Origin of the sequence: Lactobacillus sp. ESL0261, assembly GCF_003693025.1 — a bacterium.
Classification (GTDB): Bacteria; Bacillota; Bacilli; order Lactobacillales; family Lactobacillaceae; genus Lactobacillus; species Lactobacillus kullabergensis.
Window position 1 is genome coordinate 1 of sequence record NZ_REHN01000014.1, and the last position, 115,343, is coordinate 115,343.

Annotated in this window: 108 protein-coding genes, 1 pseudogene and 2 riboswitches; of the genes and pseudogenes, 41 read left to right on the top strand and 68 right to left on the bottom strand. The window is 36.7% G+C overall.

Annotation, left to right across the window (positions count from 1 at the left end; translation table 11 throughout):
• From F5ESL0261_RS09375 to F5ESL0261_RS09400, 6 genes are all read left to right on the top strand, one after another.
• A partial coding sequence (locus F5ESL0261_RS09375) for a MucBP domain-containing protein (RefSeq protein ID WP_199699952.1) occupies positions 1 to 1,134 on the top strand: 1,134 nt, incomplete at its 5' end.
• 172 nt (positions 1,135 to 1,306) lie between these two features.
• Positions 1,307 to 3,043 carry a BspA family leucine-rich repeat surface protein gene (locus tag F5ESL0261_RS09380; RefSeq protein WP_122053040.1) on the top strand — a complete coding sequence of 579 codons (1,737 nt, stop codon included), beginning with the start codon at positions 1,307 to 1,309 and terminating at the stop codon, positions 3,041 to 3,043.
• A gap of 197 nt (positions 3,044 to 3,240) precedes the next feature.
• Positions 3,241 to 4,986 carry an SLAP domain-containing protein gene (locus tag F5ESL0261_RS09385; RefSeq protein WP_122053041.1) on the top strand — a complete coding sequence of 582 codons (1,746 nt, stop codon included), beginning with the start codon at positions 3,241 to 3,243 and terminating at the stop codon, positions 4,984 to 4,986.
• A 332-nt stretch (positions 4,987 to 5,318) separates the two neighbouring features.
• A complete protein-coding gene (locus F5ESL0261_RS09390) occupies positions 5,319 to 7,265 on the top strand; it encodes a MucBP domain-containing protein (RefSeq protein WP_158595220.1) in 1,947 nt (648 codons plus the stop codon).
• Between the two features lie 106 nt (positions 7,266 to 7,371).
• Positions 7,372 to 8,445, top strand: coding sequence for a P1 family peptidase (locus tag F5ESL0261_RS09395; protein WP_122053043.1), 1,074 nt, complete (start codon positions 7,372 to 7,374; stop codon positions 8,443 to 8,445).
• A gap of 83 nt (positions 8,446 to 8,528) precedes the next feature.
• Entirely contained in the window at positions 8,529 to 10,145 is a 1,617-nt protein-coding gene (locus tag F5ESL0261_RS09400; RefSeq protein ID WP_122053044.1) for an alpha-glucosidase, read from the top strand.
• Between the two features lie 164 nt (positions 10,146 to 10,309).
• Here F5ESL0261_RS09400 and F5ESL0261_RS09405 read toward each other — a convergent pair whose 3' ends face one another.
• The gene (locus F5ESL0261_RS09405) at positions 10,310 to 10,822 is read right to left on the bottom strand and encodes an O-acetyl-ADP-ribose deacetylase (RefSeq protein WP_122053045.1); all 513 of its coding nucleotides are present in this window, start codon (positions 10,820 to 10,822) and stop codon (positions 10,310 to 10,312) included.
• 421 nt (positions 10,823 to 11,243) lie between these two features.
• Between F5ESL0261_RS09405 and F5ESL0261_RS09410 the strand changes: the two genes are divergently transcribed.
• Together F5ESL0261_RS09410 and F5ESL0261_RS09415 are read left to right on the top strand one after the other, a co-directional pair.
• A complete protein-coding gene (locus tag F5ESL0261_RS09410) occupies positions 11,244 to 12,536 on the top strand; it encodes a gluconate:proton symporter (RefSeq protein WP_122053046.1) in 1,293 nt (430 codons plus the stop codon).
• 54 nt (positions 12,537 to 12,590) lie between these two features.
• Entirely contained in the window at positions 12,591 to 13,478 is an 888-nt protein-coding gene (locus F5ESL0261_RS09415) for a dihydrodipicolinate synthase family protein (RefSeq protein WP_158595222.1), read from the top strand.
• A gap of 140 nt (positions 13,479 to 13,618) precedes the next feature.
• Here the strand turns inward: F5ESL0261_RS09415 and F5ESL0261_RS09420 are convergent, their stop codons facing one another.
• From F5ESL0261_RS09420 to glpK, 11 genes are all read right to left on the bottom strand, one after another.
• Positions 13,619 to 14,476 (bottom strand): sugar ABC transporter permease, encoded by an 858-nt coding sequence (locus F5ESL0261_RS09420; protein ID WP_045928744.1) that lies wholly within the window; start codon positions 14,474 to 14,476, stop codon positions 13,619 to 13,621.
• 2 nt (positions 14,477 to 14,478) lie between these two features.
• Positions 14,479 to 15,837 carry a carbohydrate ABC transporter permease gene (locus F5ESL0261_RS09425; protein WP_122053048.1) on the bottom strand — a complete coding sequence of 453 codons (1,359 nt, stop codon included), beginning with the start codon at positions 15,835 to 15,837 and terminating at the stop codon, positions 14,479 to 14,481.
• A gap of 66 nt (positions 15,838 to 15,903) precedes the next feature.
• Positions 15,904 to 17,127 carry an extracellular solute-binding protein gene (locus F5ESL0261_RS09430; RefSeq protein WP_122053049.1) on the bottom strand — a complete coding sequence of 408 codons (1,224 nt, stop codon included), beginning with the start codon at positions 17,125 to 17,127 and terminating at the stop codon, positions 15,904 to 15,906.
• A 70-nt stretch (positions 17,128 to 17,197) separates the two neighbouring features.
• On the bottom strand, positions 17,198 to 18,304 hold the full coding sequence (locus F5ESL0261_RS09435) for an ABC transporter ATP-binding protein (RefSeq protein ID WP_122053050.1): 1,107 nt from the start codon (positions 18,302 to 18,304) through the stop codon (positions 17,198 to 17,200).
• 4 nt (positions 18,305 to 18,308) lie between these two features.
• Positions 18,309 to 18,986, bottom strand: coding sequence for a beta-phosphoglucomutase (pgmB, locus tag F5ESL0261_RS09440; protein WP_122053051.1), 678 nt, complete (start codon positions 18,984 to 18,986; stop codon positions 18,309 to 18,311).
• Positions 18,971 to 21,244 (bottom strand): glycoside hydrolase family 65 protein, encoded by a 2,274-nt coding sequence (locus F5ESL0261_RS09445; protein WP_122053052.1) that lies wholly within the window; start codon positions 21,242 to 21,244, stop codon positions 18,971 to 18,973. Before F5ESL0261_RS09445 ends, pgmB begins: the two co-directional genes overlap by 16 nt.
• Before the next feature lie 144 nt (positions 21,245 to 21,388).
• A complete protein-coding gene (locus tag F5ESL0261_RS09450) occupies positions 21,389 to 23,113 on the bottom strand; it encodes a glycoside hydrolase family 13 protein (RefSeq protein ID WP_122053053.1) in 1,725 nt (574 codons plus the stop codon).
• Positions 23,114 to 23,124: 11 nt separating this feature from the next.
• On the bottom strand, positions 23,125 to 24,786 hold the full coding sequence (locus F5ESL0261_RS09455; protein WP_122053054.1) for an alpha-glucosidase: 1,662 nt from the start codon (positions 24,784 to 24,786) through the stop codon (positions 23,125 to 23,127).
• 279 nt (positions 24,787 to 25,065) lie between these two features.
• Complete coding sequence (locus F5ESL0261_RS09460; RefSeq protein ID WP_122053055.1) at positions 25,066 to 26,016, bottom strand: LacI family DNA-binding transcriptional regulator; 951 nt, start codon at positions 26,014 to 26,016, stop codon at positions 25,066 to 25,068.
• Between the two features lie 12 nt (positions 26,017 to 26,028).
• Positions 26,029 to 26,802 (bottom strand): tyrosine-protein phosphatase, encoded by a 774-nt coding sequence (locus F5ESL0261_RS09465; protein ID WP_109586857.1) that lies wholly within the window; start codon positions 26,800 to 26,802, stop codon positions 26,029 to 26,031.
• Positions 26,803 to 26,828: 26 nt separating this feature from the next.
• The gene (glpK, locus tag F5ESL0261_RS09470; RefSeq protein ID WP_122053056.1) at positions 26,829 to 28,331 is read right to left on the bottom strand and encodes a glycerol kinase GlpK; all 1,503 of its coding nucleotides are present in this window, start codon (positions 28,329 to 28,331) and stop codon (positions 26,829 to 26,831) included.
• 147 nt (positions 28,332 to 28,478) lie between these two features.
• Between glpK and thiD (F5ESL0261_RS09475) the strand changes: the two genes are divergently transcribed.
• Together thiD (F5ESL0261_RS09475) and F5ESL0261_RS09480 are read left to right on the top strand one after the other, a co-directional pair.
• On the top strand, positions 28,479 to 29,291 hold the full coding sequence (gene thiD, locus F5ESL0261_RS09475) for a bifunctional hydroxymethylpyrimidine kinase/phosphomethylpyrimidine kinase (protein ID WP_122053145.1): 813 nt from the start codon (positions 28,479 to 28,481) through the stop codon (positions 29,289 to 29,291).
• Between the two features lie 65 nt (positions 29,292 to 29,356).
• Entirely contained in the window at positions 29,357 to 30,034 is a 678-nt protein-coding gene (locus F5ESL0261_RS09480; RefSeq protein WP_109586859.1) for a type 1 glutamine amidotransferase, read from the top strand.
• Positions 30,035 to 30,161: 127 nt separating this feature from the next.
• On the opposite strand, the gene F5ESL0261_RS09485 is transcribed toward F5ESL0261_RS09480, so the two are convergent.
• The 4 genes from F5ESL0261_RS09485 to F5ESL0261_RS09495 are packed head-to-tail and all read right to left on the bottom strand — an operon-like array spanning position 30,162 to position 31,785.
• Positions 30,162 to 30,527: a Fic family protein gene (locus F5ESL0261_RS09485; RefSeq protein ID WP_233560926.1), complete on the bottom strand. Its 366-nt coding sequence runs from the start codon at positions 30,525 to 30,527 to the stop codon at positions 30,162 to 30,164.
• Positions 30,511 to 30,666 carry a hypothetical protein gene (locus F5ESL0261_RS10225; RefSeq protein ID WP_233560927.1) on the bottom strand — a complete coding sequence of 52 codons (156 nt, stop codon included), beginning with the start codon at positions 30,664 to 30,666 and terminating at the stop codon, positions 30,511 to 30,513. Before F5ESL0261_RS10225 ends, F5ESL0261_RS09485 begins: the two co-directional genes overlap by 17 nt.
• Before the next feature lie 17 nt (positions 30,667 to 30,683).
• Positions 30,684 to 31,370, bottom strand: coding sequence for a Fic family protein (locus F5ESL0261_RS09490; RefSeq protein ID WP_122053057.1), 687 nt, complete (start codon positions 31,368 to 31,370; stop codon positions 30,684 to 30,686).
• Positions 31,363 to 31,785 (bottom strand): helix-turn-helix transcriptional regulator, encoded by a 423-nt coding sequence (locus tag F5ESL0261_RS09495; protein ID WP_084600369.1) that lies wholly within the window; start codon positions 31,783 to 31,785, stop codon positions 31,363 to 31,365. The genes F5ESL0261_RS09490 and F5ESL0261_RS09495 overlap by 8 nt, the downstream gene beginning before the upstream one ends.
• A gap of 639 nt (positions 31,786 to 32,424) precedes the next feature.
• Here F5ESL0261_RS09495 and F5ESL0261_RS09500 point away from each other — a divergent pair.
• On the top strand, positions 32,425 to 32,769 hold the full coding sequence (locus F5ESL0261_RS09500; protein WP_122053058.1) for a hypothetical protein: 345 nt from the start codon (positions 32,425 to 32,427) through the stop codon (positions 32,767 to 32,769).
• A 140-nt stretch (positions 32,770 to 32,909) separates the two neighbouring features.
• Here F5ESL0261_RS09500 and F5ESL0261_RS09505 read toward each other — a convergent pair whose 3' ends face one another.
• From F5ESL0261_RS09505 to tenA, 3 genes are all read right to left on the bottom strand, one after another.
• Positions 32,910 to 33,326, bottom strand: a complete 417-nt coding sequence (locus F5ESL0261_RS09505) for a hypothetical protein (protein WP_122053059.1) — start codon at positions 33,324 to 33,326, stop codon at positions 32,910 to 32,912.
• Positions 33,327 to 33,449: 123 nt separating this feature from the next.
• Positions 33,450 to 33,689, bottom strand: a complete 240-nt coding sequence (locus F5ESL0261_RS09510) for a hypothetical protein (RefSeq protein ID WP_122053060.1) — start codon at positions 33,687 to 33,689, stop codon at positions 33,450 to 33,452.
• Between the two features lie 106 nt (positions 33,690 to 33,795).
• Complete coding sequence (gene tenA / locus F5ESL0261_RS09515; protein WP_233560928.1) at positions 33,796 to 34,455, bottom strand: thiaminase II; 660 nt, start codon at positions 34,453 to 34,455, stop codon at positions 33,796 to 33,798.
• A 199-nt stretch (positions 34,456 to 34,654) separates the two neighbouring features.
• Positions 34,655 to 34,753: riboswitch (TPP riboswitch) on the top strand.
• Positions 34,754 to 34,828: 75 nt separating this feature from the next.
• On the opposite strand from tenA, the gene thiM reads away from it, so the two are divergent.
• Genes thiM through thiE form a run of 3 tightly spaced genes read left to right on the top strand, consistent with a single transcriptional unit; the run spans position 34,829 to position 37,108 of the window.
• Positions 34,829 to 35,617, top strand: coding sequence for a hydroxyethylthiazole kinase (gene thiM, locus F5ESL0261_RS09520; protein ID WP_122053062.1), 789 nt, complete (start codon positions 34,829 to 34,831; stop codon positions 35,615 to 35,617).
• 11 nt (positions 35,618 to 35,628) lie between these two features.
• Complete coding sequence (gene thiD / locus F5ESL0261_RS09525; protein WP_122053063.1) at positions 35,629 to 36,432, top strand: bifunctional hydroxymethylpyrimidine kinase/phosphomethylpyrimidine kinase; 804 nt, start codon at positions 35,629 to 35,631, stop codon at positions 36,430 to 36,432.
• Positions 36,433 to 36,442: 10 nt separating this feature from the next.
• Positions 36,443 to 37,108, top strand: a complete 666-nt coding sequence (thiE, locus tag F5ESL0261_RS09530) for a thiamine phosphate synthase (protein ID WP_370448933.1) — start codon at positions 36,443 to 36,445, stop codon at positions 37,106 to 37,108.
• A 102-nt stretch (positions 37,109 to 37,210) separates the two neighbouring features.
• Here thiE and gap read toward each other — a convergent pair whose 3' ends face one another.
• Positions 37,211 to 38,230 carry a type I glyceraldehyde-3-phosphate dehydrogenase gene (gap, locus tag F5ESL0261_RS09535; protein WP_122053065.1) on the bottom strand — a complete coding sequence of 340 codons (1,020 nt, stop codon included), beginning with the start codon at positions 38,228 to 38,230 and terminating at the stop codon, positions 37,211 to 37,213.
• A 104-nt stretch (positions 38,231 to 38,334) separates the two neighbouring features.
• Here gap and F5ESL0261_RS09540 point away from each other — a divergent pair, with 104 nt between their 5' ends.
• The gene (locus F5ESL0261_RS09540; RefSeq protein WP_158595224.1) at positions 38,335 to 39,066 is read left to right on the top strand and encodes a LysR family transcriptional regulator; all 732 of its coding nucleotides are present in this window, start codon (positions 38,335 to 38,337) and stop codon (positions 39,064 to 39,066) included.
• A 47-nt stretch (positions 39,067 to 39,113) separates the two neighbouring features.
• On the opposite strand, the gene F5ESL0261_RS09545 is transcribed toward F5ESL0261_RS09540, so the two are convergent.
• Genes F5ESL0261_RS09545 through F5ESL0261_RS09560 form a run of 4 tightly spaced genes read right to left on the bottom strand, consistent with a single transcriptional unit; the run spans position 39,114 to position 41,549 of the window.
• On the bottom strand, positions 39,114 to 39,953 hold the full coding sequence (locus tag F5ESL0261_RS09545; protein WP_122053067.1) for a hypothetical protein: 840 nt from the start codon (positions 39,951 to 39,953) through the stop codon (positions 39,114 to 39,116).
• Between the two features lie 22 nt (positions 39,954 to 39,975).
• Positions 39,976 to 40,311 (bottom strand): hypothetical protein, encoded by a 336-nt coding sequence (locus F5ESL0261_RS09550; protein ID WP_122053068.1) that lies wholly within the window; start codon positions 40,309 to 40,311, stop codon positions 39,976 to 39,978.
• A gap of 15 nt (positions 40,312 to 40,326) precedes the next feature.
• On the bottom strand, positions 40,327 to 41,088 hold the full coding sequence (locus F5ESL0261_RS09555) for a LiaF domain-containing protein (protein ID WP_109586872.1): 762 nt from the start codon (positions 41,086 to 41,088) through the stop codon (positions 40,327 to 40,329).
• Entirely contained in the window at positions 41,088 to 41,549 is a 462-nt protein-coding gene (locus F5ESL0261_RS09560; protein ID WP_122053069.1) for a LytTR family DNA-binding domain-containing protein, read from the bottom strand. The genes F5ESL0261_RS09555 and F5ESL0261_RS09560 overlap by 1 nt, the downstream gene beginning before the upstream one ends.
• A 302-nt stretch (positions 41,550 to 41,851) precedes the next feature.
• On the opposite strand from F5ESL0261_RS09560, the gene F5ESL0261_RS09565 reads away from it, so the two are divergent.
• On the top strand, positions 41,852 to 42,124 hold the full coding sequence (locus F5ESL0261_RS09565; protein WP_038524621.1) for a type II toxin-antitoxin system RelB/DinJ family antitoxin: 273 nt from the start codon (positions 41,852 to 41,854) through the stop codon (positions 42,122 to 42,124).
• 12 nt (positions 42,125 to 42,136) lie between these two features.
• Positions 42,137 to 42,454 (top strand): type II toxin-antitoxin system PemK/MazF family toxin, encoded by a 318-nt coding sequence (locus F5ESL0261_RS09570; RefSeq protein ID WP_122053070.1) that lies wholly within the window; start codon positions 42,137 to 42,139, stop codon positions 42,452 to 42,454.
• 158 nt (positions 42,455 to 42,612) lie between these two features.
• Here F5ESL0261_RS09570 and F5ESL0261_RS09575 read toward each other — a convergent pair whose 3' ends face one another.
• The 3 genes from F5ESL0261_RS09575 to F5ESL0261_RS09585 form a co-directional block, all read right to left on the bottom strand.
• Entirely contained in the window at positions 42,613 to 44,424 is a 1,812-nt protein-coding gene (locus tag F5ESL0261_RS09575; protein ID WP_122053071.1) for an FAD-binding protein, read from the bottom strand.
• Positions 44,425 to 44,613: 189 nt separating this feature from the next.
• Entirely contained in the window at positions 44,614 to 45,909 is a 1,296-nt protein-coding gene (gene purB / locus F5ESL0261_RS09580) for an adenylosuccinate lyase (protein ID WP_122053072.1), read from the bottom strand.
• Positions 45,910 to 45,912: 3 nt separating this feature from the next.
• Positions 45,913 to 47,202 carry an adenylosuccinate synthase gene (locus tag F5ESL0261_RS09585; RefSeq protein WP_122053073.1) on the bottom strand — a complete coding sequence of 430 codons (1,290 nt, stop codon included), beginning with the start codon at positions 47,200 to 47,202 and terminating at the stop codon, positions 45,913 to 45,915.
• Positions 47,203 to 47,396: 194 nt separating this feature from the next.
• On the opposite strand from F5ESL0261_RS09585, the gene F5ESL0261_RS09590 reads away from it, so the two are divergent.
• The 4 genes from F5ESL0261_RS09590 (at position 47,397) to F5ESL0261_RS09605 (ending at position 50,961) form a co-directional block, all read left to right on the top strand.
• On the top strand, positions 47,397 to 48,389 hold the full coding sequence (locus F5ESL0261_RS09590) for a GMP reductase (RefSeq protein ID WP_122053074.1): 993 nt from the start codon (positions 47,397 to 47,399) through the stop codon (positions 48,387 to 48,389).
• Between the two features lie 314 nt (positions 48,390 to 48,703).
• Positions 48,704 to 49,249: a hypothetical protein gene (locus tag F5ESL0261_RS09595; RefSeq protein WP_122053075.1), complete on the top strand. Its 546-nt coding sequence runs from the start codon at positions 48,704 to 48,706 to the stop codon at positions 49,247 to 49,249.
• A gap of 44 nt (positions 49,250 to 49,293) precedes the next feature.
• Positions 49,294 to 49,896 carry a hypothetical protein gene (locus F5ESL0261_RS09600; RefSeq protein WP_122053076.1) on the top strand — a complete coding sequence of 201 codons (603 nt, stop codon included), beginning with the start codon at positions 49,294 to 49,296 and terminating at the stop codon, positions 49,894 to 49,896.
• Between the two features lie 51 nt (positions 49,897 to 49,947).
• Positions 49,948 to 50,961 carry an SLAP domain-containing protein gene (locus F5ESL0261_RS09605; RefSeq protein WP_122053077.1) on the top strand — a complete coding sequence of 338 codons (1,014 nt, stop codon included), beginning with the start codon at positions 49,948 to 49,950 and terminating at the stop codon, positions 50,959 to 50,961.
• A gap of 107 nt (positions 50,962 to 51,068) precedes the next feature.
• Here the strand turns inward: F5ESL0261_RS09605 and F5ESL0261_RS09610 are convergent, their stop codons facing one another.
• From F5ESL0261_RS09610 to lysA, 13 genes are all read right to left on the bottom strand, one after another.
• Positions 51,069 to 52,769: an adenine deaminase C-terminal domain-containing protein gene (locus tag F5ESL0261_RS09610; RefSeq protein WP_122053078.1), complete on the bottom strand. Its 1,701-nt coding sequence runs from the start codon at positions 52,767 to 52,769 to the stop codon at positions 51,069 to 51,071.
• Between the two features lie 62 nt (positions 52,770 to 52,831).
• A complete protein-coding gene (locus tag F5ESL0261_RS09615) occupies positions 52,832 to 53,887 on the bottom strand; it encodes an ABC transporter substrate-binding protein (RefSeq protein ID WP_122053079.1) in 1,056 nt (351 codons plus the stop codon).
• Between the two features lie 60 nt (positions 53,888 to 53,947).
• On the bottom strand, positions 53,948 to 55,000 hold the full coding sequence (locus F5ESL0261_RS09620) for a PotD/PotF family extracellular solute-binding protein (RefSeq protein ID WP_109586886.1): 1,053 nt from the start codon (positions 54,998 to 55,000) through the stop codon (positions 53,948 to 53,950).
• Positions 55,001 to 55,023: 23 nt separating this feature from the next.
• Positions 55,024 to 56,067, bottom strand: a complete 1,044-nt coding sequence (locus F5ESL0261_RS09625; RefSeq protein ID WP_122053080.1) for an ABC transporter ATP-binding protein — start codon at positions 56,065 to 56,067, stop codon at positions 55,024 to 55,026.
• A gap of 12 nt (positions 56,068 to 56,079) precedes the next feature.
• On the bottom strand, positions 56,080 to 56,868 hold the full coding sequence (locus tag F5ESL0261_RS09630; RefSeq protein WP_045928780.1) for an ABC transporter permease: 789 nt from the start codon (positions 56,866 to 56,868) through the stop codon (positions 56,080 to 56,082).
• Positions 56,861 to 57,691, bottom strand: coding sequence for an ABC transporter permease (locus F5ESL0261_RS09635; protein ID WP_122053081.1), 831 nt, complete (start codon positions 57,689 to 57,691; stop codon positions 56,861 to 56,863). The genes F5ESL0261_RS09630 and F5ESL0261_RS09635 overlap by 8 nt, the downstream gene beginning before the upstream one ends.
• Positions 57,692 to 57,957: 266 nt before the next feature.
• Entirely contained in the window at positions 57,958 to 59,025 is a 1,068-nt protein-coding gene (locus F5ESL0261_RS09640; protein ID WP_199699953.1) for an aspartate-semialdehyde dehydrogenase, read from the bottom strand.
• Positions 59,022 to 60,209 carry an aminotransferase class I/II-fold pyridoxal phosphate-dependent enzyme gene (locus tag F5ESL0261_RS09645; RefSeq protein ID WP_122053083.1) on the bottom strand — a complete coding sequence of 396 codons (1,188 nt, stop codon included), beginning with the start codon at positions 60,207 to 60,209 and terminating at the stop codon, positions 59,022 to 59,024. Before F5ESL0261_RS09645 ends, F5ESL0261_RS09640 begins: the two co-directional genes overlap by 4 nt.
• An 18-nt stretch (positions 60,210 to 60,227) precedes the next feature.
• Entirely contained in the window at positions 60,228 to 60,986 is a 759-nt protein-coding gene (dapB, locus tag F5ESL0261_RS09650) for a 4-hydroxy-tetrahydrodipicolinate reductase (RefSeq protein ID WP_122053084.1), read from the bottom strand.
• Between the two features lies 1 nt (position 60,987).
• On the bottom strand, positions 60,988 to 61,908 hold the full coding sequence (dapA, locus tag F5ESL0261_RS09655; protein ID WP_122053085.1) for a 4-hydroxy-tetrahydrodipicolinate synthase: 921 nt from the start codon (positions 61,906 to 61,908) through the stop codon (positions 60,988 to 60,990).
• 18 nt (positions 61,909 to 61,926) lie between these two features.
• Positions 61,927 to 63,066 (bottom strand): N-acetyldiaminopimelate deacetylase, encoded by a 1,140-nt coding sequence (locus tag F5ESL0261_RS09660; protein ID WP_122053086.1) that lies wholly within the window; start codon positions 63,064 to 63,066, stop codon positions 61,927 to 61,929.
• A gap of 4 nt (positions 63,067 to 63,070) precedes the next feature.
• Positions 63,071 to 63,781, bottom strand: a complete 711-nt coding sequence (gene dapD / locus F5ESL0261_RS09665; protein ID WP_122053087.1) for a 2,3,4,5-tetrahydropyridine-2,6-dicarboxylate N-acetyltransferase — start codon at positions 63,779 to 63,781, stop codon at positions 63,071 to 63,073.
• Between the two features lie 9 nt (positions 63,782 to 63,790).
• Positions 63,791 to 65,104 (bottom strand): diaminopimelate decarboxylase, encoded by a 1,314-nt coding sequence (gene lysA / locus F5ESL0261_RS09670; protein ID WP_122053088.1) that lies wholly within the window; start codon positions 65,102 to 65,104, stop codon positions 63,791 to 63,793.
• Between the two features lie 84 nt (positions 65,105 to 65,188).
• Positions 65,189 to 65,367, bottom strand: a riboswitch (Lysine riboswitch).
• A 281-nt stretch (positions 65,368 to 65,648) separates the two neighbouring features.
• Between lysA and F5ESL0261_RS09675 the strand changes: the two genes are divergently transcribed.
• The 3 genes from F5ESL0261_RS09675 (at position 65,649) to F5ESL0261_RS09685 (ending at position 69,412) form a co-directional block, all read left to right on the top strand.
• Positions 65,649 to 67,001, top strand: a complete 1,353-nt coding sequence (locus F5ESL0261_RS09675) for an aspartate kinase (RefSeq protein ID WP_122053089.1) — start codon at positions 65,649 to 65,651, stop codon at positions 66,999 to 67,001.
• Positions 67,002 to 67,018: 17 nt separating this feature from the next.
• On the top strand, positions 67,019 to 68,005 hold the full coding sequence (dapF, locus tag F5ESL0261_RS09680; protein ID WP_122053090.1) for a diaminopimelate epimerase: 987 nt from the start codon (positions 67,019 to 67,021) through the stop codon (positions 68,003 to 68,005).
• Between the two features lie 510 nt (positions 68,006 to 68,515).
• Entirely contained in the window at positions 68,516 to 69,412 is an 897-nt protein-coding gene (locus F5ESL0261_RS09685) for an alpha/beta hydrolase (protein WP_122053091.1), read from the top strand.
• Between the two features lie 57 nt (positions 69,413 to 69,469).
• Here the strand turns inward: F5ESL0261_RS09685 and F5ESL0261_RS09690 are convergent, their stop codons facing one another.
• The 7 genes from F5ESL0261_RS09690 to F5ESL0261_RS09720 all read right to left on the bottom strand — a co-directional run bounded on the left by F5ESL0261_RS09690 (position 69,470) and on the right by F5ESL0261_RS09720 (position 76,038).
• The gene (locus tag F5ESL0261_RS09690; protein ID WP_122053092.1) at positions 69,470 to 70,873 is read right to left on the bottom strand and encodes an APC family permease; all 1,404 of its coding nucleotides are present in this window, start codon (positions 70,871 to 70,873) and stop codon (positions 69,470 to 69,472) included.
• Between the two features lie 9 nt (positions 70,874 to 70,882).
• A complete protein-coding gene (locus F5ESL0261_RS09695; RefSeq protein ID WP_122053093.1) occupies positions 70,883 to 71,611 on the bottom strand; it encodes a gamma-glutamyl-gamma-aminobutyrate hydrolase family protein in 729 nt (242 codons plus the stop codon).
• Positions 71,612 to 71,810: 199 nt separating this feature from the next.
• Positions 71,811 to 73,364, bottom strand: coding sequence for an ATP-binding cassette domain-containing protein (locus tag F5ESL0261_RS09700; RefSeq protein WP_122053094.1), 1,554 nt, complete (start codon positions 73,362 to 73,364; stop codon positions 71,811 to 71,813).
• Positions 73,365 to 73,639: 275 nt separating this feature from the next.
• On the bottom strand, positions 73,640 to 74,083 hold the full coding sequence (locus tag F5ESL0261_RS09705) for an ASCH domain-containing protein (protein WP_109586908.1): 444 nt from the start codon (positions 74,081 to 74,083) through the stop codon (positions 73,640 to 73,642).
• Positions 74,083 to 74,475, bottom strand: coding sequence for a cytidine deaminase (locus F5ESL0261_RS09710; protein ID WP_370448928.1), 393 nt, complete (start codon positions 74,473 to 74,475; stop codon positions 74,083 to 74,085). Before F5ESL0261_RS09710 ends, F5ESL0261_RS09705 begins: the two co-directional genes overlap by 1 nt.
• A gap of 45 nt (positions 74,476 to 74,520) precedes the next feature.
• Entirely contained in the window at positions 74,521 to 75,006 is a 486-nt protein-coding gene (locus F5ESL0261_RS09715) for a GNAT family N-acetyltransferase (protein WP_199699954.1), read from the bottom strand.
• A gap of 144 nt (positions 75,007 to 75,150) precedes the next feature.
• The gene (locus F5ESL0261_RS09720; protein WP_122053096.1) at positions 75,151 to 76,038 is read right to left on the bottom strand and encodes an SDR family oxidoreductase; all 888 of its coding nucleotides are present in this window, start codon (positions 76,036 to 76,038) and stop codon (positions 75,151 to 75,153) included.
• A gap of 160 nt (positions 76,039 to 76,198) precedes the next feature.
• Here F5ESL0261_RS09720 and F5ESL0261_RS09725 point away from each other — a divergent pair, with 160 nt between their 5' ends.
• A complete protein-coding gene (locus F5ESL0261_RS09725; RefSeq protein ID WP_122053097.1) occupies positions 76,199 to 76,564 on the top strand; it encodes a DUF805 domain-containing protein in 366 nt (121 codons plus the stop codon).
• Positions 76,565 to 76,657: 93 nt separating this feature from the next.
• Here F5ESL0261_RS09725 and F5ESL0261_RS09730 read toward each other — a convergent pair whose 3' ends face one another.
• Positions 76,658 to 77,098, bottom strand: coding sequence for a MerR family transcriptional regulator (locus tag F5ESL0261_RS09730; protein WP_122053098.1), 441 nt, complete (start codon positions 77,096 to 77,098; stop codon positions 76,658 to 76,660).
• Positions 77,099 to 77,253: 155 nt separating this feature from the next.
• On the opposite strand from F5ESL0261_RS09730, the gene F5ESL0261_RS09735 reads away from it, so the two are divergent.
• From F5ESL0261_RS09735 to F5ESL0261_RS09755, 4 genes are all read left to right on the top strand, one after another.
• The gene (locus F5ESL0261_RS09735) at positions 77,254 to 77,898 is read left to right on the top strand and encodes an NAD(P)H-binding protein (RefSeq protein WP_122053099.1); all 645 of its coding nucleotides are present in this window, start codon (positions 77,254 to 77,256) and stop codon (positions 77,896 to 77,898) included.
• Between the two features lie 1,480 nt (positions 77,899 to 79,378).
• Positions 79,379 to 80,644, top strand: coding sequence for a M20/M25/M40 family metallo-hydrolase (locus F5ESL0261_RS09745; protein WP_122053101.1), 1,266 nt, complete (start codon positions 79,379 to 79,381; stop codon positions 80,642 to 80,644).
• Between the two features lies 1 nt (position 80,645).
• Positions 80,646 to 81,464: a DUF3100 domain-containing protein gene (locus F5ESL0261_RS09750; RefSeq protein ID WP_122053102.1), complete on the top strand. Its 819-nt coding sequence runs from the start codon at positions 80,646 to 80,648 to the stop codon at positions 81,462 to 81,464.
• Positions 81,457 to 81,942, top strand: coding sequence for a hypothetical protein (locus F5ESL0261_RS09755; protein ID WP_045928807.1), 486 nt, complete (start codon positions 81,457 to 81,459; stop codon positions 81,940 to 81,942). Before F5ESL0261_RS09750 ends, F5ESL0261_RS09755 begins: the two co-directional genes overlap by 8 nt.
• A gap of 403 nt (positions 81,943 to 82,345) precedes the next feature.
• Here the strand turns inward: F5ESL0261_RS09755 and F5ESL0261_RS09760 are convergent, their stop codons facing one another.
• A complete protein-coding gene (locus F5ESL0261_RS09760) occupies positions 82,346 to 83,512 on the bottom strand; it encodes a MalY/PatB family protein (protein WP_122053103.1) in 1,167 nt (388 codons plus the stop codon).
• Positions 83,513 to 83,517: 5 nt separating this feature from the next.
• On the bottom strand, positions 83,518 to 84,408 hold the full coding sequence (locus tag F5ESL0261_RS09765; RefSeq protein ID WP_122053104.1) for a DUF3737 family protein: 891 nt from the start codon (positions 84,406 to 84,408) through the stop codon (positions 83,518 to 83,520).
• 346 nt (positions 84,409 to 84,754) lie between these two features.
• On the opposite strand from F5ESL0261_RS09765, the gene F5ESL0261_RS10230 reads away from it, so the two are divergent.
• The gene (locus F5ESL0261_RS10230; RefSeq protein ID WP_233560929.1) at positions 84,755 to 85,552 is read left to right on the top strand and encodes a PTS glucose transporter subunit IIA; all 798 of its coding nucleotides are present in this window, start codon (positions 84,755 to 84,757) and stop codon (positions 85,550 to 85,552) included.
• An 83-nt stretch (positions 85,553 to 85,635) separates the two neighbouring features.
• Here F5ESL0261_RS10230 and F5ESL0261_RS09775 read toward each other — a convergent pair whose 3' ends face one another.
• On the bottom strand, positions 85,636 to 86,385 hold the full coding sequence (locus F5ESL0261_RS09775) for a sulfite exporter TauE/SafE family protein (RefSeq protein WP_122053105.1): 750 nt from the start codon (positions 86,383 to 86,385) through the stop codon (positions 85,636 to 85,638).
• Between the two features lie 101 nt (positions 86,386 to 86,486).
• Here F5ESL0261_RS09775 and F5ESL0261_RS09780 point away from each other — a divergent pair, with 101 nt between their 5' ends.
• Entirely contained in the window at positions 86,487 to 87,044 is a 558-nt protein-coding gene (locus F5ESL0261_RS09780; RefSeq protein ID WP_122053106.1) for a TetR/AcrR family transcriptional regulator, read from the top strand.
• A gap of 102 nt (positions 87,045 to 87,146) precedes the next feature.
• Here F5ESL0261_RS09780 and F5ESL0261_RS09785 read toward each other — a convergent pair whose 3' ends face one another.
• From F5ESL0261_RS09785 to F5ESL0261_RS09805, 5 genes are all read right to left on the bottom strand, one after another.
• The gene (locus F5ESL0261_RS09785; RefSeq protein ID WP_034978504.1) at positions 87,147 to 88,169 is read right to left on the bottom strand and encodes a branched-chain amino acid aminotransferase; all 1,023 of its coding nucleotides are present in this window, start codon (positions 88,167 to 88,169) and stop codon (positions 87,147 to 87,149) included.
• Positions 88,170 to 88,424: 255 nt separating this feature from the next.
• On the bottom strand, positions 88,425 to 90,521 hold the full coding sequence (locus tag F5ESL0261_RS09790; protein ID WP_122053107.1) for an ATP-dependent Clp protease ATP-binding subunit: 2,097 nt from the start codon (positions 90,519 to 90,521) through the stop codon (positions 88,425 to 88,427).
• 205 nt (positions 90,522 to 90,726) lie between these two features.
• Positions 90,727 to 93,258: an excinuclease ABC subunit UvrA gene (locus F5ESL0261_RS09795; RefSeq protein WP_122053108.1), complete on the bottom strand. Its 2,532-nt coding sequence runs from the start codon at positions 93,256 to 93,258 to the stop codon at positions 90,727 to 90,729.
• Entirely contained in the window at positions 93,258 to 94,124 is an 867-nt protein-coding gene (locus tag F5ESL0261_RS09800; protein WP_122053109.1) for an alpha/beta hydrolase, read from the bottom strand. Before F5ESL0261_RS09800 ends, F5ESL0261_RS09795 begins: the two co-directional genes overlap by 1 nt.
• A 4-nt stretch (positions 94,125 to 94,128) precedes the next feature.
• Positions 94,129 to 95,424 (bottom strand): PTS sugar transporter subunit IIC, encoded by a 1,296-nt coding sequence (locus F5ESL0261_RS09805; RefSeq protein ID WP_109587034.1) that lies wholly within the window; start codon positions 95,422 to 95,424, stop codon positions 94,129 to 94,131.
• A gap of 150 nt (positions 95,425 to 95,574) precedes the next feature.
• Between F5ESL0261_RS09805 and F5ESL0261_RS09810 the strand changes: the two genes are divergently transcribed.
• Positions 95,575 to 95,808 (top strand): hypothetical protein, encoded by a 234-nt coding sequence (locus tag F5ESL0261_RS09810; RefSeq protein ID WP_046332832.1) that lies wholly within the window; start codon positions 95,575 to 95,577, stop codon positions 95,806 to 95,808.
• Positions 95,809 to 95,879: 71 nt separating this feature from the next.
• Here the strand turns inward: F5ESL0261_RS09810 and F5ESL0261_RS09815 are convergent, their stop codons facing one another.
• From F5ESL0261_RS09815 to F5ESL0261_RS09850, 8 genes are all read right to left on the bottom strand, one after another.
• Entirely contained in the window at positions 95,880 to 96,587 is a 708-nt protein-coding gene (locus F5ESL0261_RS09815) for a DUF975 family protein (RefSeq protein WP_122053110.1), read from the bottom strand.
• A 237-nt stretch (positions 96,588 to 96,824) separates the two neighbouring features.
• Positions 96,825 to 97,799, bottom strand: coding sequence for a serine hydrolase (locus F5ESL0261_RS09820; protein ID WP_122053111.1), 975 nt, complete (start codon positions 97,797 to 97,799; stop codon positions 96,825 to 96,827).
• A complete protein-coding gene (gene dltD, locus F5ESL0261_RS09825; protein WP_122053112.1) occupies positions 97,799 to 99,106 on the bottom strand; it encodes a D-alanyl-lipoteichoic acid biosynthesis protein DltD in 1,308 nt (435 codons plus the stop codon). Before dltD ends, F5ESL0261_RS09820 begins: the two co-directional genes overlap by 1 nt.
• Positions 99,099 to 99,338: a D-alanine--poly(phosphoribitol) ligase subunit DltC gene (gene dltC, locus F5ESL0261_RS09830; protein WP_038524744.1), complete on the bottom strand. Its 240-nt coding sequence runs from the start codon at positions 99,336 to 99,338 to the stop codon at positions 99,099 to 99,101. Before dltC ends, dltD begins: the two co-directional genes overlap by 8 nt.
• A gap of 28 nt (positions 99,339 to 99,366) precedes the next feature.
• Entirely contained in the window at positions 99,367 to 100,611 is a 1,245-nt protein-coding gene (gene dltB / locus F5ESL0261_RS09835; protein ID WP_122053113.1) for a D-alanyl-lipoteichoic acid biosynthesis protein DltB, read from the bottom strand.
• Positions 100,611 to 102,125: a D-alanine--poly(phosphoribitol) ligase subunit DltA gene (gene dltA, locus F5ESL0261_RS09840; RefSeq protein WP_122053114.1), complete on the bottom strand. Its 1,515-nt coding sequence runs from the start codon at positions 102,123 to 102,125 to the stop codon at positions 100,611 to 100,613. Before dltA ends, dltB begins: the two co-directional genes overlap by 1 nt.
• 15 nt (positions 102,126 to 102,140) lie before the next feature.
• Positions 102,141 to 102,293, bottom strand: a complete 153-nt coding sequence (locus F5ESL0261_RS09845) for a teichoic acid D-Ala incorporation-associated protein DltX (protein WP_034978542.1) — start codon at positions 102,291 to 102,293, stop codon at positions 102,141 to 102,143.
• Between the two features lie 114 nt (positions 102,294 to 102,407).
• A complete protein-coding gene (locus tag F5ESL0261_RS09850) occupies positions 102,408 to 102,725 on the bottom strand; it encodes a hypothetical protein (protein WP_122053115.1) in 318 nt (105 codons plus the stop codon).
• A 563-nt stretch (positions 102,726 to 103,288) separates the two neighbouring features.
• On the opposite strand from F5ESL0261_RS09850, the gene cbpB reads away from it, so the two are divergent.
• The 3 genes from cbpB to F5ESL0261_RS09865 all read left to right on the top strand — a co-directional run bounded on the left by cbpB (position 103,289) and on the right by F5ESL0261_RS09865 (position 106,621).
• Positions 103,289 to 103,774, top strand: coding sequence for a cyclic-di-AMP-binding protein CbpB (gene cbpB / locus F5ESL0261_RS09855; RefSeq protein WP_034978546.1), 486 nt, complete (start codon positions 103,289 to 103,291; stop codon positions 103,772 to 103,774).
• A 283-nt stretch (positions 103,775 to 104,057) separates the two neighbouring features.
• Positions 104,058 to 104,630 (top strand): hypothetical protein, encoded by a 573-nt coding sequence (locus tag F5ESL0261_RS09860; protein WP_122053116.1) that lies wholly within the window; start codon positions 104,058 to 104,060, stop codon positions 104,628 to 104,630.
• A 122-nt stretch (positions 104,631 to 104,752) separates the two neighbouring features.
• Entirely contained in the window at positions 104,753 to 106,621 is a 1,869-nt protein-coding gene (locus F5ESL0261_RS09865) for a heavy metal translocating P-type ATPase (RefSeq protein ID WP_045928841.1), read from the top strand.
• Between the two features lie 74 nt (positions 106,622 to 106,695).
• Here the strand turns inward: F5ESL0261_RS09865 and F5ESL0261_RS09870 are convergent, their stop codons facing one another.
• Complete coding sequence (locus F5ESL0261_RS09870) at positions 106,696 to 107,373, bottom strand: CPBP family intramembrane glutamic endopeptidase (RefSeq protein ID WP_122053117.1); 678 nt, start codon at positions 107,371 to 107,373, stop codon at positions 106,696 to 106,698.
• Between the two features lie 203 nt (positions 107,374 to 107,576).
• Between F5ESL0261_RS09870 and F5ESL0261_RS09875 the strand changes: the two genes are divergently transcribed.
• The 6 genes from F5ESL0261_RS09875 (at position 107,577) to F5ESL0261_RS09900 (ending at position 113,447) form a co-directional block, all read left to right on the top strand.
• Positions 107,577 to 108,668: a YdcF family protein gene (locus F5ESL0261_RS09875; protein ID WP_370448934.1), complete on the top strand. Its 1,092-nt coding sequence runs from the start codon at positions 107,577 to 107,579 to the stop codon at positions 108,666 to 108,668.
• 98 nt (positions 108,669 to 108,766) lie between these two features.
• Entirely contained in the window at positions 108,767 to 111,112 is a 2,346-nt protein-coding gene (locus F5ESL0261_RS09880; RefSeq protein WP_122053119.1) for an ATP-binding cassette domain-containing protein, read from the top strand.
• 159 nt (positions 111,113 to 111,271) lie between these two features.
• Positions 111,272 to 111,997 (top strand): glucosamine-6-phosphate deaminase, encoded by a 726-nt coding sequence (locus tag F5ESL0261_RS09885; protein WP_122053120.1) that lies wholly within the window; start codon positions 111,272 to 111,274, stop codon positions 111,995 to 111,997.
• A gap of 156 nt (positions 111,998 to 112,153) precedes the next feature.
• A complete protein-coding gene (gene amaP, locus F5ESL0261_RS09890; protein ID WP_147446241.1) occupies positions 112,154 to 112,708 on the top strand; it encodes an alkaline shock response membrane anchor protein AmaP in 555 nt (184 codons plus the stop codon).
• An 11-nt stretch (positions 112,709 to 112,719) separates the two neighbouring features.
• Positions 112,720 to 112,902, top strand: a complete 183-nt coding sequence (locus F5ESL0261_RS09895; protein WP_045928847.1) for a DUF2273 domain-containing protein — start codon at positions 112,720 to 112,722, stop codon at positions 112,900 to 112,902.
• Between the two features lie 14 nt (positions 112,903 to 112,916).
• Complete coding sequence (locus tag F5ESL0261_RS09900) at positions 112,917 to 113,447, top strand: Asp23/Gls24 family envelope stress response protein (protein ID WP_370448935.1); 531 nt, start codon at positions 112,917 to 112,919, stop codon at positions 113,445 to 113,447.
• Between the two features lie 386 nt (positions 113,448 to 113,833).
• Here F5ESL0261_RS09900 and F5ESL0261_RS10340 read toward each other — a convergent pair whose 3' ends face one another.
• From F5ESL0261_RS10340 to F5ESL0261_RS09910, 3 genes and pseudogenes are all read right to left on the bottom strand, one after another.
• A complete protein-coding gene (locus F5ESL0261_RS10340; RefSeq protein ID WP_370448929.1) occupies positions 113,834 to 113,929 on the bottom strand; it encodes a putative holin-like toxin in 96 nt (31 codons plus the stop codon).
• Positions 113,930 to 114,135: 206 nt separating this feature from the next.
• Positions 114,136 to 114,368, bottom strand: a pseudogene (locus F5ESL0261_RS10235) (IS3 family transposase); the annotation flags it as partial.
• Between the two features lie 369 nt (positions 114,369 to 114,737).
• Positions 114,738 to 115,148, bottom strand: a complete 411-nt coding sequence (locus F5ESL0261_RS09910; protein ID WP_147446242.1) for a hypothetical protein — start codon at positions 115,146 to 115,148, stop codon at positions 114,738 to 114,740.
• Positions 115,149 to 115,343: the final 195 nt, after the last annotated feature.

The window sequence follows — 115,343 nt, forward strand, 5'->3', positions numbered from 1 at the left end:
TATGACAGTCAGGATCAGACGGTTGTCTTCGTCTATGCCAAGCTTCAAGGCCAAGTCCTTATCTCCTATCAGGACGAAGGCAGTAAAGACCTGCCTGATGCCAGCGGCAAGACTTCCGATCGCGGCATTGTTGAGTATGGCGAGCAAGGCAAGAAGTTCACTGCCCCTGAGATTGCCGGCTACAAGCTGAGCTACATCCTTGTCAACGGTAAGAAGGTGACCGGCACTGATACTGCCAGCCTGGATTATGACAGTCAGGATCAGACGGTTGTCTTCGTCTATGCCAAGCTTCAAGGCCAAGTCCTTATCTCCTATCAGGACGAAGGCAGTAAAGACCTGCCTGATGCCAGCGGCAAGACTTCCGATCGCGGCATTGTTGAGTATGGCGAGCAAGGCAAGAAGTTCACTGCCCCTGAGATTGCCGGCTACAAGCTGAGCTACATCCTTGTCAACGGTAAGAAGGTGACCGGCACTGATACTGCCAGCCTGGACTATAACAGCAAGGATCAAACTGTTGTCTTTGTTTACGAAAAAGACAAAAAGCCTGAAGCAGATAAACTCAAAGATACTGTTATTCCAAATTATCGCCAAAAAGCTGCACCAGTTACTGTAAAATATCAAGACGAATTCGGTAATACTTTAGCTGAAAGCATAGTTTTAAATGGTTACGTTGGCGATGGCTATACAACTGGTTCCGAACCTGTTTTAGGCTATACTTTAAAAACTAGACCAGATAATGCCACAGGCTTCTTTAGTGCTTATCCACAAAACGTAATTTACGTATATGCCAAAGACAATCAGGATAGTCCCCAAACTAATGACGGTGATACGGGTAAGGATAAAACTAATAAAACTGATAAAACTGGAAAGTCCAATAAAGTAACAGAAACCGGAAACCATAAGCGTAATAATAGCAGTAAAAATAATGATAGTTCCGGTAATTTAATTAACACTGACAACCATAATGGTCAAACTGCTACCAAGGTAGCAAACAATAATAATGCAAAAAAGGATGAAAAAATACCACAAACCGGATCTGATGAACATTCACAATTGGCTGCTTTGTTACTTGGTTTTATGGCAACTATTAGCAGCACAGCAGGTGCTTGGTTTAATCGGAAAAAGAAAGAATAACTAAAATCAATACTAATTGCAAAAATGCTTCGTGAAGTATATATCGCTTTTCGAAGTATTTTTTATGTAAGCATTGACTTATTTATATATTAAAAAATGTTTATTTGATCTGTAATTTATATCCTAATATACTATTTAGGAATACTTTTATATTAGTAGTATAGGAAAAATTATGAATAAACAAAAAACATTATATAGCAGTATGGCAGTCGCAACATTGGGACTGTTTTGTATCAATTCCCAAGTTGTTCAAGCGGATAAATTACCGGAAAAGCAGGTAACTAACAGCATTTTGACTAAGAAAGATGTTAATCCTAAATCTAATTCCACTTTAGTTTCTGCCGATTATCTGAGTAATAAATCTAATTCTGAAATTGACAATTCCGCGATTAAAAGTGAATGGAACAACTTGGAAGTTAGTTACAATAACCATGTTTTAACAATTCACAGTGGTACTGTTACAAATCCCAAAAGAATAGCTGGTAACATTAAAAGTGTTGACACAAGCGACATTACGAAAATAAAACTAGATGGTAAATTAACAATTAATGGTTCGGCACTTGAGCTATTTAGTGAGCTTAATAATTTAGTATCAATTGAAAATCTCAACCAGCTTGACACGACTAATGTAACTGACATGTCATATATGTTCGCTGGTTGCCTTAAGTTACAAAACATCAATGTAGCTAGATTCAACACTACAAATGTGACCACCATGCGAGCAATGTTTGCTACTTGTGATAATTTAACCAACTTGGATTTATCAAATTTTGACAGTAGCAAGGTAGTAGATATGTCATATATGTTTGCTTCCAGCAGGCAACTAGCAAACATAACTTTCTCCAGCAAGTTCAATACGAGTATTGTCACCAATATGTCCAACATGTTTTATGACTGCCAAAGCCTTAGTGGTCTTGATTTAGCCAATTTTAAGACATCAAAAGTTGCCAATATGCAGGCAATGTTTGCGTATTGCTCAAAACTAACTAATTTGAATTTGTCAAGCTTTGATACGAGCAGAGTTTATAATATGCAAAAAATGTTTACAGGTGACAAAAATCTCAAAAACCTTGATATTAGCAAATTTACTATATCTAATGGTGTTAATACAGGTGATATGTTATCTGATTTAGCCAGTCTCAACACTTTAAAACTCGGTTCTAATACAATTATTAAAAATACAGGATTAAATACACCAGTCACATGGTTATATAATGGCGAAAAGTTCTCATCAGCTGAGCTAATTGCACAATACGATGGTTCAAAACCTGGTACTTATACTGCTATTTCAACCACAAATCCCGGTCCTAAGCCTGTTGATCCGACACCTGTTATGCCTGATCCTAAACCAAAGCCAACTCCGATTAAACCCAACTTGTCCTCTTCATCTGTCACTGTTCATTATCAAGACGAAAATGGCAACGAAATTGCTCCAAACAAAATTATCACTGGATATATAGGTGACGGATATGTCACTCCTGCTATAACTGCTGGTGGCTACCTTTTGAAGATTAGACCAAACAATGCTGTTGGTTTCTTTACCAAAAATCCACAAGATGTTGTTTACGTTTATACCAAGGCATCAGAAAATGAAATTAATCAAGCAGATGCCCCAGCTAATACAACACCTACTGATAAAAACAGGCAAAATTATACTCCTGAATCTAACCTGAATCCTGAAGTAACAGATGATAATTCCTCTGCTAAAATTACACCATCATTAAAATCAACCAACCTTCCTAATAATGAAAATGGCGTTAAAACTGTAGCTGCTACTGATAAGCAAAATATTAAAACTTTACCGCAAACTAGTTTTGATGAAAAAAGTCGAATAGTTGCCTTATTTTTCGGTAGCTTAGCTATATTCATCAGTTCAATTGGAACTTGGTTTAATCACAAAAAAGATTAATTTAGACTTAATTACATCTAATATTTACTGTGAATAAGCTTATTTTATGAATGATGGGCAAATTTTATTTACTTGTAGTATGCAAAAATATTAAATCTATATGAAAATACCTATCAAAGTATTGAATTGGTCAAAATATATGTATATACTTAATTACGGTATAATGAAATTTAGATGGTACAAATGGAGGAAAAAATATGAGTAAGCATAACAATTTTTATCATAAAGGTAAAAAGGTACTATTCACTAGTATGGCAGTTGCTGCGTTAAGCGTAATTGCAGTTAATCCTGTTGCAGCTAAGGCTGCCGAAGCACAGAAAGAGCAACCTGTTAAGTCGGCTAACACAAAGCCGACAGTACCACCAGTTAATTCTGGTGATAACGCTGGCGAAAATGATTCACACAGTCTATGGGCTTCAAGTTGGACTAAGGGCATTTATCGTTATGACGAAAAGACTAAGACTTTTACTATTAGACTAGGTAAAGAAAATAAATTTAACAATCATTATGCAGGTGATCAAGAACCACCTATCAATCCCGCCCGAATAGCTTGGAATATTGATGATGTTAACACAGATGAAATTGAAACCATTAACATTGACGGTCCTGTTATTTTCGAAGGAGATGCCAGTTTATTATTTGCTAATTTACCAAACTTGAAGAAAATTAAGGGATTAAACAACCTTAATACAAAAGAAGTTACTAGCATGAAAGAAATGTTTGCCAATGATCCTAAATTAACTTCAATAGACCTGTCAAACTTTAACACTTCTAACGTAACTGACATGATGGGTATGTTCTTTGGCGATGAAGCATTAAGTACTTTAAATGTATCCAACTTTAAGACAGATTCAGTAGAAGACATGTCTTATATGTTTAGTGATGATTCAAGTTTAACCAAAATTGATGGCTTGGAAAAATTCAACACCGAAAAAGTTACTAAGATGTGGGAAATGTTTAAGGGTGATAAAGCTTTGACATCCCTAGACATTAGTAGTTTTAAGATGCTTGAAAATAACGAAACCATTAAAGATGACGTTTCTGACACTAACAATACCGACGATAATAAAGGTACTGCAAACCCATCTCATCAAACATATACCATTGATCAAGATATGTTATCAGGCATGGACAACTTAAGTGATATTACACTTGGTGCAGGTAATATCATTAACAATTCAGGACTCCGTGGTTCAGTAGAAGAGAGTCTATGGGATGGAAAGACTACCTGGTTCTTAAATGATAGTAAAGACAAAGGATTAAGTTCAGTAGAACTTATGCAGAAATTTGACGGTAAAAATGATGTTACTAAATATGCTGGTGAATACACTACCACCAAGCCTGCTCCAACTACACCAAACACACCTTCAACCCCAAGCACACCAAGCACCCCTTCAACTCCAAGTACTCCAACTACACCAAGCACACCGACTACTCCAAGTAATACTACTAACACAGGTAACACCAACACAAATACTACGACTGATAAGCAAGACACTAATAAGACCGATACTAACAAGCCAGACACTAACAAGCCTGCTGCTGACAACAAGAAGCCAGCTAAGAAGGCCAAGAAAGGTGTTAAGAGAGTAGTTACCCACAACGCTTATATCTTTAACCAAAAAGGCAAGCGTGTAAAAGCTGAATACTTCGTTGGTAAAACTATTACTACTTATGGTACTAAGACCATTAACGGCAAGAAGTTCTATGCTTTAGGCAAGAACCGTTTCGTTAAGGCTAATAATGTTACTGGTATCAACCGTAAATTAAAGCACAATGCCTTTATTTACACTAAGAAAGCCAATAACAAAGTTAAACGTTATGGTCGTGATGTTCTGAAGAAGAACAAGTCAGTTAGAACTTACGGTGGTGCTGTTAAGATGCACAATAAGTTATATTACATCGTAGGCAAGAACCAATTTGTCAAGAAAGCTAACTTTTAAAGATTAAGAGATTTACTCTATAAATGAAAAGAACTCAACTAGCAGTTAAAAATGCTAATTGAGTTCTTTTTCTATGCTCAAAAATTAATAAATTACTTCTAAATTATGTGTCTATATTACTACCTAGTGCCATATCTTCCAGCAAATAACCAAATTTAATTTATAAGTCAAAAACAGTTTTTAGGTGAGCTAATTATTTATTCTTGCCAAACAAGGTGAAATGTATAAATAGTGTTATTAAGTTTAATGAATTGTATAATAAGGGAAATAAGGTATAAGAAAAATATTAATCATGTATATGTTTATTTTATAATCAAGGAATGAATAGCAAAATGAGCCAGAAAAAGAAACCTATGCGAACAAAAACAGCAACAATGTTTTTTAGTGTTGCTACAGCAATTTTAAGTTCACTAACTGTTAGCTCTATAACAGTTAAAGCAGATCCATCTCTGCCCTCTCCTGCACAAATCAAGAATAAACAAACTAATAATACCAATTATGCTAATTCTAAGTTAAGGAGTAAAAAGCAACCAAACTCTCAAAGACAACTTCAGCCAAAAATTGCAGAGTCGACTCCTCCAAGTGCTACTAAATTTAAATGGGGCAATCTTGATGTCAGTTATAGCAACCATGTAATTACCGTCCCCAGTGGCTGTGTAGGTCAACCGGACTCTTTAGCTCACATTAACGGTATTAATAGTGATGATATCCAAGAAGTTAAATTTACCGGTCAACTAAAGATTGGCTCAGCTTCTGAAATGTTTAAAGACTTAACTAATTTAACTAAAATCACTGGTTTGGAAAATCTGGATACATCTGCTACCAGTGATATGCGGTACATGTTTGCGAATTGCCAAAATTTAACCAGCATAGATGGCATTGATAATTTGCAGACCACCAAAGTTACTAACATGTCTTTTATGTTTGCGGGCTGCAGTAAATTAGCTAGTCTGGATCTATCAAGTTTTAATACTGCTAATACTAGTTATGTAGAGAGCATGTTTCAGGATTGTGAAAATTTGCAGAACATTAAGTTTTCACCTGATTTCACAATTGCCAAGGTGGACGATATAAGTCGCATGTTCAGTGGATGTTCAAGTTTAACTGCTTTAGATCTCAGTATGTTTAATACTAGCCAAGTTAAAAAAATGATTTGGACTTTTAAGGATTGCTCCAGCTTAACCAAGTTGGATTTATCATCCTTTGACACTTCTAACGTAATTGATATGAATGGAATGTTTAATAATTGTAGTAACTTAAAAGAACTTGATCTCAGGAGTTTTATCATAGACCCTAATATTGATAAAGGTTATATGTTAGATGGACTTACTAAATTAAACACACTTAAACTAGGTAAAAATACATATATTAATGATACACATCTTAACACTTCAGGAACTTGGGTCAATATCGGCAATGGAAAAGAAGATGCACCACAGGCAAACAATAAATATCTGTCTGAAGACTTAATTACCCATGCTCACGACATTCTTGGTGACACTTATATTCGACCAGGTAATCCTATTACTGTTTCTTACTTGAATACTAATAAAAGAGCACTTGCAACTGAAATTAGTTTGAAGGGCAAAATTGGCACTAATTATAATGTGACGGCAAAAACAATTCCGGGTTATATCGTAAAGGAAATCCCAGATAATGCCACTGGGGTTTTCACCGATCAGCCGCAGAACGTCGAATTTATTTATTCTGTTGACCCCGAATCTACCTCTACCACCACACCAATTAAAGCTGCAGATGTTACAGTCTCTTATCAAGATGAAAACGGCAATCAAATTGCACCTGAAACCATATTACAGGGTAATGTGGGTGATGGCTACACCACTGGTGCTAAGGCGATACCGGGTTATACCTTAAAAGTCAGGCCTGAAAATGCCACCAGCTTTTTTGGCACTGCACCGCAAAGCGTAACTTATTTTTATGCTCGAAATAATGCTATCCCTGAAGAAAATGACCAAAATAGTCCAACAAATTCATCCAGTAATAACCCTAGCCAAAAAGGGGCTTCACAAACTAATGAGTCCCAAAATAAGCACAGGCTCAACAAGAATGGTGTTACTGAGAACTATACTATTTTCAAATCCTCTGACAGTGATTCTGACTCCACTAATCCAGTACTTATCACCAACAATGGCCAAGAAGAAGAGTTGCCACAAACTGGCACTAATGAACGTTCACAAATAATCGAGCTGCTGTTAGGCTTTTTGTCGGTAATTTGCAGCCTGCTTGCCAGCTGCTTTAGTAAAAATAAAAAAGGGTGATTGCAAATTCAAAAATTCCGTCATAATTGACGGAATTTTTTGTCTTGCATAAAAATAAACGAACCGTTTTAATAAGAGAAGAAATTTTTTAAAAAAAGGAGTAAAAATGGGACTTAACAAACCACTTTTATTTGCGCTTAGCGATACTAAGCCTGGACCAAAAAACTTAATTACAGATGTTGCGGGCATTACCGTTGGCCACAAGACGGTTGTCACTGACAGACTCAGGACTGGCGTCACTGTGATCAACCCCTGCCCAGACAATATCTTTCGTGAAAAAATGCCGGCAGCTGCACACGTTATCAACGGCTTTGGCAAAAGCACAGGACTCATTCAAGTTAACGAGCTGGGTACAATTGAAACACCACTGGTTTTAACCAATACTCTCAACGTGGGTACCGCATCAATGGCTTTAGTCAAAAGAATGCTGGCTGAAAATCCTGAAATTGGTCTGTCAACTGGCAGCGTCAATCCGATCATCATGGAGTGCAATGACAGTTCGATTAACCATATTCGCGATTTAGGTGTCACCGAAGACGATGTTAACGATGCTTTTGCAGCTGCTAGTGCAGATTTCGCTGAAGGCGGAGTTGGCGGTGGCACAGGAATGCGCTGCTATGAACTTAAGGGCGGTATTGGCTCGGCTTCAAGACAAGTCGAAATTGACGGCAAAACCTTCACAATGGGTGCGCTAGTCATGTCCAATTTTGGTCTTAGTGCTGATTTGAACATTTATGGTCATGCTATTGGTAAAAAATTTTTGGATAACAAGGACAGTAAGGAAAAAGGCAGTATTATCACAGTAATTGCTACTGACATTCCGTTTAACTCCAGACAATTAAAACGCATTGCCAAGCGTTCCGGTATCGGCATCACTCGCAGTGGCTCATTTAGCGGCAACGGTAGTGGCGAGATTACTCTAGCTTTCTCTACTGCTAACCGGGTAAGTCATTTCCCTGAACACGAGTTGAGTACAATCCAGGCAATTACTGATGACAAAATTGACCGCTACTTTAGGATTACGGTAGACATTGTGCACGAAGCCATTCTGAGTTCTTTGGCTCATGCCCAAACTACACCCGATCGTGACGGCAAGCCCATGTTATGCTTAAAAGATGCTTTATTGCAACTGGGCGATGATAAAGAAGCGCTGCAGCTAATTGCGGACTTAGGACTTTAATCAGATACCGGTAACATTAATTTATCCTATCTTGCAGTGTTATAATTAACTGATAATGTGAGCGATTGCAAAGGAGAATTAAGATGACACCATGGTGGAAAAATGCAGTAATTTATCAGATCTATCCCAAGTCTTTCCAAGATAGCAACGGTGACGGTATTGGTGACCTGCCCGGCATTATAAGTCGCTTAGACTATTTGCAAAAATTGGGAATAGATGCAATTTGGCTTTCACCAATTTATAAATCTCCTGGCGTCGATAATGGGTATGATATTGCCGATTATAAAGCAATCGATCCGCAATATGGCAGCATGCAAGATATGGACAGGCTGATTAGTGAAGCTAAAAAACGCGATATTCGAATCATCATGGATTTAGTCGTTAATCATACTTCTGATCAACATGAGTGGTTTATTGAAGCACGCAAAAGTAAAGATAATCCTTACCGAGACTATTACATCTGGCGTGATCCTGTTGCCGGTCATGAACCTAATGATCTAAAATCTGATTTTTCAGGTTCTGCCTGGCAATTTGATGATAAAACGAGCCAGTATTACTTACACTTTTTTGCCCCGCAACAACCAGATTTGAACTGGCAAAACCCACAATTACGGCACAAAATATATGACATGATGAACTTCTGGCTTGATAAAGGCATTGGCGGCTTTCGCATGGACGTGATTGAACTAATTGGTAAAGATCCGGATCGAAAAATTCGCGAAAATGGTCCCCAGCTTCATCATTATATTCAGGAAATGAACCAAGCTGTTTTAGCTAACCGCGATGTAGTAACTGTTGGTGAGACCTGGAGTGCTGATCTCGATAGTGCCCGTAAATATTCTGATCCTGACCGGCATGAGCTCTCTATGATTTTTCAGTTTGAAGATCAAAACATTGATAAACAGCCGGGAAAGACAAAATGGGATCTTAAACCTTTTAAAGCCAGCGATCTTAAAAAGGTTTTAGTTAAATGGCAAACACAAATTGATTATAATCATGGCTGGAATAGTTTGTTCTGGGAAAATCATGATCTTCCCAGTGTCATTTCTCGTTGGGGCAATGATAATAAATACAGGGTACAATCTGCCAAAATGTTTGCCATTGCCTTACATTTAATGCGAGGTACTCCTTATATTTATAATGGTGAAGAAATTGGCATGACAAACTGTCCAGTCAAGGATATCTCTGAAGTTGAAGACCTTGAAAGTGTCAATATGTATAATGAGCGAATCAAGCAAGATTATACCAAAGACGAACTTATCAGGTCAATCAATGCTAAAGGGCGCGACAATGCCCGCAGACCCATGCAGTGGTCAGCGTCTTTTGCTGCTGGCTTTACTACTGGAACTCCTTGGCTGGCGCTTAATCCCAACTATCAAGATATTAACGTTCAAACGGCTTTAGCTGACCCACAATCAATTTTTTATACCTATCAAAAACTCATTAAATTACGTCATGAAAGCGAAATTATCGTTAATGGCAGCTTCACTCCTGTTTCTGCCAGTCCTAACGTCTTGGCATATTACCGTGAACTTGCTGGCGAGCGCTGGTTAGTCGTTGCTAATTTGACAGGCAATGAAGAACGATTTTCTGCACCTGATAAAATTGACCAGGTTTTAATTAGTAACTATCAGGCACCCAAAACACTTGATAATATTAAATTAAGACCATATGAAGCCTTTGCTGTGGTCGTAAAATAAGAACCAACCGTATTTACGTGAAAAATACCCCCAAATTTGTTCTAAATTTGGGGGTATTATTGTGGCTGAATCATCAAAATAAGATTTAACAATTAAAGGGATAGTTCGATGTCAGGAAGATTAATTTCCGAAAAGCAATTGAAAGCAACTTTTTTAATTTTTACTCAAGCATATTTTTTTACTTCTGTTCGGTATAACTCTGCCGTTTTGGCATCAAAGGCACACATAATAACTTTCATTTGATAATCAGAATGCTCCGTAAGCCAATTTTGCACGGCAGTAAAAGCAATATGTGCAGCAGCTGCAGCCGGAAAGCCGTAAGCTCCTGTAGAAATTGCTGGGAACGCGATACTATGTAAGCCATGGCTTTTGGCTAAATTTAGGGAGTTGATATAGCAACTTGTTAATAACTTATTATCTTCTGCAGACCCTGAATAAATTGGTCCCACAGTATGAATTACAAACTTAGCAGGTAACTTGTACCCCTTAGTAATTTTAGCCTGACCTGTTTCACAGCCATGAAGCTGTCTGCACTCGGCCAGCAGCTGCGGTCCAGCTGCCCGGTGTATTGCCCCATCAACGCCCAGACCACCTAACAATGTCTTATTGGCAGCATTAACAATTGCATCTACCGTTAATTTGGTTATGTCCCCCTGAACAATTTTGATATTTTCCATAAACTGAGCCTCTTTTTTATTTTATTTTAAACCCAAAAAGATTTTTTGCTCAAAAAGTTATCTGTAAACTCTCTCTTATAATTAAATATTTTTAGTCAAAGTCTCAATGTTAAGTAATTCTACATCATAAAAACTCTTTATTTTGTCAATAAAATTTTAAAATTATTTCAATTCAAGTAATGTTTTAAGGCACACGTTTATGCGATCAGTAAAAAACTTTTTAAAAAGTATTGCTTTTTTATTCTCAAAGTATCAGAATTAGATATAGGTAAACGCTTACCTAAAAATGAATATATTTGTTGCAAATAAAAAAAGATAGATGAAATTTCAAAATTCTTATCCAAATTACTTATTCAGTTAATTTATAGTTTTCTACTATCAAATTTAGATTTGTTTTTAAGCTAATTAAGGAAGAAAAATTATGGTTTCATATATAATTCCAATTTTACTATTAATCAGCTTTTTCCTTTTTATTTATTTCATACTAAAGGGCGGCAATTTAACAATTGGTTTATTTGTGATGGCTATTTTGTGGGCTATCATTGGACTTGTTCCCTTTAACACAGCTATCAAGAAAATATTCACTGAACCAGTCCTTGGTTATGGACCAACAATTATTTATATCATATTTGGTTCATGGTTTGGCCGAGTGCTAGTCGAAAGTGGAATAGCTTCTTCTATTTCTGAAGAGACAAATAGGATTGGTAAAAAGAAGCCTTTATTATCGGCAATTTTAGTTTTATTGGTTACTTCGTTTATTTTTATCAGTGCATACGGCGTTGGCTCAGTTATAGCTATTGGGGTAATTTTATTACCGATTATGCTATCAGTAGGTATTCCGCGTGACCTAGCTTTAACGACATTTTGCTTAGCCATCGGTGCGCCAATGTACATTAACGTGGTTTTATTTAATCAAATAAAGCCTTTCTTTCCATCCGTTACCTATGATGACAAGTATCTGAAATTTGCTTGGATAGCAGCGATTATCCAACTGGCGTTCGTAATACTTCTGCTAGTCCTAAATCGTAAAAAGATAGACCCTGCAAAAGCACAGGAAAATCTTGCAGTTATCGGTGCCCAAATTGATAACAGTGATCAGAAACCCCAAATTTCAAAGATTGCCTACATAGTACCAATTATCCCTGTAGCAATGAATATGCTTTTTAAGTGGGACGCTGTACCGTCACTCACTTTAGCTGCACTGTTAGCCATGCTCTTAACTAAAAAAATGAACAACTATAAGAAATTAGTGGATTTCATTAATGATACTGTTAAAAAAGCTATATCCGATATTGCTGGTTTAATCATGTTCTTAATGGCACTGACAATGTTTACAGGAGCCGCCAAAATTGACGCAGTTCATTTTAAGCCCCTGTTCAGTGCAATTTTACCTCATGGTCATTTAATATTAGCAATTATATTTGGAATATTAGCTCCGTTAGCACTATTTAGAGGTCCTCTACACGTTTGGGGAGCTGGTGCGGCTACTGCTGCAGTTCTTTCAGGTACCCATTTATTCAGTGATTATTTCTTACTACCACTGTTACTGATTCCAAGTTTACTTGCAGTGTCTACTGACGTTACACAGTCTTGGAACATTTGGGGACTTGATTATATGAAGGTTGATACCAAGAGTTTCCTAAAATATGGGGTGCCAACAATGTGGATTGTGTCTATTATTAATGAAGTTGTGGCCTTCATGTTTTTCGGCTAAATATTAGTTAAATTTGGAAATTAAAATTATTATATAGAAATGGAGAACATAAAGATGAAGAAAGAATATATTTGCCCTATTTTGACCATATTAAAAGATGAAAATACTGTAGATTTTGATGCTATGCATAAGCTGTATGACCGCTTAATTAAAGATGGAATTTCAGAAATTGCTCTTTTAGGCAGTTGTGGAGAATTCTATGCTCAAACCTTTGAAGTTTGCCAATCTTTAGTAGAAGATGCAATTAAGTATATTGACCACCGGACTAAAGTTTTAGTCGGTGCCAACCGTATGGACGATCAATTAACTATTAAATTTGCAAACAAAGCATTGGAACTTGGTGCAGATGGCATTTTGCTAGTAGGACCATATTACATGTCTTGTGATAGAGCAGGTATTATTACCTTCTATAATAAGATGGCTAAAGCTATTAAAGGCGATATTATAATCTATAATTATCCTGACAGAACTGGTTATGATGTTAACGCCGACATTCTCTTAACTTTATTAAAAGACAACTCCAATATTGTCGGAATTAAAGATACTGTTGGAGACGTTAACCACACTCTCAACACTATTAAAGTTGTAAATGCAAAATTCCCTGAATTTAGAGTTTATACTGGTTATGACGGTAATGTAATTGATGTAGTTAAAGCTGGCGGTCAAGGCGTAGTTGGCGGATTATCTAACCTTTACAGTCATGTTTGTGTTGACTTGTTAAGAAACTATGAGGCCGGTAATGATGAGCAAGTGGCAAAAGAGCAAAAGACAATTGCCGAGGCTTCTGAATTATTAAATATAGTTAACCCATTTATGACTTTATTCAAATATATCCTCGATCAAAGAGGAATTCCGAATAACGTTGTGGCTTTAACACCATCTTCTCCAATGTCAGATGAACAAAAGCAAAAAGCTTTAAGCATTTATGACAAGACAATATAAACTAGTTTATATATAACATACAAGGTTTGATTCTGATGCAACAGGTTAGAATCAAGCCTTTTTTATTGTTCTGCTTTTATATAAAAGTTTTGAATAACAAAAAATGCGACTCCTAAGAGCCGCATTTTTCTTACTATGTCCTATCCCTTTTCTGCGCCAGCTGTAATACCATTGACGTAAAACTTCTGCATGAAGACGAATAAGATCGTAATTGGAATAGCGATAATCACACAACCAGCAACAAACTCTGCAAAATATGCGGTAGCATTGCCTTTAGTATTGTGCACCATGTTATAAAGTCCGTATGCAATTGTGTATGTTTTAGGATTGCCAGACGTTGACAAAATAATTCCCGAGAAAATAAAGTCTGTCCACGGACCAATAAAGGCTGTTAACGCAGTGTAAACTATCATAGGCTTAGCTAATGGCAAATCAACGTGCATGAAGATTTGCCATTTAGTGGCTCCATCAATTTCAGCAGCTTCATCTATTGAAAATGGGACCGTGTCAAAGAATCCTTTGGCAACGTAGAATCCCAGTCCAGCACCACCGACATATACCAGTAGCAGGCCACCCAGGTTTAACATGTTCAAGCCCTTTAAAATGTAATAAAGAGCAATCATTGACATAAATCCAGGAAACATTCCTAAGACTAGTGCAATCTGCATGAACGGTTTTCTAAACGAAAAGCGTAACCGTGACAACACATAAGCAACTGAAATCGTTAAAAAAGTAGAAATGATCATTGATAGTATAGAAACAATCAATGTGTTAATAATCCAGCTGACTAGTGGGTACTGCGAATTAGTAAAAATACCAATGTAGTTGTCAAAAGTAAATTTGTCAGGCCAAAAAGTTGAAACAAATCCCGTATCATTATAGGAAAAACTGGCTAATATTATCCAGATAATTGGTAAAATCCAAACTACAGCCAGGATAATCAATAAAAGGTAACGAAAAATGAGTGAAAGGCGTTTTTGATTTTGATATGATTTCATTTTTAGCCCTCCTTAAAAGCATTGGTATGGCGGTATGCAATTAATGAAAATACCGCACTGATAATAAAGATGAGGATACCTAAGACCGCTGAGGCATTGTAGCGCTGCTCCTGACCAAAGGTTAAGTTGTACAGCCACGTTACCAACAGGTCGGTAGAACCAGCACCATTATACTTGTTATTCATTGGTGCTCCTCCAGTTAACAGGAAGATCACGTTAAAGTTATTAATATTACCAATAAACTGTTGAATAAGAGAAGGTGCCATCACAAATAATATTTGTGGAAAAGTAATTGACTTGAATACCTGTAGTGCATTAGCACCATCGATTTTAGCAGCTTCAATTTGATCAGTTGGCAAGTTTTGAATAATCGCAGTTGAAACCAGCATTGAAACCGGGATACCGATCCACATATTAACAATAATAACCGTTATTCGTGCCACCAAAGGTGATGCCTGACTGTCAATAAAATGTAACGGGTGAGAAATCCAGCCGATATTCATTAATATATTGTTGAGTGCGCCTTGATAATCTAAGAACTGAGCCATCATTAACAAAGAAACAAACTGAGGTACAGCCCAGACAATCACAAAGATTGTCCGCCAGAAGCCTTTATGTCTTATTCCTTTAGATTCAATCAGCAAGGCAAGCAAAACTCCAAAAAAGAATGTTGTTGCCGTAGCAGCTACTGCCCAGATAAGTGTCCAACCCAAAACCGGGAAGAACGTACCTGAAAGGTCACCACTAAGTACATTGCCAAAAGCTTGAAATCCTGTCCAAGAAAAGGCAATTGGGTGTTGCCGGTTATAGTTGGTAAACGCCATTGAAATCATAAAGATTGTTGGCAAAATGGTGAAGCAGAGAATACCAATAATTGGAAAAGTCATCAGAGTGTCGTGGAGACGAGAATCAAACAAGTTTGCCAGCTCTTCTTTATTGGTTAAAATATGTTTGCCATCCCGCTTGAGCACATAATTTTTTCTGGTAGAACGCAGGTTAACAATGTATAAGTAAACCATCGCAATGCAAACAATAATTGCCAGTAAGCCAAACAAAAGAATCAAAACTGAATTTGAAGGTTGCTTAGTAATATAAACGCCTTGTGCGCTATCATAAACAACCTTTTTACTTTTAATTGGTCCCAAGCTTGACATCATACTAATTGCGGATATGCCACTAAAAACAAGCCAAACAATAAAGGCTGCTTCTGCCAGCAATAATGCTATGCCTTTTACCCACTGCTTATTTGCCAGAGCATTGGAACCCATAATAAAGAATGACAATTTGGTAGCAATATTGCCTTTAGACCATACTTCCTTAAAGGTTGCTTCAGGTGCCGCATGTTTTTTCTTCCTAAACATAATTCTTCCTCTTCTTGAACAAAAAGGCTGGGCACTACTTGTCCAACCTTTAAGTAATTTAATTAACTATTTCTTTGATGAGTGCTTAGCTAATTTATCAAGTTGTGCTTTATATTGATCGGGTTTAACTTTACCATCATATGCACCATTGATTAGAGGAGGAACATCGTTCCAGAAAACAGACATTTGTGGTAATTTCGGCATTAAGACTGAATTGCCAGGTTTAGACATTTCAGTTACCGCATCAGCAACTGGATCATTCTTAATTGCTGAGTCATTAACTGCTTCCTTAAGAACAGGGATTTGACCAGCTTCTTTGTGAGCAATTAATTGTGACTTTTTGTCTGTAATAAATGCTGCTAATTGTGATGCAGCCTTAGGGTTCTTAGTATGAGCATTAACAGCGAACCCTTCGATTCCCAAAAAGGCTTGCATTTGCACATTCTTGCCACCAACATTAATCATTGGGTACTTGGCAACAGCAAAGTTTTTACCTAAAATCTTCTTAATGTTAGCTGCGTTCCAAGGACCATCCAAGATGGCTTGAGCGTTGCCCTTCTTCAATTGGTTCAAAGCATTAGAGGTCTGCATTACGCCCTTATTATTCTTCTGCTCAGCAAACCACTTCAATGCGTTAACACCTTTAGCAGAATTAAAGGTTGAACCCTTCAAATCTTCACCACTGTCACCATAAAGCTTTGTACCAGCAGAGAAGAATACCGGCCACATAACATAAGCGTTAGTAAAGTCTGTTGCCACAACTCCCTTTGAAGTTAAAGTCTTCCAGTCTTTTACATCGCTTGCTGATAATTTAGACTTGTTGTAATAGATTGTTTGTGCCTGTTGTGCATAAGGATAAGCATAGATCTTGCCCTTCCAAGTTACACCTTTAGCTGCAACGTCAATGTAATTAGATTTAATATTGTTACTGTCTTTTGGTGACAGCGGGTTAATATAACCAGAATCTGCCATTTGACCTAATTGATCATTAGGTGCTTCAAAAACATCGGCTGCTTTTGAAGGGTCCTTGCCCACATCAGTTTTGGCATTAGCTGATCCGGTTGGATTTTGTGTAACGCGAACTGAAATATTCTTATGTGATTTAGTAAAATCACTGGCAATTTTCTTATAATACGATACTTGGTTAGTATCAACCCATAAAGTCAGCTTGGTATTTTGATTACTACTGCTGCTTGATGAAGAGTCTGACTTACCATTAGAACATGCTGCAAGTGACATTGCAGCTAAAACTGCTGTACTTCCTAAAGCTACTTTCTTCCAAATATTCATGTTATTTACCTCCTAATATAAAACAACATGTTTTTATATCAATGACAACTAAAGTCACTGATTTTATTCCCTAATTAACTACCGCCAAGGTTGTATCCTTGTCGAAAAAGTGTGCTTTGTTCAAATCAAAGCCCATCTTGACTTTTTGCCCTGGTTGATAAATATCCCGGGCATTGATGTTAGCTACAAACTCAGTTTCATCCACTCTTTGGTAAAGCTGAATAGTAGCTCCCAAGAGTTCAGAAACAACGACTTCAGATTCGACCACCGCGTCAGGCCAAGTTTCTAAAAAGGCTTCTTCTGCGTGGATATCTTCTGGCCGAATACCCAGTATCAAGTCGCAGTCATTATAGCCCTGCTCATTAAGCAGTTTTGACTTGCCTTCAGGTATTCCCAGATTAAGCCCCTTACCATCAGAGACTTGACCATCATGATAGTGGACATTAAAGAAATTCATTTGCGGTGAACCGATAAAGCCGGCGACAAATTGATTAACTGGGTGGTTATATACCTCCTGCGGTGTCCCAATCTGTTCAATTTTACCAACTGACATTACCACTACCCGGTCAGCCAAGGTCATAGCTTCAGTCTGATCATGAGTAACGTAAATTGTAGTTGTACCTAAGTTCTGGTGCAGCTTGGCAATCTCTGCCCGCATGGAAACACGCAGTTTCGCATCCAAGTTTGACAGCGGCTCATCCATCAAGAAGATGGGAGCATCCCGCACTATTGCCCGTCCTAGTGCAACTCTTTGCCTTTGACCACCAGAAAGTTCTGCCGGCTTTTTATCTAAATATTCACGCAAATTAAGAATCTTAGCAGCATTTTGTACCCTTTTATCAATCTCATCTTTATGATAATGGCGCAGTTTCAAGCCGAATGCCATGTTATCGTAGATTGACATGTGCGGATAAAGCGCGTAGTTCTGGAAAACCATGGCAATGTGACGGTCTTTGGGTGCCACATCATTCATTACCTTATGATCAATTTCAAGAGTACCTTTGCTAATATCTTCTAATCCCGCAATCATTCTTAAAGTAGTTGATTTACCACAGCCTGAGGGGCCGACAAAAACAATGAATTCTTTATCTTTAATGTGTAAATCAAAGTCTTTCACTGAATAGTGATCATTGCCTTCATACTTTTTACACATATGGTTTAAGTCAACTTCAACCATATCTTTAACCTACCTTCTTATTATTTCTCTTAAATACAGCCACAATTTTATCCAGCTTTAATTCTTCTGTAGATTTAACGATATAATCAGCTCCTTTAAGTATTTGTTTATCTCCAATTCCCACTGCAAACTGGTGCGCAGCCTTAATTGCCGCAACACCGGCAGCTGCATCTTCAAAGCTAATTACTTCATCATTATGCAACTGCAATAATTGCTGTGCTCTTTGATAAATTTCCGGATCCGGCTTACCGCGTTCCAGTAAAGCAGGATTAACAATTTGATCAAATTTAGCGGCAATACCCAGCTTACTCAAGATTTTGGGGGCATTTTTAGAAGCAGAAGCAATGCACATTTTCAGACCTGCCTTTTTGGTATCTGCTAATAATGCTGTAATTCCGGGCAAAATATCAGCTGGCGTCATGGTTTCAACCTGCTCTAAAAACTTTTCATTTTTTTCTGCCGCAAATTCTTCTTTTTGGGTCTTGGTGTACTTATTTTCCTGCTTGCCATACTTCAGAATTAAATTAAGAGAATCCATCCGTGATATTCCCCGCAGAGAATCTAACTGCGCGCTGGTTAATTTAATTCCCAGTTCTTGAGCTAAATTATTCCACGCTGCCAGGTGAAATTTGGCTGAATCTGTCAGCACACCATCTAAATCAAAAATCAGGCCTTTAAGCAATTTTGTTCACCCTCTTTTAAAGTAACCTTTTGCTCTTTAACTAAAATTGTCAGTTCCTGTCCGCTAATTAACGTAATACGTGTCTCCTGCTGCGTCACTTCTACCTGAATTAAGCGGCCGCGATAATTAATTTTGAAACTATACCCGGTCCAATTATCTGGCACAAAAGGATTAAATCTCAATTGATTGTGACCATAACGCATGCCGGCAAATCCCTGGACTATTGCCAGCCAAGAACCGCTCATTGAAGTAATGTGCAGGCCGTCATCTGTATCATTATTGTAGTTATCGAGATCTAGGCGGGCCGTGCGTTCATAAAATTCTACTGACTGCTTTTTACGCCCTAATTCCGCGGCCAAAATTGAATGGATACAGGCAGAAAGTGAACTTTCATGTACCGTCAACGGCTCATAAAATGCAAAGTTACGCTCTTTTTGCTCCTTGGTAAACCTGTCATCCAAGTAATAAATACCCTGCAATACATCGGCCTGCTTGATGAAAGGTGACCGTAAAATTTTATCCCAAGACCAATGCTGATTTATTGGTCTTTGGTCAAGCGGAATTTCTGTAGCTGGTCTAATATCTTTATCTAAAAAATCATCTTGCTGCAAGAAAATGCCGCGTTCTTTATCTTCAGGCAAATAAATATTTTCAATAATGTCTTGCCATTTTGCCTGTTCTTCTTTAGTTACGTTTAAACGCTCCTGGGCCGCCTTATCCGCAAGTGGCAGTCGCTCTAAAGTATATTGCAGTACCCATTGCGCCATAATGTTGGTAAACCAATTATTATTAACGTTATTGTCGTATTCATCAGGTCCTGTTACTCCGTGGATAACATATTTATGCCGCCATTTGGAATAATGGACTCGATCAGCCCAAAATCTGGCAGTGCCTACCAGGACATCCATGCCTTCGTCCTTAACGTAGGATTCGTCTCCCGTATAACTAGTATACTGTTTGATTGCAAAGGGAATATCTTCATTACGGTGTATTTCTTCAAAAGTAATTTCCCACTCGTTATGACATTCAATCCCGTTAAAGGTTACCATCGGGAAAAGCGCTCCGGCTAAGCCCTGCTGCTGGGCGTTATAATAGGCACCGTCAAGTTGATCATGCCTGTATTGTAATAGCGCCCGCGTGACATTCGGTTTAGTAATACAAAGGTACATCGGAAAGATAAAAGCCTCTGTGTCCCAATATGTGGCTCCACCATATTTTTCACCAGTAAAACCTTTAGGACCGATATTAAGCCTTTTGTCTTCACCGTAATATGTCATGAATAACTGTAAAATGTTAAAACGAATACCCTGTTGCGCTTCATCATTACCAGTAATAACTACATCACTTTTAGTCCAGCGATCCTGCCAAACCGCAGTATGATCAGCCAAATTTTCTGCAAAGCTTTTTGATTGCAATTGTTGCATCAACTCATCCGCACGATCACTTTGCTTTTCGGGTGCTACATCACGACTGGTAATTACGATTACATCTTTTTCCAAAGTGTAACTTTCTCCGGCATTTAGAGTAACTGCCAACTTCTCGCTTAACTTTGCAGTTGCAGTTTTAACAGTACCCTTAACAACTTGATTATTATTTCTCAGGCCTGCTTTTAATAAAACCGTAAACTGGGGCACATCGTAAGGATTAGGCTTGGTTATAACTTGAATAGAACGCTTTGCAGCATTCTCATTACAGCTAAGCCAAAAATGTTCATTATAGTTACTGTCTTCATTAGTAACTGTGCCATCAAGCGTTGAATTAAACTCAATTTCTGCCTGACCTGCAAGTACAGTAGCTTTAACAGTGATTAAAGCCGCTTCTTTTAACCTAATGTGTAAAAAACGCTGAAATTCAAACTTGACTTTAGTATTTGCACCCTCATAAATAAAACTGCGGGTAAGCAAGCCTTGATGCATATCTAATTCAAAATAAAAATCTGTAAATTTAATCTTGGCTAAGTCAATTTTTTCATTATTAACTGTGATGCCAATTCCAATAAAGCTGGGGGCATTAATGCTTTTGCCAAAATATTTCGGATAGCCGTTTTTCCACCAGCCTACTCGCGTTTTATCTGGGAACCAGACACCTGCTAAGTATGTACCCTGCAGTTGATCGCCAGAATATCCTTCCTCAAAATTACCGCGCATCCCCATGTAGTCATTGCCAATCGCAGTAATGCTTTCCTGCAGCCTTTTATCCACCGGGGAAAACTTGTGCGTGGCAACTTTCCATGGGTCAACCTCAAAAATTCGTTTCATTTACTTTCGCTCCCTCTTTGTGAGGTTTTTGTTTACGCTTTCATTATTCGCAAAAACGGGATATTTGGCAATAGCAAAATCGCTGTTAACGGTATCAGAATCATGTTTAAAAAAACAACTAGCATCAACTAGTTGTTTTTAAAATTAATTTGCAAGTTCAATGACAAATCCGTGCTCGGCAAGTTGACCAGCTGCAAAATTCTGACTTAATACTACCTGGCCGTTTGTGGAAACGGCAATCTTATCAGGACTTGTATTAAAAAGAGCAGTGATCTTTTCTGTACCAATTCGCTTAACTTTGATTAAGCCGGTAGACGTAACGCTTAGACTGATTGTGCCATTACCTAAAGTAGCAGCATGATTATTTCTAAAAGCAATCAGCTTTTGCACTTTATACCAAAAAGGCGTGCCCTCTTTTTGCCAGTCCATTGGCTTGCGGCAATCGGGATCTTCTCCTCCTGTCATTCCCATTTCAGTACCGTAATAAATGCACGGGCTGCCAGTCTGCACGAACATAAAAGTCAGGGTTTGCAAAGCCAGCGCTTTATTTTCACCTGCAAGCGTCAGTAAACGGGCGGTATCATGAGAATCAAGCATATTCATCATGGCCTGATTCGTGCAGTCGCGGTACATCATTAGTTGATCGGTAAGAGCCGCAACTAGTTCCTGGGCTGTTTTTGTTTTGTGCAGAAAATGTTCCTCAATCTGTAAAGTATACGGATAATTCATCACTGCAGAAAACTCGTCACCGTTGAGCCAAGGCCGTGCACTATGCCAAATTTCACCTACAATATAGAAGTCCGGTTTAATTGCAGTAAGCGCATCATGAAATTTTCGCCAAAAATGATGGTCTACTTCGTTAGCAACATCCAGCCGCCAGGCATCAATATCAAAATATTTTACCCAATAAGTTGCGATTTCCAGCAGAAAATCTTGGACTGCAGGATTGGCAGTATTTAATTTGGGCATTTGTCCTTCAAAAGCAAAGGTATCATAATTTGGACCGCCTGCCTCAGGTCCTTGATATGGTTTAACTGGAAAATGATTAATATGAAACCAGGATGCAAACCGCGACTTAGTGCCATTTTTGATTACATCCTGCCACTGCATTGACTGGCCGCCTAAATGATTAAAGACAGCGTCCAGCATTACCTTCATTCCCCTTTTATGAGCTTCACTCACAAACTTGGCAAACAAATCCTTGTCACCAAAATCAGGGTCAATCTGCAGATAGTCTATCGTATCATATTTATGATTGGAACTGGCTTTAAAAACCGGACACAGGTATAACCCATTAACGCCCAATTCCTTTAAATAGTCCAGATGGTCAATAATGCCCTGTAAGTCGCCTCCGTAAAAGTCTTCTCGTCCGGGATGATCTTGCGGATTCCAGGGTTTTGTGCCTTGAGGGTCATTATTTTTATCACCATTGGCAAAGCGCTCAGGAAAGATCTGATACCAAACAGTATTTTTAACCCAGTCAGGAGTTTTGGTTTGATCAATTTCATGCAAGTAAGGCAATTTGAAGTAGCTGCTGTCAGCTGCTAAATTTGCTGCGGTAAAGTCTTTGATCCCGCGGTCTCCAACAATTTTATGGCTGTCATCCTGGCCAACGACTTCGAAAGTATATTTAAGGCGGCGATAAGGAGCATTCAAAGTTGCTACCCAATAATCAGTTACCTGCCCTTGCCCTGCTTTAGTCATGGCCACGGTTTTATCAGTCTTGGTATCAAGATAATTATCAGTATAATGAACTATTACTTTTTTAACATCATTTTTGGCACTATGGAACCGAATCCGCACATGGTGCTGACTAATGACAAAACAGTCTTCGCTTTCCGTTCTATGTTTCAGGGCTGCTAATTGCATTTTTTCCTCCATTATTTACTTAAAACCACACCAGAATACGGCATCAAAATCAATTCATCCTTATTCAAATAATGCTGTCCGGCAGTTAACATGACTTTCCTATATTCACTAGGTAGTTTAATTCTTAATTTTTGACTGCTTAGTGAAACTGCCACAATTGCACTATCATTTGCTAAATCCCGCTGATAAACGTAGCTGTCATTAGCGGTTGCCAGCAAGTAAAAACTACCTGATTGAAACAAAGCCATTTTTTTCAAACTAAGCAGTTGTCTGTAGAAGTTAAACATACTGTCAGGGTCATCCAGTTCAGCCTGAACATTAGCGTTATTTTGGCTTTGCCCTTCAAGCCACGGACTCACTTTTGAAAAACCATAATTTGGCTTTTTAGCTGTCCACGGCATCGGCCCTCGTGCCGGCATTTTATGCGTTTGACTGACCATTTTTAGTGCTTCCGCTTTTGTTAGACCCCAATCTGCAGCTTTCGTGATAAAGCGTTCCGCTTCTTGATCATTAAACTCTTCTTTAGCAGTAAAAAGCAGATTTTTTAAGCCTAATTCTTCGCCATAGTAGATAATGGGGATTCCCCGTTGCAAATACATCAGCATTGCTAAGCTGCGTGCCTGTGTTCCAGTTCTTGCTATTCTGCTAGCCAGTCGCGGCATGTCGTGATTGCTCCAATATAATGTAGGTTGAGAAACCTGCGCCAAAGTTTGTTGCCAAATAACCTGCGTCTTCTTAAAAGCATCCCAGTCAAGTCCTTTAGGTTGAACAGCTGCAGGCAAGTTAGGATCAATGTACCTTTGATCATCCTTAAAATAACGAAAAGTAACAACACTATCTAAAAGATGGTGGTCTTTTGCCGTATAGTCTGCTGCTAAATTAACATTAGCGCTGGCGGCTTCCCCCAAAAGCAACGCTTCAGGATAATCCTTTTTTATCTGCTCACAAAATGGGCGCAGCCATTTCTGAACTTGGGGCAAATTAGCAAAAAAGGGTTCGGCAACTACCGTTTGGTCGTTTGCTATTTCTTTTACCGGGAAACTTTGTCGTAAATCTGTCTTGGCAATATGAATAAAAGCGTCAAGGCGCAAGCCATCTATTCCTTGAGCCAGCCAAAATTCCGCAATTTTGAGCATTTCTTGTCTTACTTTAGGATTACGCCAGTTTAAATCGGGCATGTGCTTGTCGAACAAATGGAAATAAAATTGGCCCGTACCTGCCGGGTCCGGCTCCCAAACGCTGCCGCCAAAAAAGCTGCCCCAGTTATTGGGACGCTGATTATTTGCACCTGCAAAAATATAGTAGTCGCGATATTGACTATGCGGATCACTTTTGGCCTTTTTAAACCATTCATTTTGATCAGAAGTATGGTTTAAAACAAAATCTAAAAGCACATGAATCCCTACTTGATGACAAGCAGCAATTAGAGCTTTCATGTCTTTCATTGTTCCCATTCGGGGATCGATTTTAAAATAATCTGCCACATCATAGCCGTTATCAACCTGCGGGGAAACAAAGATAGGATTTAGCCAAATAGTATTAATACCAAGCTGTTGTAAATAAGGTAATCTCTGCCTGATTCCATTTAAATCACCAATACCATCATCATTACTGTCTTGAAAAGACTTAGGATAAATTTGGTAAATTATTGCATGCTCATACCAATGCGTCATAAATTTATACCTCCACTTAAAGTTTAGCTGAGAAAGCTGGTGAGAGGCAATGGTAATAGCAATGTTACCGCTATCAGAAAAAATCGCCACTAGTTCAATTAAATTAGCGTAGTTCGGTATATTCAGGTATGTTTTTTCCTAAAAAACTATTGTATTTTTTGTGAGTTCAATTATATCATTTCAATTCTCACAGACTAGCCTTTTTAACCATTAAAAAAGCACATAATAATCAGTCCGCTATCTGATTATTATGTGTATTTCTATTTGTACTTAAATATTTTACCTGGTTGATTCTCTTTTAACTAAGGAAGGCTTAATTAGTGCCTCTCCTTGAGGAGACCCTTTTTGATCAATTTTGCGTAGGAGCATGTTGGCCAAGAGTTCACCCATTTTAAAAATTGGCTGTTTAACGGTAGTTAACTTCAAGTTGGAAACCTGATCCAGAAAAACGCCATCGTAGCCAATCACACCAAAGTCAGCCGGAACCTTAGCCTTTTCATCCTGCAATTGCCTGACCACTCCCGTAGCAATACGATCGCTGGCACAGATAAAACAGGTATCTTTAGGAAACTTGTGGAAATTATTTTTGATTACTTCTTGCGCTGCATGACTATGATTAGCAATGCGATAGATTTGAGGCACCTTTTTATTCTTCTGTAAAGTATTGACGTAGCCCGTTTCACGTGAATACTCAAATGGCTCTCTGACATCAATGCCAATGAAAATAATATTTTGGTATAACCGCGAAAGTGCATATTTTGTCGCTAATTCTCCACCATACTGATTATTATTATCCACATAATCATAACCATGGTGATTTTCACCAAATAAAATAAAGGGCTTTTTAAGGTTGTCAAAAAAAGCATAATCGCTAGAACGGGCGCCGGTAATGAGATAACCGTCAAAGTTGCCATCCTCTATCTGACCTCTATCAGTAACAAGTTGGATAGCGTACTGCTTTTTAGATAACCCACGTGCGATGCCGAATAACAGGTTCATATAATATGGCTCTGTCGTATCTATATCCTCCAGCGTGACAAACTTAACAACATTTGTACGCTTATTTACCAAAGCCTGGGCAACATAATTAGGATGATAATCAAGTTCATCCATCGCCTGCTCAACCAATATACGTAATTCCTCTGTTACCTGCTCGGGATGATTAATTACACGAGAAACCGTCATCTTTGAAACATTAGCTTTTTTAGCAACATCAAGCAAGGTTACCATCACGATTCGCCCCTAATCTAAGTACATTCGTTTTAGTTGAGCCAAGTCATCATCATTAAAGCCCAATACTTTTTTGAAAAAGGTGGGAAAATCGCCCCAGCCGCCACGGACTGTTTCTGTAATGCCGCGAATAGCTATACCTTCACCTTTAGTTACATTCATTTTTGAAACCATTTGCGTAATTTCATCATTACTTGGCAATTGGCGAGAAACAGCAAAATCATATAACTCGTTAGTTAATAAATAATCGCGGGCGATGGTATCATCATCTACTCCAAGTGCCATTAATATTAAAGCCGAAACCATTCCTGTTCTGTCCTTACCAGCACTGCAGTGATAGACCAGTGCTTCATCTGCGGGCAATTCCAGCAACTCCGCAAAAACACGGGCAAACATTTCCTGACTGTGCGAACTAAGCAGAGTTTGCTGGTAAATGCGACCAATAAAATTATTGTGCATATCAGGAATATGGTGCAAAAAACGGTAGATTGAACGATTGTTTTGGGCATCATTGACGTTATCAGAATATACTGGCAAGTCCACATATTCCACATCGGGCCAAGAAATATCCGGTGAAGAGGACTTCTCGTATTCAGAGCGTAAATCGCAATCAACAGTGACACGCATTTTAGCTAACTTAACTTGATCCCTGGCCGTTAAAGAACTAAGCGAATCTGAACGATAAATTTTATTCCATTTAACTGTTTTACCAGTCACACTTTGATAACCGCCAACATCACGAAAGTTCATCGGACTATCTAGTGCAACTATTCGATCATGTGCCAATTTCTTGTCCCCCTTTTTTAAATAACTTATTCACCATGTGCAAAAATCTGAGTAGCTTTTACGGCCTTCTTCCAGCCTTGATATAAATGTTCTTTTTCACTTTCAGGCATTTGAGGTTCAAAGGTCTTGCCTACAACAAAAATATCTTTTAATTCAGCCACATTTTGCCAATAGCCGACTGCCAGACCGGCCAAGAAGGCTGCACCCATTGAAGTTGTTTCCAATACTTTGGCCCGCTCAATCTTAATGCCTAAGATGTCAGACTGGAATTGGAGCAAATAATCATTATTGGACGCTCCGCCATCAACGCGCAAGGTTGGAATTTTAATGCCGGAATCAACCTGCATCGTATCCACTACATCCCGTGTTTGATAAGCCAGCGATTGCAGCGTCGCCTTGATAAAATCCTTATCATTTGTTCCACGTGTAATTCCAAAAACAGAGCCACGTGCTTCTGAATCCCAGTACGGTGCACCTAAACCTGTGAAAGCCGGAACAACGTAAACCTCATTTTCAGATTTCGATTGTCTGGCTGCTTTTTCCGAATCTGCAGCCGTCTTAATCATTTTTAACGAGTCGCGCAACCACTGAATAGCACTGCCCGAAACAAAAATAGAACCCTCTAAAGCGTAGGAAATTTTACCATTTAAGCCATAAGCAATAGTCGTCAACAAATTATTGTCCGACTCTGTCGGCTGCTCACCGGTATTCATGACGATAAAGGAGCCAGTACCATAAGTATTTTTAACCATTCCTTTTTTCAGAGCCAGCTGACCAAACAAGGCTGCCTGCTGGTCTCCGGCAATACCGGCAATTGGCACTTTGCCACCAAAAAAGGTATAAGACTTGGTATAACCATAGATTTCTGAATTGGACTTAACTTCTGGCAACATTACCTTGGGAATATTGAGCAGCTTTAAGATGTCGTCATCCCATTTTAAGTCGTGAATATTAAACAGCATCGTTCTCGAAGCATTAGTGTAGTCAGTCACATGTACTTCACCATCAGTTAAGTTCCACAAAAGCCAACTGTCAATTGTGCCAAAAAACAAGTCGCCATTTTCGGCTTTTTCTTGTGCACCAGCAACATGATCTAAAATCCAGCGAATTTTAGTAGCACTAAAGTATGGGTCAATTATTAATCCCGTCTTTTTATGGATCAATTCACTATAGCCATCGGTCTTTAACTTTTCAGCCAAGTCGGTTGTCTGCCGTGACTGCCAAACAATTGCATTATAAATGGGTTTGCCGGTCTTTTTATCCCAAATTACCGTTGTTTCACGCTGGTTAGTAATACCAATTGCTGCTATCTGCCCCGGACGCACGCCAGAGTTAATAATGGCATTGGCAATTGTTGTTTGGACTGCGTGCCAAATCTCTTCAGGTTTATGCTCTACCCAACCAGGTTGAGGAAAATATTGGGGAAATTCCTTTTGTGATGAAGCTATTTTTCTGCCCTGATGATCAATTATCATTGCTCTGGTTGAAGTAGTTCCCTCATCGATTGCCATAATATATTGTTTTAGCATATTGTTTCTTGTATCCTCTCCGACAGAAAGCGGTTTATACTAATTTTACTACCCAGACTTGCTTTTACAAGAAATTATTATAACATTATCCCTATTTTAAGTTATACTGGTTACATAGAGCTTACGTTAAAAAGAGGATACATGAAAATGAAAAAAGAAATTATTGCTTTAACAATAGCTGGAAATGACAGCGATGGCAGTGCGGGGATGACTGCTGATTTACATTCATTTTATGCCCGTCAAGTATATGGTATGGGGCTTTTAACAGCTGCCGTTGCTGGTAATACAACTGGTATATATGCACAAGAAGTTATGCCTATTTCTTTTATTCAGGAACAATTTGACGTACTAAACGATGATTTTAAAATTGACGCACTTAAAACCGGTATGCTGGCTAACAAGGACGTAATTGCCTGTGTTGCTGCTAATTTGCACAAGTATGATATGGGTAAGATCGTACTCGATCCGGTTATTATGACCAAACACGGTGATACCTTGCTTGATGACGATGCCTACCAGGCTTTTCTTGAGCAGTTAATGCCACTGGCTGACATTATTACGCCTAACTTTTACGAACAGAAAAAATTAACCGGTTTGAATTTAGCTACCAAAGATGAAATTCATCAGGGAGCCAAAAAATTGCAGGATATGGGAGCCAAAAATGTTTTAATGAAAGGTCGTCATGATGATTCTGCGCAGTCGCAAGTAACAGATATTTTACTCACTGCAGACGGAAAATTTCACGAATTTACCAAGCCGTTTATTAATACAGATAGAATTAATGGTACAGGTGACACACTATCAGCAGTAATTGCTGCTGAATTAGCAAAAGGCCAATCAATTATTGCCAGCGTACAAACTGCTAAAGATTTTACTTATGAAGCTATTGCTCACCCAATTGCAGTTGGTTCTAAATACGGTCCAATTAACCATTTTGCAGCGCAGCAAAATCTTAAATAACTATTCTTTGCCCACTTCTAACTATTAAGATATACTTTAAACAAGAAAATAGGGGTTGGTAAACAATGGCGAACAAAATAATCAAGATTGCATATTTATACGAAGACCTGATGAACACCTATGGTGATTCTGGCGACGTTAAAATTATCAGGTTTTTGCTAAAAAAACAGGGCTATGATACACAAGTTGATAATATTTCTCTTGGTGATCAATTTAACGCTTTTGATTATGACTTTGTCTTTTTTGGCGGTGGGCAGGACTTCGAACAAACTGTTATTGCCAAAGATTTACCGCGTCATAAGGAAACTTTAACCAAATATATTAACGCAGGCAAACCTATGGTAGGGGTCTGCGGTGGCTACCAACTCGTTGGTACTTATTACAAAACTAATGCTGGTGTGACAATCAAAGGGTTAGATATTCTACCTTTCCATACCGTTTTTAAGGCAGATAAGCGCATGATTGGAGACACCCGCTACATGAGTGAATGGGGCGAAGTCAAGGCCTTTGAAAATCATTCTGGGCAAACTTATTTTGACGATCAGGATAAGCTGCATCCCTTAGGAGAAATGATTGAAGGCTACGGCAACAACCCGCAAGACCACGTTGAAGGCCTGCGTTATCGCAATTTCATTGGTACCTATTCTCACGGACCGTTGTTAAAAAACTTGAATGTCGCTAACGCCATAGTAAAGATGATTCTTGAATGGCATGATGAGCGAATAGCAGCTAAAACAAATTAATTACAAAAATGCTACTAGGCTTAGTAAATGATATGACCCCGAATTAAGACAATTTCGCAGGTCATATTTTTATGTCTAAATTGTCTAAGCAAGATAAAATTGAAATCTATTATCTTTGGCAGAACTATCAGGGTGGAGCAGTTCGCTTGTTACCATCGTAGAACATTTGCTGGCGCATATTGTGATACATCAGGGTCAGTGCCTTATCGGTGACAGTACTATCACTGGCTAGCAGCTGCTTTAAATATTTCTGTTCCTGGCCCTCTTCAATCATAGGCGGTTCAAACTCGCCTTGGTACGTTTCCACCCCGCCTGATCCATTACGCAAATATCCTGGAAAGGCAGCCGTATCGCGGGCAACAATCTTATTAAGCTTCTTTTCGAAGTTTAAGTCTAGGGGCATTTTTTCGTTGATGGCAAACTGCCAACCGCGCTTAAGTTGAACGATAATATTAATATCATCGATTGGAATGCCATCAACACCCAGACCCATCAATGATTGTCTGGGTCTGTGGCATAGTGGTAGTCAGGCCTTCAAAGCGTGAGTTCGTGAAGACTAATTTGGTTAAATTAGTTTTGGCAAAGCGTCTATTTTCTTCGGGCGTTAGTCTGAACTTGTCTTCATACTTCAATTGATTTATCCTGCTTTCTAATCTAATCCAAGGCTATCGTCATGATCAAGCCCCTGCTGCTCTTTTTCCTGTTGTTCAGCGTATTTTTGGGCAAGTTCAGCTTGGCTAAGTGTCTTTCCAGCACTTTGCAGTACTTGGAACGCTCGATTGCGGCTGGGTGTGTTTTCGACTTTAATTAGTTTAGCAATTTTGTCAACATTAGCTTCATTTTGCGCTTCAATCATCTCTTTGTTTCTTCGCGGATAGTCAATTACTTGGCCATGATTAGCCGCGTATGCAGAAAGAAAAACTTTGCAACTACGGCCGTTGCCCTCTCTAAACGGGTGCATGAAATTAATTGCGTCTAGCAGCTCAGCATAGTCTTTGTTAGCCAAAGGCTTTCTCGCGGGGTGCTTGTGCAGCATGTTATTAATATCTTTTTCGGCAAAATCGAATCTGGTATGATCAAAAAACTCATACCCGTTTTTATTGAAATTGCCGGGGCGATATTTACCGGCCCAATCGTATAGTTCACCAAATAAGAATTGGTGTACCTTCTTAAGGTCTCCGATATCGTTTATTTGGGGCTTTTTTTGCAACAAGAACAAAGCATTCCGAGCGGATAGCTCATATTCCTTTTTCTCTAACTCCTTTGGGTCATGGATATGGAGCTTATTTTTTAGGACGCCATTTGAATACAAGGTTTCACTAATCCAATCACTCATTATCCTTGCCCCAAATTTCTTCAAAGCGCTCAGCTACTACTGGATCAGGCTGGATAGCTTCATCAAGCAATTCCTGGATATCTGATTCTGTAGGATTCCACCCTTCCAGGTGGTTGACTTCCACGACAGTTCTAATTTGTTGGTAAATTTCTTTATTAGCAATGAAAACGCCTTGGATAGTCTGCGTTTCATCGTTTATATCTAAAATATATGGTTGTGTTTCTAGCATATTGAGTAAATCTCCTGGCTTCTCTTTAAGTGCGATTGCAAAGGCATTAAGGACCCTAATTGACCAGGTCTCAATTGGTTTAACAATTGAGTTTCTTAAAGTACTAAGTGGGACGTTGCTGGCCTCAGCGACTTTAGCGACGCTTATATTTTTGCTTTTGAGTAGTTTAACGATTGTTGCACTCATTTTAAAGCCTCCAATATCTTTACTTATATTATACCATATTTAATCACTTTTATAGTGATATATGGTAAAAAGCGATATTAGATTTTAAAGTAGTGCTATTCAAGTTCTATACCTGTGGATTGTATTACCTGCTTATTGGAAATCACAACACTATCTGTTTTGTCTTTATTTAATTGTATCTCCGCATAGTAGAATTTTCTTGTTTTTTACTATTAACTAGCACATCGTTCCAATCTTTACCAATAGTTTTGGCAGGCTGTAAATTGCTGAATTGGGGTGTAGTGGTCAAAATTGCAATTTTCGAATTTGATTATTTACAAAAGGAATGATTTTTTGTTGTAGGCTAATTCAGGAATATCTTTATTTTCCATATATTTTAATGAGAGTTACATCGTCACCTTTGACCTCAATAACTACTGCGCTGTCAATTGTTGCTATATTTTTTATATGTTGCGACAAGCTCAAAAGGCTCTGCCGATGTATTATTCATCTCAGGCATATTATCATTTGATGCAAAAACGGCATTAATTCTTAAAACCCCAAAAGTGATATAATTAAGGCTACTATTAATAAAGATGACTGTTTATATTTTTTAAATTCTGTTTTCATAATTTTTTCTCTCTTCCTAACATATTAAAAATGAGCAAAAATGAAAAAATAACAAAAACTATAACTGTATTTATTTTAACATTTCTCTTTTTAGGCATTGGAATGGGCTTTATACATTATTATAGAATTAATTCTTTAGAAAAAACCGTATATCTTAGTGCTGGCGAAAGAAAATATTCATATAACTTAGACACATATAAATGCTTACATAATAAAAAAATTGCTTCTGTTAAAATAACTACTGATAATCAAGGATCTTATGATACGCTTTATTATGTCGGAAAAATTAATAGTAGATATTATGGCTTTCTATTTAAAGATCGTGGCATATTAAGAAAAGCAAAATTAATTTATATTAAAAAAATTGATGAATAATAGCATATTAGCTTTTAATATAATGATTTTAACAATGCGAAATAACTGAACTAAAAAAGGCAGCTTAAGCTATATGACCCCAAAATTTAGGACAAATTTGGGGTCATATCAGTTACTGCCTTTTTGATGAATTAATGAAATTAACCGTAATATTGATCCTGGTCTAAAGCAGTTTCATCAAAATCAACTATCATAAATTCATAGTTTGAAAAACACTCCATCCAGTTGTTATAATAGTCGTTCTCTCTTTTTAGCACCTTGCTGCTTTCTTCTCCTTCTATTATAAAAGGCTTTGAACGTATATTAAAATTGGCATGTATTGCACCCAGCAAATTCAATAAACGCAAGAAATCTTTTGCGGAATCCACACTTACATGAAAAGATTTAAACGAACTATTATTTTCGCCAAGATAACTTTTTGCTCTATTATACTCATCAACAGATTCTGCCTTAAAATTTTCAACGCTATTTACATTCTCTTCGATAATAGCTGTCGGAGCTTGTTTTTTTAAAAAATCTAGTATCTTTCTTAATTTAAAAAATTGTTCATCATTCATTTTTATTATTCTCATTTAAAAGGCGGTGCTCGGAAACATTATATCTCCTATGAAGCCATCAATTTTGCCGCTTAAAGTGGCATAGCCATGTCATCTACGAATGCAAGAATAAGAATATTGCGGCTAAGTTTGGCATCGGCCTATACCGCGAGCACTATAACTGACGGTTCTTGCTTTTTTGCTTCCACTAGCATAGTAGTGCATTGTTAGCTCTCCAGACCAATTATAGACTAGAAATACAGGTTTAAGATCAGTTGCTTTTAGTGCATAATATATGCTGCCACTAGTAACCCACATTTTAGAAATTCCTAAATCACCATTAACAGTACTAGGTAAATCTACATTATTTTCTCCAAGTTGCACACTTTCCTGGGACTTTGAACAATAATTACATTGTCCAATATCAAAATTTTATTATGAAATTGACTAAAGACAAGTAAGAATAAAATAAAAGCGGTTTTTACAGAAGTTACTTCCAATCTTGCTTTTCATAAGCCATCTGCCAAAACTGCAATTCATAATAGCTGCTGCGTACAAATGCAGTTTGCATTTGCTCAAGTTCTTCATTAGTGGCACTTTCAGCCAAAGAATTGGTTAAATGCAGCATTTTTGCTACGTTGGCACCATACCACTCGCCATCATAAGTATCAATCCATTCCTGATAATAAGAAACCGGTGAGCCCTTTTCTGCCATTTTTTGGCCAATTTCCTGATAGAGCCAGTAACATGGTAAAAGTGCTGCCACCGCTGGTTTAACACCAGATCGCTTTAACGTCATATGCATATGGTTAACGTAGTTATAAGCTGTTGGCGCCACCGGAGTTTCAGCAATTTCAGTCGCAGTTATGTTTAATTCTTCAAAAAAATGGCCGCGCACTGATATTTCGACATCTTTCAAGTCTTGCGCCCCTGCCAGTAAAAATTCCTTTACTTCCTGATTATCCGTTTTTGCCGCAATCAATTCATGCAATTTGCTGAATTCTCTTAAATAATAGCGATCCTGCAACAGATAAAATTTAAAAGTTGCAATTGGAAGTTCGCCACTTTGCAATTCCTTAATAAATGGATGCACCATACTTTTATGCCACAATGCCTTCCCCGCTTCGTGTAGTCGATCAGTGAAATTCATGATTATTCTCCTCCAAATTAAATAATTGTTAATTATTACTAACTACACTTTATTCAAAATTAACTATAATCACTATCCTTTTTTTGCTTTTTAGCACATTTTTAATAATAACTAAAATTCTAGTACTTATGACATAAACAAATAGTATCTTTATCAACCTAACGTTGTAATAAGCAATAAAATACGCTATAATTGTAAGCGATAACACGAGGGGTGCCTTTTTGGCTGAGATGAAAATTTTTCAGACCCTTTGAACCTGTAAGTTAATACTTGCGTAGGAACGTGTCAAAACTGCTTAAGCTTTGGCATTTCCATATGCCAAAGTTTTTTTATTAGTCAAAAATTTTAAGGATATTAAATTAGGAGTAATAAAATGCAGTTAGAATTATTAGACAAATTGCGAGCAGAAAACCCGGTTATTTTCAACATTGCTAATTTTGTAACAGTTCAAGACGTGGCCAATGCCGTTAATGCTATTGGTGCTTCGCCAATTATGAGCAATGAGGTCGCTGAAGCCGAAGAAATAGTGCGAATGGCTTCCGCCGTAGCAGTTAATATTGGCTGTTTAACCAAAGAGCAAATTAACCACATTAAAAAAGTGGAAGATTTGGCACGCCAATACAATAAACCCATAGTATTTGATCCTGTAGCCGTTGGTGCCGTAGAGTATCGTTATAAAATCACAGATAAACTTTTATGGGCTTTTCATACCAGTATTATTCGGGGCAATATTGGTGAAATAGCTGCCTTAGGTGGCTTTGATTGGAGTTCAAAGGGCATTGATGCAGGCTCCGGCTCTGGTGATATTGATGAAATTGCTATGAAAACTGCTCAGAAATATCATTGTACGGTCATTGCCAGCGGCTCCACAGATACAATTAGCGACGGTAAAAGAATAGCCCATGTTCATAATGGTTCACCCCTTTTTAAAACCCATGTGGGTTCTGGTGACATGTTAACCAGTATTGTGACAGCTTTTACAGCAGTCACTGACGATCCGTTTGAAGCAGCGCAGATAGGTGCTTTAGTTTTCAGTTGTGCCGGTCAATTAGTAGTTCAAGATCACCCCAATGTTGGGCCCGCTACTTTTGGCATGTATCTCATGGATTATTTATATAAAGTAAAAGTTGCAGATATTGAACAAATTGCTGATTTTGATTAAGGAACTTTATGATGACTGAAAAAATTAATTCTTTTCCCCAAGTTTTAACCATTGCCGGTACAGATTCTGGTGGTGGTGCCGGGATCATGGCTGATTTAAAAACTTTTCAAATGCAAAAAGTATTTGGTACAGCTGTTGTAGTAGCAGTGACAGCACAAAACACTTTGGGCGTCCAGAAATCTTTTTTACTGCCTTTAGAAATGATCGATGCCCAATTCGCCTCTTTGGCAGAAGATTTCCACATCCGTGCTTGTAAAACAGGAATGTTGGGCGATGCAGATCACGTTCACCAAGTTGCACTTAATTTGCAAAAGTATGACTTTGGTCCTATTACCATAGATCCAGTGATGATTGCTAAGGGGGGCGCACCATTATTAAGTCAAGATGCTGTCGCCACCGTTAAGAACGAGCTGCTGCCTTTAGCAGATCTAATAACACCCAACTTGCCAGAAGCGGAGACTTTAACTGGCATCAAGGTACAAGATCAAGGCCAATATTCAGAATTAGCTCATAAATTACAAGATATGGGAGTTAAAAATGTGCTAATTAAAGGCGGCCACGCAAGTAGCGCAGAAGTAAAAGATTATGCTTTATTTGCTGATGGTTCTGATCTTTGGGTCAGCAGTTCCAGGATACATACCGAGCGCACCCATGGTACCGGTGACACGTTAGCTGCAGCAATTACGGCTCAGCTGGCTTTAGGTCAAAGTTTACCGTCAGCAATTAAAATTGCTAAAAAGTACGTTACCAAAACTATTAAAGAAACTATTCAAGTTGGTCATGGTCACGGCCCTTTAAATCATTGGGCTCAGTAATTTAGGAGAAATAATGAAAGACTTTAACACTGATTTTTTACATGCTTACTTTATTTGTGGCAGTCAGGACGTTCCAGAAGGTAAAACTTTACCGGGCATAGTCGCAGAAGCACTTGCTGCAGGTATTACTGCTTTTCAATTTCGGGACAAGGGTCCTAATTCAACTTTAAGTGAAGCCGAGAGGCTCCCTATGGCGCAAAAGCTGCACCAATTGTGTTATGCATATCACGTGCCCTTCTTCATTGACGATGATGTTCAGTTAGCACAACAAGTTCATGCCGAAGGCGTCCATGTTGGTCAAAGCGATGAAGAAATCAGACAGGTCATTAAAGAAGTTGGCAGTCAAATGATTATCGGCTATTCTTGCTCGAATTTAACGCAAGTTGAACAAGCCAATAAAATTAGCGGAATTGATTATTATGGCAGCGGTCCAATTTATGCCACCCAATCTAAAAGTGACGCTGATCCCGAAATTGGTATTGTCGGCTTAAGCCAACTGGTTAAAAATACTGCTCGGCCAATTGTTGCTATTGGTGGGATTACCGCTAGCGACTTAAACGCAATCGCTAAAACTAAGGCAGCTGGGGCTGCAGTAATTTCTTTGATTGCCCAAAGCAATGATATTAAGCAAACCGTTAGTCAAATGCTCACAGCGCCATGGTTGAAAAATGACTAGTATATTTAAAAAACACAAAAAATGATTCTGCACTTGGCAGAACCATTTTTTATTGATGATAAACAGTTATAAATTGATAAAAATATCAGTTAATTTTTGGAATTAACCTAGCTGTGCAATCTTTTGCAGTGTTCTGATCATTTGGGCTACAAAACCGGACTCATTATCATACCAGGCGTAACCTTTGACTAGTTGTACCCCATTATCTCCAGTTTCAACTTGGGTAAGAGTTGGATCAAAGACCGAACCAAATTCAGTGCCAATAATATCTGATGAGACAATTTGGTCGTCATTATAGCCAAAAGAAGCATTGCCTTCGGTATGCTTTTTAATTCTAGCGTTAAATTCTTCAACCGTAACTTTTTCTCTTAAAATAGCAGCTAGTTCAGTAATAGAACCAGAAATAACAGGGACTCGTTGAGCAATACCCGTAAGTTTGCCATCCAGTTTAGGTATAACTAGGCCAATAGCTTTAGCTGCTCCAGTTGAATGCGGAATAACATTAGCGACAGCGGCACGAGCATTACGGACGTTGCCACCACGATCAGGGCCATCCTGCAACATTTGTGAAGCTGTGTAGGCATGCGTTGTAGACATAATTCCCACTTGAATGCCAAATTCATCGTTCATTGCCTGAGCTAATGGTGCTAAACAATTAGTGGTACATGAGCCTGCGGAAATAATTTGATCAGATTCAGTTAGTTGATCATCATTTACGCTATAGACAATAGTTTTCATATTGCCTGCGGGAGCAGAAATTAATACTCTTTTAACACCGGCATCAAGGTGAGCTTGGGATTTTGCAGTTGAAGTATAAAATCCAGTGCATTCAAGTACTATTTTAACTCCGTCGTTTTTAACCCACGGAATTTGGCTGGCATCTTTTTCCGCATAAACCGGAATATTTTTACCATCAATTACAATACTATTAGTTGTAGCAGTTACTTCATGATTAAATTGACCATGCGCAGTATCATATTTTAATAAATGTGCTAACATAGCTGGTGAGGTTAAGTCGTTGATTGCGACAATTTCGATGTCGTCACTGGCCACTTCATAAATTCGCCGTAAAGCAAGCCGACCAATGCGACCAAAACCATTAATACCAATTTTTGTAGTCATAATAAGTTCCCCCTTTAGATTACAAAATTAGTATATTAAAACAAATTCACTCTGCATAATCCGAGATTGTAATAGGGTTATCACTTTTAATGATATGGAGTATTATGAATTTTAACGATTTATATATTTACCAAACAATTTATGAAACTAGATCACTGAATAAAGCGGCACTAAAATTGGGCTACACTCAATCCAACATTACGGCCAGGCTCAAAACAATGGAGCGAGAACTGAAAACGCCACTTTTTGTGCGTTCTAATTTAGGGGTCAGACCAACTAAAAAAGGGCAAAAAATGTATCATTTTGCGACTAAGGCACTACAAAACTATCAGAATTTAAAAGACGATTTAACCAGTAACAAACCCAAAGTTTTAATCTCTGAGTTGCTTTTTGGCTATGTTATTACTCAAAAGAAACAGTTTGCACTTGATCAATATGAAGTCATTATTAAAAGTACTAATGAAATTCAAGAATTATTAACTAAGCATCCCTATGACATGGTCTGGGCCTTTACTCCGATCACTTTACCCCAATATTCGTTAATCAAGAAAAGTCATTTACAAGCCTGTTTTTTAAAAGGCAAAAAGCAGGAAAGTAAAAATGTACCGGTTGCCATAAACGCAGACATAAATTGTCCGTTTCGTAACTTGACTCTCAAATTAACGCAGAATAAAAACAGTGTCACTGAAATTGATTCACTGGAAATGATTTTAGAGCTGGTCAAAAAAGGCCAGGCAATTGCATTATTGCCTAAATACTTAATGAATGATGATTTAGTTGCAGCTGATTCACAAAGTTGGAATATCCCCTATTATTTTTACCGCTACCAATTATAGACAAGTAAAAAGACGCCATTATTTGAATAACGGTGTCTTTTAAATTTCTAGTTCAGTTCCTTTAAATACGTTTCATAAACTGGGCACAGATTAAACGCATACTTTCTGTAAGTCCTCGTTGCTAATGGGTCCGTAGAGTCAAATTCACCACTTAAGGTTTGATATTTTGCTTGTGCCCAATTTAGCAATTGCTGTTGCAATTGGTCTAATAAATTAGGCTTAACAGCACCCATCCATCCTAAAGTCAATTCTTGAGGGGTATCCTCAAAAGAAAAGCAATACGCCTTAATTTGTCCAGCAGCAATTAGCGCTAAGGGGGCGTGTTCAAGTTGATCAGTGAAAATGGTTTTGCTCCACTCACTAAGAGGTATCTTTGCAACCGGATTTGCTAAATGATTTTTCTGATAATCGGAGAAACTCACTTGTGCTAGCCTATTCATCATTACAGAATCTTTTTTTATTTCGTGTAGAGTGACCATCTGTAAATCTGTCGCAATTAGAATATTTTTCAGTGCCCTTTTCAAGGGCATCTGGGGTTCTACAGTAGTTCTGATTAACTTAAAACCATTTTTTTGACCAATGGCATTAAAGAGTAATTGCGGTGCATAATCATAAGTAATTAATGCGTTTTGGTGATTCTTTTGGGCTTTTGCCGTTAAATCTGTCAATATTTGCTCATAAACCTGCATTTGTTCACCGCTGGTTAATCTAGGTGCAAGATAGCCCGCAAAATTTAAGGAATAAGGGTGAAAAGCATTTTGCCAACATGTCATTAATCCGACTGGCTTATTTTCCAGATAATAGGCTTGTGTATGTTGAGGAAATTGTTCTACAGCTTCCTTAATTTTTCTATCTGGACTTACATTGGCTAATAATGAGCCATACATAATTAATAATCTCCTTTATGGACTATTTTTTCGCCCGTAAAATTTTGGCCTTGGCATCATTGTAGCCGTCAATGTAGCGTTCTATTTCAATTGCTTTATTCTGGGTAACACGATTAACTAAGTTAACACCTTTTTTAGGAAAAGCCTTGAAAGAATGACTCTCTGCATAGTCCTTTTTGGCTTGTTCATAACCCATTTGATAATCACTGAGAGAACTCTTTTTCACAGCAGTTTTTGCTGCATGATAGGTATAATCAGTGGTATCATGCCATTTTTTATACGCTTTTTCAGCATCTTTATAGTTTCCGGCTTCATAATTTTCTTTGACATAATCATGTAATTGTTTTAAATTAACCATTTTATTTTCCCCAAGTTAAATATAATTAACTTCCACATCACCCATGCTGAAATGCCCAGTTAGCATCAATGTAGGACCGTCACCGGTAGATTCGTCATTAATATCTAATTCTCCCAGAGCTAGGTTTAAGTTATCACTGTTGACTTTCCATGAAGTTGGAACGTAAATTTCAATCTCACCCATAGTGCCACTAATGTCAACGGTCACTACATCGCCTGCAGCTTTAGCCTGATCAAGGTAGACTTCAACTTCACCCAAAGAAGAATTAATTGTTATACTGCGTAAATTTTGTGAATGAACGTAGCGCGAAACTGATGATAAGCGCTGATTGATTACTATATCTTCTCCATCAACTTTTCCAGTACCGCTACTGAATACGTTATTATCAATTCTTGAGCGATTATTGCTAAAGTTCTTCCATTTGCCGTCTTTTTTCTGGTTAAAATAGACTATCCTGGGAAACCAGCTTCTCTTAAAAATCAGCGTTAAGCCTAAATAAATTAATAACGCCGCCACTAAGACCGTCCACGGTACAATTTTGGTAATATGCAAGGGTTCAGCGTAAACAATTAATAAAAAGGCAATGGAAAAAGTTGTACCAAACAAACTTTTATTAGCCACGCTTTCGATCAGTGCTGCTCCGAATATTATCGTCCAAATAATCATGCTGACTTTTAAATGAAATGAAAGCAGATGCAGCTGATTAAGGACTAAGAATACGGCAGCTGCTACTAGAGCAATGCCCCAAAATACTTCTCTAAGTTTAAATTTTTTCATTATGATGACCTTCTCTCGTTTAACCTATCATTCAAATTGTGATAGTAGTGACGTGAAACATAGACAGTTTTATAAGAATCGCGAAAATTAATCTTACAGTTAGAAATCGAACGTGTTAAGGCATAAATTTGATTTAAATTTAAAATTGTTGACTTAGATACCCGCATGAACTGATTATTTAGCAATTTTTCTAGTTCATAGAGTTTATAGTCCACGGTAAAGGCATCCCTAGCAGTATGTGCAATTACCTGTTTATCTTCTGTTTCAAAAAATAAAATCTCATTCATGCTCAAGTAATAGGACACATTATCTTTTTTACCTTCTATTTGATCAGGATGTTGACTGATACCTTGAAGTTGACGGTAAATTTGTTCAACTTCTGGTGTCACAGCTTTAGCACGGATAGTTACACTAGTTTCATCATTATCCAGATCCGGATCCAGTTCTATTTTTATTTTCACGCTTCTCACCTGCCCTTCATCACTTGATGATTTAATTAAACGCTTATTTTAATGTAAAATCTAGCACTTTTAACTAAGTGGCAATTATAAGAAACCAAGTGGCATATTTTTTTGATTCAGAAGAAGCAGAAAAATTCAAGAGCAGTAAAAAGCCGTAATTCGCTTTAGTACGAAATACGGCTAAAATATGGTTTTATTTAAGACAATTTTAGACTAAAATTTACAATAAGTGCCTAAAATATGCTATTTTTGGTATTTTTATGATATTATTTGTTTAATAAAATAATTTTGGGAGGCAAATTATGGCAACTAAGATTGTTACTAAAAGATATTCTGTTAATATAGACAAACAAATAGCTGATACAGCAGAGCTAGTTATTAGAAAAATTGGTCTTAAACCTAATGATGTGATTTCAATGATGCTTACACAGATTGCTGACAAAGGCAAACTACCTGTAGCATTTTCAGTTGATGACTATGACCATCTAAAAGATGAAATTATTGCAGCTAGTCGTAAAATTCCTGCACAAAAGGTTGAAACCTCCGAAGAAATAGCTGACTTTTTCGCAGATTAAGGAGACCAGTTAATGAATTTGGGCGATATTTTTATAACATACCTTGAATACGAAGATGTACCAAACGGAAAAAGTCGGCCAGTTTTATATATTGAGCAGGATGATGAATTTTATTATGTATTTAAAATTACCAGTAAATATCAGAATAAATCAAAACGCATTCGCGCAAAGTATGTTAAAATCACCGATTGGCAAAAGTCTGGCCTTAACAAGGAATCATGGATAGACTGTAATAAACGTTATCAGCTAAGAATTGATAAAACAAGACTAAAAGGTATTGGTAACTTAACGGTAACTGATTTAAATAATCTTAAGAAATTTATGTGGTAGAGAACAACAAGGACAAGTATGAAAAAGGCACTGAGTTTTGATGTGAACCCCAAAATTAGGACAAATTTGGGGGTCATATCATTTTATTATTCAATGCCTTTTAATTGTTCTAAGAGAAGCCGGGGTTTTTCAAACCCTTCTAAATTCCAAACAACTATTTATTTAATTTTGCTTAATGCATCCCTCACAGCGTCTTTTAATCCTCTAGTGGTATTAGAGGCACCAGAAATTGCATCGACATCAACTGTATTTGCGTTAACCATCTTTGCCGGTAATTCATTGATTGCCTTTTGACCATAATCATCGGATTCAGCTTGTTTCAGAACTTCGATGTTTTTGAGATTCTTTTGCTTATCGGCTGTTACCCTGACAATAATTTCATCTCCCATTCCTTTAGTAGATTTACCAATATATTGTTCAGGGCCAGTCGGATATTCTTCTTTCTTAATATCAGAAGCAAGTGGACGTGGCTTTAACGGCTTTTCATTCTTAGGAGAAGGTACATTAACTTCTGCGATATCGTCTTTAGGATGGGCTGCATTTTGACCGGCAATTTTACCGAAAATCAAACAGTCGCCCAAATCCGAACCACCTTGATATAAGTTAGACATATTACTGCCCAGCTCACCAGCACCATATAAATGTGGAATCGGCTTGTGCTCAGGATCAAGAATTTCAGCTCGGGCATTTCTTCTAGGACCAGCTTCAGACCAGCCAATAGTCTGTACTAGCGGTATAGCATAATACGGACCCTCTTCAGAAAATGCACTTAAAGTAGCAGGATCACGATGATAAGCATAATCATGCTTCTTTTCGGCAAAAAAGTTAAATTCATCAATTGTACTTTGCAGTTTATCCGCAGCAACTCCCATCTTTTCTGCTAATTCAGAAACAGAATCAGCTTTAAGGACGGAATTAAGTGCTTTATTATCAGGGAAAGTATCAATCTCACTGATCTTGTCATATTGCTTTTGATCAAAGACAAAGTAAGGGTGAATTGGATTCAATGGTTTATACCATGAACCATGATTTTCTACATAGCCTTCACGTGCTCCTTGATCTTCCTTAAAGTAACGTGTGCCGTCATCGCCAACCGTAAAAATACTGCCTGTATAGAAGATTGGGTTACCCATATAAAATGGTGCACGCTTCATCCCAGGTTCATAAAAAGCAAAAGCTTGTTGCATTCCACCGGCCGCATACATTGACATATGCCACATATCCGCACCTGCTTCGTGAGCAAGGTCAATGCCCTTACCTTTATTATAAAGCGAACCCAAAGGTACTAACTTGTGTGAGCCAATATAGTCTTGGATCATTTGTGGATTATTTTCGATACCACCAGTGGCTAACACCACTCCATTTTTGGCATAAATATTTAATAAAACATTGTCACGTTCAATTTGGGCTCCCACAACTTTCCTACCAGGAGTCTGGAGAATATGCTTAACAGGTGCAGAATACCAAACATCAATCTTATCACTACGATCAAGTACTTTTTGCCGTAAAATGTTCCACAATGAAGCGTTAAAAATACCCTTCTCTATTGTGATCATGTCATAGCTTTTAGCACCTGGTAGATTAGGATGATCGGCAATTACAGCATCTTCTGGCAGTCCTAAAATGGTTTTATAGCTAACGGGATTAGCAACATCCAGGTACTTTTTGAAATATTCTTTCATGTGTGTAATGCCATGAACAACTGTATCCTCTATTTCAGGATCAATATTAAAGTGCTGGGCCAAATGTTCATAATAAGCGCGATAATCCTCTTCGCTGCTGCTATAACCTACAAGTTCAGCAGCATACCTTGTGTTGCCACCTTCGTGACCTTCTGGAGCAGAATCAACTATCAGCACTTTAGCACCACTATCAGCCGCAAAACGAGCTGCAGTTGCTCCAGCTCCACCAAAACCTAAAACTACTACATCATAGCTTGCATCATAATATGTATGATCATTAACTATCATATGATTGCCTCTTTTAAAAAAATCTTATTCTAGCTTAAAAGACTTAAATTTTTGCCTTTCAATCTTTAAATATTATCTTGCGTTTATGTTAATAATATCACATAACCGCTTACATTAAACCGGACTTATCCAAAATTTAATTTTGAGTATAAAAAAAGTTCACATTCAAGTGAACTTTTATTTATTAATTTATTCTAAACCAACTTTTTTAAAAATCTCATCTACATGCCGCAAATGGTAATGATAATCAAAAGCATCAGCGACATCGTCTTCAGAAAGATAATTCATAATTTGACTGTCTTCAACTAATTTTCTAAAGGAAATTCCCTCATTCCAAGATCTCGTGGTTAATTTTTGGACCATATCGTAAGCATTTTCACGAGAAAGACCAGCCTCATCAATCAATTTTAACAGCAAGCGCTGTGAATAAATCAAGCCATAAGTTTTATCCATATTTTTAAGCATGGTTTCTGGAAAAACATCAAGGTTAGTCAAAATGCGGTTAAAGCGATTGAGCATATAATCAATACCAATTGTCGTATCAGGTAAAATTACCCGTTCAGCACTGGAATGGGAAATATCACGTTCATGCCACAGTGATACATCTTCATAAGCAGTAATAATATGGCCGCGTAAAACCCGTGCCATACCACAAAGATTTTCCGAGCCAATAGGATTACGTTTGTGAGGCATCGCTGAAGAGCCTTTTTGCCCTGTACGGAAGTGTTCTTCTACTTCGTGAATTTCAGAGCGTTGCAGACTTCTAATTTCGGTTGCCCAATTTTCAATACTGGTGGCTATTAGCGCCAAAGTCGCAATATATTCAGCGTGTAAATCGCGTGGCAATACTTGACTGGTAATTGGCTGCTGGGTTAAGCCTAGCTGCTTTAAAACACTAGTTTCAACAGCTGGCGGCACATTAGCAAAAGTCCCAACGGCTCCGGAAATTTTTCCCGATTCTACTCCTTTTGCTGCATGTTCAAAGCGTTCAATATCACGATTAATTTCCGCATACCAGCGAGCTAATTTCAAGCCAAAAGTAGTGGGCTCAGCTTGCACACCATGCGTGCGCCCCATTTCCACCGTATTTTTATATTTACGTGCTTTTTCAGCAATCGTATTTTTTAGTTCATGCAGATCTTGACGAATAATTCTATCTGCCTGTTTTAGGATATATCCTTGCGCAGTATCGACAACATCCGTCGAAGTCAGGCCAAAGTGCACCCATTTTTTCTCTGGGCCCAGACTTTCAGAAACCGTTCGTGTAAAAGCAACCACATCATGGTGGGTTACCTGCTCCAATTCTGCCACCCGTTCTGGTGTAAAGCTGGCATTTTGGGCAATTTTAGCAGCATCTGCTTGAGGCACTTCCCCTAATTCACTCCAAGCATTGGTAGCAGCAATTTCTACTTTTAGCCATGCTTCATATTTGTTTTCATCAGACCATATTTTACCCATTTCAGGGCGAGTATAACGTTCTAGCATAAATTACATTTCCCACGGATTTTGTAAAACGATCGTTTGCTCACGATCAGGGCCTACCGAAACAGTAACTAAAGGTATGCCTACAAGTTCTGAAACACGGTTTAAAAACTTCTGTGCGTTTTCTGGCAAATCAGACCAAGTCTTAGCACCTGTGATATCTTCTTTCCAAGCAGGTAATTCTTCGTAAACAGGTTGGCAGCGGTCTAATTCTTTTAGACTTGCAGGATAGTAATCAATTTTCTGACCATCAAGTTCATAAGCAGTTGCAATTTTAATAGTGTCAAAACCGCTAAAAATATCAAGCAAGTTAAGACTTAAACCATTGATGCCAGAAACGCGTTTGGCGTGACGTAAAGCAACTGAATCAAACCAGCCCACGCGCCGAGGACGACCGGTAACTGTGCCATATTCATGAGCAGTTTCGCGAATACGGTCACCAGTTTCATCTAGTAATTCAGTAGGAAAAGGACCAGCACCAACACGGGTGGTATAAGCTTTGCAAACACCAATGACACTTTTTACCCGGTTGGCACCAACACCGATACCGCTGGCAATTCCACCTGAAATTGTGTTTGACGAAGTAACAAATGGATAAGTCCCTTCATCTATATCAAGCATAGTTCCCTGCGCACCTTCAAACAGTACTTTTTCATTATTATCCAGAGCATCGTTAACTAGCACTGAAGTGTCAGTGACGTATTTCTTCATTTTCTGACCGTATTCAAAGTATTTGTCAAAAATATCTTCAAATTTCAGTGCCGGTTTGCCATAAATTTTGGTAAATACTTCATTTTTTTGCTCTAAATTAGCGCGTAATTTAGCTGCAAAAGTATCCTTCTCAAGTAAGTCACAAACGCGAATACCAATTCTGGATGCTTTATCCATATAAGCCGGTCCGATACCATTTTTAGTAGTACCGATTTTTTGATCACCTTTTGCTTCTTCTTGATATTCATCTTGCTTGATATGATATGGCATGATGATATGAGCCCGGTTAGAGATTTTTAATTTACTGGTATCGATTCCCTTTTCAGCCAGATTCTCTAATTCGCTAAATAAAACCTCAGGATTAATAACTACGCCATTACCAATTACGGCCCCTTCTTTTGACGCAAAAATACCTGAAGGAATTAAACGCATCTTAAAATCTTGACCATTTATTTCAATAGTATGGCCAGCATTATTACCACCATTGGAACGAACAGTATAGGCAGCGTCATTACTTAAAAAATCAGTAATTTTGCCCTTTCCTTCGTCGCCCCATTGGCTACCAACGACTGCAACTGCTGTCATATTTATTCACCTCATTAAATTTCTACAAATATCACGTAAATAGTCTAGCAATTTACCATTCTTTAGTCAAATTTAAATGCGAATTATTATAGTGGTTATATTTTCAATAGTTCGATTTTTATATTGACAAAAAAAGCATTTTTGATTATAGTTACTTCGTTTGTAAAGATATTTATTTAGGAGCCGATTTACTTATGAGCAATTATTTCAGTATGGAAGCATTTGATTATGATGATATCCAGCTTGTTCCGAATAAAGGGATCATTAAGAGCCGTCATGATGCAGATACCAGTGTTAAGTTCGGAAACCGAACATTTAAAATACCAGTCGTACCTGCCAATATGGAAAGCGTAATTAACGATGACTTGGCGGTTTGGCTGGCCCAAAACGGCTACTACTATGTCATGCACCGCTTTCAACCTGAAAAGCGTTTCGCTTTTATCAAGATGATGCATGAAAAAGGTCTATTTGCTTCTATATCTGTTGGTATTAAAAAAGGCGAATATGATTTTATCGATCAGCTAGTTGCTGAAAACATTAAGCCTGAATATATCACGATTGATGTAGCTCATGGGCATTCTATCTATGTTATTGATATGATTAAATACATCAAAGAAAAATTGCCAGATACTTTTTTAACAGCAGGCAATATTGCGACCCCAGAAGCTGTGCGTGAATTAGAAGGTGCAGGAGCAGACGCCACAAAAGTTGGTGTTGGTCCTGGCCGCGCTTGTATTACCAAGCTTAAAACCGGTTTTGGCACTGGTGGCTGGCAACTCGCTGCGCTAAGAATGTGCAGTAAAGTAGCCAGCAAACCGCTGATTGCTGATGGCGGTATCCGTTATAACGGCGATATAGCGAAGTCAATTCGGTTTGGCGCCACCATGGTTATGATTGGCTCAATGCTTGCAGGGCATGAAGAGTCCCCTGGTAATGTAATCAAAATTAACGGTAAAACCTATAAGCAATATTGGGGATCAGCTTCTGAAGTCCAAAAAGGTGCCTATCGCAATGTTGAAGGTAAACAAATGCTCGTTCCCTACCGCGGCCACATTGCCGATACCTTAAAAGAGATGCAGGAAGATTTGCAATCCTCAATTTCATATGCCGGGGGCAGAAATCTTAGTTCAATTAAATTAGTTGATTATGTAATTGTTAAAAATACAATTATGAATGGCGACAAATAAGCAATTTAAATTTTATCCCTAAATCATTGACAAATATGGTAATAATTTGCTTTTTCCGTTAAAATAATGTTATCCCAGTTCTGTTAGGTAGTCAGCGCTGGGATTTTTTGTGTTCAAACTATAAAAGGTTTTGTATCTTTATCAAAGGCTGTTTTGCCTTGCCTAAATCTGAAAGCAGAGCTTATATATTTTCAATTAGTTGCCTGGTATTTCTTTATTTATGCTTTTTTATCCGCTTTAAAGTGTTACACGAAGTACAGAAAGCGTATAATTTGTTTGTAGTAAAGTTGAATTTTGTATAGAGGTAATAAAAAATGAAATTTAAAAAAGTGATTATGTTGGTAGCTGCCTTAATAAGTGTTGGCACGATTGGCAGTTTTATTAATAAGCCAAGTAATGTGCAAGCTAAGCAAACCCAGGCAGTTTTTCCTAAAAGCTGGCGTGGGACATGGTACTCATATAATTCCAAGACAAAGAAAATCGATAAGATGACTTTCACTAAAACAAAACAAATTTATTACGAAAACGGCCACCAGTATCCTAAATTGTTAAAAGCTAAACCTAAGGTTATGCCTAAACCTAGTAAAAAAACAAGATCTTGGGTTTATTTATCAAATAAAATGACTCAAAAAGGCTATACTTGGACAGGAGTTGGCATTTGGGGTTACCCTGACGAAGGTACGCTTGATTGGTATAACGTTGCTAAATTAGATGGAAATAAAATTTTAGGTTATGCAGAATATCAGAATGTTTATTGGTATGTAGATAGTCACTGGTATCAGACAGCTAAACTTGCCAAAAAGTTAAAAGATCACAAATATCCAAATTACGACTTTATTATTGGCGGCGATGACCTATAAATTTATCCGTATATTCTTATTCTGTTTTTAAAGGGAAATAAATAATGAAGAAAAAATCAGTTGTTAAAATTATTGCTACTTTTTTTATGCTATTGACTGGCCTTATTCTATTTTCACCTAAAAGCGTTAGTGCATCTGCTATAACAATTAAAGCAGCTTTTGATAAAAAATATTATAACGTTAATTCTACTAAAAAGGCTTATAGTGATTGGGTAGGAAATGTTACTTTTTTCACTCGACATCTAAAAGTTAACACGGGAAAGCCAATGTTCTTTACTCCAAGCATATATGTTGTTAATAAAAAGGCGACGGGACTTTCTGCTAAAGAAGATGGCATTTACATAAATAACATCGACCACAAAAGGTTTGTACATGGTCGTGTTTATTTAATGCGATTTTGCTTTGATCTCTCTCACCTTAAACCAGGGAAAAAATATCGTTTTAAAAATGACATGCACTTCAATAGCCCACATTATGCTAAATATCGGTGGTTTACTCAGAAGGCTTCACGCAAAGGCAATCTTTCCAATAGTACCCACCTTCCTCAAGTAGACCTGTATGTCAACTGTGGCGCCAAGAAATCCTTTTTGAAAAAGGTAATGCATAATAATAAAAAGATCGTTAATTCGAAAATTAAATTATATTAATTTAATAATTTTTTGGCTAATAAGTTTTATTATTTTATGAAGGGAGAAGCAATGAAGAAAAAAAGTCTTATTGCAATGATTGCCAGTATTTTAGTATTACTAGGTACTGGTTCATTTAGTAGTCCACAACCAGTATCTGCTGCTAAACATCAAATATTTGTGTACAGCAAAACATATGTCTATGATCATAAGGGCAAGAAAACCAAAAAAGTATATAAAAAGAGCAAAAGTCTTTATTATACTTCTGTTAAAAAGATTAAAGGTTATAAATATTATCGTATCGGTAAAAATAAATACATCCACTACTACGATGGTTTACCGCTCAATATAGTCAAAACACCAAAAAATAGGCCTGCTAAAAACGGGGCAAGTTTGATGGATTTTATGGCAAATGATAGTTCGCTAACCACTGCCCAAAGACAGGAAGCACAAAAAGCAGCGACTTTACTTAGAACAGGCAAAATTGATAGTCAAGCGCAAAAAGGTGCACCATCATGGTTCAATACTTATGTCAAGTTAGGTGGCAAAGATGATGCTACCAGCAACGTTAATATTAAAGCTTCCCTTCAAAGTCTTGCTAATGCAAACAAGGAAAGAAAAAGAGCTGGAGTTGGTGCGCTAAAAATTTCCCCAACTTCTACAGCCATTTCCATGATTGATGCAGATTATCAAAAACAGGGTTCCTTAAACCATCCGGGCTTTTACGGCTATCATTTCAACCTGGAAAATCTTTCTGCCGGTGCTGAGCCAATTAGCAACTGGATGACTGAAAAAGTTGACTGGGAATGGGACGTAAAGAAAAACCCTAGCCTTGCGCCCTATGAATTCACTCCTAATTGGGAAGACCCTGTATATCATCAAGCTGTCTTAGGAACAAACGGTTATAGAATGGCAGGACACTATACCAACTTATTAAATAAGGGACATCGCGTAATGGGCATGGCTCATATGACGCAAACTCCATATGGTGCTGCTGATGCTTTTAACGCAACTAATGAAGGAGAAGATGGCGCAATTACTTTGGCTCAATATAAGGCTATAGTAAAAGAATGGTTAAAGAAATAAACGTCTTCACTTCTTAAGTACGAAAAAATCTGTTAGTTTATATTGTGAAATCTCACAATATCTGACTAGCAGATTTTTTGGTCATTATTTAATTAATTTCTCATTCTCTACCTAATTTCTTCAAAAAGTGGAATCTTTTTCTGACTTTTGACCTCAAATATACCCTTATCTGAAATTTTAATGGTTGGTGAAACCAGTAAAGACAAAGTAGAAAATGACATAATCTCGTTAGGATTTTTATACCCTAGCTCCTGCAGTGTTTTGCGCACCTTGCCTATTTCTGTGCCTAAAACAGACATTGGTTGGTCACTGGCAACACCGCCAATAGCTAATTTTGCATTAGCAACTATTTTATCACCCTTTGCTGCAATATAGCCACCCTGCTGTTCAACCAGTTGATTCTGAATCTTGAGCATTGCAGCAGTATTCGTACCCATGATCATTATGTTGTGGTGATCATGAGCCCAAGTCGCTCCTACCGCACCGTCTTTTATAATACCACGGTCAACGAAGCCAAGACTAAAATGTCCGCTGCCGCTATAACGGTCTTGCACCATAATCAGTGCCAAACCGGCTTTTTGCCATTGAACTATGTGATCTTTTACCTCAAGTTTTTCTTGAATATGGTTAGTAAAAGTACCCACAGGATTAAGTTGAATAATATTTGCCAATACTTCTCCGTTTGCGACCAAATCTGTTTTAACCACAAAGTCATCAGGTAATAATTTAGGAGCATTAACTGAGTGACGCAACTCTGGCAAAAATTGGTAGCCTGTCTGCTCTTTGATATCTGCTGCATTAATTCCATTTTTATAAACAGCTGCTATTGACAAATCATGCAGATCATCGAGGATAACAAAATCAGCTACTCGGCCGGGAGCAATTGCACCTCTATCCCATAATCCCATATGGCGAGCTGGTGTATAAGTAGCTATGTAAATAGCTTCTTCAGGTGTCATCCCCATTTTGATTGCTTTTTTCACCAAATAGTTCAAGTGGCCATGAAGCAAGGTATCAGGCATAGAATCATCAGTTACCAGGGCAATGTGGTTAAAGTAATTGTTCTTAATGATCGTATCAATTACTTCCTGCAACATTGATTTCAGTTGCACCTCGACAAACATGCCATTAGGAACTTTTTCATTAACTAAGGCAGCTGTCTGTTCCGTATGGTCAGTAGTAACTCCAGCATAAATAACTTTAGCCAGATCTTCACCAGCATATGCTGGCACATGACCTTCAAGAGGCATTGTTGGTTTTTCCTCACGACAAACTTTGATAATATCTTTGATCAAGGTTTTATGCGGAGAAGTCATATCCTTAAAGTTCATCACTTCGCCTAAACAAATAAAGCGCGGATCTTTAAGCAGCTCTTGTACTTCTTTCACGCCAATTTTGCCACCTGTTGTTTCCATATCTGGGTTCGTTGATGGAACCGACGATGGAATACCAAAGAAAATATCAATCGGTGACGGCTCTGCAATGAAATTTTTTAGTCCCTTGATACCAGCAACATTTGTTACTTCGTGATCGTCAGCAATAATCGTTGTTGTACCGTATTTTAAAATTGTTTGTCCCATAATCGCAGGAGTAGTCATGGATGAATCAATATGCATGTGAGCATCAACAAATCCTGGGATTAGATACTTACCTTTGAGATTAATTGTCTTTTTAGCCCTAATTCCGGGTAAATCTTGGTTAACCCAATAGAATTTGCCATTTTTGACTGTAACTTGAGTATCAACAAATTTACGTAAAAAAACATTAAAAACATGGCCATTTTTTATCAAAAGATCAACTTGTGTCATTTTTCTCCCCCATAAACAACGAAAGAGTTGAAATATTCCAACCCTTCATTTTTAATTACTATTTACCGATTCATAATTTTATTCCATTGATTAACCCAAGAAGACAAATGGCTATTAACATAGAAGAAATTCATGCTCTTTGCGCGTTTTGCCACATCCCCGTAAGTCTTATTAGCAGCTTCAGCCGGTGTTAACTTAACTTGCGTGTTAACTGGGGCGTTATTAAGTGATTTTGCACTGGCACATCTCTTTTGAATAGCTTCACTTAGTCTAAAATTAATATACTTATAAGCAGCATCTGTATTCTTGCTATTCTTTAAAATGGCAACAACGTTGCTGTTAGAATATGTGCCTGATGCTGGAACAATGTATTTAAGGCCTGGATTAGTAGCCTGCAACATGCTGATAGCATAGTCACCAACAACGGCCACGCTGATTTCACCTGTTTTGAACATATTGGTTAAATCTGAACTTTGGTCGTATGTCTTAACCACATTAGGCTTCAATTCTTTCATAGCCTTGAAAGCCGCCTTACCACCGTCGCTTGGGACATCGACTTTAGCATGGCGACCCGCAATATACAGCATTGCAGGACCAAAAGTTGTTACGATATCAGGAATTGCAATCTTGCCCTTTAACTTTTTAGACCACAGTTGATCCCATTCTGTAATATGAACTTTTTTAGGATTATAAATTATACCTACGCTGTTAACAGTATAAGGAACGGTACCTGTGTCTTTAGCCAGCTTTTGTTCACTACTGGATAAATATTTAAAATCTTTGATTTTAGAAAAATCTACTTTTTTATATAACTTCTTTTTCGCACCAGCATAAGCATTCTTTTGTGCCACTTCAATCACGTCAACTGAAGAATTAGGATTATGCTCAATTTGAGTTAAGCTTGTAGTTGTATCTGCAGTAAATTGTGCGGAAATTTTAACGTTATTTTTCTTGGCAAAGGGATTGAGTACATCTGATCTCATTTGCTTAGTCAAGATGCCAAACGTAGAAACAACCAACTTGCCACCGTTTGCTTTAGAAGAACAAGCTGAAGTAGCAATAGCTGCTCCCGCAACAATTAAACTTGCTGCCATTAAACATACTTTTTTAATTTTCATAATAGACCTTTCCGAAAATCATACTTGCCTTATTAATGAAGGCAAGTTCTTTTTTGATAATTATTGGTTCATAATTTTATTCCATTGACTGATCCATGAAGGCATCTGCTTGTTCACGTAATAAAAGTCAATAGTTTTTGCTCTTTGTGCAATTGCACCATATGTTTTATTGGCAGCTTCAGCAGCAGTCAATTTTACTTGTGAATTAACCGGTGCATTATTAAGAGATTTTGCACTGGCAACTTTCTTTTGGTTAGCTTCACTTATACGAAAGTCAATATACTTATATGCCGCTTGAGTATTCTTACTGTTTTTCAAGATTGCAATATTATCGTAGTTAGCATATGTTCCTGAGGCTGGCACCAGATACTTCAAACTAGGATTAGTGGCCTGCAGCATGCTGATTGAAAAATCACCTACAACCGCTGCGGTAATTTCTCCCGTTTTAAACATATTGCTTAAATCTGAACTTTGAGAATATGTTTTAACAACGTTCGGCTTTAACTGCTTTAACGCTTTGAAGGCAGCCTTGCCATCATCCTTTGTTACGCTGACTTTAGCATGGTCCCCTGCCACATAGAGCATTGCAGGACCAAAAGTTGTTACAATATCAGGAATTGCAATCTTGCCCTTTAAGTTCTTAGACCATAAGTCATCCCAACTTTTAATGTGAACCTTTTTCGGATTATAAATAATGCCAAAACTGTTAACAGTATACGGAACAGTATTAGTGTCTTTTGCCAGCTTTTGCTGGTCAGCGGATAAATACTTGAAGTTCTTGAGTTTGGAGAAATCCAATTTTTTAAAGAGTTTCTTTTTGGCTCCTGTAATTGCATTGTTTTGTGCCAATTCAATGACATCTACAGGTGAATTAGAATTGTGCTCAATCTGCGTTAGGCGAGTTGAGCTATCCCCAAACTGTGTAGACACCTTAACATTGTTTTTCTTAGCATACGGATCAAGCACGTCGGAGCGCATCTGTTTAGTTGCCAAGCCAAAAGTAGAAACTGTCAGTTTACCGCTGCCAGCATTAGACGAGCAAGCTGAAGTCGCCAAAGTTGTACCGGCAATGACAAAACTAGCTGCTAACAAACAAGCTTTTTTAAATTTCATAACAAAACCTTTCTAAAGAATGATTATTCTGATAACGGATGAAGATGTTTAGCAGGAAGAGTTAGCGTTACTTCTTCTCCTGAGCTGCGCATCTTTTGCCGTGCTTCCTCAACTTGAAAGTCCCCAATAGCTGAATGAATGGCATACTTAAAACTTTGTCCTAAATATTCACGACTCATGATTGTACCGGCAAATGTATTTTCAGAAGCATCCGCTAAATTCAAGTGGATGTTTTCCGGACGAATAGTTAGCACTTTTGCATTTTGATTTGGTTCAACCGTATTCAAAACTGTATCGTCTACTTTGATATGATGGTCATCCTGACGATTAGCAGCAGTGACAGTAATAAAATTGTCATAGCCAATAAAACGGGCAACATATTCTGTCCGAGGATGATGAAAAATATTCTGTGGCGTATCAAACTGATCAATGCGTCCCTGTTTCATAATTAAAACCTTGTCGGAAATTGCGAAACATTCTTGCTGATCATGTGTTACAAACAGTACTGTCATTTTAAGTTTTTGCTGCAAGTCACGAATTTCTTCCCGCATTTTCAGCCGCAATTTTGCATCAAGGTTGCTTAAAGGCTCATCCATTAATAGCAATTCAGGATTGGTAACCAGGGCCCTTGCTAACGAAACTCTTTGTTGCTGCCCTCCAGAAAGCTGCGCTGGAAATTGTTGAGCCAGTTGACTTAAACCAGTAGTTGCCAGCATTTCAGTCACTTCTTTCTTGATGGCACTTTTGTCAAGCTTGCGCATTTTCAGTCCAAAAGCAACGTTATCAAAAACATTCATATGGGGAAAAAGTGCATAGCTTTGAAAAACCATTCCGAAATTTCTCTTATAAACTGGCACTTTGGTAATATCTTTACCGTTAACTAAAACTTGTCCAGCAGTTTCTGGAATTAAACCAGCAATAATTCTTAGTGTAGTCGTTTTACCACAGCCAGAAGGACCAAGAATTGAAACCAACTCACCGTTATTGACAGCAAAAGAAATATCTTTTAAAACGTTAGTTTTGCCATCGTATGATTTTGCTAAATTTTGTACTTCTAAATTTGCCACTGCCCTACTCCTCTACTTTGTAATATTTTTAATACCAATCGCTTTTTCAACCAAGAACATCATGAGTGCTGTAAAGATCATCAAAAGCACAGAAATTGCTGATACAGTAGGGTCATAATTATTTTGCAAATAATTTAAAATTGCCGGTGGCAACATGGTTAAAGAAGGACCGCTCATGAATAAAGAAACTGGAATGTTGTTGAAGGAATTGATGAAACACATCATAAACGCAGCAATGATACTGGCCTTAATATTTGGCAAAACAATCAGAAAAAATCCTTTTTTACGAGAACAGCCACAAATCCAACCCGCTTCTTCAATATGACTGTCCATTAGCAGCATGCTGGCTGTAATTAAACGAATGACATACGGTAAACACAAAAGAAAATGTCCGACAATCAAGCCAATAAATACCGGAATTCTCATAGTAATAACTGCGGCTTGATAGAGCGCAAAGCCAATAACAATTTCAGGAATTAAAGTCGGACTGAGGAAAAACGATTGAAACCAAGCAGCATGATGAATGTTGTAACGCGTCAAGGCGTAGACAGCAGGAATGCCAATAACTAAAGCCGAAATGCTGGCAATTAAAGCTACAATTAAACTTGATTCAAAACCTGCAATAAAATCAGGCTGTTGGAAAATATTGCTGTACCAAGAAAGGGTAAAGCCAGTAATTGGTAATGAGATTGAGCTTTGCGTATTAAAGGATGTAATTACGACTAAAATTAGTGGCAACATGATTAAGGCCAAAATAATAATCGAAATCACAGTCAGAGTTTTATTTTTACGATCAAGCATTAATTGGCCTCCGATCTAAATGTTGGCTAAGCTTCCTCATGAGCCACATTGAAAGAGCAGAAATAACAATTAAAATTAATGAGATAACGCTGGCATTTTGCCAATTGCCCAACGTCATTGCTTGCTGATAAATCAAAGTCGCCATTACCAGATGGCGGTTGCCACCAAGAATTTCTGGGGTAGTATAGGCTGTCATTGTTCCGGCAAAAACTAAAATGCAGCCAGTTAAAATGCCAGTAGTTAATTGAGGAATGATCACCTTAAATAATGTTCGCCAAGGACTGGAACCAAGAACGGCTGCAGCTTCTTCAATCTCCACATTTAATTCAGCCACGCTGCCAATTAATGAATTAATCATAATTGGTAAAAACAAGTAAACTGAACCAATAATAATAGAGGTATTAGTGTAAAGTATATTTAGCGGTGACTTAATTAGATGCAATGCCAGCAAAGTTTTATTGACGATTCCATCATGTCCCAAAATAATAATCCAGGCAAAGTTTCTTACAACTGCATTGGTTAACATGGGAAAAAGGATTAGCAAATTTAGTATTTGTCTAACTACTGTTTTTTGTCTTCCTACCCAGATAGAGATAGGCACTCCAAGGATCAAAACAACAATCACCGTTACAATTGCTATTAGAAAACTACGTCCAATGACTGCCCAATTAAAAGAACTTTTTAAAAATTGCGTATAAAGTGAAAAGAAGCCACTTTTACTTTGGAATGTTGGTATTGCAATTTGAATTAAGGGGAAAAAAGTGAATACCAATACTCCCAAGAATGCAGGAATTAACAACCATACTGCTGTTTTGCGATTCATATATTACCTCCGCTTTGTATATTAGGTTATCTAATTTTTAATCTGCTGTCAACATCAAATACGAATAAAACTTATCATTGTTCATTAAATGGTTTGTATTTTTCAACTAATGAAAGTGCTTAAGATTGACATACGTGTATTATCAAGAGCATTACGAACATTAAACAAAAAAACTCTTTTAAACTGAATTAAATCAGTTTAAAAGAGTTAATTTTTATATTAAATATTGAACAGCCCAAAGTTTGGCTTATTTATTAACAAAAACATTACTTATCAGGGACACGCACCAAATTATCTCTGACTAAACACTCTGCAATTTCCACGGTATTGCTGGCAGCGCCCCTTAATAAGTTATCAGCAACTACCCACATATTGAACGCACCAGGATTTTCTTGGTCTGGACGAATACGGCCAACGAAAGTCTCTTTTTTGCCTGCTGCTAAAAGCGGTTGCGGATAAATTTGGCTTTGCGGATCGTCTTGTAAAACTAACCCGGGAGTCCGCTCAATTTCCTGCTTTATTTCAGCAGCAGTCGCTGACTGATCTTTTAAGGTGAAATAAACCGTTTCACCATGACCAATTTCAACTGGCACACGAACACAAGTAGCAGTAACTTTTATTTGCTTTGAATCCTGATCATTAAACAAAATTTTTTTAGTTTCATGAATCATTTTCCATTCTTCATGCGTATAGCCATCATCTTCAAAAACATCAATCTGAGGCAATAGGTTAAACGCCATGGGGTAATGCTTTTTAGCAGACGCAGTTGGCAAAATTTTGGCTTCAGTTGGTTGATTATTCAGCCTATCTTGTGCTTGTTGCAGTAGTTCATCCCAAGCCGCTTTGCCAGCGCCAGAAACAGCCTGGTAAGTTGAAACGATGATTTGCTTAATACCCCACTTGATGTGGAGTGGATAAAGTGCAGCTACCATCTGAATAGTCGAGCAATTAGGATTAGCAATGATGCCATGATGACTAACTAATTGGTCATCGTTAACTCCAGGAACAATTAATGGAACATCATCATTCATACGGAAAGCACTAGTATTATCTACACACACTGCCCCCCTTTTTACAGCTTCAGGCAACAATTTTTTTGAAACAGCACCGCCAGCAGATGATAAAACCAAGTCAACGCCAGTGAATGATTCAGGTTGTGCCTCTTCAACTGTAATTTCTTGCCCTTTGAATTGTAACTTCTTGCCTGCTGAACGCTTGGAAGCCAGCAACTTAACTTGCTTGACTGGAATTGCTGCTTTTTCCAGCTCACTAATTAAACGTTGACCTACTGCACCTGTAGCACCCAAAATTGCAACTGAGTATTCTCTCATCAAATTTCACCCTTTTCTGCTAAAAACTTTTGGATTCGACTCATCGCAGTATGTAGATTTTCGTCACTGGCAGCATAAGAAAAGCGAATATAGCCTTCTCCGCCAGGGCCAAAAGCATTACCCGGAGTGCCACCAACTTTGGCTTTATGAGCCAAATCCAGTGCGAAGGCTTCATCATCCTTACCATAACTTGCCGGTATTTTGGCAAAAACATAAAATGCGCCCTCACTGGCATGAGTTTCTAAACCCATTTTGTTTAATGCATCAACAATATAGTCACGCCGTTTTTGGTAAACTGGTCGCACTGCGACCGGATCCTGATCACCATTTTCTAAGGCCTCAGCAGCCGCTGCTTGCGCCGGATTTGATGGAGCTGTAACTAAGAATGCATGCATTTTTGCAATTAAGCTAATTAAAGCGGCCGGTCCAGTCACATAACCCAAACGGTAACCGGTCATCGCATGGGACTTGGACAAGCCATTAATTAGTAGTGTACGATCGGGTAAATAATGCGCAATCGATACGTGATTAAAGTTATAAGTCAGCTCACCGTATATTTCGTCAGAAATTACATAAAGATGATGCTCTTTAATGATCGGTGCTATTTGCTCTAAAACAGAACTGGGACATTCCCTGCCAGTTGGATTAGTAGGATAATTCAGTAAAATTGCTTTAGCATGAGGGTGCTCATCCAGTGTCTTTTCCAAATCTTCGGGAGTTAACACAAAATTTGTTTCTGCTGTATTAATAGCAACCAACTCAGCTTTAGTGTATTGAATTAATGGAAAATAAAGGGCATAAGAAGGAGTAGGTACAATAATTTCATCCCCCGGTTGAAACAAAGCCAGCATTGTTGCGGCTATAGCTTCAGTTGCACCCACTGTAACTACAATTTCGCTGTCAGGATCATAAGTTAAGCCCTGCTTGCGCTGTAAAAAATTGCTAATGGCTTTGCGTAATCTGGGTGTTCCTTTTTGAGCAGAGTAATGTGAATCATTATCTAAAATACTCTGAGCAGCTGCTTTTTTGACATGTTCAGGTGTATTTAAATCAGGTTCTCCTAAGGTTAATTTTATTAAATCTGGAATGTCCTCAACTTTTTGGGCAAAAGCACGTATACCAGAAGGAGGGATTTTTTCTAATGGTGTATGAATAATTGAAGTTAAATCAGTAGCTAATTGTGGCATTTTTGTTCTCCTTATAAATTATAAAATCTGGTCTAAACCGACCATTAAATCTGGTAAATCCATTACCCGACTCAAGGCCACTTTCACGCCCTGCATAAATGAAGAACGAGAAAATGAATCTTGTCTGATAGTTAAAGCTTCTCCGGGACCGCCAAAAAGCACTTGTTCGTGAGCTACGTATCCTGGCAAGCGAATGGAATGAACAGGGACGCCATCATAATCAGCACCGCGAGCTGCAGAATCATTCGCAGTTTGAGAACAATTTTCTGAATTGCGGTTTTCTGCAATCACTTTGGCGGTAGCAATAGCCGTAGCACTAGGTGCATCCCTTTTATCAGCATGATGCATTTCAATGACTTCTGCATCTGGAAAATAACGGGCCGCTTCTTGTGCAAACTTCATTAATAAGACAGCCGACAACCCAAAATTTGGAGCAATAATGCCACCAATTTTTTCTTTTTGTGCAATTGCTTGCAGCTTTTTTGTTTGATCTGGGGTTAAACCACTTGTTCCCACAATGGGGTGCATATGGTGCTTTAAAGCAAATTTAGTATTTTCATAAACGGCTTGTGGGGTGGTAAAATCAATCCAAATATCGGCATCAATATCGACAGCAGTCAAATTGTCAAAGCATTTAACTGAAGCTCCAAATTCTGAACTTTTAGATGCCGTTGGTGCCAAAACTGCTACCAATTGACAATCAGGTAATTTTTCTACCAACTGGACAGTTTGCTTGCCCATAGATCCTGTAGCTCCAGCTACTAAAATTTTTTCCATATTATACTCCTAATTCTAACGGCAGTTTATGTAATAAAGCCGAATCAGCTAAACCTAAATGAACAGCTAATTGCCGCTTTTCTGCTTCATTTAAGTCCACAATAGGTAGCCGGCAGCCACCAGCTGGTAAGCCTTGTGCATTTAGGACGGCTTTAACTGGAGATGGTGAAGGATACATGAACAAGGCTTGCATCTTCGGCATTAGTCGTCTTTGCAATTTTCCTGCTGCAGCTACTTTACCCTGATCTAAATCATTATACATTTCACGCATGGCCGAGCCATAAACATGAGAAGCTACCGAAATCACTCCTTTTGCTCCTAAAACTTTAGCAGTTAAAGACTGCAAGTCTTCGCCCGTATATACCAAAAAATCTTTTGCTGCGTGTTCAACAATATATTCTAAGTCTTCTAACTCCGCACATTGCTTAACACCAGCAATTTTAGGATTATGCGACAGACTAACCAAAGTTTCTTTGCTAATCTTAATTCCAGTCCGACCTGGAATGTTATAAATAATGATTGGTACAGGCGAATTTTCAGCCGCCTTTTCAAAGTGGGCTATAATGCCTCTTTGATCCGGCTTGTTATAGTAAGGTGCTACTACCAGTGCCATATCAATGCCGGGAATTTGCCCTACTTCTTGAGTAAATGCAACTGTCTGTTCAGTATTATTACTGCCCGTGCCCGCAATTACAGGTACTCGTCCTGCAATTATTTGAGCAAACTTAGTATATAGTTCTATTTTTTCATCATGGGTCATGGTTGCCGTTTCCCCAGTGGTGCCACCAATCACAAAACCATTGCTGCCCGTATTAATTAAATGTTCTGTCAATTTTTTCAGTCCGGGATAATCAACTTTTCCTTCTTTATTAAAGGGCGTAATTATCGCGGTCAATAAATCTGCTTTATCAAAATTAGTCATGTTTTTTCTCCTTTTGAGCTACATATGACTCAGTAAAAAGCCTACCATTGCTTTAATTCCTGTTACTATTGCTTCTTCGTGTGGGTTAAAGGTTGCAGAATGAAGTTGAGAATTATCGTTCACCCCCAGCCAGAACATGGTACCGGGAATTTGTGCCAGTAAGTAGCCAAAATCTTCCCCTGTCATAGCCGGTTGCATCTCTTGGTAATCAATTTGAGGATTTTTCTTCATATAATTAATGAATTCTGCTGTAATTTGGGGGTCATTTTCAACTGGCCAATAACCACCCTGATTAAGCTGCAAATCAACTTTAGCATTAAAACTCTGCGCTATTCCTTGAGTCACATACCGCAGGCGCTGATCGATTCTTTCAATCATTTTTTGGGTTAGTCCGCGAATAGTTCCTTCTAGATGAGCATGACCTGCAATAGCATTTCTAACTGTTCCAGCCCTGACCTTTCCTATTGTGATAACTCCGCTTGCAATGGGATCAATACTACGTGAGACAATTGTCTGAATTTGTTCTATTAAAGAAGCAGCAGCTACTACCATATCATTGGCTTGTTGTGGATATGCGGCATGTCCATCTTTACCATATAAATCAATATTGATTTCAGTTGTCCCCGCAAATAATGTTCCTAAACGGCAGCCAATTGTGCCAGTAGGTAAGTCAGGAGTAACGTGCAAGGCAAAAAACTCGTCTGGACGCCATTTGCCAGTAAAGATTCCAGCCTCATAGGCTTTTTTACCGCCACTTTCACTTTCTTCAGCTGGTTGAAAAAAGAAAAGCAAATTATCCTTTGGCTGATGTTCACAAAAATAATCCAAAATTCCCAGTGCCACTGTCATGTGAATATCATGACCACAGGCGTGCATTTGACCTTGAGTTTGGGAAGTAAACGGCAAAGCCGTTTTTTCTTCAATAGGTAAGCCGTCAATATCTGCTCGATAACCGATTGTTTTTTGCGGTTTGCTTCCCTTAACCCTGACCAATATTGCTGTGGGCAGCTCAGGGCATGTGCGAACTTCAATATATTTTTGAGTAAAATTGCCAATAATCTGTAATAAATATTTTTGTGTTTGGTGTTCATGCAAGGCTAATTCAGGGATTTGATGTAAATCGCGGCGGATTTTAACAAGTTGCTCAGAAGTTAACATTAATTCACAGCTTTCTTAATCCCTGTTCAATTCCTGTCTTAGAGGCAGTTTTTTGATCACGCGTTTTAACAATTTTTGCCGGCACTCCGGCAACGACGCTGTTCGCAGGCACATCTTTTGTTACTACCGCCCCGGCGGCTACTACCGCATGGTCGCCAACTTGGACTCCTTCTAAAACCACGGCATTAGCACCAATCAAAACGTTTTTGCCAATTTTCACAGGTTGTGCTGAAGCCGGTTCGACAACTCCGGCAATTACGGCACCCGCTCCTACATGGCTGTTAGCACCAATGATTGCTCTACCGCCCAAAACAGCATTCATATCAATCATGGCATTTTCACCAATTTCCGCACCAATATTAATGACTGCACCCATCATGATTACAGCATTTTTCCCTATCTCAACGTTTTCACGGATAAGCGCACCCGGTTCAATTCTGGCGGAAATATTTTTTAAATCCAATAATGGAATGGCAGAATTACGACTGACATTTTCCACTTGATAATATGTTATCTTTTCTGCGTTTTTTTCTAAAAAAGGACTTAAAATTTGCCAATCTCCAAAAACGACACCGGTGTGAGTTTCAGTAAAAACTTTGCAGTCTTCAGGCCAATCTAATTTAGACATTTCGCCTTTGACATATACCTTAGCTGGTGTTTTTTTGGTTGAATTAGCAATGAAATCAATGATTTCAGCAGCCGACATTTTTTTCATATTTATTAATTATCCTTTCGTTTGATAAAAGCGATCATGGCTGATTAGATCCGCATAAGTTTCACGTGTAACTACTACTTGTGCTTGACCATTTTCTGCAAATACAACGGCTGGCCGTGGAACACGGTTGTAATTTGAAGCCATACTATAGCCATAAGCCCCAGTTGCCAGAACTGCAATTACATCACCTGGTTTACTTTGAGGCAGTGCCAGTTCGTTAATCAGAATATCGCCTGATTCACAATAGCGCCCTGCCAGTCTGACAGTTTCTTCAGGCTCTGCATGAGGATTTTCTGCTAATAATGCCTCATATTGTGCTTGATAAAGTGCCGGTCTGATATTATCTCCCATACCACCATCTACTGTAACGTAAGGCAATAGTCCCGGTACTTCTTTGCGTGCACCAACTGTATATAAGCTATAACCAGCCTCTCCTACAATTGAACGACCCGGTTCTATCCAGATAGCCGGCATTTTTAAGTGACTTTCTTGTATGCATTTTTTAACTGTCTGCACTATTTGACTGATAAAAGTTTGCGCAGTCAAAACTTTGTCCTGCTTGGTATATCTAATGCCAAACCCGCCACCTAAATTTAAGACTTGAGGCTGGTAATCATATTTTTGTTTCCAGTTATTGACCAGTTGCATAAGTTTTTCAACTTCCAGCTTAAAACCCGCTGTTTCCAAAATTTGTGAACCGATATGTGCATGCAAGCCAATCAAGTCCATCTGTTTATTAGCTTTTACCTCTAAAAATGCCTGCTCGGCTTGGCCTGATCTAATATCAAAACCAAATTTACTGTCCTCTTGACCAGTTTGATCATACTCGTGAGTATGTGCTGAGACCCCTGGAGTTAGCCTCAGCATTACTTGCACTTGAGCATTTGTTTTTTGCAAAGTTTGCGTCAGCAACTTAATTTCATAAAAATTATCTAAAACAATCACGCCGACATGGTTTTGCACAGCCATTAATAACTCATCTGCTGTCTTATTATTACCATGAAAACTGATTTTTTCTGCCGGAAATCCTGCTTTTAATGCCGTGTACAATTCTCCGCCAGAAACAACATCAACATGTCCGCCAAGTTCATTAATTACCTGATAAATCGCAATTGTAGCAAAAGCCTTACTGGCATAACTAATTGCATAATTTACACTTTCTTCTGTGAATGCCTTTTGGAAAGCCTGAAATTGCTGTTTGATTTTTTGTACGTCATAAACAACTAATGGAGTACCAAATTCTTTTGCCAGTTTCAATGCATCTACTCCACCAATTGCCAAGTGACCTTGAGCGTTAGTCTGGTAATAATCATTAGCAGCCATTTAAGTCTCTCCCTTTTGTTAAATAAAAAAGGCTCTTTTGTTGTGCCTAACAAAAGAGTCCTTCAAGTTATTATCTGGTATCAATTTTGTCGATAGCGCTCCGCGAATATAAAATTGCGACAGTCCGTAACCTGTTAGATTACGTCCCAGCTAATTAATTACCGCAATAATTAACGCTTCGGCAACCGCCCCTTTAACTGGTTTCTCAGCTTTTGCAGAAACTCCACCAGCTACTTTTGTTGGTTGCAACCTCTTCGATTTATTAAAATATTATTATTAATTAATATGATTGTCAACCATTTTTACCGACAAATATTTTTTAACTTTCAATTCCTCAAAATTATTTTTTGCAATTAATTATTTAAAAGTTGTAGCAAAGGCTATTAAAACCGGCATTTATCGACAGCTTTTTTACCAAAGTTTTCTTAAGAGAAATAATAGCGTTATTAATTAGCAACTTTCTTTTTCGGTTGAAGATTAAAATTTTAATGTTAAAATCCAATACTAATTACTTAAATTAAATTTAATTGTGAAAGGTATTAACATGAAAGTTGTAAAATTTGGTGGTAGTTCTCTAGCTGACGGAGAACAATTTCAAAAAGTTTTAAAAATTATTAACGCTGATCCAACTCGAAAAATCATAGTTACCTCAGCGCCAGGAAAAAGATATAAAAATGACACTAAAGTAACAGATTTATTAATAAAATATGCCCAGGAAACAATTAATAAACAAAATTATAGTGAAACTGTTACAACAATTTGGTCCAGGTATCATGACATTGCCGCTTATTTTAAAATACCCGAACAATTATTAAAGCCTTTATTGCAGGAATTATATAATCTACCTCAAGTTTCTTATCCAAGTAAAGATTTTTTAATGGCAGGCTTTAAAGCGCATGGAGAAAAACTAAATGCTCAGCTTTTGACTTTAATTTTACAAAATCGTCATATACCAGCTCGTTTCTTAGACCCTAAAGAATCTGGTTTTATTGTGACTGACAACCCTAATGACACCCAGGTTTTGCCGGAAACTTACAGCAATTTGCAGAAGTGGACTCAAACTTCAGACTTATTAATTGTTCCTGGCTTTTATGGTGTTACTCAAGACGGTTTAATTGCTACTTTTTCTCGAGGTGGATCTGATATTACTGGAGCCATTTGGGCACGTGGGCTTGACGCTGACCTTTATGAAAATTTCACTGATGTCGATGCTATTTACGCTGCTGATCCTAGAATAGTTACGCATCCCCATGCCGTTAAGGTCATGACCTACCGCGAGTTGCGAGAACTGTCATATGCGGGCTTTTCAGTTTTTCACGATGAAGCGATTATTCCTGCAATTGAAGGGCAAATACCAATTAATGTCAAAAATACCAATCATCCAGATTTGCCGGGAACAATGATCGTACCTGAAAATAATTTTCAGACTCAAAGTACAATTACAGGAGTAGCTAGTTCTGGTCATTTTGCCGCATTATATTTACATAAATACTTGCTAAATAAACAGGTCGGTTTTACTCTTAAATTACTACAAATTTTTTATAAATTTAATATATCTTATGAACACATGCCTTCAGGAATTGACGATTTAACTGTGATCTTTGACAAACGCCAATTTAACAAGCAAGTGCAACAGCAAATGTGTCTTGAAATTCAACAGGCACTTAATCCTGATCAATTAGAGTGGATTGATGACTATGCCATTATCATGGTTGTAGGAGAAGGAATGAAAAACAAAATTGGGGTAATGAAGAATATCACGCTGCCTTTGGCACAAAAGCATATTGCAATTCATATGATTAACCAAGGTGCTTCAAGGATCTCAATTATGCTAGGTACTAAAAAAGCAGACGCAGCAGCTGCTGTTAGAGAAATTTACCACCAGTTTTTTAATTGATTTAAGGAGCAATTTTTATGGTACAACTACAAAAAGTTCACGGTTCACAGAATACGTTTTTTCTACTAGATCAAACCCAATTGCAAAACCCTTTAACTAAAAATGAATTAGTAAATTTGGCCCAACAAATAACTAACTCCGCCACAGGATTATTAAACGGAGCTGATGGTTTGTTAGTGATCAGCAATTCGCAGCACTCACAAGCCATAGGCAAAATGCAGGTCATTAATGCTGACGGTTCTTTTGCTTCCATGTGTGGCAATGGCTTACGGACTGTGGGCCGTTATCTAGCGCAAAAATTTCACAAGCAATCTTTCAAAGTCGAAACAATGCAAAGCGATTTGCGTGTCAGTTGTCAGCCGGACTGGGCGCAAAACGTTAAAGCAGTTAGTGTCGAAATCAGCCCGGTCAGTTTTGCAGCTGCAGATCTTCCTTTTACTAACTTAGATTGCTCTGAGCTATTAAACCAAGCAGTACCTGAATTTGCACCCAAGTTAACTTTTTCAGCAGTTGCTGTTCCCAATCCTCATTTGATTAGTTTAGTTTCAGATGATGTTTTAAAAAGTGACTTGTTAGCAAATTTAGGAACAAAATTAAATCATAAAAATCCTTATTTTCCAGATGGAGTAAATGTCAGTTTTGCTCAAGTTCTGAGTTCTGACCACCTTTTCGTTCGCACTTTTGAGCGCGGTGTTGGTTTTACCAACGCTTGTGGTACTGGCATGTCTGCAGCAAGCTTAATTTACGCTTTGACCAACAAGTCACAGGATCTGTTTGATAAATTGCTGACTGTTTCAAATCCCGGAGGATTTGTCCAAACAAAGGTACATCGCAACGCCAATAGCTATTGGATTGAATTAATTGGAAATGCGACAGTTACACATTATATTGACGTTGCAGAAAATGACTTGCACCAGAAGCAGCCCGATTTTAATAATTTTAAGATTACCACTACTTCAGAGAATGAAGCATATCAGAATTTTATTGCTGTGAATAATAACTAAAGTAGCTGATATTTTAAAAACCAAACTTAAACAAGTTTGGTTTTTTTATGGCTTATATTTATAGTTAATTTATCATCGCTTTTGATTAGTATATTAATGATTTGTTGATGATTTTTACCAAAATCAGCAGAACACAGACAACTTTTGAAAGCATATTACAGACCCAATTTTTTAAGTTAGGCTTTTTCTTTAAAGAATAATATCTAGATATCAGATTTGATACTTTGCCTTAAATTTGCCATTATTTTATTGAATTACAATAATTCTTTTGCCAATGGCATTGCCTATCGCAAAGGATATGAAAAAAAGGAATATTTTCAACAAGTTTTCACAGCTTTAAAGCATGCGGAACTATCCGAAAAAAGCACGTGGATTGACTAGTTACAGGCTGTGTTTATTTCTTAAAAAAGTATTCAATAATCGCTTTAAAATGATTTTATATCCTTCTTTTTTACTTGTAATGAAGTAGAATATAATACTAAAGCGATTTCAAAAAAGGAGAGCTGCAAAATGTCAGAACCTGATTATCGAAAATTAGTTGAAGAAACACGAGTTGCAATTAAAAAAGGTGATGATCAGCGCGATGCTGGATTGCCAACACAAATTCCGGAAGTAGACCGGTTTGATGATATATCCTATGGTGAAGATCCTAAATATCAGATACTTGATGTTTATTTACCAAAGAATAAAGCTTCTGCTAAATTACCGGTAATCGTAAATATTCACGGTGGCGGCTGGATATATGGCACCAAAGAAACCTATCAGTTTTATTGCTTGGCTCTGGCTAAAGAAGGATTTGCCATAGTTAACGCCAATTATCGTTTAGCACCAGATGTGGTCTATCCCGGAGAACTGGATGATATCAACCGCGTGTTTCACTGGGTAGCCCAAGAGGAAAATGCGACAAAATATCAATTCGATCTAAATAACGTCTTTATTGTTGGAGACAGTGCCGGCGGCCAAATGGGAGAACAAATTTTAGCAGCTTACACTAACAATGAATACCGCAAGTATTTTGGTTATTCAGTACCCCGTTTAACAATTAAAGCTGCCGCTTTAAATTGTGGCGCCTACTTCCTAACTGAAATCCCATCATATACTGGGGCACCGGAAGCCTATTTCAGACCTGAAATTCGTTTAAATCAGCATGAAGAATTAAACGCCGAACAATTTTTGACCCAAGCACTGCCACCGCTTTTTTTAATGACATGCACTGATGATTTCTTACGTGATAACGCCTATATGCTTTCAGGCTATCTGAAAGCCAAAAATATTTACCATGAACTTCATTTCTATGGTGATAAGAAACATCCACGAGGTCATGTTTTTCATGTTAATCAAAAGGATGACTTGGCCAAGAAATGTAATGAAGATGAGCTAAACTTCTTCCGTAAATACATTAATTAACAGTGAAAAAAAGCCGAACTAGTATTGTCTAGTCCGGTTTTTTGTAAATTTTAAAATTTATTGCTGACTGCTTCTTTCTTTTCTGGAAAACCAAAACATAAACAGCGGCAAAATTATGAAGCCAAAAATCATCATAAAAATCGCGTACCAGTTAACACCAACGACTTTGCCATTTTCAATAATACCAAATTGAGCTTGCCAATTATATTTAACTAGCAAAAAGATTACTAAAGCAATTGACAATATTGGTACAAAAATATCAGTCCATACATTTTTAGGAGCCGGTAAAATTGGCTGCTTATTTTTACCATAGTAAAAGCAGATTACTGCCAGAGGAACAATGATGAAGCCTAAAAATCTGACCATAGCACTCAACGTAATTAAGTTAGTCATGTTATATTGAAAAGCTAAGGGTACTAAAATTGCTAATGCTTCAGAAATAAAGAAAGTTTTAATGGGAAAGTTATTTTTAGTCCTTTCGGTTAAAGTACCTGGTAGTTGATGTTCACGGGCCATTGCCTCCAAAATGCGTGGTGCATTAAAACTAGAGGCAACATTTATTCCCAGCATCGAAATAAGCGCTCCAACTAAAATTACATCCCGCAATATATCATTTTTAAAAATCGCACTAATTGCTACCACTTGTTTAGTCGTCATCAATGCCTTAGGATCCAAAACCATTGCTACAGCGACTACTCCAATATAAATAGCAGCAATAACCAAAATTGCCAGTGGAATAGCCTTAGGTAAATTCTTTTCCGGTTCCTGCATATCTTCCGAACCAGAAGCAACTGATTCAAAACCGGTAAAAGCATAAAATGCTGAAACAACAGCCATCACAAGTCCGGTAGTAGTTAAAGTTGGTACTATTCTTTGTCCATTTTGCGTTATTTGGTCAACGGATGATAAGCTATGGCTGGCTCCAGTGGTAATAAGCAAAACGACTCCTGCCACAATAATTAAAATTAATGCAGCTAATTTGCCTGCTGTAGCCATGTTCATTACAAGTTTCACAAATTTTTGCCCAAATAAGTTAATTACAGTTACTGCAATCATTAATATAATAAAACCAATGGTGACATTTAAAAAATTGTCAGGATTGCCACCAAAAATAGAAATAGTCGATTTGATTACACCGACAGCCATTACTCCCCAAGCAACACTAGCAGAAAAGTAACGCAAGATACCAACGTAAAAACCAACGTTATCACCAAAAGCAGCTTTAGAATAGGCATAAGAAGCACCAGATTTAGTTACATACTTAGCAGCTGCTGAAAATGAAATTGCTAAGACTGAGGCAAAAATTGCAGCAATGAAGTAAACAATTAAAGCTTTACTCCCTGCCTGACTAACTACACTACCAGGCGTTAAAAAGATACCAGAACCAATAATTGAGTTAATAGCTAAAAGAACAATCGACCAAAAGCCAAGTTTGTCTCCTGCGTTTTTATTTTGAGTCATATTTACTCCCTACTTGGCGTTTTCAACCACAAATTTAAATAAATTATTCATATATTTTGTATCCGGATTGTTATGCAGCATTTCTGGGTGCCATTGAATCGCCAAAACAGTACCCTGTTTATTTTCAAGCCCTTCCGGTACGCCATCGCTTGCATCTGCAACTTCAAGCAAATCCGGGGCGACCTTTTTAATTAATTGGTGGTGAAAAGAATTAACCATACACTCCGTCTTACCTAATGTTTTAGCCAACAAGCTGTTTCCCTTAATTGTTACTTTATGAGTAGGTAAATCAGGTGTATGACCTTGTTCATGTTTTAGAGTTTGCTCTGAGCGATAACTAATATCCTGGTAGAGACTGCCGCCATGTGCTACGTTAATAATTTGTGCCCCACGACAAACTCCCAGAACAGGTTTATTAGTTTCTTCAGCAATTTTTAAAAGCAACATGTCAAAGTGATCTCTCTGAGGCCAAATGGGACCAATCTTAGGCATTAATTCTTCACCATATAAGTGAGGATCAACATCATGTCCTCCAGATAAAATCAATCCTTGTACATGAGCCATCTGGCTTTTAATAACTTCATCATCTTCAGTAAAAGGAATTATGAAGGGAATTCCGCCATTTTTAACAACAGAATCCACATAGTCTTCATTAACATAACTACGTCTGTATCCTGGAAACATTCCAGCAGAATCAATCATTTCAGATCCTGCAATGCCAATAATTGGTTTTGTCATTTTTCCTCCTTAATTAAACTTATACTACTAGTTATTAACATTATAATAGTTATTAGCAATTTACGTGTGCCATTTGTTTTTAATATTGCCCCCTTAATTGTTTTATAGCAAAATACTTAAACTAAAAACAAGTCATCTATAATTTTTTAAATTGTACTAGCTACAATAATTTTCCTGCTATTACCGCAGTTAATAAGACTTAGTCCTTTTTAGAAATCCTATTTATTTCCCGGGAAATATTTTCAATGTCATTAAATGAAGCATTAGGATCAGAAATCAGTTTGTCTAATTTGAATTGCAATAAACTAATCTGATTAGCATTTTTGGCATTTTCTTTACTCGAAAAATCACTAGGCGTTATCAACTTATGATTTTTTATTTTCCAAGAAGTAAAGTTTAAATCTTTTAATAATTTCTGATCGTGAGAAACTACAATAACAGCAAACGGATAGTTTCTTAAAAATTCTTCTAAAGCATTAATAGATGAAATATCTAAAAAGTTGTCCGGCTCATCAAGTATCAGCAAGTTATGTTCACCTAAAAGCACTTTTGCCAATTTATAACAAACCAGCTGGCCTCCACTCAAAGCACTAACTTGGTTATCCAAAGACCTTTGCAGATGTAAGTCACCTAAAAGCTGCATTGTAGTGGTTTTATTAAAAATGCTGTTTTTATATATTACTTCTTTTACTGTAGCTGTTTCTTCAGTTTCCTGCGCCATATTTTGTTGGAAATAGCCCATTTTTAGCTGCGGATTAAGCCAGACAGCCAGTTCTTTGTGAAATAATTTTGCTAAAAAAACTGATTTTCCAGCACCATTTTTTCCAGTTAACGCTATTTTTTCTTTTCCTTTGATTTTCAATTCTTTAGTTATACTGAATAATTGCTTTTTATGAACAGCAACATCTTGAGTCTTGAATCTGACTATGCTGCTTTTCTGAGACAGCTCCAGATTCATATTTTCAATATTACCTAAAGTGATTGGCTGATGAACTTGCGGCTTTTTCAACGTCATTTCTGCTTTAGTTATACGCCTTTTCAGTAAAGTACTTTTACGAAAAAGGCTTTTCTCTAAACCGCTACTATCTCTTATTTTCCAATCGGACCAAGATATATTTTTCTTTTTCTTAGTAGATTTTTTAGCCCTAGTTTCGTAATCCACTTGATTTTTTCTTAGTTTTTTAATTTCAACTTGTTTTTGAACATACTCAGCATTCTGCCTTTTTTCTTGTGCTCTAAGAAATTGCTGGTATTCGTCATAAGTACCCTTAAATTCATGAACTTGCTGGTCCTTGATCTGCCAGATAACATTGACAAGCTTACTTAAAAAAGCCTGATCATGACTAATTAACAGAATTGGTTGTTTTAAACTGTCTAAGGCTTTAATTAGCCATCTTTGTTGCTCAATATCTAAATTAGATGTCGGCTCATCCAAAATTAGCAGAGAATTCTGAGTTTGATTTATCTGAAGTAATGCTCGAACAATAGCTGCCTTTTCCTTTTCTCCACCACTTTGCTCACTGTTATTTAAAATTTGTGGTACTAAAATAGTATGGCAATTTCTTTTAACTTGACCTTCTACCTCAAAAACTGTAGGCTTTTCAGCAATAATGTTAACTAACGTAGTTTTACCTACACCATTATCACCTATCAAACCGATTATTTGCTGGTCTTGAACATTTAAATGTGGAGCTTGAAATAAAACCTCACCTTGATACTCTACTTTAAGATTCGTTATTTTAATATATTCCATGTTAACACCTGCTTTTTGCTAAAGAAAAAGCACTGATAACCAAATTGCCCATAATTTGATTAGCAGTGCACAAAAAGCGGTGAAATTAAAGCGCCACCTTAATAGAGAACAATACTAATTTCTGATTATCGGCAAAAATGCATGATAAAAGCATTGGTTATCAAACTTTTTTGCTTACTAATAAAACCAGAAATTAATTCTCCATTTTTTGCATTACCTTCATTTCCTAAATTGTTTCAACTATATCATATTTATTTAATTTTTCAACAGACAAATTATTCAACTTTTTCAAAAATCTCACATACCATTGGTGCCTGCGGATAAAATTTTTGACCATTGGCTTTAAATTCTTCTTCAAAGAATTGATCATGAACTTTGCGCCAATATTGATAACTACGGTCTCCTTCACCTTCATGATAAGCATGCTCTGCAGAAATTTGATTATACGGAATAATTTCTACAACTTTATCTTGGACAACACAGACGGGTTTACCTTGACCATCGAGAATTATGTTCCAATCGCCAACTTTAGGCATATCTTCATCACCCGGTACATATTCCGAAGTTGTGGCAGTTTTGATTCCCTTGTCAACTAGTTCAGCCAATTCTTCTGCATCTTCTTTATTAGAACCAAAAGCCCAGGCATCAACTTTAGTAGCAATAGCCAAATTGTGCTTAAGACAAAAGTTATACCAGAATTGTTTTACTTTTTCGTCCATTATAACCACCATTCTGGAGTCAGTTCACCAATTGTAGCGACCTTCCCTCTTTCATAATCCAGCATCACTTCAACATTTTGGTAATCTTTTTCCATTAGTTGAACAATAAACTCGCGGCAAGCTCCACACGGCGCACCATTTTTACCATCTGCCATTAGTGCTAAAATCCGGCTAATTCTGGTTTCACCATTGGTAATCATATTAAAAAGAGCACTGCATTCTGCACAAACACCTAATCCGCAAGCTTTGTCAACGCAAACTCCCGTATAAATTTTTCCTGATTCAGCTAGAACAGCAGTAGCGACACCACCAGCTTCCATATGAGGACCAATAGCAGTGAACCCTTGCACTTTTTTCGCTGCTTCAGACATTGTTTGCCATGTTTTGTCCATTATTTCCACCTGCAATTCTTTCATAAAATATCTATAAAGCTAAACTCAAATTTTCTTTGACATGATATCAAATTTATAGCTGCCACCATTTGAATGTACCATTTCAGTATTTCTTTTGACATAACCAGCTCTTTGGTAGACCTTAATTGCACGCAAATTAAAGTCAGCAACGGATAAAACAATTACTTTATAGTCATAGTTATCTTTGACAAAATTTTCAATGACAGTTATAAATTCGCTGCCTAGACCATGACCAGTTAGATTAGGAGCTAGTCCCAACCCAACTTCAACTTGTTCTTTTTTCTTCTTATCTGGATCAAGACAAAAGAAGGCGACTAAGTTGTCGTTTGTATCCAAAACCTGAAAGTAGTTATTTTTACGCATTTTGGGAGAAATTATTTCATCATAATCTTCTTGATCATTTTTCATATCGTAAAAAGCATATTGTCCGTCGTAATGCCACTCATCTGCGATAATCCTGGCATTTTTTTGCGACAGTAGTGCTATTTTTTGAAAAATACTTTTATTCATTTCTTCACCCCTATTCTTTGGATATTAAATACTAATTAATTATTTAATATACTGAAGCCCTATCCAAAAAGCAAATTTTGCATAAAAAATCCGCTTTTGCTCACATAGAAACAAAAACGGAAACTAAGATTTTATTGCTTATCTTTAATTAATTGCCGGTCCACCTGTTGCACCATATACTTGTCCTGTAACATAACTTGCCAGATTTGAGGCTAAGAAAATATAAACATGGGCTATTTCATCAGGTTGTCCAGCACGCTTCAATAGCACTTCCTGACCAAATGTAGCAAGTGCATCAGTTGGCTGACCACCACAAACCTGCAAAGGAGTCCAAACCGGACCAGGAGCAACGCTGTTAACGCGAATTCCTTTAGGAGCAAGGCTTTGAGCCAAATTAATAGAAAAGCTGACAATTGCTGCTTTGGTAGCAGCATAATCAAGCAATATTGGTGATGGACTGAATCCTTCTAAAGAAGTCGAGGTCAAAATTACACTGCCTGGTTTCATATGCGGTACAGCCGCTTTAGCCATTTCAAACATTGAGATGATATTAACTTCAAAGGTATCGTGAACTTGATCCATTGACAAATTCTCTAAACCATCAACATTTTGTTGGATAGCAGAGTTCATGACCAACAATTCAAGGCTGCCGAATTCTTTGACAGCTTTTTCAACAACTTTTGCTGCTTCGCCGCGTTTACGGAAATCAGCTGGCAGCAAAACTGCCTTACGTCCAGCCTTTTTAATGAGTTCAGCTGTATCTTTAGCATCGGATTCTTCTTCTGGCAGATACTGAATTGCAACATCGGCTCCTTCTTTGGCAAAGCCAATTGCTACAGAACGACCAATACCGGAATCACCTCCAGTGATAAGGGCATGACGGCCTTTTAATAAGCCGTGGCCTTCATAGTCATTCATGTCTCCAGCAGGTACTGGATCCATTTTACTTTGCAGTCCAGGATATTCTTGTGATTGCTTAGGAAAATCATCATGATGATAACGTTTTAACGGGTCTGATAATTTATTGTCCATTTGTACTTTCTCCCTTCAATAAATTCAATTTCAAGATACCGCTTTTATAATAATAAAACAAAAATATTGCTTATTAATTCACATAAGAACATTATCTTTGCTCATTCCAATACAATGCTTTATGATTAGTTTATTAGGTATAAATAGGAGGAAATATTTAATGTTTAAATCATATAAAAAGTTCTGGCAGAATATTTTTAATTTTTCTGGCACTGCTAATCGGTCTGAATATTGGTGGCCAGTAATTATTAACTGGGTATTAGCTTTTGTTTTAATGCATTTAGTTGAAGGTTTATTAGGCCATTCAATTAATGATATTTATAATTGGGGCGATTGGAGTATAAAGACTAGTTCTCTCATTATTTCCTTCGTTGTTTGGATTGCAATGCTATCTTTGCGTTTTCGTCGTTTACATGATACTAATCGCTCTGGCTGGTGGGTTCTAATTATGATAATACCAATAATTGGAGATATTTGGTTTATTATCTTAATGCTACTGCCGTCAAAAGCAAATAATTATGATTAAAATAATGTTAATCTTTTGCTTTAAACCTGCCCAAGTTGCTTTGTTTAAACTTAAATAATATAAATTATGTGTAATAATGTACCTTTAGTGCAGTTATTGCACTTTTTCTTTTCCAGACAATATTTCCGCTAACCACTTTTTGCGCTCATCCCTGCATACATTCATACTATGTTTTTTTGCAGCTTCATCATAAAAATTAAGCTTACGATTAATTACTTCCATTGATTTCTGCAACACTCTCATTTGTTCTATCACTTTTTGCTTCTGTTTTAAAAACATTTCTTTGCGTTGTTCAACTGTATCAATACCATTCTCAGCTAGTTGAAGATACTTTTTGATTTCCTTAAGCGGCATTCCCGTTTTTCTTAGATAAATAATTGTACTAATCACTATCAGATCATTTGGTTCAAATTCACGAATCCCATTTTCGTCACGTTTAACAAATTTTAATAAACCAATTTTTTCATAGTAGCGTAAAGTATATGTACTAATTCCCAGCAATTCGCTTACATCTTTAATTCTAAACTTTTTCATTATTATCTCCTTTTTAGCAACTTCACCAAGGTAGGATAAAGCACTTAATTTTTATATTTCACTTTCAACTAAACTAAACGACAATTATTTAAAATTTGACTTAGAGTTGCTCGAACCTACTATACTGAATATTAATTACAAAAAGGGGTGTAATTATGAATTTCTTAATTTTAGCGGCTAATGGTCAAATAGCTCGAATCGTTGAAAGCAGAATATTATCTGAAGATACTTTTAAAGATATCAAATTGACTCTGGGTTTGCGCAATCCACATCGCTTATGTTCATTGGGATCCAGAGCCCAAATAATGGAAGTTGATTTAACTGACAATCAGGCCGTTAATAAAGCTATGCATAAACAAGATATAGTTTTCGTAGACGTTGTAGATCACACTAAAGACAATATCATTACTAAAAACGTAATTGAAGCAATGAAAGTTAACCATGTTTCACGTGTAATTTTTGCTAACATTCTGGGTATATATAACGAAGTTGGAGGTGAATTTGGCCGGTGGAATCACCAATTTGTTATGCCGGGACTACAGGCTGCCATTAACTCGGACAAACTTTTAGCAAGATCTGGCTTGCATTATACTACTTTACGTTTACCCTGGCTCAATGATCGTAATGAAATCAAATATTCTATTACTACTCATAATGAACCTTATATTGGTATTTCAGGTTCACGCAAAAGCATTGCAGACGCAATTTTAAAAATTGTTCGCAATCCTGCATTATATGATAATGACAGCATTGGAATTGCCGATCCAGATACACAGGGAAAAGATCGGCCTGTTTACTAAAGAGCTAGTATAAATGAAAGCAGGAGCATTTATTAAACTAAGCAGAGTGAATTAAAAGAATGTCCTATGCCCAAACTTCAACCAGGAAATGATGCAATTTTAAAAGTTGTTCGTCCCTCTGTATGCGAATCTGATTTATGGTGATTCTGTGGTATATCAAAATTTCTGCAAATTCAACTACGAAGCATGAAACATCGAGCGTTGTTGAAAAAATGGGCAAAAAATGTTGTTGATATTCAGCTGGAGACTTTGTGATTGCATCATTTACACATGGTCGTGGTCAATGTTCAATCTGTTTAGCAAGATTCGATGGTAATCATCTCAATGAAGGTCATTTTATAAATAGCGTTTATTAGTCAGACTATCTTAATTTTCATTACGCTAACTGGGTATTACTCAAAATATCGAGGAAGCGTCCATATTATAATTATGTTTCACATGAAACAAGAATTGACTATCATGCATCAATCAAACGATAAAAGTCTGTATAATCTGTAATTCTTTAACTAATATATTTTTACCTTTCCAGCAAACAAGTAGCTGACTATTACTGAGTTTAACTGCATTTACAAACCAAACTTTTGCCAGTATCTACTGAAAAATTGATTCTGTCAAATGATAATATGTAATTTAGTAATTGTTTTTAGTATAAAAGCATTTCAATTATTTACTTTAATTTAAATATTAGCTTGATCTGGTAGTACCTTTTTCAATATTTATAATATACATTATCTTAAACGTATATAAAATATTGATATAATTATCATAGGATAAATAATATTTACATTAAATTAATCACTTGCTTATGATTAAATTTTTTATATAATTTAAAAGGTACCGGTACAAAAATTAAAAAGCAAAGGAATGATTAATTTCAAATTAATAAAATGACAATCTCAGAAGTAACTGCCTTAGCTTTAAGTCCAGTTGCAATTTTTATATTTTAAAAATAGAGTGTAATTATGGAAACAAATAAACAAAAACTAACAGCAAATCAAAAAAGATTAAGAAGTAAGCCCAAACACTTTAAACTTTATCAGTTTTTGGCATACTTCTTCTCCATAATGATAAGCAGTATTTTGGTTGAAAAATTTTTACCGAATTGTTGGCCATTTTGGGCTAGTGGTAGAAATCTTCTGATATTTTTAATTTGTATTACAATATATTTTATATTTTTTACTTTTACAGATAAAGCTCTTAACTATTTCTGTTTTAAAAACAACTTTTAAACTATAATTTCGGGTGCAGATAAATCATCAAAATGTGATTTATCTGCTTTTTTAGTAATTTCAATAATTTATTTTTTCTTTTCGTCTAAATATCAATACCTACCCTCTAGTAACATATTTTGATAGAAAAAATTATAAAATACGAACTTTAATAATACAAGCTAATATTTTTGTTCTTGCATAGTTGCTAATTTTATTTTATTCTTATTATTGTCACATATGATAATAATAAAACAAAAAGTGAGGATACAATGTCAAGTTTTCAAAAATACTATGCTGAACTAGCTGAAACTGCTGATTTTTTACTTCATAATCCAGAACTTGGTTATAAAGAATTTAAAACATCTAAAAAGATTGAAGATGAAATTAACAAAATTAGTCCCAATTTAAAAGTCGAACATTATCTAAGTACAGGTTTAAAGGTAACGTTAACTAATGGCAGCCAGAAAACTATTGGAATTATCGCTGAAATAGACTCACTCTATCAGCCCAATCACAAATTAGCAGATACAAATACTGGTGCTGCGCAAGCTTGTGGTCATTACACCCAAGTCACTACTGCACTTGCAATCTTGAATGAAGTAATTAGCAATCAGCGACTTGAAGATTTTGGTGCTAATCTAGCATTTATCTTCACCCCATCCGAAGAATTTGTTGATCTTGCCTGGAGAAAACAAGAAAAAGAGGCAGGTAAACTAGATTACTTCGGTGGCAAACAAGAAGCTATTAAACTTGGCATTTTTGACGATATTGACTATTGTGTTTCAGTTCATGCAATTGGCGAAGATTTTGATGAACGCACTATCGAAATTAATTGTGATCTTGCAGGCTTTAATTTTGAATATTTCGATTTTTATGGCAAGGCAAGTCATGCGGCTTTCGCCCCAGATGCAGGTATTAATGCTCAAAGCATAGCAACATTATTTAATACCGCTTTAGCTCTGCAACGTCAGCAAGTTAAAGATCCCAATCGCATAAGATTTAATCCAGTAATTGTTGGCGAAAATCATGAATCAATTAATGTTATTCCTGATCACATTAAAATGGGGACAGACTTACGATTTTTTGACATAGATAACGCACAAAAACTAATGAATCGTTTTAAACAGGCAGCAGAAGGCTGTGCCTCAGCACTCGGTGGCTCAGTTGAGTCCGAAAGGCAAGTTGGCTACCTGCCTTTGATTTCCAGTAAGAGTATGAGTGCTATAGTGAAAGACGTCTTTTCTGCAAATGAAAAAATTCCTGGTTTAATAGAAGACCGTGGCTACACAATGGCAGCAGGTGATATTGGAGATGTTAGTTTCTTAATACCAACCATTCAAATCGGTTATGGCGGCTGGAACGGAACAATTCATGGTGATGATTTTACTTTAGTTGATCCTGAATTTGTACTAGCAATTTTCCCTGAATTTGTCTTTAACAGTATTCTTAAGATTTCAAATAACTTAGATCAGGTAAAAACTTATAAGAAAACAAAAGAAGAATATCTAACTGAATTAGAAAAGATGGCAAAATAAAATGAAATATTTAAAAGCGTATGGTCCGCTAATCATTTTAGTGTTGTTAATAGATACAGTTTCTGAAATGATTAGTACCCAAGTATTTAAAATCGGCAAAATTGAAATCTCTATCTTACCTCTAGTATTTGCGGTAATTATTGCCATTTTAGTTTATTTAATCCCAACAAAATCTATCAAAAAACTCTATAACGATAAACGGGTACAATTTGCCGGTAAATACATGATTCTTATCATGTTGCCTTTAATGGCACGGTATGGGGCAAATGTTGCTCCTAAAATCAACGAAATTATTTCTGTTGGTTGGGTTTTTCTAGTCCACGAATTAGGTAATTTAGGCACGATTATCTTCGGTTTACCTGTAGCGTTATTACTTGGCTTAAGAGAAGAAGCTATAGGTTCAACCTTAGGTTTGGGTCGCGAAGGTGAACTAGCATATATTAGTGAAAAATACACGCTAAATTCTCCTGAGGGTCGTGGCGTACTCGGAATTTATTTAATTGGTACCATTTTTGGTTCAATTATCTTTTCAATCCTTGCTCCACTTCTTCTAGGAATGGGCTTTAACTATAAAGCTGTTGCAATGAGTGCCGGTGTTGGTTCTAGTTCAATGATGACTGCAGCTTCATCATCTTTAGCAGCTTTGGTACCAAAACACAGCGACACTATTTTGTCCTTTGCCGCGGCCAGTCAGTTACTAACTAGTTTTATTGGCACTTATATCATGTACTTCCTAGCAGTGCCTCTGCAAAGATTCATGTACACACACATCACCAGCCTGCTAGACAAAAAGAAAGAAGTTTATCCAGATCATGACTAAAGAAAACAATTTATATGAATTATTTAAAGATGCTGTCATTCTTTTACTTAGTGTTAGCTTAGTATTATTTGTTCAATGGGTTAAATTAATTAGAAATCCCAAAAGCACACCAATTACTACTGACACATTCATTGGTTTAGGTATGTTATGGCTTTTTTCGCTATTAGGCATAGTTATTAGTATGCTGATGAAAAAAGTACCTTGGAAAATCATTCAGGGCTTTCCTATTCTAGGCTGGGTTTCAATTGTTTCTTTAATTTTTTGTTTGCTTAGTCCCTACTGCGTTCGCGTTATCAATGCTGTAGACTTTTTGTCACTAACAACCTCTGTTCTAGCATTTGCTGGAATATCAGTTACCCACCGTTTGAAAGAACTGACTAAAATATCCTGGAAGATTTTAATCGTCGCAATTTTTGTTTTCTTTGGTATGTACTTTATGGACACCTTAATCTCACAAATTGCTCTTAATCTTAGTTAAAAGTAGTTTTTAAAAGCCAAAAGTCGCCATAACTGCAATTAGTTTAAGCGGCTTTTTATTTTTCCTTATATATCATTTAATAAAAATTTGAAGAAAAGCAATTTATATATTCCATTTTGCTAAGATAACTGCAGTTCTTAATTTTTAACTACAGATTTAAATCAAATTTTTTATGTTATTTCCTAGTTTGGCAATATTTCCCGGGAAATACTACATGATTGCCTACTTTAACTATTTAGCTCGTTACTTTTCCAGTTTCACATGAAACAATATGATTTTTAGAAACATATAGTTTTAACATCTGTAAGGATTAAAAAATACTATAAATATTTTTGATACGCTTAAAATTTTTAGGCAATAAAAAACAACTATGATAATTACCATAGTTGTCTTTTTAAAGCTCTCAAGCCAAATATTCTGTCAGTCCCGCCTTTAATCGTTCTAAGCCATCTTTGACCATGGTTAAGGGACAAGCAAGATTCATACGCAAAAAGTCGTGACCATTTCCACGATAAATGCTTCCCGGTGACAAAACCAGACCAGTTGTTTTTTCTAAGTATTCCGCTAATTTTTGCGAGTCGCTACTAATTTGACTTACATCAAGCCAAATTAAGTATGTTGCTGCGCCTGTAACTACTTTGACTTGCGGAAGATTCTTATTGATGAACTCTTCAGCATAAGTGAAATTAACATTTAGCTGCTTAATCAACGCCTTTAGCCAATTGTGACCATGTTCATATGCTGCAATTGTTCCAGGTATAGCTAGCAAATTTGGTTCAGCTACCTCATCACTATTAAGGCCGCGATTAACCATAGCGCGCAAATTACTATTTGGTACAATCGCTGTTGCTGCGTGTAGTGCAGCAACGTTAAAAGTTTTACTAGGTGAAACTAATGAAATGACATTTTCGCGTGCAGGACCATTTACTGAAAAAGTTGGGGTATAATCTGGTCCTTTGCGTACCAAGTCGCCATGAATTTCATCAGACAAAAGTATGACATGATGCTGATAACATAGTTCTGCAACTTTTTGTACCTCTTCTTGAGTCCATACCTTACCAATAGGATTATGCGGATTACAAAAAATCATTAGTGTTGTCAAAGGTAAAGCTAATTTCTGTTCGAGATCATCCCAGTTGATTGCATAATTTTCGCCATCAAATTGCAAGTCATTGGATAAAACATGTCGGCCATTATTTTCAATTGAATTGTAGAAAACATTATATACAGGAGCTTGAACTAAAACGTTATCGCCAATGTGGGAAACTCGCCTTACAATTGCAGAAATTGCGGGTATCACTCCTGTAGTAAAAATCATCCATTCTAGCTGAGGCCGATGACCATGTTCTGTTTCGTACCAGTCAGCCACTGCTTTAAAATAGTCATCTTCAGGCCACTCGTAGCCAAAAACACCGAGATCAACTTTCCTTTTCATTGCAGCAATAATTTCCGGTGCAGTTTTAAAGTCCATATCAGCAATTGACATTGGCAAATCGCCTTTTTTAACATGCCACTTGACTGAGTCTGTCGTACTTCTATCCGGTGCATTAATAAAATCATATTTATTCATGATATTTAGTCCTTCGGTTTCTGGTTTTCATCTGAATGATTAACTTTTGTATCAATTTTAGCACAGTCAATTTCAGTTTCACTAGGAGTAATTTTTTGGGGATCCAAAATTAATTTACCGATTGCAGGAGCATAAATTTTACCAGAAATGGGATTTTTCACACTGTCAATTTTGCTTGAAACCGTGGCATTAATATTAGAAACATATTCAAAAGCTAAGTCAGTATGAATTAAACTGGTATTTTTCAATTCCAGATGGTCGATATAATTAAGTCCCTGGTCGCTTTCAATCTGACAATTAATGAACTTAATATTGTGGCTATTCCACGCCAAATATTCACCATCTATTATTGAATCATACACAGTAACATTTTCACAGTTCCAAAAGGCATCTTTAGAAATAAAAGTGGAATGATGTACTTCAACATTTTGGGCACCATCAAAAGCATAATTACCAATAACACTAACGTGGTCAAGGTAGATGTTTTGACTATCTTTACCAAAATAGTCACCGTTAATTTGGCTATTGGTAATCCTAATATCTTTACAAGTCCACATTGTTTCTGCAGCATTAGCAAAATGAACATGGTCTAGGACTATTTTTTCTGCTCTTCTAAATAATTTTGGAGCCTGCAAAGCCGAATTTTTAACAGTAATATTTTTGGTATACCAAATACCACTGCGAGCCATAGTTTCAAATACAGTATTATCCACATTAATGTCCTTGTCATACCATAATGGATATTTCCATTTAAAGATAGAATCCTTGATATCAATTTTGCTGGCTTCCTTAAGCGGCGACTCACCTTCACCAAAAGTAATTCCTGCCAGCTGCGAATTTTTTAGGCCAAAAAGAATTCTTTCACCTTCAAAAAAATGATTTTTGATAATATTCATTCCGATCTCTTTTCTCTTTTGTATTTTTGAAATTTTTAATTTTTTGTATTATTACTAGGGAAAAACCCTAATTCTTTATTATCCTCTAAAAAGCTTCCAACTTAAAATGCTATTTGATTAGGTTCCTTTATTACAAATAGTTATAGCAAGTTTATCGCTAGCTGCATATTTATTTTAGCATTCGCCTAAAAACTCATTGTATATTTTTAAGCTATATGATAATGTTATTAAATAATTATTACGTTTATTATTAAATTCAAATCAAATACTATTGCTATCTATGTAGAAAGGCCATCTAATATGGAAGACATTAACTATAGTAAAAATTACCTACTTGGAGGAGCAATTGCGTGTTCTCAAGCAGATGGAGGCTTTCAAGAAGGAGGCAAAGGAATTTCTACGCAAGATTTACGGCTACCTAGATCCTAGCTGGACACCAGAGCAAATTGAAGATAAGCACCAAAATAATCCTTTTTCACAAGAAGAATTTGATCAAGCTTTAAAAGATCAGGGAACAAAATATTATCCCCTCAGAAGAGGTATTGATTTCTATCATCATTATAAAGAAGATATAAAAATGCTGGCAGAAATGGTAATAGCAGCTTTCTTAACTAGTGCTCTAGTTGCAGTTATTTTAGGTGGAAAAGTTGCTCAAAAAGGTGAAACAAAATCCAGCTCACCAGAAAGCATGACTTTTAGTACTCCTGCTGCCGGAGTTGTTCTTCCATTGGAAGATGTAGCTGATTCGGTTTTTGCCAGCAAAAGTATGGGTGAAGGTTTTGCAGTTAAGCCTTCTGAAGGTAGCATTTATGCTCCAGTTTCAGGAAAAGTCACTATGTTGGCAGAAACAAAACACGGAATTGGTATTACCACAAATAATGGACTAGAAGTTTTAATACATTTAGGAATTGATACAGTTGAACTAAAAGGCAATCCTTTTAAGCTTTTTATTAAAAAGGACGATGAAGTTGTCACCGGTCAAAAAATTGCATTCATGGATATTAAGCAAGTTAAAGATAGTGGCAAAGATCCAACTGTCATCGTGGTAATCACAAATTCAAAAGACAAGGTTAAGAATGTTAAATACACACTGACAAATAAATCTGCTGCAGATTTCGACGAGATAATGTCTGTGCAATTATAGAATTTAAATATGCACCAAAAACGTGATTCTGTTTTCATAGCAGGATCACGTTTTTTAATCTAATAAACCGTATTTTTTAGGATTTAAAGCAAAGACTTAACTCCTAATAATACTAGTAAGAAACCAATTGTCGGTTTCATATAACGAGTAATTTTAGTTTTAGCTAGAATTTGGGCGAGTCTAGGTGCAATAATTGCACCAACGATGGCACCAATCATCAAGGGTAAGCCAGCTGTCCAATCTACTCGTCCATCAGCAATATGAAAGATCGCACCCGTGATGGTCATAAAAACCAGAACATAAGTTGAAGTTGCAGTAGCTTGAAAATCTTGTAATCCCAGCAAAAATAAACCGCCAATAATAACAGCGCCACCACTCATGCCAGCAACGCCAACCATTAAGCCACCTAAGATACCATACATACCCGCTTCTAGTCTGGCATATTGCGTTTTTTTAACAGTTGCGGCAGTTTGCGTTTTCTTCTTCATTAGCATATTAATACCAAGAACTACCAAAACGATTCCTATCAGCCATTTATAAATTTTAGCGGGAATATATTTTGAGAGTAATGCGCCTATTATCACAGCAGGAATTGCCGTCATTAACATTTGATTACCTATTTTAGTATTTATTTGTCTTTGATGATAATAGCTAATTGCACCAATAATTAATGAAGGCAAAGCTGTCACTAAGGAAGTTGAAGATGCTGTTGTCGCATTGAGACCAAATAAACCCGTCAAAATTGCCAGGTAAATGGCTGCTCCACCACCGCCAAAAAGAATAACGAAGGTTCCTATTATCAACCCTATTAGTCCCAGCAAAAAAATTTTCATGATATTTGACCTTCTTAATTTTCTTAATATTATATGGTATAGTTACATTATGTAATTATAGTTTACATGTTGTAAAAGTCAAATTAAGTAAGGAGTGCAAAATGCCACGAAAAATTTTGTCTAAAGAAATAATTATTAAAACAAGTATTATGTTAATTGAAGACAATAAAGAAAACAATTTTGCGGCCATTGCCAGAAAACTTGGCACTCAATCGCAAGCTCTATATAATTATTTTCCCAATCAGTTAGCACTAAATTACGCCATAGTTGCGTGGGCTGTTAACCTACTAACAGATCAATTACGCCAAGATTTGTTTGGCAAAGCTGGCCTGACAGCGATTATTGATTTTGCAATGGCATTTCGTGAAAGAGCACTGAATCATTTTCTCTTAACTCAATTTGTTTTAAAAATGCCACGCACTGATAACTATCCAGAAGTTGATACGGCTTTTGCTGAATTAAAAGCTATTTTTAATCAGATAATAGGAACGAAATTTACTGATCCTCAAAAGCAATTATTGGCAAGCAGGTGCATTAGAGATTTAGCAATAGGAGATATTGTGAACGTGGGAACTGGTTGGTTTGCGGATAAATCGTTACCAGCTGACAAAAGTTTTCGCAAACTGCTGAAACAAAGTCTGAGCAAGATTGCAGAATAACATATCATAAAACAGCACTTTACTGATAAAGAATAGTGGTAATTTATTTTGAGCAGAAAAAAACGAGGCTTCAGCCTCGATTTTTTGTTCCCAATTTGTAATTTAATCCAATGTTTGGACCCAGCCTTCTGGGCCTTTCTTGTTACCATACTGAATATCAACCAGTTCGTTATAAAGTTTCTTAGTAACTGGACCAGTTTCTGTTTCACTATAGATAACATGTTTTTTACCCTCGTAGGTAATTGAACCTACAGGAGAAATTACAGCAGCTGTACCCATCGCACCAGCTTCTTTCATGTTGAACGCTTCTTCCAAGGTAATCTGACGTTCAACTGGGTTTAGACCTTGCCACTTAGCGACTTCCAAAAGTGAGCGCTTAGTAATAGAAACCAAAATCGATTTTGATTTTGGTGTGACAAACTGTCCTTCTTGGGTAATGCCGTAGAAGTTAGCACCACCAAATTCGTCAATATATTTATGTTCACGTGGATCCAAGTAAAGACTATCGGCAAAACCGTTTTTGTGTGCTTCAACTGTCGGAAGCAAACTGCTGGCATAGTTACCGGCTGTCTTTGCTTGACCGGTACCAGCATATGCGGCACGGTCGTATTCACTAACAACGTAATCTGCAGGGTTCAATCCTTTAATGTATGCGCCAACTGGAACCGCAAAAACGCGGAAGGTATATTCAGTGGCCGCTTCAACACCTAAAACTTTACTTGTTCCTACCATAAGTGGTCGTAAATAAAGAGTTGCGCCACTATCATATGGTGGTACAAATTCCTCGTTAGCCTTAACAACCTGTTTTACGGCATCAACAAATCTATCTTCAGGAAATGGCGGCATGGCTAACCGCTTTGCTGAAAGAGTAAAGCGGTGTGCATTTTGATCAGGTCTAAAGAGATTGATCTTACCATCTTTTCTACGGTAAGCCTTTAGTCCTTCGAAAACCTCTTGTCCATAGTGCAGTACTTCCGCGCCTTCAGAAAAGGTCATGGATGAATCTTCGGTCAGTTTTCCTTCCTGCCATTCTCCATCTTTATATTTCGCCTCATATCGATAAGGCAGATCACGATACTTAAATCCCAGATTTTTCCAATCCAGGTCTTCTACTCGTTGTTTCATTTGATTGTCCCCTATAATAAAACTACAAAAGCTAAAAACAATTTTTAGCTTTTTAATAATAATTTAATTGCTACCTAATTTAAACCATATTTTTGTTGATGTCAATAGTAAAATTGCATTAATCTTAATAAAATAATATGAATTTCCACTAATAAAACAAAAATGCAAATTTGTTATCATATATAAGGTTTCACATGAAACAATTACAAACAAAAAAAGAATCATCCTTTAATATGATATGACCCCTTTTTGAAATTAGTCTTGTTTGGTTTTATCGTTATTTTCAGTTTTTTCTTTTGGTTTAATATCTAATACTGCAGCGTCATTTAAGTAAACATGTTTGTCATCTGCCGTAAATTTGACTTCTTTGGTGTCAGGCTCTTTCATTAATAGTTTAGCAATCGGTGTTTCCAAGTCCTGCTCAACTACCCGACGTAAAGGTCTAGCACCAAATTTCTTATCATAGCCCTTTTCAGCTAAATAAGCTTTAGCCTCATCGGATACCTCAACCTTAACGTTCTTTTTTGCCAAAACATGTGCCATTTTACTTAAGTAAATGTCAATAATTTTATTCATATCATCTTTAGTTAATGAATTAAATGGCACAATCGCATCAAGTCTGTTCAAAAATTCTGGTCTGAAGTATGCTTCCAAAGCCTTGATTAATTTATCATGATCTACTTTACCGTCCTTTAGCAATTGGTCGGAATAACCCGCATTAGAAGTCATGATTAAAATTGTATCCTTGAAGGAGACTGTTCTACCTTGTGCATCAGTTAAACGGCCATCATCCATGATTTGAAGTAAAGCATTAAACACTTGCGGATTAGCTTTTTCAATTTCATCGAACAAAATCAAGCTGTATGGCTGGTGACGAACTTTTTCAGTCAACTGACCGCCTTCACCGTAGCCAACATAACCTGGAGCAGAACCAATTAGCTTGTTAACTGCCATTTGATCTTGATATTCTGACATATCAAGTCTAATCAGATGATTTTCACCACCAAACAATTGAATAGCCAATTGTTTAGCTAATTCTGTCTTACCTACACCAGTAGGTCCGGTTAATAAGAATGTACCAGTAGGACGATCATTGTCTTTAAAAACTTGTTTACGGGCAATTGCATCAGTAATGACATCAACCGCATTATCCTGATCAATAACCACTTTCTTTAATTTTTCAGCTAAATCAAGATTTTTTTGTCCCTCACTTGCATGCAATTCACTCATTGGAATCTTTGTCTTGGCTTCAATCAAAGCATAGATATCTTCATCAGTAACATGTGGAGTCGCTTCATTATCTACATGATCAGCCTTGTCGTGCAACTCTTCAATCTTCTTTTTCAGCTCACTTGCTTTACTGTAATCTTCCTTTTTGGCAGCAGCTTCTTTTTCACTTTCCAGCTTTTTAATCCGCTTCTTTAAAGTTGCTTCATCATCAGGAATAGTGTCAAGACCCTTTTTGGCACCTGCTTCATCCATTAAATCAATGGCTTTGTCAGGTAAGTACCGTCCCTGAATGTAACGCTGTGATAATTCAACAGCCAGCTTTAAAGCACTGTCATTGTATTTTACATGATGAAAAGCTTCATATTTATCTTTTAAACCCTCCAAAATTTTGACAGTCACTGCAGCAGATGGCTCAGGAACTTGTACTGGTTGGAACCTACGTGCTAGAGCTGCATCATTTTCAATCCTGCGGTACTCACTCGTGGTCGTCGCACCAATCAGATTCAAGTCGCCACTAGCTAAAGCTGGTTTCAAAATATTAGCAGCGTCACCATTGTTATTTTCAGAATCAGTTGACCCTGCTCCGACAATATTATGTAATTCATCAATAAATAAGATAATATTAGGATTTTTCTTAGCTTCGTCAATCACTTTTTTCAGGCGTTCTTCAAAGCTACCACGCAAACTTGATCCAGCAACCATATCATTAATGTTGATTGCAATAATATGTTTGTCTTTCATCTTGTCAGGAACATCGCCTGCAGCGATCTTTTGTGCTAATCCTTCTACAATGGCAGTTTTACCTACACCTGCTGGTCCAACTAAAACTGGATTGTTCTTTTTGCGCCGGCTTAGAATCTCTATTACTTCCTGAATTTGTTCATCACGCCCAATTACAGGATCGTATTTATTTTTCTTTGCTTGCTCAACCAAATCAACTCCAATTGGCTTTTGTCCTTGCTTTTGCCCCATTTGTCCGTTTTGAGATATGTCTTGCGGTGCAATATTCATGCTGCTTGAATAGTGAATAGGAATAGCTCCACCTTTATCATTAGTATTATTAAAGAAAGAATTGTTTAATTCGTTAAATAAATCGTCAAAATCATTATCAAAATATGCCATATGTAAACACCCCTTTGATAGGTTATAAATTTATAATTAGCACTCGTAGCGTTCGACTGCTAATTGCTTACATATAATATTATAGCAGGTTATCCACAGAAATCAATAGTTTTGATTAACTTTTTCCACAGATTTTCCGACTTTTCCACAGAAGTCAAAGAGCCTAAAAAGCAGCGTTCTCAGCTACTTTTTAGGCTCTATTCTTTTATTTTTGATATAATTTAAATTGCTTTGCCAAATATTTACCTGTTAAACTACCAGAATTTTGAGAAATATCCACAGGGGATCCGCTTGCAATAATTTTTCCTCCTTGTAGTCCTCCTCTTGGTCCCATATCAATCATATAATCACTGTTAGCCATAATATCCAAGTCATGCGTAATAGTAATAATAGTTCCTTCTTGCTCGAGTAATCTTTGAAACACTTGTAAGAGTGTTCTCACATCTTGTGGATGTAGTCCCACTGTCGGTTCATCAAAAACAAATAAAGTGCCTTTTTGCCTTTGATGAATGTGACTAGTTAATTTTAACCGCTGTGCTTCTCCTCCTGATAATGCTGGAGTAGACTCCCCTAAATGAAGATAACCTAACCCCATGTCATGTAATGTTGTAATTGTTTTATTAATTTTTGGCTCTTTTTGAAAAATTTCTTCTTTTAAGGCATCATCTACCGAGTAATCCAAAACGTCAGCAATACTTAAATTGTGCCATTTTACCTGCAAGACATTTTGATTGAAACGATGACCTCCACATACTGAACATGTTTCAACCATGTCTGGCAAATATTGGATATCAAGTGCAATAACACCAGTGCCACCGCATGCTGGGCATGCACCTTCTTTATTATTATATGAAAAATGAGATGCACGATATTTCAACTTTTTAGCTAAAGGCTGTTTGGCAAAAAGTTTACGCAAGTTGTCCATAATATCTGTATAAGTTGCAACAGTTGAGCGCTGATTTTTACCAACTGGAGTAGAATCAACACTAACCACGTTTTTAATATAGTCATTATCTAAGTTCTTTACCCACTTAGGTCTTTCACTATTATTTTTTTGTGACTTCAATGCCGGAATCAAAGAATCTAGAATGAGAGTAGTTTTACCAGCACCTGAAAATCCGGTAACAGAAGTTAAGCGATTGACAGGTATTTGCACATGCAAGTTTTTTAAGTTAAAGCGCTTAGTAACATCAAGCTTTATTTTGCCATGTTTAAAGATTTGGTCTTTATTGGCCCTGGGTCTGACAAATAATGGTGCTTTACCTGTTAAATATGGTCCAATTAAGGATTTTTCATTATGTTCTATCTCTTTGGGTATTCCCTGGGAAATAATTTCACCACCCTGGCTGCCTGAACCGGGACCAATTTCAATCACCCAATCAGCTGCGTTAATAATGGCAGTTTCATGATCAACAACAACTAAAGAATTGCCTTGATTGACCAATTCATGAAATACATCAATCAACCCAGCTACATTATCAGGGTGTAAGCCCACTGATGGTTCATCTAATACATAGAGTACCCCTGTGGTTTCGGTGCGCAACGTTCTGCCAAGCTGGATACGTTGAAGTTCACCTGTAGACAGACTACTTGCCTGTCTGTCTATGCTCAAATAATCTAGTCCTAATTTTAACAGAGGTTTGACTTGATGCAACAACTCACTCGTTAAATTTTCTGCTAAGTCTTGCATGTCTTGTGGCAAACTTGCTAAAATCTCGTCCATATATTGAGTTAATTCACCTAAAGTCAGTTTTTCAGCTTCAACAATATTTTTGCCGGCAACTAGTTGCTGCCAGCGACTAGGATCAATCCGATAGCCATGGCAGCGAGGACAGGTACTAAATTTATAAAAAGAATTAATTCTTTGCAATCCTCGCTCCGACTTAGTTGTTTTACGGGAGTTAGCCACCGCATTATAGGCATTCTCATATAGCGCATCAAGATGATAAACTCGACCAGTTGAAGTTGGCAAGTCAATAGGGACTTTTCGCTCTTTACCATGAAGCACAATATCTTTTTCTTTAGCATTCAACTCTTTATATGGAATATCAGTCCGTACTCCTAGTTCACGGGCAATACGCCACATCCAATTTCGACCAGGAATTTGCCAAGTAGCTACTGCACCTTTTTCAAGCGATAAATTTTCATCAGCAATAATCTTACTATCATCAATCTGCTCAACCGTTCCTAGACCCTGGCATTTTTGACACGCACCATCTGAATTAAACGCAAAGTCTTCAGCACTGAAAGCATAAAATTGTACGCCACATGTAGGACACGTCAAGCGACCCATTGCTTCCCCAGTTAAATCCATTGCTTCCGCAATTTTTATGGTTGGTGGAACTCTGTGACCATTAGGACATACGGGTGAACCTAATCGGGAAAAAATTAGTCGTAGGATATTAAAAACTTCCGTTACTGTGCCAACGGTCGAACGCACACCAGGAACAGCCGGTCGCTGCCTTAATGCCAATGCTGAAGGGATGTGTTTTACCTCATCTACTTGTGCACGACCAACTTGGCTAATGCGTCTCCTAGTATAGGCTGCTAAGGAATCAAGATAACGTCTTGCACCTTCTGAGTATAAAATGCCCATTGCCAAGCTGGATTTTCCAGATCCGCTTAAGCCAGAGATTGCTACAAATTTATGTAGTGGAATATCAACATCAATGTTTTTTAGATTATTAACTCTACCACCAATTACTTCAATTTTAGTAGGTTGTTTTTGGTATTTCATTAATGATTATCCTTTCCCTTAGCAGGCTTTAATGGCCTATTCGGTTTCTTTAATAAGTACTGTCGAATTGCTTGAATTACCTGCTTATTTTGCGGCAAATCTGAGTGATCTGCCTTTTCGCCTGTAACTGTCATTGCCGTATAATTCTTGACCTGATTTTGAAAAATGAATTTACCGGCAGCAACACTTGTTTCAGGTACGATTCCATCTGATTCATAATTTTTCCCTCCAGAAAGAGAATAAACTTTTAAATATTGCGGTAGTGTTGCACGATTTTTAATAAAATCTGCCAGCATTTGCGTCCGATTATTAATATTACTTTCCGTAAAGTTATAAGGAGTTCCTAAAGTCATTAACTTCTTTATCTTAATGTTATCAGAATATTCAGAATAATAATGTTCCAGCCAGTAAGTCCAAATTAAACCACCGTTAGAATGACCAAACGCTTTAAAATTATTAAACTTATAGTTTTGAATTAGTGATTCAAACGCAACATTTAGCCATTTTGCTTGTTTTTTAATATTTGTATAACCGTCTTTATTGTTGTCAAAACCAATAATAATAAAAGGTTCCAAATCGCTTTTACCAATAGAGCCACTGTAAGTAAGCTTTGCTTCACGTGAAACTTTGATTTTTATTACACTGTGTCTGTTGAGAGTAGTTTTATTCAATTCATCAATCAAATCGTTAAAACGCTCAGTTGTAGCACTGGATCCAGGAACCATTATTACAGGAGAAAGTAGCGACTTGCTAAGTTCGGCTCTTGATTTATTATCCTTTTTCATCCAAAAGAAACTGGGGACAGCCAGCATAATTAAAATAATTATGACCAAGATTAGCCATTTATAATTAGGATTTTTACGCATCTGATCATTCCTTCTTCTGGTAAGCAATTCTTAGATCAATTTTTTCATTAATTTTAATTATTGGTAATAGCAAAACTATATCCAACAAAAATAGCAGTAATGTAAAAATTAACGTTGACCAGTTACCATTTGTGCCAAAAAATGAAACTAAAATTCCGGGGGTTCCTTTTAAAATTTGATAAACACTCACAGGAATAATATGTACACTAATAGCCACAGCAGCCAATGTCATATTAATAACCGGGATCATAACACTAGGCAATACGAACACAGGATTTAAAATTAGAGGTAAACCAATTGTAAATCCCAAGGTAGAACCAAAAGCAGCTGGTAATAAATTAATTTTAGCATTTATTTCATTTTCTCTATTACCTCGCCTTATTAAAAGCAACACAATCACGGCTAAAGCAACACTGGCACCACCCATTATGCCATAACTGTTAATAAGCGAACTGCCCAAGTATTTATACGGCACATTCCAGGAATTACCGTGTTTTAATGTATACGTCAAATTTTCAGCAGTAAAAGCATTATTAACTGTTCCTGATAAGGAACGCAATGGATAACCGATTCCTAACCAATCTAAAAAAGTAATCACAGCTGAAAGCAATAAAACTTCGCCAAAATTATTAGTGGTCTGAACTCGACTGACAATTTCATTAAAACTGGTGGAATTAAGGAGTTTAAGTTGTAATTCATAAATTATAATTCCTAAGAAAATACCCAGTAGCAGTGAAACAGCGCTAGGCAAAACAGCATCCCCTGCCCTTTTTTGAATTATCTTTGTTCCCTCATCTTTAACGTAGGAAAAGTCTTTACCTAATAAATGAAATATTTGTCCCACACAATATCCTATAACTAAGGCTATAAAAACCGCATTAATTTGTAACAAACTAGCAGTAAACGGCATGCGAGCATTGCGGCCACTGCTGGATGCATATGAACAAAAAAGCATAATTAGAACAGCAGTTAAACCTGCCATAGTTGAATCCTTATGATAAAGCCGCGCTGTATAGCGAGCCATAAAGTAACTGGCATAGACACCAAACACCCCAAAAGTAATTTCTACCATTCCGCGACATACAAAAGAGCCACCATACCAAATGTGATCTGATAAAACTGTATCTAAATTAAAAATATTATAAATCAGTCCATTGGGTGTAAAAATAAGATCATTAAACAGCTTAAAATATGAGCCAACCACTGCAATCGGCATCAGTATTGCCATGGTATGCCTTGTCGCACGAAAAAAAGAAAATTCCTGCATACGTGCTACGATATCGATAGTAAATTCTTTCATTAATTCTGATCCTAACATTGAATATTATATTTAAAATAAAATAATACTCTATTTTTCTAATGCTAGCCATTTTTATACCAACCATTATCTTTTTTATTATTAGTAATGAATAAAATGGTATAATGAAAGTGTATTTTAAGAGGCGAGAAAATGAGCAGGAAGAAAATTGAATTAACTGAAAAGGTAGCAAAGTTAACAGAAAAATATTTAGAAGTTAATGATACCGATTTTAATGACTTAATTAACAAGGCATTAAAGCTATACCTGATGGATCACTTGAATTCCAGTCAAATCAAAGAAGCCCTTAAAAAGACCGATGATTTTAACTCTAAATACGCTGGCAAATGGTTTCAGGAAAGTATTGAAGACTTGAACAAATACTAATTTTTTAAATGGACACTTAAAAAGAGCAAGATAATGAACATCTTGCTCTTTTAATTTGTTTTGTTATCAATTTATTTTTTTAAATAACGATCGCCGGCTAGCCTGCGGTAAAAATTAGCTTTAGTTGTCTGCTCGTAAGGAACTAACCAAATATAACCAATGCCTAAAGTTAGTACACTCAAAAGATACCAGCCAATAAAACTTAAATTTAATACAAATAATTCCCATTTATGCCCGTTCATTAACTGGCGACTTGCAGTAATCGCTGTTGTTGCGTGAACTTCTTGTCCACTTTCCACTAAGTCATTAACAATATATGGCGTCATGGCATAAGAATAAGACTTAATTAAGCCTGGGATAACTAATAATAGAGACCACAGAAATTGAAAAATATACCCACAAAGATAATTCAAAAATTCCGGTACAAACCGGCCATCAGTAAAAGCAGAAAAAATACCTTTAAAAAAGCCTAGTCTTTCTCCACGAGCAAAGTGTAAGAAAGTGACCACCATACTCAACATGAAAAAGTTGCCAATAATGGTTAATCCCGTATCAGGACCAAATTGTCCTGCCCAAAATGCTGGCTTAAACAGCGAATCAATTGAGCCAGTTCCCATGACATCATTCACACTATTCGCAGTCTTAAGCGAACCATTTACTACTGGCCTGGCAAAAAAGAAACCAACAAATAGCGTCATTACGAAACCAATACTAATAGCCCAGCCCCAGTTATGACGCAGTTGATTCTTAGCTTCTAGTTTTAGTTCTGCTCTGTTCATACTTATCTCCTTATCTAGTATATATTAAATATATTTTACCCCCTTGCAATAGCAGTTAGCAAAGAAAACACAAAAAAAGCCTAGTTCCACCAACATCGGAACTAAGCTCACACAGTGTTTGTGCCACCATTACTGACCACATTATAGAAATTTTACATTTTCGCTACCGGAGAAAATGATTACTTCCCTATGGTGACACAACAAAATTTTAGCATGCAATTAACCAAAAAACAAGTTTCAACCAATTATATTTGCACTGTCAGCCTTACGGCCAAGCAGTTCGAGCATGATTTGATTAATTTGACTTTTTAACTGGTTAAATTCACCCTCACGTGTCTTATTAGACTGTATAATCACTAGCGTTTTAGCATTATTAGTACTGCGCATGAAGGTATAATAACCCTCTCCTGCACCATTAGCAGTTTTAGTTTTTAATTTAATATTATTATAAAAGCCGCCATTATAATAAGCAGGTGGTTCAGACTGGTAAAGCAATTTACGACTCTTTTGGGTTAACAAGTTACCAGCTAGTAAATATTGTATAACTTTGGCCAGATCATGATTAGACATTACTATTGAACCAGCCCCTAATTCATTGCGAGCTCCCCTTAAAGCTGCCTTATGCTTAACCACGTCATAGCGACCTTTGCGGTAAATCATTCCGGGCACTAAATGACTGGAAATAATTTTGCCTGGCCTTGACCACAAAAATTCTGTTTGTTTCAGCTTTAACGGCCTGATATAGGTATTGCGGAACAACCGCTCATAGCTTTGACCCGTTATTTTGCTCATAATACCACAGAGGTAAACATAATTTAGTGAACTATAATGCCACTTATTTAATAAATCAGTTTCAAAAATAGTTTTAGCTGCATCATGCTGAATATTATCAGAGTCAGAAACAAAATGCTTTCTTCCTAACTTTGCTCCTGGTTTGAGATCAAGACCTGCCGTCATGGCTAAGAGATTTTTAATTTTGACTTTTTGTGCTCCAGAAATTTGCGGATAAAATTCACTTAATTTATCCTGCAGGCTTAACTTGCCTTCCTGCACGAGCCGCATAATAATTGCAGCCGTCATAGATTTCTGCACAGAATTAATTAGATAACTAGTGTCAGTGTTATTGCCTAAAGCATAGTTAAGCAGTATTTTGCCATTTTTAATGACTAAAATTGAACCCTTGATTCCTAAGGCATCAATTTGCTGGCGCACTATTTTCCTTTTAAAGATTCTTTTGAATTGCCATTTAACGGATTTTCATCTGTCAAACTAATCTGATATGGCTTTTTTTGCCACTTTCTGCTGTAAAAATAGTTATGAATATTATAATTACGTGGCAGATCACTTTGCGCCATGAATGGCTTTACTGCCTTGTCAACAGCTACCCAGCCGCGCCAGCCCAGGTGAATAGTATCTTCCATGAAATACTTTTCACCACCGCGTTTGGATAAATCGGTAACGTTATCAAAGCCTTGACTAGCCAGTTGGTACTTAATCTTAGAAACAGCCTTCTGGTACATTGTTTGTGATAAGCCCGTGTAATTAGACCATTTTTCATTAATCGGCGGGATAATGAACAGCACATTGGTATGCTGCTTGGCAAATTGGTGCAGCATCAATTCAAAATCGCTGTATTCTACCGATTTAGTGTAATTAAAATGACGTTGACTATCTTTTAATTTGGCTAATAAGCGTTTATTCAAGCGTTTTTTGAAGAAGCGATTGTTAATGCCAAAATTATTAGAATTGGTGTTAAGTGCAGCCTGCTGACTTGCTACTTCGTCTAAAGCCTTGACTGAATACGTATTCGGCAATAACTTGGCCTGTTTGTTAATCTTTTTAATGCGATCGCGTAATTGGAAAGTGCTGAAGAATTTATCTTCATTGTTAAGCATGCGCCGCTGATTTTCTAAGTAAAAACGCTGAAACCCAGTTAATTTTTGCCCTCGGGCAATTCTTTTCATACCCAGTTTGATAACACCCTTCACTTCTGGCATCTGCAAGAAACGTTTAGCCGCATAGCGGTTAGTCACCGTGTCTTTTTTAATACCTAAGAGAAAATTACAGGCTTGCAGCGGTGAATAATACAGCGCGAAGGCATCCGGATTTTGACCCTTTTTAGTAAACCATTGCGGTGAAACAATGACTACGGCTTTTTTGCCCTTAAGCTGTTTAGCAGTCCCCTGCATTTCCAAAAAATGTGCTAAGGATTGACTGCCTGGCCCGCCTAATAAAAATGGCCGGTAATTGCGGCGATACTTTTGCGCAATTACACTGGGATGCAATGGATCAAGTCGTGACAATTCACTTGATCCATAAAAAGGCACGTACCCATCCTTAAACGCATCCTGTTTCATTAAAGAGCCCTTAAAAATAGTATTAGTTTGCGAATTAGCCGCTTGATAAATGGCATCCCTAGAAAAAGTTCGCTCCCACGGCATCAGAAAGATGACCAGCAGCAAGACAAATGCGCAAAGAACCGGGCCAAAAATATGCCACAGCCGGCGTTTGTTATTCATTTTCTAAATTTTCCACCTTTGCCACAATTTTATTGGGCGTATCCCATTCATTTCTGTCAAATTCAGAAACGGGTACATCTATCTGGAACTTTTCCTGTAAATTTAACAACATTTGGACACTGGCCATTGAATCCATTAAGCCATTGGCAAAAATATTTTCATCCATTCTGTCTGTTAAATCTTCACCAGTTAAATCTTGTAAAATTGCTAAAACTTCTTTTTTGGTATCCATGTTAAAACTCCTTAAATAAAATTATTGCCTATTGCCAGCCAAACCATAGCTGGCTGAGAAAACCTGAAAAAATCAGGAAACTAAAACACACTACATTAAAAGTGACAAAAATTGCCAGCCATTTTGTGTATTTATTCGATGGCAGCTTATCTTTGTGCTTCTTTTTGAACCGCAGCCAGCAATCATTGATGATGATGGCAAAAGCATGGAACAAGCCATAAACAATATAATACCAGGTCAGCCCATGCCAGAAACCCATCACCAAGAACAAGAGCAGGTATGCTGCCTGCGACAGCCTGACTGGGTTTTTGAACAGCTTTTTCTTCATTGCAAAGAAGGTAAAACGCATGTAGATGTAGTCCCGAAACCAGAAAGACAAGGTCATATGCCAACGGTTCCAGAATTCTTTGATGTTTTGCGAAATAAACGGCTTGTTAAAGTTCATTGGAGTGTGAATGCCCATAAAGTAGGAAATCGACACTGCAAACAAGGAATAGCCCGCAAAGTCAAAGAATAAATACATGCTGTAGCAGTACATATAAGCTACTACCCACCAGGATAGTTTTAAGCCGCCCACAGCTGTACCTGTAATTAAAGCAGCTCGAGTGATTCGGGGCAGCCAATAGGTACCAAAGAACCAGCCAAGAACAAATTTATAGAGGAAGCCTTGAAACAAATAACGTGTTGCCAGCTCTAAATCGTTTAGATATTGCTTACGCTTTGGCACCGTGTCACATTCTTTGGCAAATCTGCGGTAACGATCGATCGGTCCCGAAGAAATGGTCGGAAAGAACAGGAGAAAACGAAGATAGGTTCCCAAGTTAAGTTCTTTAATAGCGCCATCGCGTACTTCCATCACGACCTGAACTGTCTTAAAAGTCAGATAAGAAATCCCCAGAAAAGCCAAAACTCCAGGAATTTTAGCTTGCGGGAAAGCAGTCTGTACTTTAACCAAAACCAGGGGCACGATTGCTAAAATTACAGCTAAGTAGAAAACCCAGGTTCTATTTGGACTGTTTTTACGACGGCGATAATAAAGATAGCCATAAGTGACCAGCAACTGAAACAAAATATAGATGATTAAACTAACGCCCTGTTGCCATTTTTCACCATCAAAAATGAAAAACAAGAAAATTAATGAGAATACAACCTCATAGATTTTTAAGCGGTGACCCCAATACAGCCCGATGATAATAGGTATTAAGCCAATCATCAGATACACGAAATAATGCGGATTGGAATATGGCTGCAAGTTAATGAAATTAGCGTTCACTACTCGTTGACCTCCTTAATGACAGCCTTAATATCAACCTTACCATTTTGCGATACCGGCAATGTTTCACGGTAAACATAACGCTGTGGAATCATATATGGCATCAGTTCTTTAGCTAAATCTGCTCTGATCATCTTAGTAATTTCTGCTTCAGAATACTGCTCTTTTACCCCATCTTTGAGTTTAATTTCGGCAACAATTTGCTTAACCGTATGATCCTGATTATATTTTGGTGCAGCTACACCGTGATCAACCAATTTGTTCATACCAATATAGTGGTTGATTTCTTCCAATTCAATACGATAGCCATTAAACTTGATCTGAAAATCAATTCTGCCGCGGTAAAAGAGCATATCCTGGTCAAAGAAGCCTTCGTCCCCTGAGCGGTGGCTCATATATTGGTCACCCGGTTTTTTAAAGAATGCTTTAGCTGTTTTTTCGGGGTTATTCATATAGCCCTTAGAAGTACTTGGTCCAGAAATAATAATTTCGCCTTCATCAGGCTGGTCACCTTTAGATTTATCAATAATAATTTTGGTATCTGCCTTAACCTTGCCAATTGGAAGACGATCATATTTCTTTAAAACAGCATCAGTAATTTCTACCTGAGTAACTGCAACTGTAGTTTCAGTCGGGCCATAGGTATTAAAAATACGCGCCTGGGGGAATTTGTTTTTTAACGTTACCACTTCGCTGTGTGGTAATTCTTCACCACAAAACATAAAGTGAGTTAAATCTGGATGATTCGCAGCAGTAAAAGTTTTATCTAAAAAACACATCTGCGCAAATGACGGCGTTGATACCCAAACATTAAATTGCAACTTAGGCAAAGTCTGAAATAACTGAGCAAAATTTTGCGTAACTTCATGTGGCAAAGCCACCAATTTACCTGCCCCGACTAAAGCAGGATAAAGACTCATGACTGAGAGGTCAAATGAGTATGGCGCTTGGGACAAAAATGAAGGATGTTCTGGCAAATCAAAGTCCGTCATTTCCCAGTTGACGAAACTGAGCAAGTTATTATGACTAATTTGCACGCCTTTAGGTTTGCCACTTGTGCCTGATGTAAAAATAACGTAAAAATTGTCGTCACCCTGTACATAGATGGCAGGATCAGATTCAAAATCTCCTTTTTCTACATCAGCAGGACGCACTACTTTAATAGGCGGCAAATCAATTTTCGGCAATTCATCAATTGCTAAAATTGCTTCAGCATGAGAAACTTCCTGAATCATAACTATTCTTTCAGCATTTGAATAGCTGGCAATAGGAATATATGCATGTCCAGACTTTACACAACCAAGAAAACTGGCAATCATTTCAAAATCCTGCCCGCCCCAAATCATCACTGGACTCTTAGGAGAAAGATTCAAACTTACAATCTTATGAGCCCATTCATCTGAACGCTTTTTTAGATCACTATACGTATTAGTTTTACCTAAATAGTCATATGAAATACGTTCAGGCTCTGCCTGAGCAACTTCGTCAATTTTTTTAATTATATTTTCAATCATATTATTGTACCAGCTTTAAAATTCATTGTAGATAAAGTGAACAGATGTTAACCCACTATATTGATACAAATAAATCAGTACCATTAGAATGACGCAATAGATAATTGTCGTCAAAACAAACTTACCAACACGTTTAGCACGTGACTCAGTTTTTTCTTTTTTAGCCATAATTTCATATCTTTCTCAATATTAATAAAATGTACTATCGAATATAGTACTCCTAAAGATTTGTAACTAAAAAAAAGCTCTCAAACTTTTACCAAATTTAAATATTTTTCCCTATTATCCGTTATTCAGCTTGCGACAATTGTTATAAGCAAAGCAAAGCGGAATTAGAATTATAAATGAGCCAAAAAGCACTGTAAGTATTAATAAGACAAAAATGTTTGTTGGTTTTAACCAGCGTTCGCTTTGTGCGGTTGTCAAAATATAAACAGCAAATAAGACTGTAAAAACGAGTTCCCCTAAAAGCGTGTATCCTAAAGCACCTTGACTAAACATCTGATACAGCCAAAGCCAGCCAGATGCTGGCAACAGGCAAAGCCACCCTGAAAAGCGCAGCCAAAAAACGATCTTTTTACGATAATCTTGTTTTCCCATTTTTCTCCTTAAAATTTTAATTTTTTAAAATAAAGTAAAACTAATTATAACAAGGAGTTTTGCAACAAACAATTTTGTAGTCACCTAAAATTTGCATTTTGAGATTTTCGTCATACTTTTTTCACATTTTTTATTTATACTATAATTGTGATATAGGAAAGATATACATTTTTCTTATATCACACTCAACTTTTTGTTTTTCATTCATACTCCTCCAAGTATAATAATGAAAAAACCGAAATGACTTTACAGGTCATTTTCATATCTATCCCTTTCGACTCACGTGCGTTACGTGAGTTTTTCTATGCTCTTAAACAGTTCTAAAGAAATTCTTTACTCTTTTATAAGAGTTTTTCTACTTTAACTTCATATTTTAGAGATATCATTTTAAATGTAGTAAGCAATAGCAAAACTTACTACATACTCCCACTTTTTTATTTCATTCATTCTTACTCCTTCAAAGTAGATGAAAACTAACAGGCTCGCACAACTTGCGAGCCTTTTTTCTTTGTTATAGTATAAATTTAGCTACCCATTGTTCTCATTATGAAAGGTTATATTTAATGTTTTCACCCACAATAAAACACTTATTAGAAGAAAAATCAGGTTCATTCATTATTCCTGCTTCCCGCATTGCATTCGTCGAAGATGACAACCCCTTGTACCACGCTTTTATGATTCTAACCCGTGTAAAATACTCAAAAATACCAGTACTTGACCGTAAAAATCGCGTTGTTGGCTTATTAAGCTTAGCAATGATCACAGATAAAATGATGGAAACAGATAGCATTTCACTTGAGCCTTTAAATAAATTATTAGTTCGAGATGTGATGCAAACCAAATTTGATAAAATCAACTTTGTTCAGACTACATTGGAAACCCAACTCCATCTGTTAGTTGACAATGCTTTTTTGCCTGTGGTTGATGACTATGGTGTTTTCCAAGGACTATTAACCAGGCGTGAATGGATTAAAGCTTTTAATTACATTTCTCATAATTTTGAGAAAGAATATAAGGTGATTCCCATTACCAAAGATAAGCTGTTATAAAATATACTTAAAATTTATTTTTGTTTATTCCTTTTTAGTGTACTTTATTACAAATTAAGATATAATAATCATTAATAGGGAAACACCAGTACTTTTATTTGGTAATCCAGCTATTTGGTTAATACAATGTTAAAAATTGATTTTAGTTTAATATTTATTTTTTGATATATATATATTTATTGAATATAATCATTTTATTTTCAAAATTAAATAACGCCTTGCCGAGTTAGTTAAAAAGAAGCAATGGATATTCCTTAAATAATCAGAAAAGAAGAGCACTATTATGGCAAGTAAAACAATTTCTGCGCAATTGACATTTTTGATAAGCGCAATTATAAAAAATTGGACTTACCCAAATGATCAAGAGCTTTCACTTGAAGAGAAATCTGAATTGGTGTCCCAACTAAAGAAGCTGGCACAAAACTCAGATAATATGGAAGAATTGGCTAAAATCACTGATGCGTTCTATAAAGACAAAGTTACTAAACGTTTTAAATCAATGGATTCCAATTTTTCCTGGATCTTTATAATATTGCAGCATGAATTGGTATCGGCTACTCGATTGCATGCCCTTCTTCTTGATTTGGCTCACGAAGAACATTTTTCAGAAAAAGGAATTGCAAAAATTAACCATTATTTTGCAGAAACTGATGATCATGGTGACAATGACAACTTTATTACAATGTCATCTACAGATATAATTGATTCTTTAGGACGGACTAAAATTTTTCATATTCAACCCTCTAAGGATGAAAATAATTTCCCTGAAATTAAAAATTCTAAATTAACGTCTAAAGCTAAGCCGATAAAAACTGAAACCCAGTTCAACAAGATTATTAAACTAAAAGATCACTAAGTTAAAGAAGGTAAAATTACCTTCTTTTTTTATATTAATTTGTATCTAATTTAGACTTATTCTAAATTAGTGTTAAAATAGAAAACATAATAATTAGTTTAACTTACGGGAGGCTACTATTAATGAGTTTTAAACGCCAATGGAAATTTATTCTTGTATTAGCAATTGGGATAATAGGTCTTTTTTGCCAATTCGGCTTAAAGACCAAAAGTCTTTTTCAGATAGGAAACTTGCAGTTTCCTATTCAAGCAGTATTAATCGATATTGTAGGTATAATGATGGCAATTTCCTTACTTGCCGAAATTGCCAGTGATTTTAAATCCGGACGTTATGGCGTTGATATTTTGGCTGTTATCGCCGTTGTTTCCACTATACTGATTGGTGACATTTGGGCTGAATGGATGATTTTAGTCATGATGACTGGTGGTCAAACATTAGAAGACTATGCTACTGGACAAGCAGATAAAGAACTACGCTCTCTTTTAAGCAATTCACCTACTATTGCCAACAAAATTGTGAACAATGAACTAGTTTCTGTTGACGTTGAGCAACTAAAAATTGGAGATCACGTTTTAATTAAACCAGGTGAACAAGTTCCAGTTGATGGTAAAGTAGTTAGTGGTGAATCTAGTTTTGACCAGTCATCATTAACAGGAGAATCTGTGCCGGTTGCTAAAAAAACCGGCGATGAATTAATGTCTGGCTCGATTAATGGCAGCGTGGCGGTAGAAATGGCTGTCACTAAAAAAGCGAGCGATTCTGAATATCAGACAATTGTTTCACTTGTCGAATCATCGCAGGCAAAACCGGCCAAGTTTGTAAAAATGGCTGACCGCTACGCTGTTCCATTTACCATTATTTCCCTGGTAATAGGAATCGCTGCCTGGATCCATTCGGGCAATCCTGTGAACTTTGCAGAAGTCATGGTTGTGGCTTCACCTTGTCCATTACTAATTGCCGCACCAGTTGCACTGGTATCCGGCATGAGTTCCATGTCCAAGCATCATATTATAGTTAAGTCCGGTCCCACTTTAGAAAAACTGGCTACAGCAAAAACTTTTGCTTTTGATAAAACAGGTACTTTAACTGAAAATCAGTTGGTAATCGATGAAATAATACCTGCCAATAATAGTAGTTATAGTCCAGAAACCCTGCAAAGTTACGCTACCAGCGTTGAACAACAATCTAGTCATATTATCGCTAATTCACTGGTCAATGTAGCTGATAAGAACCTTTTAAAACCGGCTACAAATATCAAAGAATCAACTGGTCAAGGCATTAGCGGCATTGTCGAGGGACATTTAGTGAAAGTCGGTAAGTTAGACTATGTTAACCCACACGAAAAAGCTGCGACAGTCAACGCTACCGCAGTTTATATTTCAATTGACGATGAGTATGCCGGTTACATTACATTTAAGGATCAAGTTCGTCCTGAAAGTGCTGAGACAATAGCACGTTTGAAACGTCAAAGTAATGCACACATTATGATGTTGACAGGAGACCACAAAGATGTGGCTGATAAAATTGGACAAACAGTTGGAGTGCATGATATACGCTATAGTCTGTTACCCGCTGAAAAGATAGCTGCAATTAAAAATGTTCCGCAAGATCAGAGACCAGTAGTTATGACTGGTGACGGCATTAATGACGCCCCTAGTTTGTCAGCTGCAGATGTCGGTATAGCCATGGGAGCCAAAGGTGCATCTGCCGCCAGTGAAAGTGCAGATGCCATTATCATGGTAAACGACTTGTCCAAAATTAATGATGCTGTAGCAATTTCTAAACATACTATGAAAGTTGCCAATATTGATGTATTAACTGCTATTACAATCGTAGTTATCATCGAATTAATTGCATTTACTGGTATTATCCCTGCATTTTGGGGAGCAATTTTGCAGGAAGTGGTTGATATGATTTCCATTAGCTTGGCTCTTTTAGCAAAAACTACTCCTAAAAATCCAGAACAAACAGGAATTAGCACTACAAATTAACTTTCAAAAATATTCTTACATTAAAAAAGCCTGATAAACTACATTGCCTATTAAGCATCAGTTTATCAGGTTTTTTATATGAATCCTAATGCATTAAAAATCATATGAGATAACATTGAATAGCGCAAATCTCTGGTACTTGTGTAAACCCAGGCTAATACACAGCCTAATGCCCAATAGACCAGTATATATTTCGTAAGTCCAGGATCATGTACATATCCAAAGATAAGTCCACTGAAAAGAATGCCTAACCATTTATTTAAATTCGAATTTTTGTAAAAGAAAGTGTTAAAGAAAAAGCCACGAAAAATAAATTCTTCAAATACTGGGCCTATAAATATTACCATCACCGGAAAAAAGTTTCCTGCTTGATGAGAAAATTGATCTAAAAGATTCTGATTAGTTGAAGTTTGATCCGAATTAAAACCTAGTGCCAACTGTATGGTCGCACTAACTATAATCAACATTATTACGCCTAAAAGGGAAAGTAATATCTTCTTAAACTGCCAGTGTGGTCTGCTATTATAATTACGTTCATTTCTATGTTTTAATTGCAAAAGATATAAATAAAACAATATTAATAAAGCTATTGCGGTAATTATCATAGTTAGCAGGATAAAAGAGATATTTCCTAAGTGCAGTTCTCTTCTTAACCTGTAAGGGTAAAAATAAAATTGTTGCACTACGCTATAAATTATAAAAGAGGCTATTATTGTAATTACATTCCCCAAAAAATAGAAAAATTTCTTCATTCATTTCACTCTTTTCAAACTATAAGTAAAAGCAACTTTGACCGTTTTTTCGCAATGTCATCTTACCTTTAAAAATTTAATTTCAATTATGGTGGTAAGCTATTTCCTGGGAAATAACTTTATTATTCTATCATATTTTAATTTACTATGACTTTTTATTCATCTTTATTATAATAGACTTAGCTTTAAACCTAAGGTAGGATATTATGATTAGAATTTTTGAAGTATTAAATCAAAACCGCTCATTTATAATTCTTTCACTTATTATGCTAGCAACTTTTGCAGTTTTTCTAATTTCTTGGCTAAAAGAACCTAGAAGACTGCTTAATGGCATTCTTTTTACTATTTTTTTATTGTCATTTGGAGTTTGGCTGACCGTGATGATTTTATCTACTAGTTTGAGACCTCTCATTCTGACATACGAAATTCTGATAGTGTTATTTTTGGCAACAATTACTTTGTTAGCAGCTTTTTCATGGCTATTTTTTCTATGGAATGCTTATATCGTATGGAAACGTGAAAGTCATACCCTATCAAACTTATTAACTCTTTTTATCGGTATTGGCATAATTGTTGTTTGGTTAGTTGCACTAGTTGGTCCTTTTAGAAATTTGCCCTCTTGGGTTAGAATTTTGCTATATGCGCCAACAGCTATATTAGACTACCTTCTTTTTGTCGCATACAACTTTTTGGTTAATTTAACCTTTTACCAAATTGTTCCTAGACAATATAACCAAGACTATTTAATCGTTTTAGGAGCTGGGTTGTCTCACGGTGAACAAGTCACCCCACTATTAGCCAGTCGAATTAATCGTGCTATTGAATATGCTCAAAAGCAAGTCACTAAAGGACGGAAAATGCCTAAATTTATTATGTCTGGTGGTAAAGGTGGAGATGAAAAAGTTTCTGAAGCGCAAGCAATGACAGAATATGCAATAGCTCGCGGTATAGAGCCAAAAGACATTTTATTAGAAGATAATTCCAAAAATACATACCAAAATATGAAATTTTCAGCCGCAGTTGCTGCAAAAGATTTCGGCAGTAAAAATTACAAGGCAAAATTTTTTAGCAATAATTACCATATTTTTAGAGCTTCCCTCTATGCAAAAGCAGCTGATCTAAATGCAAATGGTGTAGGATGCTATACACGTCTTTACTTTCTACCAAACGCAATTGTGCGTGAATTTGCAGCAGTTTTACTGCTTAAAAAGAAACGACATCTAGTCGCCATATTTTTAATTATTCTTTTCTTTGCTATTTATGCTCTATTTGATTTTACTGGTATCATCCACTAAATAATTCAAAGATAATAACCATCATATTTTGGCGTTACTCTTTCATAAATGTTAAACTATCTCTTATTAATTAATTATTAAAAGAAAGAGAAAAAGACATGTTACAATTAAAAGATTTACGTAAATCATACCATGTCGGTGATACGGTTACTCATGCGCTTGATGATGTTTCTATATCATTTCGTAACCAAGAATTTGTTGCAATTTTAGGTCCCAGTGGTTCCGGTAAAACCACGTTATTAAATGTTGTCGGTGGACTTGATCGCTATGATAGCGGCGATCTCATTATTAATGGCAAATCTACTAAGAATTTTAAGGAAACTGATTGGGATGCATACCGAAATAATTCTGTCGGCTTTGTTTTTCAAAATTATAACTTAATCTCACACTTGTCAATTATTGCCAATGTTGAATTAGGAATGAATTTATCCGGAGTTTCTGCCTCAGAACGACGCAAAAGAGCAATGGATGCTTTAACTCAAGTCGGTTTGAAAGAACATATTTCTAAAAATCCGAACCAATTATCCGGTGGTCAAATGCAACGTGTAGCTATTGCTCGCGCTTTAGCTAATAATCCCGATATTTTGCTATGTGACGAGCCCACTGGTGCCCTTGATACTGAAACCTCTGAGCAGATTATGAAGTTAATTAAAGAGCTGTCAAAAGACCGCTTGGTAGTTATGGTTACGCACAATCCCAAGTTAGCTCAGGAATATGCTACCCGAATAGTTAACTTTCAGGATGGAAAAATTTTAAATGATTCCAATCCTTTTATTCCTGAAGAAGAAAAAGATACTTTTAAATTAAAGCGTACTAAAATGTCATATTGGAATGCTATTAAATTAAGCTTTACCAATATTATGACTAAAAAAGGCAGAACAACTTTAACTGCTTTTGCTTCAAGTATCGGTATTATTTCTATTGCCGTCGTTTTAGCGTTATCTAATGGCTTTCAAAAGCAAATTGATACGACCATGAGTAAAGCACTGGCTAAATATCCCGTGACCATCAATCAAACTGCTACTGATGCCAGTAGCGTTGCAGACCGGAACGAATCTGAAAAGAATGTTAAAAACCGGGGTTATTTAACCGTTGAAAAAGATAAGATGCAGGAATCCACTCATCAAAATAAAATTAATCAAAAATATGTTAATTATGTCAAAAAAATAAATCCCAATTATGCTAACAATATTTCCTATCAGCGTGGGATTAACCTGAATTTGCTCACTCGCAGCAAAAATAAAATTAAGCGTGTCCAATTTTCTCCTATTGCAGCTAATTCAGATAGCTCTCAAGCAGCTGCACAAATGCGAATGCAAGCAATTAGTGCCACTGGCTTAGGCTCATCAGTGTTTCCTACTACACTTAATTCCAGTAAAAGCAATTTCCTTAAAGAAAATTATCAACTTTTGTCTGGTGCATGGCCGCATAAGGCTACAGATTTGGTTTTAGTAACAGATAACGAAAATAAACTAAACATTAATATTATTAAAAACTTAGGATTGAAGGCTAAGGCAGGTGAGAAGTTAAATTATCAAAAATTTGTTGGGAAGAAATTTAAAGTTGTCGACAACGATGATTATTACCAAAAATTGCCAACAGGGATGTTTATTCCTCAAAAAATAAGTAATTCTATGTATGACAACAGCAAAACCCAAATGCAAATTGTAGGTGTCATTAGACCAAAAGATGAGAATTCTATGGCACTCCTGTCTTCAGGAATTGCTTACAGCGATCAGCTAACTCAAAACATTATCAAGAAGAATAAAAAATCAGAAATAGTACGAGCCCAGAAGAAGGCAGAACAAAATGTAATGACCGGACAAGATATGAATGCCCGAGAAAAGAAACAGATGCTGCAATCAATTGGTGGTTCAACCATTCCAACGAGCATAATGATTTATCCCAACGATTTTGATGCTAAAGATAAAGTGCTTGATTATTTAGATAAATGGAATCGTGGTAAAAAAAGAAAGAATAAAATTATTTATACTGACATGTCTAGTGCCGTTACCTCAATGACTGGTGGCTTACTTAACGGGATTACTACCGTATTAGTTGCATTTGCTGCTATTTCGTTAGTAACTTCAATGATCATGATCGGCATTTTAACTTACACTTCTGTTCTTGAAAGAACGAAAGAAATTGGTATTTTAAAGGCTTTAGGCGCCCGTAAGAAAGATATCACCAGAGTGTTTGATGCTGAAACATTCATTCTGGGTGTCTTTTCTGGAGTTTTGGGAGTAGTCGTTGCCTGGCTGCTAGTCTTCCCTATTAACAGTATTTTATACTCCATCACAGATTTAGCTAATGTTGCCCAACTTAATCCAATACATGCTTTAATATTAATCCTTATTTCAACTGTTTTGACAATGGTTGGCGGACACCTGCCGGCACGTATGGCTGCTAAAAAAGATGCTGCTATTGCTTTAAGAAGCGAATAAAATTTTTAAAAAAGTCCAATTAATGTTACATGTGAAACAAGCATTAGTTGAACTTTTTTTATTTACCAAAAACAATACCTGCTATTATTACTAAGTTTGTTGACAAATTGGCATATACCAATTTATAATTGAGATAACGATTATGGAGGGGCAAATAAAATGAAAGTTATTATCTCAAGTGACAAGACTAACGGCAGTAAAAAAGGTTTTGAAATATTTAAGAATAGTATTAACAGTGGCAGCAAAGTTATTGGGTTAGCAACTGGATCAACTCCTGTAAATCTTTATCAAGAGTGGGCTGAGAGTAATTTAGATAACAGGAATTTAATTAGTATTAACCTTGATGAATATGTAGGTTTAACTCCTGATAATGATCAAAGCTATCACTATTTTATGCAAAAGAATCTGTTTGCTAAAAAGCCTTTCAAGCATTCATATATTCCTGATGGTATTAGAGCTATCAAAGATCCAGAAGGAACTTCTGCTGACTATAATAAAATTATCGCTGAAAATCCAATTGATATTCAGCTATTAGGCTTAGGTCAAAATGGCCACATTGCGTTTAACGAACCAGGTACATCATTTGATTCTGTTACACACGAAGTGCAATTAACAGAGAATACTATTAAAGCCAATTCTCGTTTCTTCAATAATATTGACGAAGTACCTAAATCAGCAATTTGCATGGGTATTGCAAACATTATGTCTGCCAAAGAAATCGTCATTATGGCTTTTGGTGATAATAAAGCTGAAGCTGTTCAAAAGATGGTTGAAGGTCCAGTAACTGAAGAAGTCCCAGCTTCAATTTTGCAAAAGCATGAAAATGTAACTTTGATTGTTGATCAAGCTGCAGCAAATAAATTAGGTGCAAAATATTCTAACTAATTAATTCAAATGATATACAAAAATGCGATGCGTAATGCATCGCATTTTTTGTGTGCTATTTTACAAACTATTATTGTATACATACGGTGCATATTATTAGTCTGTTAAAATAATCAGTATTATTATTAAGATGAACCATGAGAGGATGGTGATAAGTTGAAAAGGAGTAAAAAATGGCTATTGGTATTATGCATGTTGTTACTACTACCTTTGCCTTGTTATTTAATATGGGAAACCAGTAGTTTCTGGCAAAAATATTTAAAGATTAAACTACCGCATTTAGGTTCTCTTAATCCTATATTTGCCTGGTATTTAATTGGTATCAGTCTAATTGTTTTTATAATACTAATTGTTAGTTTAATTGTCATCCTATTCTGGCCAGTCCAGAGAAACTTTAATTTAATTCATAAACGTGATGGTCAAGTTAAGGTTACTTCAAAAGCCATTAATAGCTATGTAATGAATTCACTTGCTGACTTGCCTTACTTAAATAATGCAAAAGTCAGTTCCAAGTTAACAGGACGCCGGATTAAAATTAAAATTGGCGGTGACTTGGGTCCAGGTGAAAACATTGCCGTCCTACTTGACGATTATCTTGAAGAATTAAAAAAGAATCTGAAGCAGTTGCTAGGAATTGAGCAAAAACCAAAAATTAAAATCAAGTTTATCAATTATCACAAGGGTGATAAACCTGAAAAGCGCGTTCAATAAAGGAGGTTAAGATGAAAGAAGAATACAAAAAATACCTCCCAGAAATAAGCGGTGCTGTAATTGGTGTTTTACTAGCATTATGCTTTTTGGTACTGGGATTTTTCAAAACTATTTTTGTCATCGTGATGTTAGTCTGCGGCTTTTTGGTTGGACATTACTGGCCAGTGTTCAAAAAAATGCTGCAAAATAAATAATTTATATAAGGAGTATATGCAATATGGTACAATCAAGTTCAAATCAAGGTAGTTCAAAACCAGAAGTTAAAGGTGACTTAAAATACGATTCAAAAGTAATTCAAAAAATTGTGGGTATTGCTTTATCAGATATTAAAGGTTTATTAACTGTTAATGGTGGCTTTTTCTCAAATATCGCTGATAAAATTGTCAACAGCGATGATGTCACTTCAGGTGTAAACGTTGAAGTTGGTAAAAAACAAGTAGCTGTTGACATTGAAATTGTTGCAGAATATGGCGTTGATATTACTAAACTATATGATCAAATTAAGCAAAAAATTCAAGAAAAAGTCAAAGAAATGACTGGTCTTGATACTGTTGAAGTCAATGTTACTGTAGTTGATATTAAAACTAAAGAGCAACACGAAAAAGATTCTGTCAGCTTACAAGACCGTATCACCGGGGCTGCTAGTGACACTAAGGATAAAATTACCGATCAAAAAGACAAGGTTCAAGATAAAGCCGAAGAAAAGAAAAAGGAATCTAAAGAATCTAGAGTTAAATAATAAACATAATTTCAATCTGCAAACGCAAAATTTATAAAGTGCATGTCTGAGAACAAATAAACTATGAACTTATGAAAAAAAGAAGGTAAAGCATAATTTTGGTGTTAACCATAAAATTAGGACGCTTTATTAGTTGTTAACTTCGGATAGCATTCAAATCGTATAGAGAAAAATTAGGGATATCTCAGATAACTTAATCAAATTCTTGTGCAAGATTAGTTTAATCATGCTAAAATAATGCTATAGAGAAAAGAAGCCTTGTAAAAACAAGACTTCTTCTCTGAATTTCAAGCAGCCGCTTTAAAGGCGGTTGACTCAATTACGTTTTTAATCAAAAAGACCAATCCCATAACTGGCCAAAGTTATTGTTGGGACGGTCTTTTTGTTTACCTGTGCTTGTCGATATAGGTCAACAAGACAATAATAAACGAGGCAAAGGCCAGTGCTAATTCTAGCGCATGGTACACACTCACCGACTGCACACCTTCCTAAAAGATTTCGTGCCATAAGCACCCTCTCCCTTCAAGTGAAACAGCCAACCGCCCTCAAAACAATTTGCCATCAATTCAAATTTAATTATAGCAAAGATTGCCTTATTCCTAAACAACAGTAATCGCTTAATTTAAAAGACTAGACCACTTTTGATGTTAATGATGTGAACCCTAAAATTAGGGTACTTTATTAGTTGTTAGCGAAGGACTAACTGCCGATATTCAATCGGAGTTAGTCCTTTTAGTTTGATTTTGATTCTTTGCTGATTTAATACTCAATGTAGTCTCTAATCGCATCTTCCAGTTCAGTGAGATTCTTAAACTGCTCTGCAAATCCATAAAACACTTCTTGTTTGAGTATCCCGAAGTAGCCTGCCATTAAACCATCATCAAGCCAATTGCCCTTGCGTGACAGTGATTGACTAATGCCATGGTCTTTGCTTGAACTCTGTCATATTTGTGATTGGGATAAAACCCACTGAAGCTGCGCTTAATCAGGTCAGGTTTGATCATACCTTGAAAGCTTGCTCCTTAAAATTACTTGTATGAAGTAGCAAAAGGCTGGTCTAAAATAGCTAGACCGTGATGGTCAATCAAAGCCAACAAATATAATCAATATTAGACCTACCAACCCGATAAAGCTGACTTATTTCAGTAGAACTAATTTGATAATCATACCAAAGATGATAGATTTCAATTTTATCTTGTTTAGATAATTTAGTCATAAAAATAGCCTCCAAATTTGTCCTAAATTTGGGGGTCATTTCATAACTCTACTGCCTTTTATGAATTAATGAAATTAATCGTAATATTGATCCTGGTCTAAAGCAGTTTCATCGAAATTAACTATCATAAATTCATAGTTTGAAAAACACTCCATCCAATTGTTATAGTAGTCGTTCTCTTTTTTTAGCGACTCACTGTTTTCTTCTATTATAAAAGGCTTTGAACGTATATTAAAATTTGCATGTATTGCACCTAGCAAATTCAATAAACGCAAGAAATCTTTTGCGGAATTCACACTTACATGAAAAGATTTAAACGAACTATTATTTTCGCCAAGATAACTTTTTGCTCTATTATACTCATCAACAGATTCTGTTTTAAAATTTTCAACACTATTTATATTCTCTTCAATAATAGCTGTCGGAGCTTGATTTTTAAAAAGATCTAGTATCTTTCTTAATTTAAAAAATTGTTCATCATTCATTTTTATCATTCCATTTAAAAGGCGGTGCGTGGAAACATTATATCTCCTAAGAAGCCATCAATTTTGCCGCTTATTTCTGCAGAATATTAGGTAGTAGCTGCATTTGCATTTAAGAGTATCTGCATAAAACACTATGCTCATAATTTAAAAGACTAGAGTTTCACAACTTATTTAATTGGTTGATAAAAGAAGTAT

Coding starts and splice junctions, on each gene's coding strand:
- F5ESL0261_RS09380 (WP_122053040.1), top strand. CDS start 1,307: ATGAATAAACAAAAAACATTATATAGCAGTATGGCAGTCGCAACATTG.
- F5ESL0261_RS09385 (WP_122053041.1), top strand. CDS start 3,241: ATGAGTAAGCATAACAATTTTTATCATAAAGGTAAAAAGGTACTATTC.
- F5ESL0261_RS09390 (WP_158595220.1), top strand. CDS start 5,319: ATGAGCCAGAAAAAGAAACCTATGCGAACAAAAACAGCAACAATGTTT.
- F5ESL0261_RS09395 (WP_122053043.1), top strand. CDS start 7,372: ATGGGACTTAACAAACCACTTTTATTTGCGCTTAGCGATACTAAGCCT.
- F5ESL0261_RS09400 (WP_122053044.1), top strand. CDS start 8,529: ATGACACCATGGTGGAAAAATGCAGTAATTTATCAGATCTATCCCAAG.
- F5ESL0261_RS09405 (WP_122053045.1), bottom strand. CDS start 10,822: ATGGAAAATATCAAAATTGTTCAGGGGGACATAACCAAATTAACGGTA.
- F5ESL0261_RS09410 (WP_122053046.1), top strand. CDS start 11,244: ATGGTTTCATATATAATTCCAATTTTACTATTAATCAGCTTTTTCCTT.
- F5ESL0261_RS09415 (WP_158595222.1), top strand. CDS start 12,591: ATGAAGAAAGAATATATTTGCCCTATTTTGACCATATTAAAAGATGAA.
- F5ESL0261_RS09420 (WP_045928744.1), bottom strand. CDS start 14,476: ATGAAATCATATCAAAATCAAAAACGCCTTTCACTCATTTTTCGTTAC.
- F5ESL0261_RS09425 (WP_122053048.1), bottom strand. CDS start 15,837: ATGTTTAGGAAGAAAAAACATGCGGCACCTGAAGCAACCTTTAAGGAA.
- F5ESL0261_RS09430 (WP_122053049.1), bottom strand. CDS start 17,127: ATGAATATTTGGAAGAAAGTAGCTTTAGGAAGTACAGCAGTTTTAGCT.
- F5ESL0261_RS09435 (WP_122053050.1), bottom strand. CDS start 18,304: ATGGTTGAAGTTGACTTAAACCATATGTGTAAAAAGTATGAAGGCAAT.
- F5ESL0261_RS09445 (WP_122053052.1), bottom strand. CDS start 21,244: ATGAAACGAATTTTTGAGGTTGACCCATGGAAAGTTGCCACGCACAAG.
- F5ESL0261_RS09450 (WP_122053053.1), bottom strand. CDS start 23,113: ATGCAATTAGCAGCCCTGAAACATAGAACGGAAAGCGAAGACTGTTTT.
- F5ESL0261_RS09455 (WP_122053054.1), bottom strand. CDS start 24,786: ATGACGCATTGGTATGAGCATGCAATAATTTACCAAATTTATCCTAAG.
- F5ESL0261_RS09460 (WP_122053055.1), bottom strand. CDS start 26,016: ATGGTAACCTTGCTTGATGTTGCTAAAAAAGCTAATGTTTCAAAGATG.
- glpK (WP_122053056.1), bottom strand. CDS start 28,331: ATGCTAAAACAATATATTATGGCAATCGATGAGGGAACTACTTCAACC.
- thiD (WP_122053145.1), top strand. CDS start 28,479: ATGAAAAAAGAAATTATTGCTTTAACAATAGCTGGAAATGACAGCGAT.
- F5ESL0261_RS09480 (WP_109586859.1), top strand. CDS start 29,357: ATGGCGAACAAAATAATCAAGATTGCATATTTATACGAAGACCTGATG.
- F5ESL0261_RS09485 (WP_233560926.1), bottom strand. CDS start 30,527: ATGGGTCTGGGTGTTGATGGCATTCCAATCGATGATATTAATATTATC.
- F5ESL0261_RS09490 (WP_122053057.1), bottom strand. CDS start 31,370: ATGAGTGATTGGATTAGTGAAACCTTGTATTCAAATGGCGTCCTAAAA.
- F5ESL0261_RS09495 (WP_084600369.1), bottom strand. CDS start 31,785: ATGAGTGCAACAATCGTTAAACTACTCAAAAGCAAAAATATAAGCGTC.
- F5ESL0261_RS09500 (WP_122053058.1), top strand. CDS start 32,425: ATGAGCAAAAATGAAAAAATAACAAAAACTATAACTGTATTTATTTTA.
- F5ESL0261_RS09505 (WP_122053059.1), bottom strand. CDS start 33,326: ATGAATGATGAACAATTTTTTAAATTAAGAAAGATACTAGATTTTTTA.
- tenA (WP_233560928.1), bottom strand. CDS start 34,455: ATGAATTTCACTGATCGACTACACGAAGCGGGGAAGGCATTGTGGCAT.
- thiM (WP_122053062.1), top strand. CDS start 34,829: ATGCAGTTAGAATTATTAGACAAATTGCGAGCAGAAAACCCGGTTATT.
- thiD (WP_122053063.1), top strand. CDS start 35,629: ATGACTGAAAAAATTAATTCTTTTCCCCAAGTTTTAACCATTGCCGGT.
- gap (WP_122053065.1), bottom strand. CDS start 38,230: ATGACTACAAAAATTGGTATTAATGGTTTTGGTCGCATTGGTCGGCTT.
- F5ESL0261_RS09540 (WP_158595224.1), top strand. CDS start 38,335: ATGAATTTTAACGATTTATATATTTACCAAACAATTTATGAAACTAGA.
- F5ESL0261_RS09545 (WP_122053067.1), bottom strand. CDS start 39,953: ATGTATGGCTCATTATTAGCCAATGTAAGTCCAGATAGAAAAATTAAG.
- F5ESL0261_RS09550 (WP_122053068.1), bottom strand. CDS start 40,311: ATGGTTAATTTAAAACAATTACATGATTATGTCAAAGAAAATTATGAA.
- F5ESL0261_RS09555 (WP_109586872.1), bottom strand. CDS start 41,088: ATGAAAAAATTTAAACTTAGAGAAGTATTTTGGGGCATTGCTCTAGTA.
- F5ESL0261_RS09565 (WP_038524621.1), top strand. CDS start 41,852: ATGGCAACTAAGATTGTTACTAAAAGATATTCTGTTAATATAGACAAA.
- F5ESL0261_RS09570 (WP_122053070.1), top strand. CDS start 42,137: ATGAATTTGGGCGATATTTTTATAACATACCTTGAATACGAAGATGTA.
- F5ESL0261_RS09575 (WP_122053071.1), bottom strand. CDS start 44,424: ATGATAGTTAATGATCATACATATTATGATGCAAGCTATGATGTAGTA.
- purB (WP_122053072.1), bottom strand. CDS start 45,909: ATGCTAGAACGTTATACTCGCCCTGAAATGGGTAAAATATGGTCTGAT.
- F5ESL0261_RS09585 (WP_122053073.1), bottom strand. CDS start 47,202: ATGACAGCAGTTGCAGTCGTTGGTAGCCAATGGGGCGACGAAGGAAAG.
- F5ESL0261_RS09590 (WP_122053074.1), top strand. CDS start 47,397: ATGAGCAATTATTTCAGTATGGAAGCATTTGATTATGATGATATCCAG.
- F5ESL0261_RS09595 (WP_122053075.1), top strand. CDS start 48,704: ATGAAATTTAAAAAAGTGATTATGTTGGTAGCTGCCTTAATAAGTGTT.
- F5ESL0261_RS09600 (WP_122053076.1), top strand. CDS start 49,294: ATGAAGAAAAAATCAGTTGTTAAAATTATTGCTACTTTTTTTATGCTA.
- F5ESL0261_RS09605 (WP_122053077.1), top strand. CDS start 49,948: ATGAAGAAAAAAAGTCTTATTGCAATGATTGCCAGTATTTTAGTATTA.
- F5ESL0261_RS09610 (WP_122053078.1), bottom strand. CDS start 52,769: ATGACACAAGTTGATCTTTTGATAAAAAATGGCCATGTTTTTAATGTT.
- F5ESL0261_RS09615 (WP_122053079.1), bottom strand. CDS start 53,887: ATGAAAATTAAAAAAGTATGTTTAATGGCAGCAAGTTTAATTGTTGCG.
- F5ESL0261_RS09620 (WP_109586886.1), bottom strand. CDS start 55,000: ATGAAATTTAAAAAAGCTTGTTTGTTAGCAGCTAGTTTTGTCATTGCC.
- F5ESL0261_RS09630 (WP_045928780.1), bottom strand. CDS start 56,868: ATGCTTGATCGTAAAAATAAAACTCTGACTGTGATTTCGATTATTATT.
- F5ESL0261_RS09635 (WP_122053081.1), bottom strand. CDS start 57,691: ATGAATCGCAAAACAGCAGTATGGTTGTTAATTCCTGCATTCTTGGGA.
- F5ESL0261_RS09645 (WP_122053083.1), bottom strand. CDS start 60,209: ATGCCACAATTAGCTACTGATTTAACTTCAATTATTCATACACCATTA.
- dapB (WP_122053084.1), bottom strand. CDS start 60,986: ATGGAAAAAATTTTAGTAGCTGGAGCTACAGGATCTATGGGCAAGCAA.
- dapA (WP_122053085.1), bottom strand. CDS start 61,908: ATGACTAATTTTGATAAAGCAGATTTATTGACCGCGATAATTACGCCC.
- F5ESL0261_RS09660 (WP_122053086.1), bottom strand. CDS start 63,066: ATGTTAACTTCTGAGCAACTTGTTAAAATCCGCCGCGATTTACATCAA.
- dapD (WP_122053087.1), bottom strand. CDS start 63,781: ATGAAAAAAATGTCGGCTGCTGAAATCATTGATTTCATTGCTAATTCA.
- lysA (WP_122053088.1), bottom strand. CDS start 65,104: ATGGCTGCTAATGATTATTACCAGACTAACGCTCAAGGTCACTTGGCA.
- F5ESL0261_RS09675 (WP_122053089.1), top strand. CDS start 65,649: ATGAAAGTTGTAAAATTTGGTGGTAGTTCTCTAGCTGACGGAGAACAA.
- dapF (WP_122053090.1), top strand. CDS start 67,019: ATGGTACAACTACAAAAAGTTCACGGTTCACAGAATACGTTTTTTCTA.
- F5ESL0261_RS09685 (WP_122053091.1), top strand. CDS start 68,516: ATGTCAGAACCTGATTATCGAAAATTAGTTGAAGAAACACGAGTTGCA.
- F5ESL0261_RS09690 (WP_122053092.1), bottom strand. CDS start 70,873: ATGACTCAAAATAAAAACGCAGGAGACAAACTTGGCTTTTGGTCGATT.
- F5ESL0261_RS09695 (WP_122053093.1), bottom strand. CDS start 71,611: ATGACAAAACCAATTATTGGCATTGCAGGATCTGAAATGATTGATTCT.
- F5ESL0261_RS09700 (WP_122053094.1), bottom strand. CDS start 73,364: ATGGAATATATTAAAATAACGAATCTTAAAGTAGAGTATCAAGGTGAG.
- F5ESL0261_RS09705 (WP_109586908.1), bottom strand. CDS start 74,083: ATGGACGAAAAAGTAAAACAATTCTGGTATAACTTTTGTCTTAAGCAC.
- F5ESL0261_RS09710 (WP_370448928.1), bottom strand. CDS start 74,475: ATGGACAAAACATGGCAAACAATGTCTGAAGCAGCGAAAAAAGTGCAA.
- F5ESL0261_RS09715 (WP_199699954.1), bottom strand. CDS start 75,006: ATGAATAAAAGTATTTTTCAAAAAATAGCACTACTGTCGCAAAAAAAT.
- F5ESL0261_RS09720 (WP_122053096.1), bottom strand. CDS start 76,038: ATGGACAATAAATTATCAGACCCGTTAAAACGTTATCATCATGATGAT.
- F5ESL0261_RS09725 (WP_122053097.1), top strand. CDS start 76,199: ATGTTTAAATCATATAAAAAGTTCTGGCAGAATATTTTTAATTTTTCT.
- F5ESL0261_RS09730 (WP_122053098.1), bottom strand. CDS start 77,098: ATGAAAAAGTTTAGAATTAAAGATGTAAGCGAATTGCTGGGAATTAGT.
- F5ESL0261_RS09735 (WP_122053099.1), top strand. CDS start 77,254: ATGAATTTCTTAATTTTAGCGGCTAATGGTCAAATAGCTCGAATCGTT.
- F5ESL0261_RS09745 (WP_122053101.1), top strand. CDS start 79,379: ATGTCAAGTTTTCAAAAATACTATGCTGAACTAGCTGAAACTGCTGAT.
- F5ESL0261_RS09750 (WP_122053102.1), top strand. CDS start 80,646: ATGAAATATTTAAAAGCGTATGGTCCGCTAATCATTTTAGTGTTGTTA.
- F5ESL0261_RS09755 (WP_045928807.1), top strand. CDS start 81,457: ATGACTAAAGAAAACAATTTATATGAATTATTTAAAGATGCTGTCATT.
- F5ESL0261_RS09760 (WP_122053103.1), bottom strand. CDS start 83,512: ATGAATAAATATGATTTTATTAATGCACCGGATAGAAGTACGACAGAC.
- F5ESL0261_RS09765 (WP_122053104.1), bottom strand. CDS start 84,408: ATGAATATTATCAAAAATCATTTTTTTGAAGGTGAAAGAATTCTTTTT.
- F5ESL0261_RS09775 (WP_122053105.1), bottom strand. CDS start 86,385: ATGAAAATTTTTTTGCTGGGACTAATAGGGTTGATAATAGGAACCTTC.
- F5ESL0261_RS09780 (WP_122053106.1), top strand. CDS start 86,487: ATGCCACGAAAAATTTTGTCTAAAGAAATAATTATTAAAACAAGTATT.
- F5ESL0261_RS09785 (WP_034978504.1), bottom strand. CDS start 88,169: ATGAAACAACGAGTAGAAGACCTGGATTGGAAAAATCTGGGATTTAAG.
- F5ESL0261_RS09790 (WP_122053107.1), bottom strand. CDS start 90,521: ATGGCATATTTTGATAATGATTTTGACGATTTATTTAACGAATTAAAC.
- F5ESL0261_RS09795 (WP_122053108.1), bottom strand. CDS start 93,258: ATGAAATACCAAAAACAACCTACTAAAATTGAAGTAATTGGTGGTAGA.
- F5ESL0261_RS09800 (WP_122053109.1), bottom strand. CDS start 94,124: ATGCGTAAAAATCCTAATTATAAATGGCTAATCTTGGTCATAATTATT.
- F5ESL0261_RS09805 (WP_109587034.1), bottom strand. CDS start 95,424: ATGAAAGAATTTACTATCGATATCGTAGCACGTATGCAGGAATTTTCT.
- F5ESL0261_RS09810 (WP_046332832.1), top strand. CDS start 95,575: ATGAGCAGGAAGAAAATTGAATTAACTGAAAAGGTAGCAAAGTTAACA.
- F5ESL0261_RS09815 (WP_122053110.1), bottom strand. CDS start 96,587: ATGAACAGAGCAGAACTAAAACTAGAAGCTAAGAATCAACTGCGTCAT.
- dltD (WP_122053112.1), bottom strand. CDS start 99,106: ATGAATAACAAACGCCGGCTGTGGCATATTTTTGGCCCGGTTCTTTGC.
- dltC (WP_038524744.1), bottom strand. CDS start 99,338: ATGGATACCAAAAAAGAAGTTTTAGCAATTTTACAAGATTTAACTGGT.
- dltA (WP_122053114.1), bottom strand. CDS start 102,125: ATGATTGAAAATATAATTAAAAAAATTGACGAAGTTGCTCAGGCAGAG.
- F5ESL0261_RS09845 (WP_034978542.1), bottom strand. CDS start 102,293: ATGGCTAAAAAAGAAAAAACTGAGTCACGTGCTAAACGTGTTGGTAAG.
- F5ESL0261_RS09850 (WP_122053115.1), bottom strand. CDS start 102,725: ATGGGAAAACAAGATTATCGTAAAAAGATCGTTTTTTGGCTGCGCTTT.
- cbpB (WP_034978546.1), top strand. CDS start 103,289: ATGTTTTCACCCACAATAAAACACTTATTAGAAGAAAAATCAGGTTCA.
- F5ESL0261_RS09860 (WP_122053116.1), top strand. CDS start 104,058: ATGGCAAGTAAAACAATTTCTGCGCAATTGACATTTTTGATAAGCGCA.
- F5ESL0261_RS09865 (WP_045928841.1), top strand. CDS start 104,753: ATGAGTTTTAAACGCCAATGGAAATTTATTCTTGTATTAGCAATTGGG.
- F5ESL0261_RS09870 (WP_122053117.1), bottom strand. CDS start 107,373: ATGAAGAAATTTTTCTATTTTTTGGGGAATGTAATTACAATAATAGCC.
- F5ESL0261_RS09880 (WP_122053119.1), top strand. CDS start 108,767: ATGTTACAATTAAAAGATTTACGTAAATCATACCATGTCGGTGATACG.
- F5ESL0261_RS09885 (WP_122053120.1), top strand. CDS start 111,272: ATGAAAGTTATTATCTCAAGTGACAAGACTAACGGCAGTAAAAAAGGT.
- F5ESL0261_RS09895 (WP_045928847.1), top strand. CDS start 112,720: ATGAAAGAAGAATACAAAAAATACCTCCCAGAAATAAGCGGTGCTGTA.
- F5ESL0261_RS09910 (WP_147446242.1), bottom strand. CDS start 115,148: ATGAATGATGAACAATTTTTTAAATTAAGAAAGATACTAGATCTTTTT.